The 89,380-nt window shown below is 70.4% G+C and carries 80 protein-coding genes and 2 pseudogenes (1 of these 82 running past the window's edge); 48 read left to right on the top strand and 34 right to left on the bottom strand.

Going from position 1 to position 89,380, the window contains the following annotated elements; all coding sequences use genetic code 11:
- Positions 1–186 (top strand): annotated as a pseudogene (locus ACFYRX_RS30175) (TetR/AcrR family transcriptional regulator); the annotation flags it as partial.
- 129 nt (positions 187–315) lie between these two features.
- Here ACFYRX_RS30175 and ACFYRX_RS30170 read toward each other — a convergent pair.
- On the bottom strand, positions 316–1,029 hold the full coding sequence (locus tag ACFYRX_RS30170) for a TetR/AcrR family transcriptional regulator (protein WP_389106259.1): 714 nt from the start codon (positions 1,027–1,029) through the stop codon (positions 316–318).
- 108 nt (positions 1,030–1,137) lie between these two features.
- Here ACFYRX_RS30170 and ACFYRX_RS30165 point away from each other — a divergent pair, with 108 nt between their 5' ends.
- The 8 genes from ACFYRX_RS30165 (at position 1,138) to ACFYRX_RS30130 (ending at position 7,808) form a co-directional block, all read left to right on the top strand.
- Entirely contained in the window at positions 1,138–2,076 is a 939-nt protein-coding gene (locus ACFYRX_RS30165) for an NADP-dependent oxidoreductase (RefSeq protein WP_389106257.1), read from the top strand.
- Between the two features lie 30 nt (positions 2,077–2,106).
- Entirely contained in the window at positions 2,107–2,787 is a 681-nt protein-coding gene (locus ACFYRX_RS30160; RefSeq protein ID WP_389106255.1) for an SDR family NAD(P)-dependent oxidoreductase, read from the top strand.
- Positions 2,788–2,880: 93 nt separating this feature from the next.
- Complete coding sequence (locus ACFYRX_RS30155; protein ID WP_389106253.1) at positions 2,881–3,252, top strand: DoxX family protein; 372 nt, start codon at positions 2,881–2,883, stop codon at positions 3,250–3,252.
- A 38-nt stretch (positions 3,253–3,290) separates the two neighbouring features.
- The gene (locus tag ACFYRX_RS30150) at positions 3,291–3,929 is read left to right on the top strand and encodes an NAD(P)-dependent oxidoreductase (protein WP_389106250.1); all 639 of its coding nucleotides are present in this window, start codon (positions 3,291–3,293) and stop codon (positions 3,927–3,929) included.
- Positions 3,930–3,946: 17 nt separating this feature from the next.
- The gene (locus tag ACFYRX_RS30145) at positions 3,947–4,987 is read left to right on the top strand and encodes an LLM class flavin-dependent oxidoreductase (RefSeq protein WP_389106249.1); all 1,041 of its coding nucleotides are present in this window, start codon (positions 3,947–3,949) and stop codon (positions 4,985–4,987) included.
- Positions 4,988–5,284: 297 nt separating this feature from the next.
- The gene (locus tag ACFYRX_RS30140; RefSeq protein WP_389106246.1) at positions 5,285–6,172 is read left to right on the top strand and encodes a hypothetical protein; all 888 of its coding nucleotides are present in this window, start codon (positions 5,285–5,287) and stop codon (positions 6,170–6,172) included.
- Positions 6,169–6,603: a nuclear transport factor 2 family protein gene (locus ACFYRX_RS30135; RefSeq protein ID WP_389106245.1), complete on the top strand. Its 435-nt coding sequence runs from the start codon at positions 6,169–6,171 to the stop codon at positions 6,601–6,603. Before ACFYRX_RS30140 ends, ACFYRX_RS30135 begins: the two co-directional genes overlap by 4 nt.
- A gap of 308 nt (positions 6,604–6,911) precedes the next feature.
- Entirely contained in the window at positions 6,912–7,808 is an 897-nt protein-coding gene (locus tag ACFYRX_RS30130) for a short-chain dehydrogenase/reductase (RefSeq protein ID WP_389106242.1), read from the top strand.
- 34 nt (positions 7,809–7,842) lie between these two features.
- Here the strand turns inward: ACFYRX_RS30130 and ACFYRX_RS30125 are convergent, their stop codons facing one another.
- Positions 7,843–8,526: a TetR/AcrR family transcriptional regulator gene (locus tag ACFYRX_RS30125; RefSeq protein WP_389106296.1), complete on the bottom strand. Its 684-nt coding sequence runs from the start codon at positions 8,524–8,526 to the stop codon at positions 7,843–7,845.
- 261 nt (positions 8,527–8,787) lie between these two features.
- On the opposite strand from ACFYRX_RS30125, the gene ACFYRX_RS30120 reads away from it, so the two are divergent.
- The 4 genes from ACFYRX_RS30120 (at position 8,788) to ACFYRX_RS30105 (ending at position 12,802) form a co-directional block, all read left to right on the top strand.
- Positions 8,788–9,756: an enoyl-CoA hydratase/isomerase family protein gene (locus ACFYRX_RS30120; protein WP_389106241.1), complete on the top strand. Its 969-nt coding sequence runs from the start codon at positions 8,788–8,790 to the stop codon at positions 9,754–9,756.
- 7 nt (positions 9,757–9,763) lie between these two features.
- Complete coding sequence (locus ACFYRX_RS30115; protein WP_389106238.1) at positions 9,764–10,687, top strand: alpha/beta hydrolase; 924 nt, start codon at positions 9,764–9,766, stop codon at positions 10,685–10,687.
- Between the two features lie 37 nt (positions 10,688–10,724).
- On the top strand, positions 10,725–12,179 hold the full coding sequence (locus ACFYRX_RS30110) for a class I adenylate-forming enzyme family protein (RefSeq protein WP_389106237.1): 1,455 nt from the start codon (positions 10,725–10,727) through the stop codon (positions 12,177–12,179).
- A 185-nt stretch (positions 12,180–12,364) separates the two neighbouring features.
- Positions 12,365–12,802 carry a transposase gene (locus ACFYRX_RS30105; protein ID WP_389106234.1) on the top strand — a complete coding sequence of 146 codons (438 nt, stop codon included), beginning with the start codon at positions 12,365–12,367 and terminating at the stop codon, positions 12,800–12,802.
- Between the two features lie 204 nt (positions 12,803–13,006).
- Here ACFYRX_RS30105 and ACFYRX_RS30100 read toward each other — a convergent pair whose 3' ends face one another.
- Positions 13,007–13,720, bottom strand: a complete 714-nt coding sequence (locus ACFYRX_RS30100) for a histone-like nucleoid-structuring protein Lsr2 (protein WP_389106231.1) — start codon at positions 13,718–13,720, stop codon at positions 13,007–13,009.
- 761 nt (positions 13,721–14,481) lie between these two features.
- Positions 14,482–14,955 (bottom strand): winged helix-turn-helix transcriptional regulator, encoded by a 474-nt coding sequence (locus ACFYRX_RS30095; RefSeq protein WP_389106294.1) that lies wholly within the window; start codon positions 14,953–14,955, stop codon positions 14,482–14,484.
- Between the two features lie 195 nt (positions 14,956–15,150).
- On the opposite strand from ACFYRX_RS30095, the gene ACFYRX_RS30090 reads away from it, so the two are divergent.
- Positions 15,151–16,164, top strand: coding sequence for an NADP-dependent oxidoreductase (locus ACFYRX_RS30090; RefSeq protein WP_389106229.1), 1,014 nt, complete (start codon positions 15,151–15,153; stop codon positions 16,162–16,164).
- Between the two features lie 473 nt (positions 16,165–16,637).
- On the opposite strand, the gene ACFYRX_RS30085 is transcribed toward ACFYRX_RS30090, so the two are convergent.
- Complete coding sequence (locus ACFYRX_RS30085) at positions 16,638–17,648, bottom strand: enoyl-CoA hydratase/isomerase family protein (RefSeq protein WP_389106227.1); 1,011 nt, start codon at positions 17,646–17,648, stop codon at positions 16,638–16,640.
- A 615-nt stretch (positions 17,649–18,263) separates the two neighbouring features.
- On the opposite strand from ACFYRX_RS30085, the gene ACFYRX_RS30080 reads away from it, so the two are divergent.
- The 6 genes from ACFYRX_RS30080 (at position 18,264) to ACFYRX_RS30055 (ending at position 25,241) form a co-directional block, all read left to right on the top strand.
- Positions 18,264–19,175 carry an alpha/beta hydrolase gene (locus ACFYRX_RS30080; protein WP_389106224.1) on the top strand — a complete coding sequence of 304 codons (912 nt, stop codon included), beginning with the start codon at positions 18,264–18,266 and terminating at the stop codon, positions 19,173–19,175.
- A 184-nt stretch (positions 19,176–19,359) separates the two neighbouring features.
- Positions 19,360–21,249: a propionyl-CoA synthetase gene (locus ACFYRX_RS30075; RefSeq protein WP_389106221.1), complete on the top strand. Its 1,890-nt coding sequence runs from the start codon at positions 19,360–19,362 to the stop codon at positions 21,247–21,249.
- Positions 21,250–21,336: 87 nt separating this feature from the next.
- Entirely contained in the window at positions 21,337–21,639 is a 303-nt protein-coding gene (locus tag ACFYRX_RS30070; protein WP_389106218.1) for a hypothetical protein, read from the top strand.
- Positions 21,566–21,733 (top strand): enoyl-CoA hydratase-related protein, encoded by a 168-nt coding sequence (locus tag ACFYRX_RS30065; RefSeq protein ID WP_389106292.1) that lies wholly within the window; start codon positions 21,566–21,568, stop codon positions 21,731–21,733. The genes ACFYRX_RS30070 and ACFYRX_RS30065 overlap by 74 nt, the downstream gene beginning before the upstream one ends.
- 349 nt (positions 21,734–22,082) lie before the next feature.
- Positions 22,083–24,275, top strand: coding sequence for a SpoIIE family protein phosphatase (locus ACFYRX_RS30060; RefSeq protein ID WP_389106215.1), 2,193 nt, complete (start codon positions 22,083–22,085; stop codon positions 24,273–24,275).
- A 348-nt stretch (positions 24,276–24,623) separates the two neighbouring features.
- Positions 24,624–25,241, top strand: a complete 618-nt coding sequence (locus ACFYRX_RS30055; protein ID WP_389106212.1) for a hypothetical protein — start codon at positions 24,624–24,626, stop codon at positions 25,239–25,241.
- A gap of 22 nt (positions 25,242–25,263) precedes the next feature.
- Here the strand turns inward: ACFYRX_RS30055 and ACFYRX_RS30050 are convergent, their stop codons facing one another.
- A complete protein-coding gene (locus ACFYRX_RS30050) occupies positions 25,264–25,764 on the bottom strand; it encodes a PaaI family thioesterase (RefSeq protein WP_389106209.1) in 501 nt (166 codons plus the stop codon).
- Between the two features lie 92 nt (positions 25,765–25,856).
- Between ACFYRX_RS30050 and ACFYRX_RS30045 the strand changes: the two genes are divergently transcribed.
- The 5 genes from ACFYRX_RS30045 to ACFYRX_RS30025 all read left to right on the top strand — a co-directional run bounded on the left by ACFYRX_RS30045 (position 25,857) and on the right by ACFYRX_RS30025 (position 30,186).
- Entirely contained in the window at positions 25,857–26,324 is a 468-nt protein-coding gene (locus tag ACFYRX_RS30045) for a winged helix-turn-helix transcriptional regulator (RefSeq protein ID WP_389106207.1), read from the top strand.
- 210 nt (positions 26,325–26,534) lie between these two features.
- On the top strand, positions 26,535–27,107 hold the full coding sequence (locus ACFYRX_RS30040) for a TetR/AcrR family transcriptional regulator (protein ID WP_389106205.1): 573 nt from the start codon (positions 26,535–26,537) through the stop codon (positions 27,105–27,107).
- 791 nt (positions 27,108–27,898) lie between these two features.
- Positions 27,899–28,501: a TetR family transcriptional regulator gene (locus tag ACFYRX_RS30035; RefSeq protein ID WP_389106203.1), complete on the top strand. Its 603-nt coding sequence runs from the start codon at positions 27,899–27,901 to the stop codon at positions 28,499–28,501.
- Between the two features lie 136 nt (positions 28,502–28,637).
- A complete protein-coding gene (locus ACFYRX_RS30030) occupies positions 28,638–29,507 on the top strand; it encodes an alpha/beta fold hydrolase (protein ID WP_389106201.1) in 870 nt (289 codons plus the stop codon).
- Positions 29,508–29,616: 109 nt separating this feature from the next.
- On the top strand, positions 29,617–30,186 hold the full coding sequence (locus ACFYRX_RS30025) for a TetR/AcrR family transcriptional regulator (RefSeq protein WP_389106198.1): 570 nt from the start codon (positions 29,617–29,619) through the stop codon (positions 30,184–30,186).
- A 116-nt stretch (positions 30,187–30,302) separates the two neighbouring features.
- On the opposite strand, the gene ACFYRX_RS30020 is transcribed toward ACFYRX_RS30025, so the two are convergent.
- From ACFYRX_RS30020 to ACFYRX_RS29970, 11 genes are all read right to left on the bottom strand, one after another.
- Complete coding sequence (locus tag ACFYRX_RS30020) at positions 30,303–30,647, bottom strand: PadR family transcriptional regulator (RefSeq protein ID WP_389106195.1); 345 nt, start codon at positions 30,645–30,647, stop codon at positions 30,303–30,305.
- A 70-nt stretch (positions 30,648–30,717) separates the two neighbouring features.
- Complete coding sequence (locus tag ACFYRX_RS30015) at positions 30,718–31,569, bottom strand: oxygenase MpaB family protein (protein WP_389106192.1); 852 nt, start codon at positions 31,567–31,569, stop codon at positions 30,718–30,720.
- 33 nt (positions 31,570–31,602) lie between these two features.
- Positions 31,603–32,091 carry an MSMEG_6728 family protein gene (locus ACFYRX_RS30010; protein ID WP_389106190.1) on the bottom strand — a complete coding sequence of 163 codons (489 nt, stop codon included), beginning with the start codon at positions 32,089–32,091 and terminating at the stop codon, positions 31,603–31,605.
- An 11-nt stretch (positions 32,092–32,102) separates the two neighbouring features.
- Entirely contained in the window at positions 32,103–32,987 is an 885-nt protein-coding gene (locus tag ACFYRX_RS30005; RefSeq protein WP_389106188.1) for an SDR family oxidoreductase, read from the bottom strand.
- A 75-nt stretch (positions 32,988–33,062) separates the two neighbouring features.
- Entirely contained in the window at positions 33,063–33,542 is a 480-nt protein-coding gene (locus ACFYRX_RS30000) for a hypothetical protein (protein WP_389106185.1), read from the bottom strand.
- A gap of 16 nt (positions 33,543–33,558) precedes the next feature.
- Entirely contained in the window at positions 33,559–35,178 is a 1,620-nt protein-coding gene (locus ACFYRX_RS29995; protein ID WP_389106182.1) for a phytoene desaturase family protein, read from the bottom strand.
- Positions 35,171–35,659, bottom strand: coding sequence for an SRPBCC family protein (locus ACFYRX_RS29990; RefSeq protein ID WP_389106180.1), 489 nt, complete (start codon positions 35,657–35,659; stop codon positions 35,171–35,173). The genes ACFYRX_RS29995 and ACFYRX_RS29990 overlap by 8 nt, the downstream gene beginning before the upstream one ends.
- A gap of 95 nt (positions 35,660–35,754) precedes the next feature.
- Complete coding sequence (locus tag ACFYRX_RS29985) at positions 35,755–37,296, bottom strand: FAD-dependent oxidoreductase (protein WP_389106177.1); 1,542 nt, start codon at positions 37,294–37,296, stop codon at positions 35,755–35,757.
- A complete protein-coding gene (locus ACFYRX_RS29980; RefSeq protein ID WP_389106175.1) occupies positions 37,293–38,015 on the bottom strand; it encodes a class I SAM-dependent methyltransferase in 723 nt (240 codons plus the stop codon). Before ACFYRX_RS29980 ends, ACFYRX_RS29985 begins: the two co-directional genes overlap by 4 nt.
- Positions 38,016–38,075: 60 nt before the next feature.
- On the bottom strand, positions 38,076–39,317 hold the full coding sequence (locus ACFYRX_RS29975) for a lycopene cyclase family protein (protein ID WP_389106172.1): 1,242 nt from the start codon (positions 39,315–39,317) through the stop codon (positions 38,076–38,078).
- Between the two features lie 122 nt (positions 39,318–39,439).
- Positions 39,440–40,051 carry an RNA polymerase sigma factor gene (locus tag ACFYRX_RS29970; RefSeq protein ID WP_389106169.1) on the bottom strand — a complete coding sequence of 204 codons (612 nt, stop codon included), beginning with the start codon at positions 40,049–40,051 and terminating at the stop codon, positions 39,440–39,442.
- Positions 40,052–40,280: 229 nt separating this feature from the next.
- On the opposite strand from ACFYRX_RS29970, the gene ACFYRX_RS29965 reads away from it, so the two are divergent.
- From ACFYRX_RS29965 to ACFYRX_RS29935, 7 genes and pseudogenes are all read left to right on the top strand, one after another.
- Positions 40,281–41,555 carry a polyprenyl synthetase family protein gene (locus tag ACFYRX_RS29965; protein WP_389106166.1) on the top strand — a complete coding sequence of 425 codons (1,275 nt, stop codon included), beginning with the start codon at positions 40,281–40,283 and terminating at the stop codon, positions 41,553–41,555.
- Positions 41,552–43,084, top strand: a complete 1,533-nt coding sequence (gene crtI / locus ACFYRX_RS29960; protein ID WP_389106164.1) for a phytoene desaturase family protein — start codon at positions 41,552–41,554, stop codon at positions 43,082–43,084. The genes ACFYRX_RS29965 and crtI overlap by 4 nt, the downstream gene beginning before the upstream one ends.
- Entirely contained in the window at positions 43,081–44,106 is a 1,026-nt protein-coding gene (locus ACFYRX_RS29955) for a phytoene/squalene synthase family protein (RefSeq protein ID WP_389106161.1), read from the top strand. Before crtI ends, ACFYRX_RS29955 begins: the two co-directional genes overlap by 4 nt.
- Positions 44,103–45,146, top strand: coding sequence for a DUF5914 domain-containing protein (locus ACFYRX_RS29950; protein WP_389106158.1), 1,044 nt, complete (start codon positions 44,103–44,105; stop codon positions 45,144–45,146). Before ACFYRX_RS29955 ends, ACFYRX_RS29950 begins: the two co-directional genes overlap by 4 nt.
- 384 nt (positions 45,147–45,530) lie before the next feature.
- On the top strand, positions 45,531–45,779 hold the full coding sequence (locus ACFYRX_RS29945; protein WP_389106156.1) for a hypothetical protein: 249 nt from the start codon (positions 45,531–45,533) through the stop codon (positions 45,777–45,779).
- Positions 45,776–46,162: pseudogene (locus tag ACFYRX_RS29940) on the top strand (alcohol dehydrogenase catalytic domain-containing protein); the annotation flags it as partial. The gene ACFYRX_RS29945 and the pseudogene ACFYRX_RS29940, both read left to right, overlap by 4 nt.
- A gap of 247 nt (positions 46,163–46,409) precedes the next feature.
- The gene (locus tag ACFYRX_RS29935) at positions 46,410–46,949 is read left to right on the top strand and encodes a hypothetical protein (RefSeq protein ID WP_389106153.1); all 540 of its coding nucleotides are present in this window, start codon (positions 46,410–46,412) and stop codon (positions 46,947–46,949) included.
- Positions 46,950–47,010: 61 nt separating this feature from the next.
- Here the strand turns inward: ACFYRX_RS29935 and ACFYRX_RS29930 are convergent, their stop codons facing one another.
- The 3 genes from ACFYRX_RS29930 to ACFYRX_RS29920 all read right to left on the bottom strand — a co-directional run bounded on the left by ACFYRX_RS29930 (position 47,011) and on the right by ACFYRX_RS29920 (position 50,903).
- A complete protein-coding gene (locus ACFYRX_RS29930; RefSeq protein WP_389106150.1) occupies positions 47,011–47,604 on the bottom strand; it encodes a phosphatase PAP2 family protein in 594 nt (197 codons plus the stop codon).
- The gene (locus ACFYRX_RS29925; protein ID WP_389106147.1) at positions 47,597–48,961 is read right to left on the bottom strand and encodes a diacylglycerol/lipid kinase family protein; all 1,365 of its coding nucleotides are present in this window, start codon (positions 48,959–48,961) and stop codon (positions 47,597–47,599) included. The genes ACFYRX_RS29930 and ACFYRX_RS29925 overlap by 8 nt, the downstream gene beginning before the upstream one ends.
- Before the next feature lie 283 nt (positions 48,962–49,244).
- On the bottom strand, positions 49,245–50,903 hold the full coding sequence (locus ACFYRX_RS29920) for a catalase (protein ID WP_389106144.1): 1,659 nt from the start codon (positions 50,901–50,903) through the stop codon (positions 49,245–49,247).
- A 222-nt stretch (positions 50,904–51,125) separates the two neighbouring features.
- Here ACFYRX_RS29920 and ACFYRX_RS29915 point away from each other — a divergent pair, with 222 nt between their 5' ends.
- The 3 genes from ACFYRX_RS29915 to ACFYRX_RS29905 all read left to right on the top strand — a co-directional run bounded on the left by ACFYRX_RS29915 (position 51,126) and on the right by ACFYRX_RS29905 (position 55,107).
- Positions 51,126–51,644 (top strand): GIY-YIG nuclease family protein, encoded by a 519-nt coding sequence (locus ACFYRX_RS29915; RefSeq protein WP_389106142.1) that lies wholly within the window; start codon positions 51,126–51,128, stop codon positions 51,642–51,644.
- Positions 51,645–51,828: 184 nt separating this feature from the next.
- Positions 51,829–53,568: a protein kinase gene (locus ACFYRX_RS29910; protein ID WP_389106139.1), complete on the top strand. Its 1,740-nt coding sequence runs from the start codon at positions 51,829–51,831 to the stop codon at positions 53,566–53,568.
- Between the two features lie 171 nt (positions 53,569–53,739).
- Positions 53,740–55,107 (top strand): RICIN domain-containing protein, encoded by a 1,368-nt coding sequence (locus ACFYRX_RS29905; RefSeq protein ID WP_389106289.1) that lies wholly within the window; start codon positions 53,740–53,742, stop codon positions 55,105–55,107.
- A gap of 23 nt (positions 55,108–55,130) precedes the next feature.
- Here the strand turns inward: ACFYRX_RS29905 and ACFYRX_RS29900 are convergent, their stop codons facing one another.
- The 3 genes from ACFYRX_RS29900 to ACFYRX_RS29890 all read right to left on the bottom strand — a co-directional run bounded on the left by ACFYRX_RS29900 (position 55,131) and on the right by ACFYRX_RS29890 (position 58,966).
- The gene (locus tag ACFYRX_RS29900) at positions 55,131–55,868 is read right to left on the bottom strand and encodes a DUF4097 family beta strand repeat-containing protein (RefSeq protein WP_389106136.1); all 738 of its coding nucleotides are present in this window, start codon (positions 55,866–55,868) and stop codon (positions 55,131–55,133) included.
- 99 nt (positions 55,869–55,967) lie between these two features.
- Positions 55,968–57,092, bottom strand: a complete 1,125-nt coding sequence (locus tag ACFYRX_RS29895) for a DUF475 domain-containing protein (protein WP_389106134.1) — start codon at positions 57,090–57,092, stop codon at positions 55,968–55,970.
- 143 nt (positions 57,093–57,235) lie between these two features.
- Positions 57,236–58,966, bottom strand: a complete 1,731-nt coding sequence (locus tag ACFYRX_RS29890; RefSeq protein WP_389106131.1) for a SpoIIE family protein phosphatase — start codon at positions 58,964–58,966, stop codon at positions 57,236–57,238.
- Positions 58,967–59,341: 375 nt separating this feature from the next.
- On the opposite strand from ACFYRX_RS29890, the gene ACFYRX_RS29885 reads away from it, so the two are divergent.
- Positions 59,342–60,016 (top strand): hypothetical protein, encoded by a 675-nt coding sequence (locus ACFYRX_RS29885; protein WP_389106128.1) that lies wholly within the window; start codon positions 59,342–59,344, stop codon positions 60,014–60,016.
- 57 nt (positions 60,017–60,073) lie between these two features.
- Here ACFYRX_RS29885 and ACFYRX_RS29880 read toward each other — a convergent pair whose 3' ends face one another.
- The 6 genes from ACFYRX_RS29880 to ACFYRX_RS29855 form a co-directional block, all read right to left on the bottom strand.
- Positions 60,074–60,508: a hypothetical protein gene (locus tag ACFYRX_RS29880; RefSeq protein WP_389106125.1), complete on the bottom strand. Its 435-nt coding sequence runs from the start codon at positions 60,506–60,508 to the stop codon at positions 60,074–60,076.
- Positions 60,509–60,610: 102 nt separating this feature from the next.
- On the bottom strand, positions 60,611–61,387 hold the full coding sequence (locus tag ACFYRX_RS29875; protein WP_389106286.1) for a chitosanase: 777 nt from the start codon (positions 61,385–61,387) through the stop codon (positions 60,611–60,613).
- 431 nt (positions 61,388–61,818) lie between these two features.
- On the bottom strand, positions 61,819–62,265 hold the full coding sequence (locus ACFYRX_RS29870; protein ID WP_389106122.1) for a response regulator: 447 nt from the start codon (positions 62,263–62,265) through the stop codon (positions 61,819–61,821).
- A complete protein-coding gene (locus ACFYRX_RS29865; protein WP_389106119.1) occupies positions 62,262–63,875 on the bottom strand; it encodes a CHASE3 domain-containing protein in 1,614 nt (537 codons plus the stop codon). Before ACFYRX_RS29865 ends, ACFYRX_RS29870 begins: the two co-directional genes overlap by 4 nt.
- A 39-nt stretch (positions 63,876–63,914) precedes the next feature.
- Positions 63,915–65,135, bottom strand: a complete 1,221-nt coding sequence (locus ACFYRX_RS29860) for a PP2C family protein-serine/threonine phosphatase (RefSeq protein ID WP_389106117.1) — start codon at positions 65,133–65,135, stop codon at positions 63,915–63,917.
- 165 nt (positions 65,136–65,300) lie between these two features.
- Positions 65,301–65,501, bottom strand: coding sequence for a hypothetical protein (locus ACFYRX_RS29855; protein WP_389106114.1), 201 nt, complete (start codon positions 65,499–65,501; stop codon positions 65,301–65,303).
- A gap of 198 nt (positions 65,502–65,699) precedes the next feature.
- On the opposite strand from ACFYRX_RS29855, the gene ACFYRX_RS29850 reads away from it, so the two are divergent.
- Positions 65,700–66,017 (top strand): hypothetical protein, encoded by a 318-nt coding sequence (locus tag ACFYRX_RS29850; protein WP_389106113.1) that lies wholly within the window; start codon positions 65,700–65,702, stop codon positions 66,015–66,017.
- A gap of 200 nt (positions 66,018–66,217) precedes the next feature.
- A complete protein-coding gene (locus tag ACFYRX_RS29845; RefSeq protein WP_389106110.1) occupies positions 66,218–67,126 on the top strand; it encodes a glycoside hydrolase family 16 protein in 909 nt (302 codons plus the stop codon).
- Positions 67,127–67,174: 48 nt separating this feature from the next.
- Here ACFYRX_RS29845 and ACFYRX_RS29840 read toward each other — a convergent pair whose 3' ends face one another.
- Positions 67,175–68,044 carry an LLM class flavin-dependent oxidoreductase gene (locus ACFYRX_RS29840; RefSeq protein WP_389106108.1) on the bottom strand — a complete coding sequence of 290 codons (870 nt, stop codon included), beginning with the start codon at positions 68,042–68,044 and terminating at the stop codon, positions 67,175–67,177.
- 69 nt (positions 68,045–68,113) lie between these two features.
- Positions 68,114–69,133, bottom strand: coding sequence for an aldo/keto reductase (locus tag ACFYRX_RS29835; protein WP_389106105.1), 1,020 nt, complete (start codon positions 69,131–69,133; stop codon positions 68,114–68,116).
- A gap of 173 nt (positions 69,134–69,306) precedes the next feature.
- On the opposite strand from ACFYRX_RS29835, the gene ACFYRX_RS29830 reads away from it, so the two are divergent.
- Positions 69,307–69,894, top strand: coding sequence for a TetR/AcrR family transcriptional regulator (locus tag ACFYRX_RS29830; RefSeq protein ID WP_389106102.1), 588 nt, complete (start codon positions 69,307–69,309; stop codon positions 69,892–69,894).
- Between the two features lie 193 nt (positions 69,895–70,087).
- Here the strand turns inward: ACFYRX_RS29830 and ACFYRX_RS29825 are convergent, their stop codons facing one another.
- Positions 70,088–72,571 carry an ATP-binding protein gene (locus ACFYRX_RS29825; protein ID WP_389106099.1) on the bottom strand — a complete coding sequence of 828 codons (2,484 nt, stop codon included), beginning with the start codon at positions 72,569–72,571 and terminating at the stop codon, positions 70,088–70,090.
- A 187-nt stretch (positions 72,572–72,758) separates the two neighbouring features.
- On the opposite strand from ACFYRX_RS29825, the gene ACFYRX_RS29820 reads away from it, so the two are divergent.
- The 4 genes from ACFYRX_RS29820 (at position 72,759) to ACFYRX_RS29805 (ending at position 77,237) form a co-directional block, all read left to right on the top strand.
- The gene (locus ACFYRX_RS29820; protein WP_389106097.1) at positions 72,759–73,214 is read left to right on the top strand and encodes a carboxymuconolactone decarboxylase family protein; all 456 of its coding nucleotides are present in this window, start codon (positions 72,759–72,761) and stop codon (positions 73,212–73,214) included.
- A 115-nt stretch (positions 73,215–73,329) separates the two neighbouring features.
- Positions 73,330–73,809, top strand: coding sequence for an iron chaperone (locus ACFYRX_RS29815; RefSeq protein WP_389106094.1), 480 nt, complete (start codon positions 73,330–73,332; stop codon positions 73,807–73,809).
- A 36-nt stretch (positions 73,810–73,845) separates the two neighbouring features.
- The gene (locus tag ACFYRX_RS29810; protein WP_389106091.1) at positions 73,846–74,742 is read left to right on the top strand and encodes a PfkB family carbohydrate kinase; all 897 of its coding nucleotides are present in this window, start codon (positions 73,846–73,848) and stop codon (positions 74,740–74,742) included.
- 158 nt (positions 74,743–74,900) lie between these two features.
- Positions 74,901–77,237 (top strand): Tat pathway signal sequence domain protein, encoded by a 2,337-nt coding sequence (locus tag ACFYRX_RS29805; protein WP_389106089.1) that lies wholly within the window; start codon positions 74,901–74,903, stop codon positions 77,235–77,237.
- Positions 77,238–77,246: 9 nt separating this feature from the next.
- Here ACFYRX_RS29805 and ACFYRX_RS29800 read toward each other — a convergent pair whose 3' ends face one another.
- Positions 77,247–77,420, bottom strand: a complete 174-nt coding sequence (locus ACFYRX_RS29800) for a hypothetical protein (protein ID WP_359034643.1) — start codon at positions 77,418–77,420, stop codon at positions 77,247–77,249.
- A gap of 245 nt (positions 77,421–77,665) precedes the next feature.
- Between ACFYRX_RS29800 and ACFYRX_RS29795 the strand changes: the two genes are divergently transcribed.
- The 4 genes from ACFYRX_RS29795 to ACFYRX_RS29780 all read left to right on the top strand — a co-directional run bounded on the left by ACFYRX_RS29795 (position 77,666) and on the right by ACFYRX_RS29780 (position 88,282).
- A complete protein-coding gene (locus ACFYRX_RS29795) occupies positions 77,666–82,861 on the top strand; it encodes a family 43 glycosylhydrolase (protein ID WP_389106086.1) in 5,196 nt (1,731 codons plus the stop codon).
- Between the two features lie 244 nt (positions 82,862–83,105).
- A complete protein-coding gene (locus ACFYRX_RS29790; protein WP_389106083.1) occupies positions 83,106–84,758 on the top strand; it encodes a glycosyl hydrolase family 28-related protein in 1,653 nt (550 codons plus the stop codon).
- Positions 84,755–86,017: an alginate lyase family protein gene (locus ACFYRX_RS29785; protein WP_389106080.1), complete on the top strand. Its 1,263-nt coding sequence runs from the start codon at positions 84,755–84,757 to the stop codon at positions 86,015–86,017. The genes ACFYRX_RS29790 and ACFYRX_RS29785 overlap by 4 nt, the downstream gene beginning before the upstream one ends.
- A gap of 87 nt (positions 86,018–86,104) precedes the next feature.
- Positions 86,105–88,282: a hypothetical protein gene (locus ACFYRX_RS29780; RefSeq protein ID WP_389106283.1), complete on the top strand. Its 2,178-nt coding sequence runs from the start codon at positions 86,105–86,107 to the stop codon at positions 88,280–88,282.
- A 13-nt stretch (positions 88,283–88,295) separates the two neighbouring features.
- On the opposite strand, the gene ACFYRX_RS29775 is transcribed toward ACFYRX_RS29780, so the two are convergent.
- On the bottom strand, positions 88,296–89,102 hold the full coding sequence (locus ACFYRX_RS29775) for an SAM-dependent methyltransferase (RefSeq protein ID WP_389106077.1): 807 nt from the start codon (positions 89,100–89,102) through the stop codon (positions 88,296–88,298).
- Between the two features lie 45 nt (positions 89,103–89,147).
- On the opposite strand from ACFYRX_RS29775, the gene ACFYRX_RS29770 reads away from it, so the two are divergent.
- On the top strand, positions 89,148–89,380 hold the 5' end (the start) of the coding sequence (locus ACFYRX_RS29770; RefSeq protein WP_389106074.1) for a PP2C family protein-serine/threonine phosphatase. It continues 1,204 nt past the right edge of the window; 233 of the gene's 1,437 nt are visible here — the first part of the coding sequence; the start codon lies at positions 89,148–89,150; its stop codon lies beyond the right edge, outside the window.

Raw genomic sequence — 89,380 nt, 5'->3', positions numbered from 1 at the left:
GTCGTCAACGCCACCGGCGACGCCGCCCCCGACGCCTGGCGACGCGTCGTCGCCCTGCTCATCCACTCCCTCGAAGCCCCGGCACGCGGCACCCTACCGGCCCCACCCGGACACGAACCCCTCTACAAGGCCATGCTCCGCGCAGGCCAAACCACCTCCACACCGACACCGGGCAAGAACAACTGACCCCGGGAACCGTCGGATGCTCGCAGAGCGCGATGACATCGCAGCTTCAAAATGGATAGGTCATACCGATTGCTGGTCCCGGCTTCGCATGCGAGCGAGGGCGGGCGTCCGCCGCAGCGCGGCCGCGCGCTACGAGCCAGGGCCCTCATCCTGGGCGGTGCCCGGGTCGGTTTGTGAGAGGCGGACCATGGCGCGGTAGAGGGCGGTGGGCGCCGGCGCTTCGGGCAGTGGGGGGAGTGGTGCGCCGGGTGTGGCGTAGGAGCGGATCATGTGGCCGACGAGGCGGCGCCAGGTGTCGGGGGCGGAGTCGCCGGTGGCGGTGACGACTCCGGCGTTGGCGATGAGCAGGATGACGACGTCCTGGTGGGTGAAGTCGTCGCGCAGGTGCCCGGTGTTCTTGGCGCGGGTGATGAGTTCGAGCAGGCGGTCATACGCCTGGGCGCGGCGGGCTTCCAGGGCCTTCGCGGCGGGGAAGGTCATGGTCAGGACGTCGGCGAAGCCGCGGTCGGCGGCCTGCATGGCGCAGACGGCGTGGAGGTAGCCGGTGAAGCCGTGCCAGGGGTCGGGGTCGGCGAGTGCCTCGGTGACGGCGTCGGCGTAGGCGTCCATGCGGTCGGCGAAGACCGCGTTGACGAGTTCCTCCCGGGTGGCGAAGCGCCGGCCGAGGGTGGCTTTGCCGACGCCTGCCTCGCGGGCGACGGAGGCCATGGAGACGCCGAGTCCTTCGGTGGCGTAGAGACGGCGGGCGGCGGCCAGGATGCGACAGCGGTTGCGCTCGGCGTCGGCGCGCAGTCCCTTGCCGGGCTGCGGGCACGGCGTCTGGTCGGAGAGTGGCGAGGTCATCCCCCCATCATGCCTCCACTCCACCTAAGTGGAACGGGTGAGCCGTTTCTGTTGTACGGTGGATGACAGAAGTGGTCCACCCGGCCCACTTACTTGAAAGGTGCTGTCATGCGTGCTGTCGCGCTCGAATCCGTCCCCTCGACCCCGGCCGTCACCGACGTGGACACTCCTGGCCCGCAGGCCGGGGAGTTGCTGGTGAAGGTGGCCGCCGCCTCGCTGAACGGCATCGACATCGCGACGGCCGCCGGGTACACGCAGGCGTTCATGGAGCACCGGTTCCCGCTGGTGCTGGGTCAGGATTTTGCGGGCACCGTGGAGGCGCTCGGTGAGGGGGTGGACGGCTTCGCGGTCGGGGACGCGGTCTTCGGCATCGTGCTGAAGCCGTTCCTGGGCGCCGGTTCGCTGGCCCAGTACGTCACGGTGCCCGCCGGACACGGCGTCGCCCGCATCCCCGCGGGTCTTGCGGTGGGGGACGCGGGCGCGCTGGGCGTGGCCGGGGTCACGGCCCTGGTGAGCCTGGACGCGGTGGCCCTGGCCGAGGGGCAGACGGTGCTGATCTCCGGGGCTGGCGGTGGGGTGGGCGCGCTGGCGGTGCAGCTCGCCGCCGCCCGGGGCGCGAGGGTGATCGCGACCGCCCGCCCGGGCACGCAGACCGACTTCGTCACCGGCCTGACCGACGCAGACGTGCACGTGGTCGACTTCACCGCCGACCTGGAGGGCCAGGTCCGCGCGATCGCCCCGCAGGGTGTGGACGCGGTGCTGCACCTGGCGGGCGACGGCGCCCAGCTGGCCGCTCTGCTGCGACCGGGCGGACAGCTCGCCTCCGCCACCGGCCTGGCCCAGGACGACGTCAAGGGGCACGACGTCACCGTCCACACCATCATGGCCGCCCCCGGTGCGACGACCCTGACCTCGCTGGCCGAGCAGGTCGCCTCCGGTGTCCTGCGCGTACCCGTCACCGCGACCTACCCGCTGGAGCAAGCCACGCAGGCGTTCACCGCCTTCAGTGCCGGCACCCCGGGCAAGATCGCCGTCGCCTGCTCCTGAGACCCACCCCGCTTACGAGGAGAGTTCGGCATGCCCACCATCGCCATCATCGGCGCCGGCCCCGGTATGGGGCTGGCCATCGCCCGTACCTTCGGCAGCCGCGGCTTCGACGTCGCCCTGATCTCCCGCACCAAGGAGAAACTCCAGACCCTGGTCGACCAGCTCGGCCAGGAAGGCATCACCGCGGAGGCGTTCCCCGCCGACGTCCTGGACCGGCCCTCCCTGACCGCCGCTCTGGACGCCGTGAAGGCCCGCTTCGGCGGCATCGACGTACTGGAGTACTCACCGGCCCCGCACACCCCAGTCCCCGGCCACACTCTGGTCGCCCCCTCCGAGGCCACCGTGGACAATCTGCAGCCGCAGATCGAGTACGTCTTCTACGGCGCCGTCGCCGCCGCCCGCGCGGTGCTGCCCGCGATGCGGGAGGCCGGCGCCGGGACCCTGCTGTTCACCTCGGGCGGCGGTTCCATCGACCCGGTGCCGATGCTCGGCAACGTCAACCCGGCCGGCGCGGCCCTGCGCAACTGGGTCATCAACCTGAACAAGGAGCTGGCCGGCAGCGGCGTGCACGCCGCCCACGTGGCCATCGGCGTCTGGATCGGCGACGGCGGTCCGGAAGGCTTCCCGACGGCCACGGCCGACGAGATCGCCCCCCTCTACTGGGACCTGCACGAACACCGCGACCGCGCCGAGGCCGTCTTCAACGGCTGACCGCCCGGCCAACTCCCCTCCCAGGAGGGGGCCCTGGTGGGTCACCCGCTCTTTCCCAACCCCCGTCCCCTGCTTCCTGCAAGGAATCCGTACGTGAACGTCTTCTTGTGGATCGTCCAAGCCGTCCTGGCCGCCATGTTCGCCATGGCCGGTGTCATGAAGTCCACCCAGCCCGAGGAGAAGCTGATCGGCCAGCTGCCCTGGACGGCCGACTTCTCCCAGGGCACCGTCCGCTTCATCGGCGTCGTGGAGTTCGCCGCGGCGCTGGGGCTGATCCTGCCTGCTGCGACTGACATCGCCCCTGTACTGACCCCGCTGGCCGCGACCGGTCTGGTCGTGGTGATGGTGCTCGCCGCGATCACCCATGCCCGCCGCAAGGAACCCGGCGCGATCGCCTTCAACGCCGTCCTGCTCATCCTGGCCGCCCTGGTGGCCTGGGGACGCTTCGGCCCGTACAGCTTCTGACCCCACCTCTGACCACCACTCACAAGGAACCGTCCCTGATGCGTGTCACCGTCTTCGGCGCGAGCGGCGCCATCGGCCGCCTGGTCGTCCAGCAGCTCCTGGACGACGACCACGAGGTCACCGCCCTGGTCCGCACCCCGGCCAAACTCGCCCTCACCCACGCCCACCTCACGGTCGTCACCGGCCAACTGTCCGACCGTACTGCCGTCGAGCAGGCCGTCAGCGGCGCGGACGCGGTGATCAGCGCGCTCGGCCCGTCCCTGAAGCGGTCGACGACCGGCACCCAGGTGACCGACGGAACCCGCACCATCGTGCAGGCCATGGAAGCGCAGAAGATCACCCGCATCATCGCCCTGGCCACCCCGTCCCTGGCCGACCCGCAGGACAAGCCCCACTGGAAGCACAAGGTGCTGCCCGTCATGGCCGGGCTGATGTTTCCCAACGCGCTGGCCGAGCTGAAGGGCATGACGAAAGCCGTCACCGACTCGAACCTCGACTACACCATCGCCCGCATCACCAACCCCACGAACAGGCCCGCCACGGGCCGCATCCGCGCCGGCTTCCTCGGCCACGACAAAGTCGGCTCCGCCATGACCCGCGCCGACATCGCCGCGTTCCTCGTCTCCCAGCTCACCGACACCCGCTACCGGCGTGCCATGCCCGCCATCAGCAACTGACCCAGGACCGGCCCGCCATGACCTTCGAACTCGGCGTCTACTCCTTCGGCAACACCCCCCGCCTGCCCGACGGCAGCCACGGCCCCACCGCCCAGGCCATCCGCGACGTACTGGAGGCCATCAAGCTCGCCGACGAGGTGGGACTGGACTTCTTCGGGGTGGGGGAGCACCACATGCGGGCGATGCCGCTGTCCTCGCCCACCTCCGTGGTCAACGCCGCCGCGGCCGCCACCACCCGGATCAAGCTCAGCACCGCGGTCACCGTGCTGTCGACCGACGACCCGATTCGGGTGTTCCAACAGCTCGCCACGGCCGCCTCGCTGGCCCCCGGACGTATCGAGCTGGTCGCCGGACGGGGATCGTCGACGATCACGTTCCCGCTGTTCGACCACGACGAGCACGACTACGACATGCTCTACGCCTCCAAACTCGACCTGCTGAGGGCCGTCAACGCCGGCGAGAACATCACCTGGCACGGCCCGCACCGCAGACGGCCGCTGCAGGATGTCACCGTCTTCCCCCGCCCCGAACAGCCGCTGAAGATCTGGCTGGGGACGGGCGGCAGCCCGAACTCGGTGGGCCGCGCTGTGGAGTTGGGGCTGCCGATGTTCCTCGGCGTCCTCGGCGGCACCCCCGAACACTGGGCACGCTACGGACACGCCTACCGCGCCGCCTGGGCCCAGGCCGGCCACCCCGCCGAGCAGGCCGACATCGCGGTCGCCGTGCACGGATTCGTCGCAGAGTCCGCCACCCAGGCCCGGTCGACCTATCTGGACCATGAGCACCGCATGATGGCCGAGGGCAGCGCCGAACTGGGCCGCCCCGCCCCCTCACGCGCCGACCGCGCCGCGGCCCTCGAACCCGGCGGCATGGTCTTCGCCGGCAGCCCCGACGAGATCACCGACCGCATCCTCCACCTGCACCAACTGCTCGGCCACACCCGCCAGATCCTCCAAATGGACGTCGGCGGCATGCCCCAGCGCGACTACCTGCGCGCCATCGAACTACTCGGCACGGAAGTCCTCCCCCAGATCCGAGCCGAACTGGCAAACCCCTGACCTGGAGCCGTCTCCGCCGCGGACGCCACCTGCCCCCTCGCGATCTGCGCCCTACGGCCGGCTCGGCGCTCCGACCGGCGGGCGAGGCGTCTGGCGGCCCTGCGGTGTGCGCCTCGGCCGGCTGCCGACCCCTCCCTCGAAGTCCTCGCCGCCGAAGCCGCCCACCGGTGCGGCACAGGGACCGCGCCGTGAGGACCGTCGCCACCGGCTTCCGCACCCGTGCGCCTCCGGCTCCCCTCACACCCCGGGCGCCCGACGCCCTCCCTCTGCGATCCCCCCACCATGAAGGAGACCGGAATGACCACGATCATCGATCCGTCCTACGTCGACCCGGCGCTGATCAACCCCCGCGCGGTACGTCTCGTCCAGGCGTTAAAGGACGCTCTGGCCCGCCTCCGCGACGAGGAAGGACTGACCTTCGACGACCTCAACGCCGTCACCGAAACGCTGCAGCAGATGCACAAGGCCACCGGCGCTCCGCTGTCGTTGATCGCCATGCCCCTCTACAGCGAGCTCTTCCAGGGCGGCCGGGACGGCTACACCCCCTCCGAGGACGTCACCAGCCCCACCTACATCCCCGGCTCCCCGCATGTCGACAACGACGGCGCCCTTCCGATGCGGCCGGACGAGCCCGGCGTCCCGCTGGTCGTGTCGGGCCGCGTTCTGGACGGCCACGGTCAGCCGCTCGCGGGCGCCAAGCTGGACATCTACCAGGCGGCCAACAACGGCAGCTACTCCGGTCTGTGGGACGACTCAGCGCCCAAGTACAACCTGCGCGGACACCTGTTCACCGACACCGACGGCCGCTACGCCTTCACCACAATCACCCCCGTCGCCTACGCCGATGCCGCCACAGCGGCGGTCGACAAGGTCGTCGAGGCCGCAGCGGCCCTCGGCCGCAGCCTCTACCGTCCGGCCCACATCCACTACGAGATCCACCACCCCGACCTGATCACCCCCTGGTTCGGCGAGATCTACTTCAAGGGCGACCCGGTCATCCCCGTCGACTTCGTCGGCGCGAAGATCGCCCACCCCGCTCTGCAGGGAGACGCCGTCCTGCACGAGGATCCCGAGGACATAGCCGAAGCCGGCTTCGAAGTCCCTTACCGGAGCATGGAGTTCGACTTCCACCTCAAGACCCGCACCAGCCCGGACAGCATCGCCCGCGAGGCGGAGAAGGCATGACTCCCGAGGACGCCACGGCCTGGTCGCTGGCCCGATTGAACACGGCCTTCTTCCACCACTACGACCGTCGCGAGTACGACGAACTGATCGAGCTGTTCGCCCCCGAGGCCCTGTACGAGGTGCACGGACGCAAGCTGCGCGGTCATGCCGAGATCCGGGACGTCCTCAACGCTCGTTCCGGTCCAGAGGTGACGGTCCGCCACCTCGTCACCAACCAGCACTTTCACAGCATCGGGGACGGGACCGCCCAGGCCACCGTCTCCCTGCTCGCCTATGGCGGACCCACTCCCGTCGACGAGGGCCCCGCCCTCTATCCGGCCGCGAACGCCGGACACATCATCGAACTGAACGACCACTACCGGGTCGACAAGGGGCACTGGAAGATCACCCACCGCGCGGCCCACCCGATCCTCGCCCCAGCACCTGACTGATCACCCCACAGCGTCATCGTGTCTCGGTCGGCGGGAATGGCCACAGCAGTTCCCGCCGACGCGCGGCAGATCACCACCGGACACGGGCGGCGTCACGTGGTCTCGCAAAGTCCGGCCGCGCTGTTCGCGTGGCCGGCGGCCCACAGTGTGCACCAGCCATGCCAGCCGGCCGGCGATCCGATCAGCACGAGGATCAACTACCACTTTCATCAAGCTGACAGAGAAGGCGTGAGACCCAGCAGGCGGGCTGGGCAGCGAGCGGTGCACGGACTCTTGTGTTCCATCAATAACGAAGTTATGTTGCCGCCATGAAACGTGACTTGCAGGGCAAGAAGCTGATTGTCACCGGAGCGGCACGCGGCATCGGCGAGAAGGTGGCCCGCCTGGCCGCCGCCCGAGGGGCCCGGGTGACCGTGATCGGCCTCGAAGCCGACCGGTTGCGCGCCCTCACCGACGAACTGGGCCCCTCCGCTGCCTGGCGTGAGGCCGATGTGCGCGACGGGGCCGCTCTACGGTCGGCGATCGACGAGGCCGCTGACGTCATGGGCGGCGTCGACCTCGTCGTCGCCAACGCCGGCGTCGTGGCGTACGGGACGGTACGACAGACGGACGAGGCGTCGTTCGAACGGGTCCTGGACATCAACCTCAACGGCGTGTTCCGCACCCTCAAGTACGCGACGCCGCATCTGGAGCGCAGCCGTGGCCATGTGCTGGTCGTGGCGTCCGCACTGTCGTTCATGCCGCTCCCCGCGATGGCCTCCTACGGCGCGAGCAAGGCGGGGGCCGAATTGCTGGCCCTGACCTACCGCCGGGAGGTGGCACACCTGGGGATCACGGTCGGCGTGGTGCACCCCTCCTGGATCAACACGGACCTCGTCCGGGGCGCCGAGGCGGACCTCCCCTCGTTCCAGGACATGCGCGCGCGGCTGCCCTATCCGGGCAACGTCACCACGAGTCCCGACAAGGCTGCCGCCGCGATCGTGGACGGGCTCGTGCGCCGACGCAGCCGCGTGTACGTCCCGCGCGCGGTCGTCGTGGCCAACTGGGCCAAGGCGGCGCTGAATTCACCGCTGGCCTGGCCCTGGGCGAGGCGCTTCGCTGCCCGGGCGGTTCCCTCACTCGAACGCGAGGTCGCAGCGCTGGGCAGGCACGATCAGCTCACGCCAGGGGCCGATACCGCTGCCGCCGAGACCAGGTCGTCATAGTCACGCCCGGGACAGCACCCAACCGCCCGACTCCTCAGCCGCCTTGGACGATCGAGTCGTACAGGCGCACGCCTGCCTCGTGAGAGGCCTCGGCACGTTCCCGCTTGTCACCCAGCCCGACGGAAAAGTTCACGCCCATCGGCAGGAGCACTTGCGTCACGGCGTCGTCGAACTCGACGAAGTGCTCGGCCAGTTCGAGGGTGATGTAGCCGTGTACGAAACTCCACAGCTGGGCGGCGATGACCTCGGGTTCCTGCCGCTCGACCCTGCCGGAGTCCACGAGCCGTTCGCATGCCGCGGTGACATGAGCGTGGGCCTCACGAAAGGCCGGGGAATGCCCGCTCAGGCGAAGGTCCGTGTCCGGCAGAGGCCGGTACGTCGCCCGGGTGGACAGCCCGAACATCAGGTCATAGAGGTGAGGGTTCTCGCGGGCCAGCCGACGGCAGCTCAAGTTCATGGCCAGGAGTTCGGCGATCGGGTCCTCCGTCACCGGCACCTGGGCGAACGCTCTGCCGAGCTCCCTGAACCCGTGATCGGCGACAGCACTCATCAGCTCCGGAATCCCACCGAAGTGGCTGTAGACCACCATCGTCGACAGTCCGCTCGCGGACGCCACCGCGCGCACCTTCAGAGCCGACGGACCCTGTTCGGCCAGAAGACCGATGGCCGCCCGCACAAGTCGTTCCGGTGCGTCGTCGACTCTCGCCCGCCCTGCCATGTTCCGCACGCCTCCACCGTTGACACACCCGAAATAACTTGGTTATGTAATTCTTCACGGCAATAGTACACATCGCACGTGACGTGCCGTCTCGGATACGCACATCCGCCCTGAACACGTCATCACGTGCTGGTCCAGTCTCCTGCCGCCCGTGCGGACACAGCTTGCCGAGGCGAACCCCACCTCATACCGCGACACGCATCCGCGGCTGTCCCCCATGCACTTTCCCACCCTCAGGTACTCAGCACAGGAGCAGAACTCATGCCATACAAAGACAAGGGCCATCTGGCGATCGAGGACCGCGGGTCCGTCCTGGTCGTCCGGGTCGACGGCGGCCCGCACCAGGAGTTCGGCCTCGACATCGCCCAGCAGCTGGAGAAGCTGGTGACCCGAGCAGACCGTGATCCGAACGTCCGTGCCGTCGTCTTCACCGGGGCACATCCCGAGCGATTCGTCAGCCATGCCGCGGTCCGGTGGCTGCAGGAAGGTGGCGCCAGCAGCCCCACGGTCGGCCGGCGCGGTGCCGCCGCCGTCGTACGCATGGCGAAGCACGTGGACCGGTCCCGTCTCCTCGGAGCCGTGCTGCGCAGGACCCCGATGCGGGGCGCCCTCCAGCTGGAGCGTCTGCACTCGACCTTCCTCCGGATGAACCGCAGTGGCGTCCTCTTCGTGGCCGCCCTCAACGGTTCGGCTCTGGGGCTCGGCGCGGAGTTCGCCTGGGCGTGCGATCTGCGGGTCATGGCGGACGGGGACTTCTTCATCGGCCAGCCGGAGATCCTCCTCGGCATCATCCCGGGGGGAGGCGGCACCCAGCGGCTGACCCGTCTGATCGGCACCCACCGGTCCCTGGCCGCGATTCTCGAAGGCAAGCCGTTCACGCCCGCGGAGGCCCTCGCCAACGGGGCGGTGGACACGGTCGTCGCGCAGGACAAGGTGGTCGCGCAGGCGGTCGAACTCGCCGAGCACTTCGGAAAGCGGTCGAAGGCCACGGTCGAGGCCGCCAAGAGGGCGGTGTACTTCGGCGGCTCCCTGTCGCTGGAGGAGGGCCTGCATGTCGAACGCGCCGAGTTCTTCGTCAGGATCATGTCGAAGGAAAGTCAGGAACTCATGCAGGACTACATGGAGACGACGGACGCCACCGGCGAACTCCCGCTCTACACACCCGGCACCTACGCGCGGACCCTCGCGTCGGGCAGCGTGTCCGGCCGCCGCCCGACGAACCAGCGGTGAACCGACGATGACCACTCCCCCGCCCTTCACCCGTCACGACATCACGTTCCCCTCCGGTGACAGCACCTGTGCCGGTTGGCTCTACCTCCCCACGGGCGTCACGTCTCCGCCCGTGGTCATCCTCGGGCACGGACTCGGCGCCGTCCGCGAGATGCGCCTGGACGCCTTCGCCGAGCGCTTCGCACAGGCCGGCATCGCCGCGGTGGCCTTCACCTACCGGCACTTCGGCGACAGCGGCGGCCACCCTCGCCAGCTCCTGTCGATCAAGCGTCAGCTCGCCGACTGGGACGCCGCCATCGCCTACGTCAAGGCACGCACGGACGTCGACCGCACACGCATCGCCGTGTGGGGCAGCTCGTTCGGCGGCGGCCACGCCATCACCGTCGCCTCACGCCACCCCGAACTGCGCGCGGCAGTCGCCCAGTGCCCCTTCACGGACGGTCTCGCCTCGGCGCTCGCGCTGGGCCCCGCCGCCTCGCTCAAGGTCGTCCCCGTGGTGGCCCGCGATCTGGCAGCCAGAGGTCGCGGAAAGCCGCCCGTGATGGTTCCGATCGCCGCCGGCCCCGGCTCGTCGGCCCTCATGAACGCCCCGGACGCCCTACCGGGGTACCAGGCTCTGCAGCCGCCGGGAACGACGTTCCGCAACGAGGTGGCGGCGAGGGTCATCCCGACCATCCTCACCTACCGGCCCGGGCGGGCGGCCAAGAAGATCACCGTCCCGATCCTCTTCTGCGTCAGCGACACCGACTCCGTCACGCCTCCCGCCCAGACCCTCCGCTACGCGCGCACCGCACCCAAGGGAGAGATCAAGCGGTACGACGCCGGCCACTTCGACTTCTACACCGGCGAGACCTTCGAGGAACTGGTGCGCGACCAGACCGAGTTCCTCGCCCGCCAGCTGCACCCGGCAACCGCCACGTCGGCTCCGTGACCGGATCGCATCACACCGAGACAGGTACGCCCTCGCCATGAATTTCGCTTCCCTGCCCGACCGCCGCGCCGAGCTCGACCCCCACGGGGCCGCGGTCTCCGACGGGCACCAGTCCCTCACCAACACGCAGCTGCTCAGCCGGGTCCGAATGGCAGCGCGTCAGCTCCAGGACCTCGGAATCGGCCCCGGTGACGTCGTGGCCCTCAAGCTGACCAACCGCGTCGAGTTCGTCCTCCTGCTGTTCGCCGCCTGGCGGCTCGGCGCCACCGTCACACCGGTGAACCCGAGCATGACCGACGTCGAAGTAGCCCGACAGCTCCAGGACTCCGGTGCGCGCCTGCTGGTGGTCGAGGACGGTTCGGCCGCAGTGGCGCACGGTGTCGCCGTACTCTCCGTCGGCGCACTGTACGAAGGAGCGGTGGAGCCGGATCAGGCACCGCTTCTGAACCCGGCCACGCTGGCCCTGCTCATCTACACCAGCGGCACGACCGGCGTGCCCAAGGGCGTGATGCTCGACCACGCCAACATCGACGCCATGGTGGAGATGGGGAACCAGGCGTTGGACGTCGGACCGACCGACCGGTGCCTGCTGATCCTTCCGCTCTTCCACGTCAACGGCATCGTGGTCAGCGTGCTCATGCCTCTGCTCGCGGGAGCGAGCGTCGTCATCGCGGGCCGCTTCGATCCCCGCACCTTCTTCGACCTCGTCGAACAGGAGCGTCCCAGCTTCTTCAGCGCGGTGCCGACGATCTACGGCATGCTCGCGGCGCTTCCGGACGATGTCCGCCCCGACACCTCCTCCTTGCGCTTCGGAGTCTGCGGCGCGGCACCCGCATCCGCCGAGCTGCTCACCCGGTTCGAGGCCCGCTACGGGTTTCCACTCGTCGAGGGGTACGGCCTGTCCGAAGGCACCTGCGGCTCCACCATCAACCCCGTCGCCAGCCCTCGGCGCGCCGGAACCGTGGGGCTTCCCTTCCCCGGCCAGGAGATCCGGATCGTCGATGCCGACGGTACCGAGGTGGCACCGGGCGGTGACGGTGAGGTCGTCGTGCGGGGAGCCAATGTCATGCGTGGGTATCTGGGCCGTCCGGACGAAACGGCCAAGGTCATCGTCGACGGCTGGCTGCACACGGGCGACATAGGCCGTCTGGACGCCGACGGCTATCTGACCCTGGTCGGGCGCTCGAAGGACATGATCATCCGAGGTGGGGAGAACATCTACCCCAAGGAGATCGAGGACGTGCTCACAGGCGACCCGTCGGTGCTCGAAGCCGCGGTGATCGGCGTACCCGACGAGAAGTGGGGAGAGGTGGTGGTCGCCTACGTCCAGCCCCGGCCGGGTTCGGCTGTCGATTCCGAGGCGCTGAAAGACCTCTGCGCGCGCAGCCTCACCGGCTACAAGCGCCCGACCACGTTCTTCGTGGTGGAAGCCATCCCGAAGAACGCGGTAGGCAAGATCGACAAAACCTCGCTGCGGGCCGGCCACGCCTAGGTCGCGCCTGGGTCGTGTTGTGAAAGTGACTCGGTCCCGTCATCTCGCTTCGTAATGATCCAGGCATGGGGCGGGGGGACCTTGCCAACGAGCAGTGGTCGGTGCTGGAGCCGTTGTTGCCGGTTGTGACGTCGGGACGGCCGCCGTTGGGTCAGCGGAGGCTGATCGACTTGATCCGGTGACGGGTGCGGACTGGTGTTCCGTGGCGGGCACTTCCGTCGGAGTACGGCCCATGGCAAACGGTCTACGGTCGCTATCGCCGCCCGCAACGTGACGGCACCTGGTCCGTCCTGCTGACTGGGCTGCAAGCCCGGGCGGATGCGGCTGGACTGATCACCTGGGAGGCCGACGTCGACTCCACCATCTGCCGGGCTCGTCAACACGCTGCCGGCGCCCGCCGCGAGGCGACGCTCGCTCCGAGCCGGACGATCACGGCCTGGGGCGGTCTCGCGGCGGCTTCACCACGAAGATGCACCTGGCCTGCGATCAAGGTCAGCGTCCGCTGCCCCTCTTGGTCACAGCAGGTCAGCGCGGCGACAGCTCACAGTTCGCCGCTGTCCTGGACACCATCCGAGTGCCGCGTATCAGGGCAGGCCGTCCCCGTGTCCGACCTCTGCGAGTGAGGGGCGACGAGGCTCATTCGTCCCGACCCAACCGGTCCTACCCGAGTAGAGCGCGGGATCCGTGCACTACCCCTGAACCCGCCGACCGGGCGGTCCACCGCAAACGCCGCGGGAATGCGGGCGGGGGGCCCGTCCTCATTGCCGTAGTCGACGAATGGCTGTGACCAGCCGACAGCCGCTGACCGACACCGCCGGATCAGGCGCTCACCTATGTGATGCCTCGTAGGCGTCGCGGATGGATGCAGGGACACGTCCACGATCATTTACGACATAGCCGTTGGTCCGTGCCCAGAGGCGTATCGGCTCGTCTTCCGGACAGGGATCGAGCTTACGAGATCCAGCAGACTTGCCGGGGCCGCTCCAGTCTCCCGAGGAGACCCCTTCCAGCTGGTCCGCCGCCTCTTGGAAGAAAGCGGACAACGAGGCGTACACACCCTCCTCGGGATTGTCTGCGTCAGCCCACGTTCCGATGGTGCCGTTGAGCGTGTCCAGAAACGTCCCGTACAGGCCGTCGCGCTCCGCGGCGATCGGCACCCACTCACGACGCCAGAACGGATAGTCGGGGTCTGCGGACGGCTGCATCTCCTCCAAGCCCATCTGGCTGAGATAGACCCGCTGAATGTCCGTCAGGCCGAGAAGGAGATGGCCGCCGGGGATGGGCACGTCGCACCCCAGCGCCACCAGACACGATCGGCCATCGGGTTGCCTGCCTCCATCGATGTCGTTCGCCAGCAGCCACTGCCGCATCTCCCCCGGCAGCTTGAGACCCATGCGGAGTTCGGCTTCGCTGATGGCCGCTTGGCTCCCCGGCCCGCCGAGCGCAGCAAGAGTTTCAGCGTCGTTCCACTCAAGCCACGCGGTGACCCGGCCCCATGCCTCTCGTACGTCGCCCGCCTGGCGCATCGGGTTTTCGCTCACGCGTGATCTCCGCTCCGGCAGGGTGCGCCCATACGTGGAGCACGCCCACCCATATCGCCGGCACGCGAAGAGCGTTGCCCGGTCTCCCTGACTCTGAAGTTGTCCTCTTGGCGAAGCGACGACCGCTGAGAACCCATAGGAGAACCGTATGTGGGACCACTGACAACGACTGACGCGGAACGAGGTTCTCCAGACCATCTACGACGCACGGCCGGGCCTCCGACCGTTACAGAGGGCGTCCAGGCCCTGCCTGATGGCGCGGCGCGGCATTGAGGGCTTCGGCTTCGGCAGCGAGTGGACGGCCGAGGCCGTACTGCTCAGCGATATGGGGACCCGCAACGGCGGCCGTGCGCTGGGCTGAGCTGGGGTCTCGCCCTGGGGACGTATACCGTCCTGTTCCCGGCGGGGTGGGCCTGGAGGTCGATGGTCTGGCTCGGCGCGCCGCAATCCGTTCTGGTCATCGTCATCCGCCGCAAGATCACTGATCCGCCGCCTCGACAGCCGCGGGCTGCGAAGCGCGTGTCCCTGCTGCGGAACGCCCAGCCGGATCGACCTGCTGCGGGTCACTCTGCTCGGCGCACTGCTCGGCTTGGGCAGCCACAACGGCTACTACGCGCTGACCGCTTTCATGTGCCCTGCGGCTCGTGCACCGCTCCCCCGCCCGCAACCGGCGCTGGTGCTCCATGTCCCGCTGCGGTAACCGCACAAAAGTCCCCAGCAGACTGAGCCCATCACGGGCTGCTGACACCACCACGCTCAGTTCACTCAGCGGCCCTCAGACGAAAGCCGGGACCGGGGATGCTCTCGATCTCCTCCACCTGAACGACGTGGCCCTCATCGCAGCGGATCTGTGCGTCGACATGCGCACCACATCCACGATGACGCGACAGCATGGCCGGACCCTCCGGATCGGCACGGTAACGGTCACCCCACTGCAGTAGCCCCATCACGGCCGGAACCAGATCCACACCCTTGGGCGTGATCACGTACTTCGGCCGACTCCGCGAACCCGGCTCCTTGTAGGTCTCGGCGGCCAGGATCCCTTCGTCCACAAGCATCTTGAGCCGGGCCGCGAGAAGGTTGCGAGGACAACCCAGGACCCGTTCGAACTCGCTGAAACGGGACGAGCCGTACCAGACCTCACGCAGGATCAGAATCGTCCACTTCTCGCCAACGACCTCAAGGGTCCGGGCGATCGAGCAGTTCGACGGGTCCCGGTCGAGTCGGGGGTCCATGCCGGCGTCCCGCAGAGCTTCGGTTGTCGCATCCATGGAGTGATTCTACCTCTCCTGAGTTTACTTTTCCATACTCAGCAAGTAGCGTCGTGGTCAGCACCTCAACCCGGCTGCACGCGAGAAACGAGCGCGCAGGGGGGCCTGCCCGAAGAATCGCATCAACCACCGAAACACCCACGCAGAAAGGCGGCCGACATGAAGGCCTTCGTCGTCGAGAAGTACGGCAAGGACGGCGTCCGTGCCGCAGATGTGCCCGAGCCCACCGTCGGCGCCCGCGACGTCCTGGTCAAGGTGGGCGCCGCCAGCATCAACCCGCTGGACAAGATGGTCCGCAACGGGGAGTTCAAGCAGATCCTGAAGTACAAGCTTCCGTTCGCGCTCGGCCACGACGTGGCCGGCGTCGTGACACAGGTCGGCTCCGCCGTACGCGGCTTCGAGGTCGGCGACGAGGTCTACGCCCGCCCGCGCGACCTGCGGGTCGGGGGCTTCGCGGAGTACATCGCGATCGACGCGGACGATGTCGCCCCCAAGCCGGCCTCACTCTCCCTGGAGGAGGCGGCCGCGGTGCCGCTGGTGGCCCTGACCGCCTGGCAGATCCTCGTCGAGCGCGCACACGTGAAGCCGGGGCAGAAAGTGCTCGTCCACGCCGGAGCCGGCGGCCTCGGGTCGACTGTCATCCAGCTCGCCAAACACCTCGGCGCCACGGTGGCGACGACCGCGAACACCAGGTCCGAGGAGTTGGTCAGGAGCCTTGGCGCCGACGTCGTCGTCGACTACACCAAGGAAGACTTCTCCAAGGTGCTCTCGGGCTACGACCTGGTGCTGGACTCCCTGGGCGGGGCGAACCTCGAGAAGTCGCTGACCGTACTGAAGCCCGGCGGCCTGGCCATCAGTGTCGTCGGCCCGCCCGACGCCGGTTTCGCCAAGCAACTCGGCGCCCCCGCCGTCATGCGCCCGGTCATGAGCGTCCTCAGCCGCAAGGTCCGCAAGCAGGCCAAGGCGCTTGGCGTGCGCTACCAGTTCCTCTTCATGCAGGCCAACGGGTCCCAGCTGCGCAAGCTCGGCGCCCTCTACGACAGCGGGAAGCTCCGCCCGGTCATCGACAGCACCTTCCCCTTCGACCAGACACTCGAGGCGATGGCGCACGTCGAGCAGGGCCGCACCAAGGCCGGCAAGGTCGTGGTCTCCATGGCGCCCGGCAACGACTGAGACCCGGCCGGCAACAGCCCCTCCGTTCCAGCACGGTCACCGGGGGACGACCCGGCGACGGTCCCAAGCAACGATGTCGCGGGAGCTCCAGCCGTAGGGGTTCGGTGCCCTTCCGCACGCCGCATGCCCGCGGCACAGCGCGCCGCGCGGTTGGTTCCCGCCGCAAACTGTGCCCTGCCGCACCAGGCTCCGGTAGGTCGTTTCTCGCATTACTCGGTCCAGAACGCGCGCAACCGCGACAACGGTTGCGCGCTGTCGCCGTGCTCGATGAGATCCGGCTCTGTACGGACGCGGTCGCGGTCGGACAGCTTGCACAAGCGGCATACCGGTTGTCATGGACAGTGTGCTTGCCGCATGGCTCCCCGCCGTCGACCATCTGCCGCGACAGTCCGCGGGGGCCATGCGTTCCCGTTTCATGGCTGCGCGCGGCCCTCCTGCCCCCTCACTCAAGGCGGTGCTCACGGCGGACACACTCAGGACGCCGGCGCCCCTCCGTCGCGCGGCGCACGTTGCCAGGCGGGGGTCCGGTCCTTGTCGACCAGAGCGGCACGGACGCCCTCCAGGAAGTCCGGCGTACGGATGATCGTGCGCGTGAGGGCGAGTTCAGCGCCGAGGCACTCGCGCAACGTGCGCTGCCTGCCCCGGGCCAGCAGGGCGTGGGTGATCTCCAGGCTCTGCGGCGACGCGGACTCCAGGGCGGCCAGTGCGGCTGTCGCCCAGGGGGTGTCGAGCTGCCGCAGGCGTTTCTCGATCTCGCCGAGGGTCGGCGCCCCGAACGCCCGATCCACATCCCCGCGCACCTCCCCCAGCGCGCTCTCCGCCACCGGGGAGGGCTCGGCGAGGCGGTTCAGGACGACGTCCACCGGGTCGTCGGGATGGCGGGCCAGGGCGTCCTCGACCGCGTCGAGCTTGTCCGCGGGAACGAAGTGCGTGGCCAGCCCCGTATTCAGGGCGTCGGCCGCGTCGATCCGCTGCCCGGTCAGTCCCAGGTACATGCCGATCGCACCGGGCAGCCTGGGCAGAAAGTAGCTCGCCCCGATGTCCGGGAAGAACCCGATCCCGGTCTCAGGCATCGCCAGCGCCGCGCGCTCGGTGACGACACGGAAGTCGCCGTGGACGGACAGCCCCAGACCGCCACCCAGGCACAGGCCGTCAATGAGCGACACGACCGGCACGGGATACTCGGCGATCCGGGCGTTGAGCCGGTACTCGGAGGCGAAGAACCCCTCACTGGCCACGGCGTCCCCGGCGAGGCTGTACTCGCGGATCGTGCGGATGTCCCCACCCGCGCAGAACGCCTTCGCACTGGTGCTGGAGAGGACCACAGCGGACAGCGGGGCGTGCTCCCACGAGGCAAGCACACCGTCGATGGCGGCCACCATGTCTGTGGTGAGGGCGTTGAGTGCCTTGGGCCGGTTCAACCGGATGCGGCCGACGCCCCGGTGGACATCGGCGAGAATCTCGCCCGCAGCGGTATCAGTCATGGCTCGTCATCTCGTTATCTCGTCACGCGACATGTCATCACTCGTCATCTCGTCGTCCGGCGGACCTGACTGTCGTGGCCTACACGTTCCTTGACTCTCCCGATGCCAGGCGGAGATCTGCGCGTAGAGGTCCTGGATCTCGTCCACGGCGGGTACGACGGGGTTGTTGGCGAGCGATCCGGACGCGAGCGCTTGTTCGGCCATGCGGGGCGCCAACGAAGCCAGTCGCCCTTGTCGATGCCGTGGCTCGAGGGGTGGGCACCTCAAGATCCTTGCACAGGGCGCAGAGTGCCTCGACGAGCTTGTCGGCCGGATCGATGCGGTCTCCGCAAGCACTCCTGCAGGAACGCGCAGGACCAGACCTCGCAGGGGACCGGAGTCGGCCACGCCCCGCCCGGTCCTCAAGGCCCGGCCGATCGAGTCGTGGAGCGTGTCCCCGGCCGAGATGGGACCCGTCTCCGATGCCCAGAAGAAACGTCCTCGCATCCACGAAGGTGATCCCCACCGCATCTGAGTTTACTTTTCTATACTCAGCCAGTAGCGTCATGACCAGCACATCGACCCGGTTGCCGCAGGGGAGCCGGACACGGCACCCGTTTGAGAAGGAGCACCACCATGGGAGCAAGCCAAGAGGCACACGAGTTCGCGGACTTCCTCGCGAGTGTGAGCGCGAAGTCGTCGACACCGGGCCTCGACCTGGCCGTCATCCGCGACATCATCGACTCGAGCCACAAGGCGGCGACCGAGCCGGAAGGCGTCACCTACGCCGAAGTGGACGCGGACGGCGTCCCCGCGCTGTGGGCCATCCCCGAGGGGGCCGACCCCGACCGCGCCCTGCTGCACTTCCACTTCGGTGGTTCTGTCGCGGCCTCCATGCACTCCGACCGCAAGGCCGCGGGCCACATCGCGAAGGCGGCCGGCGCCCGCTCGCTGGTCGTGGACTTCCGCCTGGCGCCCGAACACCCCTACCCGGCGCAGCTCGACGACGCCGAGACCGCCTACCGGTGGCTGCTCTCCCAGGGCTACGAGCCGCGGAACATCGGCAGTACGGGCCACTCGATCGGCGGCACCCTCGCGGTGATGCTGCCGCTGCGCCTGCTCGCCAAGGGCGAGGCCACCCCCGGCGCGATCGTCAGCGTCTCCCCCTGGACCGACCTCACCATCCAGAACCCGGCCGTGGACGCCAACGAGACCAACGACAAGATGCTCAGCCGGGGGTCCCTGGAGTTCTTCCGCCAGGCCTGGCTGCAGGATCCCGCCGTGGACTTCGCCGACCCGCAGATCAGCCTCGTGCACGCCGACCTGACCGGCCTGCCGCCCACGCTCGTCCACTACGGTGAGTACGAGACCCTCGCCGACGACGGCGCCCAGCTCGGCCGCCGCCTCGCGGACTTCAAGGTCACCACCGAGACCCACGCGATGCCCGAAGGGCAGCACTCGTTCATCATGGGCGCCGGACGCGTACCCGAGGTGGACCAGGCCATCGGGCAGATGGGCCAGTGGCTCCGCAAGCACCTCGGCGCCTGAGCGGAAGCCGCACCGGAGGACGGGGTCCGTCGTCCGGGCCACCCTGTCCACCGCGATGCCTGTGACCGGGCCGCCGATCACAGGCATCCTGCTCGACCCCACCGGGCGGCATGCGGTACTTGTGTCCGACACTGTTCCGCACGCCGCCAGACCACCATCCCTCGATGCCACAAAGGAGTGCGCGATGGGAACGTACGAGGATGTCTTCCGCGCCAGTACCGAGGACCCGGAGAACTTCTGGCTGACGGCGGCGGAGGGCATCGACTGGGATGTCGCTCCGCGCCGCGCCCTGGACTCCTCGGGCGCGCCCTTCTACCGCTGGTTTCCCGACGGACGGCTCAACGTCTGTTTCAACGCGCTCGACCGGCATGTCGAGGCCGGCCGAGGCGAACAGCCCGCGCTCGTCTACGACTCACCCGTGACCGAAACCCAACGCACCTACACCTACACGCAGTTGAGGGACGAGGTGGCGGCCTTCGCCGGAGCACTGACGGGGCTCGGCGTGGGGCGGGGCGACCGGGTGGTGATCTACATGCCGATGGTCCCCGAAGCCGTTGTCGCGATGCTGGCCTGCGCACGGATCGGCGCGGTCCACTCGGTCGTCTTCGGCGGGTTCGCCCCGCGCGAACTCGCCCTGCGCATCGACGATGCCGCCCCCAAGGTGGTGGTCTCCGCCTCCTGCGGCATCGAGGGCAAGCGGGTCATCGCGTACAAGCCTCTGCTCGACCGGGCGATCGAACTCGCGGTCCACAAGCCCCGGAAGAGCGTGATCCTGCAACGCCCGCAGGAACTGGCCGAGTTGGGGCCCAACGATCTCGACTGGGACGAACTGGTCGCCGCAGCATCGCCGGCCGACTGCGTACCCGTCCCGGCCACCGATCCTCTCTACATCCTCTATACCTCCGGAACCACCGGAAAGCCCAAGGGAGTCGTACGCGACTGCGGCGGCTACGCGGTCGCCCTGCACTGGTCGATGGGCGCCGTCTACGACGTGGGCCCCGGCGAGACCATGTTCACCGGCTCCGACGTCGGCTGGGTCGTCGGGCACTCCTACATCGTCTACGGACCTCTGCTGGCGGGCGCCACCACCGTGCTGTACGAGGGCAAGCCGGTCGGCACCCCGGACGCGGGCCAGTTCTGGCGCGTGGCCGCCCAGCACCGGGCCAAGACCATGTTCACCGCACCCACCGCCTTCCGCGCCATCCGCAAGGAGGACCCGAAGGGAACACTCACCGCCGACCACGACCTGACCGGCCTGCGTCACCTCTTCCTCGCCGGCGAGCGCCTCGACCCCGAGACCTACCACTGGGCGAGCGGACTCCTGGGCATCCCGGTGATCGACCACTGGTGGCAGACCGAGACCGGCTGGCCCATCGTCGCCAACCCGGTCGGCATCGAAGCCGCTCCCGTCAAACCCGGCTCGCCCACCCGACCACTGCCGGGCTGGGACGTACGCGTCCTCGACGCTTCGGGCCACCCCGTGCCGGCGGGCGTCGACGGTGCGATCGTCGTGAAGCTTCCCCTGCCGCCCGGCGCACTGCCGACCCTCTGGAACGACGACGACCGCTACGTCGCCTCCTACCTCTCCGCCTACGACGGCTACTACCTCACCGGCGACAGCGGCCACATCGACGACGACGGCTACGTCTTCGTCATGGGCCGCACCGACGACGTCATCAACGTCGCCGGGCACCGCCTGTCCACCGGCAGCATGGAAGAGGCGCTGGCCGCACATCCCGACGTCGCCGAATGCGCCGTCATCGGCGTCACCGACGCCCTGAAGGGACAGATCCCGCGCGGCTTTGTCGTCCTGAAAGCCGGTACCGGCCGCGACGCGACCGAGATCGAGGCCGAACTCGTCCAGCTCGTACGCGAGCGCATCGGCGCCGTCGCCTCCCTCAAGGACGTCGCCGTCGTGGCCGCCCTGCCCAAGACCCGCTCGGGAAAAATCCTGCGCAGGACGATGCGCGGCATCGCCGACGGCCACGAAGAGCCCGTCCCCTCCACGGTGGACGACCCAGCAGTCATCGAGGACCTGCGCCCCGTCCTCCGCCGCGGCGGCCACACCCCGTGAACGGCCGCAACAGGACCTGAAACCACGGTGAGCAACGTCCAGAGCACGTCCACACCAAAAGGGGGTCGAACACCGTCCTCCGGAGCGATGCCGACCAGGTCTTCCTTCACCCCGGCCGGACACGTCGGCATCAGCCACGCAGCCCCAGATGACGTAGCCCAGCACCATGAGCGTGGAGAGCTCGACACCCCGGATTCGCATGATCGTGTTCTCGAACGAGCCGGCAACCTGATCGGCCCCGAGACGGTCTCCCGGCTCCATGAGGTCGTCGCCGAGCTGAGCGAGGACGCCGAGTTCCCGCTGCCGGCCGCCTCGGATCCGCCCGCAGCCGTACCCGAGGCGGGGGCACGCGCTGGCACTGGCCTGCGACCTGCGCTACGCCAGCCGTGAGCACGCGCTGTTCGGGCAGCCTGAGGTCGGCACCGGCCTCCTTCCCGGCGGCGGTGAAAGCGAACGCCTGCCCCGCATGGTCGGCCGGGACTGAGCACTCCAAGCCATCCTGAGCAGCCACGACTACGACGCCGATCCGGCGGAGCGCTACGGCCACCGCCAAGGCCCAGGTGAAGCGGGCATCCCTCCCGCTCGCGAAGGCGCCACTACGTCAAGGCCCGCCTTACCGGCGCGGTCGCCCACCGCGAGATGTCCGACGTGTTGCCCGACCACGCCGTCTCGACGTATTCCAGCAGCCCACCCGGGGTCGCGCCTGGGGCTCATGGACGGGTGCGGCATCACCGAGGGCCAGGACGAACCCCTCCACGGCGGACGGCGGACGGGGAAGTGCGTCGGGCTCGACGGGCACGGCCCGGCGAGCGGGGCGGGGGTACCTTGTGACTATGGGTACCGACGCCCATGCCTTCCTCAGTGATCTCGCTCGGGGGTTCGCGCCCCGAGCGGATCAGTTGGTCGATGCCACGCTGCAGCACCTGCGCAGCAAACTTCCCGACGTGTGGAAGTACGAGGACGTCGCCGAGGTGGCGTCAGTGGCGTTGTCCCAGCACATCGCGGCCGCTCTGGATTTCCTTGAGCGCGGCCTCGACATCACCGAGGTCAGAACACCGCCCGCCGCCATCGAGTTCGCCGGCCGACTCGCTGAGCACGGCGTACCGATCAGTCAGCTCCTTCGCATCTATCGGCTCGTCCACGCGGATCTGCTTGATCGGCTCCACACGGAAACAACCCGTACCGCCGGGTCCCAGGAGCTGATCAGCGCGACGACGGTCGCCCTGAGCGCGACGGCCTTCGAGTACGTGGACCGCACGGCGGAACAGAGTGTCGCCGCCTACCAGAGTCGGCGCGACCGCTGGCTGCAGCGGCGGCTGACCGTGATCAACGAGGCGGGGACACGGATCGGGACCACCCTGGACACCACTCGTACCGCGCAGGAACTGACGGCCGTCGGTGCCGACCACCTCGCGGACCTGGTCGTCGTCGACCTGCTGTCCTCCGCTCTCCCGGAGGAGGAGACGTACGCGGATGCCGATCCTGCGACGCTCCGCCGAGTCGCCCAGGCGGTCTCGGACGGCTGTCCCGCCCCGGCACTCGGCACAGGACGGACGCACACCTGCCCGGAAGGCTCGGAGCCGGCTCGCGTACTGGCCACCGGGCAGCCCATGCGACTCCGCCTCACCGCCGACGAGGTCCCCGGCTGGCTGGCGACGTCGGGGGACCACGCGGACCACCTTCGCGCCCTGGGCCTGCACTCCTTGCTCCTGGTCCCCTTGTGGGCCCGCGGGCACCCGCTGGGACTCGCCCTGTTCGCCCGGCGTCAGCCGGCGGACCCCTTCGACGACGACGAGCTGCTTCTGGCCCAGGAGATCGCGTCCAGAGCAGCGGTGAACATCGACAACGCCCGTCGCTACACCCAGGAGCGCTCCACCGCACTCACCCTCCAGCGCAGCCTGCTGCCGCATCACATGCCGAAGGAGACCGCCGTCGAGACCGCCTCACGCTACCTGCCCAGCGGATCAAGGGCGGGCGTGGGCGGCGACTGGTTCGACGTGATACCGCTCTCCGGAGCCCGGGTCGCCCTCGTCGTGGGCGACGTGATCGGTCACGGCCTGCATGCCGCGGCCACCATGGGCAGGCTGCGCACAGCCGTCCGCACTCTGGCGGACATCGACCTGACACCCGACGAACTGCTGACCCACCTCGACGACGTGGTCATCCGCCTGCAGCGCGAGGAGGAGAGGGACACGGACGAGATCAGCGCCACCTGCCTGTACGCGATCTACGACCCCGTCTCCCGCACGTGCTCCCTGGCCAGCGCCGGCCACCTTCCGCCGGCCGTCGTGACGCCCCCGACCGCCGACGACCCCGGCCACGTCTCCCGCACGGTCGACTTCCCGGAGCTGCCTGTCGGGCCGCCCCTGGGCCTGGGCGGACTCCCTTTCGAAACCGCGCAGTTCGAACTGGCGCCGGGCAGCCGGCTGGTTCTGTACACCGACGGGCTCATCCAAAGCCGCTCTCGTGACGTCGATCCCGCGCTCGCCCTGCTGCACGACGTCCTTGCCCGGGCACCGGCGTCGCTCGAGGAGACCTGCGACGAACTGCTGTCCGCGCTGCTGCCCAGCCGCCCCGCCGACGACGTCGCCCTTCTTGTGGCACAGACCAGAGCTCTTGACGCGGATCACGTCGCCACCTGGGAACTCCCCAGCGACCCGGCGTTCGTCTCCGAGGCCCGCGGCCATGTGTCCGGTCAACTGACCGCCTGGGGGCTGGAAGAACTCGCCTTCACCACCGAACTCGTGGTCAGCGAGCTGGTGACGAATGCCATCCGCTACGGCAAGAGCCCCATACAACTGCGGATGATCCTTCAATCCGCCCTGACGTGCGAGGTGTCCGACGCCAGCAGCACGGCCCCACACCTGCGCCGCGCCCGAGTCTTCGACGAGGGCGGCCGCGGTCTGCTCCTCGTCGCCCAGCTCACCGAGCACTGGGGCACACGCCACCACCGTGAAGGCAAGGTGATCTGGGCGGAGCAGCAGATCCCGGCCTCCCTGGGCGAAGCGTCATTCACTCCGAGGTGAGGTTCTGCGCGAGATACCGGGGACGGCTCACGTGGGCACCGGCGTGAGACGGTCGACGACTTCCGGCGCGCCATCGCGGCCGGCGCCGGCGGTCGGGGGTGTTCAGGGGTGCACCGGTGCGTGCATGCTTTCGACGGCCTTGGCGCGGGTGGCGATGTCGGTGGCGGCACCGTTGAGGATCAGCGTGTTCGACGACAACTTGTGCACGCTTGCCCCGGATACTCCGCAACCTGCCAAGGCATGGTCTGGGCGGCCCTGCGAGGTCGGAGCACTTCTGAAGGGGGCGCAATCCGTTGGCCTCGCGGCGCCGCTGCCCCATAGGGTCACCACGTCCCAGGAGGTGAGGCCGTGACCACGTACGGCACGATATTGATTCCCGTACCGCTGGACCGGGCGGCCCCCGTCCTGCGCGAGGTCTGTGCGGCCGGTTACGCGATCCCCGCCGGGCCGGGATTCTGCCTCGTCCATCCGGACCGCTCCGTCGACGAGAACGGTGTCTTCGCGCTCGCCGGGCCGATCAGTGCCGAGTTGGGCACCCCGGTGCTGGCCGCCTTCCAGTACGACGGTGACCGGCTGGAGTTGGAGGTCTGGCGAGAGGGAGTTCGCGCCCACCGTTACGACTCCGCGCCTCGCCGGGAAGATGAGGCCGCCGACGCCACGCCCGCGGGAGCGGACCCCGCCGCGTTCCTGGACTTCGCCACCGGGCCCGTGGACAGCCACCGCCTGACCTGCGCCCTCGCGGACACCCCGATCGACGCGGAGGACATGGATGTCGACGGCGATCCGGGATACGTCTGGGCCCAGGCCCTGCACTGGGACGTACTGCGCGCACTCAGCCACCCGGAACAGACGATCCGCCGAGCGCAGTGGGACTACTTCCATATGCGCCGCGCACCTCAGGCGGTCGCGGAGGTGTTGGGCAGCACCGAACTCATCGCCCTGGGCACGGCCGAACGCCTCTTCTGACCTCACGCCTCGTCGTCGAGGGTCACCCTTGTGAGGGGGGCACCGGGAAAAGCAGGCAGCTACTGGTGGCATGGGCGAGCAGCCGGCCCGTCCCGTCAACCAACTGCGCCTGAGCGAGGGCGGTTTGACGTCCCTGGCTGACAACCGTGCCGATGGCACGAACCGTGCCCGTGTCCGCCGTGATCCGCCGCAGGAATTTCACGGTCAGGTCGAGCGAGGTGTACGCCATGCCCTGCGGGAGGGTGGACTGGACGGCGCAGCCCGCCGCCGAGTCGAGCAGGGTGGCGAAGATGCCGCCGTGCACGCTGCCGATCGGGTTGTAGTGCTCCTCCCCCGGCGTCAGGGAGAAGACCGCCCTGCCGGGCTCCACCTCGTCCAGGGCGAAGTCGATGGCGTGGTTGATGGGCGGACTCGGCAGCCGCCCCGCCTGCAGCTCGCGCAGGAAGTCGATGCCGGACATGCGCCCGGCGGCCTCCGCCAGGATCGCGGGATCGTCCCATTGATACGTACGCGTTCGTCCCACGACCGAGTGCCTTCCGTCCGGCTTGTACCAGTGAAGCTAACGGCGCGTCCACCTGACTGTCAATGATGAAGCCAGGCGCCTACGATGGCGGGATGGAGTGGCTTGAGGCGAGCACGGAGAACTGCCCCGTCCAGCGCACGCTCGACGTGGTCGGAGAGAAATGGACGCTGCTGATCCTGCGTGACGCCATCAACGGAGTCCGCCGCTTCGACGACTTCCACCGCCATATCGGCCTGTCCGAGGCCGTTCTCAGCGACCGTCTGAGAAAGCTGGTCTCGGCCGGCGTCCTGAAGGCGGTCCCCTACCAGGAACCGGGCAGCCGCTCCCGCAACGAGTACCGCCTGACCCGCAAAGGCTGGGACCTGTGGCCGGTCCTCATGGCGCTGAGCCAGTGGGGCGAGTTGCACACCCTCGGTCCCGAGGGTCCCGTGCTGGACGTCCGCCACACCGACTGCGATTCCCCGGTCCGCGTCGTCGTCGAGTGCTCCGCGGACCACTCCGCCCTCACTCCCGGAGAAGTCACCGCCCGAATGGGGCCCGGCGCTCGCCGTCGGTCATGATCCGTCGGGACGAGGCTCGCAGGACGGCAGGGAGGTCGGCCGCCGAGCCGAAAGGGGCCCGCGGGCCGGGGTGCCCGTATGCCGTAAGGAATCCGGCCGACAAGCCGGACGGCATGATCCGAGGCCGCCGAGCATCATAGTACGCATATCAGGCTATAGATTGGGCTTGAGTGCGGGGCAAGAGTCTCACCGAACCACTGGAGGAAGCTCGTGGTGCGTTACGCCAAGGAGCACAAGCAGGTGACCCGGCAGCGGATCATCGACAAGGCCGGCCAACGATTCAAGCAGGACGGCATCGACGGCTCGGGCATCTCCACGCTGATGTCGGATGCCGGACTCACCAATGGAGCCTTCTACGCCCACTTCGCGTCCAAGGACGACCTCGTCGCCCATGTGGTGGCCGACCAACTGCGCACCCAGGTCGCCGTGTACGACACGCTGCGGCCCGGCCGCCAAGGGCTCGAGGACCTCATTCGGCAGTATCTGTCGCCTGAGCACCGGGACCATCCCGGCACCGGATGCCCCTCCGCCGCCCTGCTCGACGAGATCGGCCGCTGCGGTGACGAGACCAAGCAGGCCTACATGGAGGGCGCGCAGGACATCCTGGAAGAGCTCGCGGCCCGCCTGACGCCTGAGGACCCCCAGTCCGCCCGCGGCAAGGCCGTCGGGCTCTACACCATGATGGTGGGGACGCTGCAACTGTCCCGAGCCCTCTCCGACCGGAAGTGCGCGGATCAAATCCTTGAGCAGGGAATCGAGAACGGCCTGGCCTACATCCGCTGACACCGTCCGTCCCGAAGTGGACCCGAGCCGGGCGGCCATGGCCGCCCAGGCCCGGCCTCCGCGCACCGTCCCGACGCGGCCGGGTCGAGCTACCGGCGCCCCGCTCCTGCCGTCCTACCGTCCGAGGAACTCGACGCCTGTCTTCACGAACTGATCGTGGAACTGGAAGTTGCCACCATGGCCTGCGTCCGGGTAGATCGTGCGGCCTGCCGGTCGCGGCCGCACTCCGCGCGTCGAAGACCCGGGGTGTCGCAATCCAAAGCAGTTGTCGGGTGCCTCGGCATCGCGGCGATGATTGAAGTGTGACTGTACTGCCAAACGTCCGCAAGCCCGCGAGGTGAATCGGGCGGCGCCTTTGCCGCGATCGCCGATGCGGCGACTCCGGCACTCCCGACCCTCACCACCCCAAGAGCATGAGCTCCAGGGCCGATGTCGAGCAAGATGACGGGGGCCAACGCCACCCCGAGCAAGCCCCGCCGCGTGACCACGCCGTCGGCCCGGACACCACCGGCCGCACCGAACTCGAAAGATCAGCCGCGGCACGTTCGACGCCCAGGCACCTTTCGGCCGGTTTCGAACGTGCGGGGTTCGCCTGGGCCGACGCGATGTGGCGCCGAGGATCCGCCCGATTGCATTATAGTCGTACTATGACACCGAGGGGGACGGTCGGTCGGCGGCGAGACCTGCCCCGAGCGGCCTCCAGGTAGGCGCTTGACCGTCACGAGCGGTCGCCCGCACCATGGATTATTGAATTACGTTCACACTACAATCTAGTGAACGAAAGGAACGCGATGCGCTACGGGAAAGAGCACAAGCGCGCAACCAGGCAGCGAATCATCGAGGCGGCCGGCCGCCGGTTCAAGCGGGACGGCATCGACGCCTCGGGCATCTCCACACTGATGTCGGATGCCGGACTCACCAACGGAGCCTTCTACACCCACTTCGCGTCCAAGGACGAGCTGGTGGCCACCGCGGTCGCCGACCAGTTGCGGGCGCAGAACGCCGACATCGTCGAGCAGGCGGCCCCTGGTCGCGCCGGGCTTGAGCAGATCGTACGGTGGTACCTGTCCACTCAGCACCGGGAAAGCCCGGTCGACGGCTGCCCCTCCGCCGCCCTGCTCGACGAGATCGGCCGCTGCACGGTTCCCACCAGGCAGGCTTACACCGACGGCGTACTCATCGTCATCGACGGCATCGCCGCCCGCCTGGCTCCAGCCGATCCGCTCTCGGCCCGTACCAAGTCGCTCACCGTCTACGCCATGATGGCCGGGACTCTGCAGCTCTCCCGAGCCCTCGCCGACCCTCGGCTCGCCGACGAACTTCTTGAGCAGGGCATCCACAACACCCTTGCGCTACTGGACGTGGAGCACGAGCACGTCGGCGTTTCGAACTGACCTCCCTGCACAAGATGCCCGCCGCACCTCGAGGCACTGACGCACCGAGGGCCGTCAAGGTCTTTCACACGCGCCCGGGACAGCAGCGTCCGCGGCGACGAGAAACGCCCTCCACCCGCTACCGAAGGACCCCGACATGAACACCCCGCGGAACTCCCCCTCCCCTTCTACGGCGTCGTACAAGCACGCCGCCACCCAGTTCGCGTCCGTGCGCGGTGAGGACTTCGCCTACCGCGAACTCGGGCCCGGGGACGGCGTGCCACTGATCCTCCTGGTTCATCTGGCCGGGGTCCTGGACAACTGGGACCCGCGCGTCGTCGACGGACTCGCCGCGCGGCGTCGGGTCATCACCTTCGACAACCGGGGGGTGGGAGGGTCGAGCGGGTCCACGCCGGACACGATCGAGGCGATGGCCCGCGACGCGGTGCTCTTCGTCCGAGCTCTCGGGTTCGAACAGGTCGATCTGCTGGGTCTGTCGATGGGCGGCTTCGTCGCGCAGGTCATCGCGGCGGAAGAACCGAACCTCGTCCGCAAGGTCGTCCTCGCGGGCACCGGCCCCGCCGGGGGCCCCGGCATCGACAAGGTCCCGGCACTCACCGTCCAGGCCACGCTGAAGGGCGCGCTGACCCGCCAGGACCCCAAGCTCTCCCTCTTCTTCACCGACACCGCAGGCGGCCGGCAAGCCGGGCGCGACTTCCTGGAACGGCTGAAGGAGCGCACGCTCAACCGCGACAAGAACATTTCGCTGCCGTCGTTGCGCGCCCAGCTGAAGGCCATCAAACGATGGGGGCGCCAGGCTCCCTCGGACCTGTCGGGCATTCACCAACCCGTCCTGTTGGCAAACGGTGAGAACGACCGGATGGTCCCCAGCTCCAACACACTCGACATGGCCGCACGCCTGCCCCACAGCGAACTCGTCCCCCTCTACCCGGATGCCGGGCACGGCGGAATCTTCCAGTTCCACGATGAATTCGTGACCAGGGCGCTCGGATTCCTCGAATCCTGAACCTGTGTGAGGTTGTCGCCGGGGGCGTAGAGCCTCCGGCACAGCACGCCCGTCGCACCGCAGAAACCGATCGGTTTTCATTTCGTTCGATTCGCGTTAACCTCGTGGCATGACCACTCAAGTGAAGCCAAGCTCCAGGGAGCGCCTGCTGGAGGCGGCGGCCACGCTCACCTATCAGGGCGGTGTCAACATCGGCATCGAGGCGCTGTGCAAGGCGGCAGGCGTGTCCAAGCGCTCGATGTACCAGCTGTTCGAGAGCAAGGACGACCTTCTGACGGCAAGCCTCCAGGAGCGCGCCGCCGCCTTCGTGGCCGGACTCCTGCCCGCGGCGGACGACGGCCGTTCACCCCGCGAGCGCATCCTGCACGTCTTCGAGCAGGTGGAACTGCAGGCGGGTGCCCCCGAGTTCCATGGCTGCCGGTACCTGGCCGTGCAGATCGAACTCAAGGATCAGAACCACCCCGCGAGCCAGGTGGCTCACCGGATCAAGGCGAAACTGACGAGCTTCTTCCGCTCCGAGGCCGAACAGGGCGGCGCGAGAGACCCCGACCTGACGGCCCGGCAGCTCATGGTGGTCTTCGACGGCGCCAGTGCCCGCGCGGGAATCCAGGCCGACAACCTGACCGGACTCGTCACCCCCACCGCGGAGGCCCTCCTCGACGCGGCCGGCATACGCTGACGCAACCGGGAGCCTGCGCCCACGCACGGTGGCCGACACGTCCTCCGACTACTTGGCGTCGCCGTGGCGCATGCCGAGCCGGGGAGCCGACCGATTCCGGGGCCGGCTCCGAAGCCTCATGACGCTCCCCCGTCGCCTGTCGGGTGGACCGCCCATCCCGGCAGAGGCAGCTTGCGGCCGCGGTAGGCGCGGGCAAGGGCGCTGCGCGCCTGCTCGGCACCGCCCTCGGTGATCTGGTAGAAGCGGCGGCGTGGACGGCCCGCCTCCACATGTACGGCGGGATCCTCCCAGGTGCTGTCCACCCAGCCGACCTGCTCCAGGCGGGCGAGGATCGGATAGATCGTGCCCGAAGGCAGTCCCACCAGCTCGCACAGCTCAAGGCCGTAGCGCTGCTTGGTGGGGTCTTCCAGCAAAGCCCTCAGCACCAGTTGGGTCTGCAGGGTCATACGGAGACTACCCATACTCGTACTCTACATAGCCCATATAAGGGGCGTACAGACCCGGTTGCCCGCGTATCGGCCCGCCCACCACCTAGCGCGTCCGGGGAGGTGTCATCGCCCAGCGGATGGTCCGGGTCAGGGCCTGGCCGGTGGGGCGTACGGCGAGATCGTCCACCAGTCGCAGGCGCGGCAGCCACAGCATGCGGCGGGCCCAGGGCGGGAGGAGGGCCACGGCGTTGGCGGCCAGGCCGCCGTAGAGCGGGCGTACGGCGAGGGGTAGTGGCGGACGGAAGAGGAGGAAGCGGGCGGCGGCCCGGGCTTCCGGGGTGGCGCGCAGTTCGGGGAGGAGGGCGGTCAGGCGTTCCGACAGTTCGCGGCGGTCGCGTGGCGGGTCGGTGACGCCGAGCGCCTCGGCGACGCGTGCGGTGTCGGCCACGTAGGCGTCGTATCCGGCGGCGTCCAGCGGGTGAGCTCCGTACCGTTCGTGGGCGCGCAGGAAGCTGTCCGTCTCGGCGGCGTGGACCCAGGCGAGCAGGTGCGGGTCGGCCGCGTGGTACGGCTCCCCGTCGGCGGTCGTCCCGCGGATGCGGTCGTGGATGCCGCGGACGTGGTCCACGGCATGCTGGGCGTCCTCTGCGGTGCCGTACGTCGTCACGGCCAGGAAGGTGCTGGTGCGCTGGAGACGGCCCCACGGGTCGCCGCGGTATCCGGAGTGCCCGGCCACCGCTGCCATGGCGAGCGGGTGCAGGGACTGCAGCAGGAGTGCGCTGAGACCGCCGATGAACATCGAGGCGTCGCCGTGGACCGTGCGGATCGGGCGGCCGGGTGCGAACCAGCGGGGGCCGGGGGTGTCGTGGATGCGGGCGCGGGTCGCCGGTCCGTCGGGACCCGCGACACGGCGGAACAAGGCGTGGCCCAGCTCTTCACGGACTGCCGTCAGCATGGTCGGCCTCACCTCTCCTGCTCACGTCGTGGTTCACCGGCCGGTGGGCGTGTACTGCGGATCACGGTCCGAGGCAGGCCACACGTACGGCAGGTCGTCGGGTGCTTCGGGGAACAGTGCGGCGTACACCTCCGGGTCCTTGCGGACGAGCGCCGAGCGGTGGCTCTCGTGGAAGGCTTCCTCGCCGAGCCAGGGCGGCAGTTCGCCCGCGGTGGCCAGTTCCGGCTGGTCGCGCACCGCGGTGCCGGGCCGGTGCGCGGCGAGGCCCGCGACCAGGGAGGCGGCACAGCTGTCCTGGTGTCCCTGTTCGCGCCAGACCCGGCAGATCTCCAGGCCGTAGCGCACGAGTGCCTCCTCGTACCCCGTCCACATGCGTACGGCCGGGTGCCGGCGCCACCCGTAGCCGGGGACGGTCAGACCGCGCAGTACCTGCAGGGCCTCGACCCGCTGTTTGCCCAGCCGTCGCCGGTCCAGCAGCAGGGCCGTCCGCCGGAAGTCGGGGTGGGGCAGAAACGTCTGCATGGGTCACCTGCTCACGTCTTGTGCGACGCGCGGGCCGCTCGGTCGGCGAGGCCGCCCGCGCCGAGGGGCCCGGTGTACTGCACGGGCCGTTCGGCCTCCAGGCGGGGCAGCGCACGGCGGGACACGCGCATCACCACGGGCGGCAGGGCCGCGCGCACGGGTTGGGCCAGCCGCAGCCAGGCCGGCGCGTACACGGTCGTACGGCGCCGCTCCAGGCCTGTGACCAGGCGCGCGGCGACCGTCTCCACGGGGTGAACCCGGCGGGCCGGACCGGGCATGTGGGCGCGCAGCTCGCGCAGGACCGCATACCGGTCGGCGTCGCGGATCATGTCGGTGTCGGTCCAGTTGGGATAGCCGATGCCCACGGCGACGCCCCGGTGGGCGACCTCCGCCCGCAGGGCGTGCGTGAAGGCTTCGACCCCCGCCTTGGAGGCGCAGTAGGCGCTCATGAGGGGGACGGCGCCGAGCGAGGCCAGCGAGGCGATCTGGAGGAAGTAGCCCGCCGAGTCGAGGAGGTCCGGCAGGAAGGCGCGGGCGGTGTGGGCGCTGCCGGTGAGGTTGACGTCGATGACGCGGCTCCAGGCGGCCGGGTCCGAGGCGAGGAACGGGCCGCCTTCAGCGATTCCCGCGTTGGCCACGACGGCCGAGGGCCGGCCGAGACCCGCCCGCACGGTGCGGGCGGCCGACGCGAGGGCGACGGGATCCGTGATGTCGGCCTCGACGGCCAGCGCCGGGCCCGGCAGGGACGCGGCCACCGCTTCCAGTTCGGTCTTCTCGTGGCCCAGCAGTGCGACCCGGCCGCCACGGCGGGCGATCTCGCGGGCCATGGCCGCGCCCAGGCCCCGGGCGGCTCCGGTGACGACCACCGTCCGGCCGACGAGCGGGCTGCTGCGCACGGGCTGACCTTCCTCTCCGTCCGAAGGGATGTCCTCTGTAGGGACTTCCATGGGGACGGGGTGTTCGGATGCGTCTCAGGTCTGCGGAGTCGGCGGGCACGCGGAGTGGTCGGGGTGGCCGGGGGTGCGGCGCTGTTCCTTCATCTCCGCCTCGTACAGGTGGTCGCGGCCCTGTGCGAGCGCCTGTACCGCGCTCACCTCCAGTGCGTGGAAGGGCCGGTAGTAGGTGGCGTTGTAGGCCTCGATGATCTGGAACGTCCAGTGGCCGGGGATGACGTTGCGGCCCAGGATCTCCGCCCGGACCTTCTCGGCCCATTCGGGGTGCCCTGCTTCGCACAGCAGCCGGACGGCACGGTCCAGCTCGAGGTCGGCGCCTCCGGTCAGCTGGTGGAACTCGTACAGACTGCCTCTGGCACGCTCGGTCGTCTCCAGGGCCTTGGACAGCGCGCCGAGGGCCTCGACGGTCTTGTCGTCGACCCCGGGCGGTCGCCGGTGGTCGCGGTCGGGGCCGTCCGGGCTTTCGAGCCTGTCGTGGGCTTCCTGGAAGTGGTGCACGGGTTCTCCTTGACGGTCAGCGGCTGCTTCCGGTGCGGTCGCGGCGGGTCAGCAGCCGTTGGGCTCGGGCCAGGCCGGGTGGCCGGTTGCGGTGCAGTACGGCCCGGGCGGCGTTGGCGCCCGGTGCGCCGTGGACGCCGCCGCCCGGATGGGCCCCGGAGGAGGCCAGGAAGAGGCCGGGGACGGCGGTCTCGGGGCGCCCGGTGCCGGGGGCGGGGCGGAAGACGAGTTGCTGGTGGATCGCGGTCGTACCGCCGTTGATGGCGCCGCCGTGCAGATTGGCGTCGAGGGACTGGAGGGTCGGGGGCGCCAGGATGCGGCGGGCACGAATCAGGGAGCGGAATCCGGGCGCGAAGCGTTCCACCTGGCGTTCGACCCGGTCGGCCATGAGTTCCTGGTCCTTGGTGTCCCAGCGGCCGCTGATGCCCTCGTCTCCGGCGTCGGCGCCGATCTCGTGGGGGACGTGGGTGTAGGCCCAGGCCGATTCGGTGCCCTGGGGGGAGCGGGTGGCGTCGGCGGTGGTCATCTGGCCGAACAGCAGGAAGGGCCGGTCCGGGACCTCCCGCATGGCGATCTGCGCGGCGAAGCGGGTGAGTTCGTCCACTCCGTCGGCGAGGTGCACGGTCCCGGCCCTGGACGCCTGCTCGGCCTGCCAGGGCGCCGGGCCGTCCAGGGCCCAGTCCACCTTGAAGGTGGCGAAGTCCCACTGGAACCGGCGCAGGTCGTCCTGGAGCTGCGCGGGTAGATGCTCGGGGTCGAGGAGTTCGCCGTACAGGGCGGGCACCGACACGTCCGCCAGCACCGCGCGGCGCGCCGCCACCGCGTCGCCTGCGGCCGTCCGCACGCCGACGGCCCGCCCGCCGCGGACGACGATCCGCTCGACGCGCTGCCCGCAGCGGATCCGCCCGCCCTTGGCCTCCAGGCGTCGGGTCAGGGCCTCGGTCAGGGCGCCGGAGCCGCCGACGGGGACGGGGAAGCCGTACGTCTGTCCCAGCATGGCCATCAGCCAGCCGAAGCCGCCGCTGCCCGCCGACTCGGGGGCGAGGTCGGCGTGCAGGGCGTTGCCGGCCAGCAGCAGCCGGCCGCCCTGGCCGTGGAACTCCTCCTCGCCCATGCGGCGGACCGGCAGGACCAGGGTGCGTGCCATGCGCAGTCCGCCCGCGATCCGAAGCCGCCTGGCCAAACGTGCTGTCGCGCGGACGGGCGGGAAGGGGGTGAACAGGGCGTCCACGATGTCGGGGCGCAGGGACTCCCACACGTCGTGCAGTCGCCGCCAGGCTTCCCCGTCGCCCGGTGCGAAGGCGTCGAGGGATGCGGCGGTGGTGTCGATGTTCCGGTCCAGGAGGGCGCAGCTGCCGTCGGTGAGCGGGTGGGCGAGCACGCTCGGTGCGTGGCTCCACCGCAGCCCGTACTGGTCCAGGCGCAGCCCGGCCAGGATCGGGGAGGCGGCGGCGAGGGGGTAGAAGGCGCTGAAGAGGTCGCTGACGTAGGCGGGATCGACTCCGTGGTCGTGGCGGACGGCGCCGCCCGGCTCCGGCTGCTCCTCCAGCACCTCGACGCTCCACCCGGCGTCCGCGAGCAGGTTGGCGGCGACCAGGCCGTTGGGGCCCGCTCCGATCACCACGGCGTCAGGCATGCCCGGCTCCCGCCACGCCCTGCGCGGACGCCTGTCGCGGAGCCTCGCGCACCTCGTTCTCGCAGAGCCGGGCGAGACGGGCCAGCATGGTGCGGTGGCGCAGCTGGATGAGCGCGTCGAAGCCGACGTTGTGCAGTCGGCCGCCCGCGCCCTGGAGGGGGTGCTCGTCCACGATCACCAGGCAGTGCTCGCCCCACGGCCGCAGTTCGATGGCGATGCGTGCGGTGCCCAGTACGCCGGCGTGGGCCTCCAGCTCCAGTTCGGCACCTTTCTCGCAGCGGCGCACCACGGTCTCGTTGACCAGCTTCAGCGGGCCGAGCGGGACCTGGAAGCGGATCGCGGCGTCCAGGTCGGGCCACTGCCCGCGGACCGGCTCGGACCGGGAGGTTCCCACCACCCACTCCGCGTAGCGGTGGCCGTCGGCGAGGACGTCCCATACAGCGCTCGGACCGGCTTTGATCAGACGATGGCGGACGGCCACGGATACCTCCAAAGGACTGCCTGGGCCGGGTTGCCCGGCGGCCGTGCCCCGAGTGCCCGTGGCTGACGGGTCCAACCGGCACCCTCCGGGGCGAATCACCCCCGGGGAAGGCGGGCCAGGCCTCTCAGCACTCGGTTGCGTCCGCGGTCGGGCACGGTCCACAGGGGGTGGCCGCGTACGCCCCAGGACTGCAACAGCGTGTTGGCGGCGAGGAATCCGCTGGTGGCGGCCCGTTCCATCAGGGCGACGGGCAGGTCGGTGCGGACCAGGTCGCCGGCGAGCAGCAGACCGGGGTGCGGGGTGCGTACGCCGGGGCGGTCGCCGTGGCCGCCGGGTGGGAACAGGGGGCAGTCCCGGCGCCACTCGTGCCGTGCGTCGAGGATGCGAGCCGCGCGGGTCTCCGGGTAGACACGCCGGAGCTGCTCGGTCAGGCGCCTCGTCTCCTCCTCGGGATCGGCGTCCTCGGGCAGGGCGTACCCGTGCAGCTCGACCACGGAGCCGCCGGTGCGCGCGGCCCAGCGGGCGGCTTCCCCCTCCCAGCGTTCGAGGACGCTGACGTTGTCCAGGGAGCCGTATCCGGCCGTGCCGAGGAAGCCGGGCCGGTCACGGGAGACGGGTCGGTCGAGCCACAGGCGGGAGACCAGGAAGGGCGGGGCCGTGCGGAGCCGTCCGACGCGGGCGCGCCAGGGGGCGTCGCCCAGGTCGGGCGAGCGGGCGACCAGCGTGCCAAGCCCGGGGGTGTCGAGGGCGAGTACGACGGTGTCGTACCGCTGCTCCTCGCCGTTCGCCACGACGGTGAAGCCGCCGCCCGGGGTGGGCGAGACGGTGTCGACCGCGGTGGCCGTGCGGATCGTGACGCCGTGTCGCCGCAGGTGGGAGGCGAGGGGGTCCCACAGGGCCGTCGGGAAGGGGTCGCCGGGGACGTCGAAGAGCAGTCCCTCGGCGGAACCGAGGAAGTAGATGTGGAACATCAGGACCATCTCGGCGGCCGACAGTTGCCGGGGGTCGGCGAAGAAGCTGCGGGAGAACACCTCGAACGCCAGATGGCGTGCGGCCGGCGGGAATCGCAGCGTGTCGAGGAAGTCGTGGGCGCTGACCTCGTCGAACCGCGTGTAGATCTCCGGGACCCGCACGTCGAGCAGGGCCAGTGCGGCGGCGGGGTTCATGCGGAGCAGGTCGCGCGAGCGGAAGGAGGGGCTGAGGGCCACGAAACCCAGGGCGCTCAGCGGCGGGGTGCGCGGGACGCGGCGGAAGCTGTCGTGGAGGCCGTCGGCGTGCCGGAGCGGGTAGTCGGGCAGGGCGGTGAGGCGCTCGAGGCGGTGGTCGGTGCGGCGCAGCAGGCTGCGGAGGTTGTAGTACTGGCGGAAGAAGGCGTGGAAGCCGCGGCTCATGGTGGCGGTGGAGCCGTCGTACAGGGTGATCGGCCAGCCGCCCACGCGGCCGCCCAGATAGGGCTCGCGTTCGTGGAGGGTGACGTCGACGCCTCGTTCGGCCAGTGCCGTGGCGGCGGCGAGGCCCGCGATGCCGGCGCCCACGACGGCCGTAGTGCGTGAGCGTCCGTTCAGTCTGGGAGTCCCCGGCGTCGGGGGCAGGAAGACCGCGCGGCGGTCGCGGTGCGGGCCGGCGGTGCCGCTCATCGCCCTGCCCCTGCGGTGCGGCGGCCGACGACGGTGTGGGTGATGCCGGTCTGCCAGCCGGGCAGGGGCAGCGCCCGCACCTGGTCGAACCCGGCGGTGCGGACACGGTCCGTGAACTGTCCGACCGTGTCGAAGTCGACGACGCTGCGCCACAGATGGCGGTACAGGCCGCCGTCGCCGAGCGCGGTGGCGACGGGCAGCACCAGTCCGCGGCACACGGCTGTCCACACCGCGCGGTGGCCGGGGTGCCCGCTGAGGGTGTACTCGTGCACGGCGAGCCGCCCGTGCGGGGCGAGCAGGTCGTGGACGGTGGTGAGGACGGCGTCGGGGTCGGCCACGTTGCGGAAGAGGTAGGCGGCGAAGACCGCGTCGAAGGGGCCTTCCACGCCCGCCTCGGTGAGGCCTTCCGCCGGGGCGTGCACGAACCTGACTCCGGCCGGCCAGGGTTTGGACCGGGCGCGCTCCAGCATGCCGGCGGAAGCGTCGACGGCCGTGATGTCGGCGTCGGGCAGGACGGCGCACAGGGCCGCGGTGGACGCGCCCGTGCCGCAGCCGAGGTCCAGCACGCGCAGGCCTGTGCCGGGGTGCGGCAGCCGGAGTCGGCGGGCGGAACGGCGCAGATGGGCGTGGTAGCCGGGGTTGGCGGCCACCAGTGCGTCGTAGCTGTGCGCCGCATGGTCGAAGGCGGTCGCCAGGTCCGCGTCACGCAGCACGGTCATGTTCTCTCCTGGTGCGGGTCGTCGGCGGCTGGGCGGAACGCGTCGCGGGAGCACGGCGGTTCAGGCGCCGGGGAAGGGGCGTCGGGGCAGTCCTGGGACTCGCGCGGCGGCGCGGAGCATGGGCCGCACCGGGGTGTGCAGGCCGATGCCCAGGTCTTCGTACAGCCGGGTCTCGCCGTCGAGAAAGCGCAGCAGCCTCGTCATGGGGACCCGGGTGAACAGGCGTGAGAAGAAGTCGGCTCCGTCCACGAGGCCGCTGTCGAGGGCGTGCAGCAGTACGGCGTCCATGGCACGGGAGCGGGCCGGGTGCGGCTGCGGCGGCACCGGTCGGCGCCCCTGGTGCAGGGCGGCGGCGACGGCCGCGGTCTGCCGCTGTATGCCCGTGAAGGTGTAGCCGGTGGCCGGCCGAGTGGCTCCTCCCGCCGCGCCGATACGAAAGACGCGGGGACCCGTCCGGCGGGCGAACGGCGCGTCGGTCATAGGGATGACCCCGGTCTCGGTCCCGGTGACCTCGAAGTCGTCCAGGCCGAGCACGGTGCCGGTGTAGTGGCGCAGGGCGGCGTCGTACCCGTCGCCGGTCAGGACCGTCGGGGAGAACTCCGTGTACTCCACCAGGGCCTGGCGTGGGCCGGTGGGCAGGACGTAGCCGAACGAGAGACCCGTCGGGGGCTGTGGTGTGCGGAAGTCCATGAGTTCCGCTCCGGCCGGGTCGAAGACGGGGCGGTCGGTGCGGACGAACCAGCCGCGGAAGTGTTGCAGCAGGGTCGTCCGGGCGGCGGGCAGGCTGCCGAGCGGACGGGAGTCGAACACCCAGCGTGCCTGCACGGAGCGTGCCTCACCGGTGGCCGTGTGCGCGTTGATCAGCGCGCCCTCGGTCAGGCCGTCCACGCTGTCGACCGTCGCTTCCAGGCGCCGCGTCCGGTCGTGCCGGGCCAGATCGCGGGTGATCAGGCGGGTGAAGTCGTCCGAGCGGATCATCTTGTACCGCAGGGGGGAGATGTCGTCCTCGACGGGCGGCCCCGTGGGCCCGTGCACACGCAGCCGGCGCCAGGAGGCCGAGACGGCGGCATCGAAGCGTCCTCGGCCCGCCTCCCAGAAGCACCAGGTGCGCGGTGGCGGGCGCAGGGGCCCGGGCGGGGCTTCCACCAGGACGACCGACAGGCGGCGGGATCCGGTGGGCGCGCAGGTCAGACGGTGGGCCAGGGACAGCCCCGCGGCTCCCGCCCCGATGATGGCCACGTCCGCCTTCAGCACGAGTGTCGCCACCCTTTCCGTACCGCTGTCGCGTTCTGTCCGGACCATTCCGTCCCCGGTACCCCTCCGGATGCGGATCATCACGTGCGTGCGGCGACGAGCGGGCGCGAGGGCGGCTTCCTTGACGGGGCATGGTTCATACGTTTCGCTCGCGCCGCCGCGCCCTGTTCCTACGCCGCGCATTCCAGGGCATCGGGCTCCCCCAGTCGGCGGGCGAGGCGGTGCAGTCCGCGGCGGGCGTGGCTCTTCACGGTGCCCAGGGGCCATCCGGTGAGGTCGGCGATCTGGGTCTGGGTCAGGTCGTCGTAGAAGGCGAGATTCAGCACGCGGCGTTGGGCTGCCGGCAGCCGGGAGAGTTCGTCGGCCAGGACGACACGGTCGAGGACCGTCTCCGGCCTCGCGTCCTCTCCGGGGGCCGCCAGGAGGAGCCTGGCGCCGGCGGCGGCGACGAGTTCGTTGCGCCGGGTGCGGGCCGACAGCGCGTCCGCGATCTTCCGGCGGGCGATGCCGACGAGCCAGGCGGGCAGGTTCCCCCGCTCGGGAGTGAATCCGGCGCGGCCCCGCCATGCCGCCAGGAACACCAGCTGGGTGACGTCCTCCGCCTCCCTGTCGTCACCCAGGGAACGCCGGGCAAGGGCGTGCACGAGGGCACCCCAGCGGTGGTGGACGGCTGCGAGGTACGTCTCGTCGCCGGCCAGGAACCCGTCGACGAGGTCGGCGTCGTCGGCATCCGCGTGGTCGGCGATATCGATGTAGGCGCCGGTTTGCTGTGCGCTCGTCATGGTTACTCCTCCGACGGACCCGATGGTCGCCGGGAGCGACCGTCGCTCTTTCACCGTGCGGATTCGATGCAGGGCGGACAACTCGCATCGTCTTTGCATCGAAAGTCACCGGCGTGAGCAACCCCGGGCTCGTTTCCCTTCCCGCGCCGCATCCGTCCGCGTCATCGGGGCCGAACCGATGGACGACAGAGCCAGCAGTGATCGCGAGGATCTCGATGAGGGAACCGGCATGAACCCCACCACGGCAAAGGACCACCGCGTGGAGCCACGGCCCCGCGGCCACCTGCCCTGCGAGCAGGGCTCTCCCGCCCCACCGCCTCGGTCCGCCGCCCACCCTGCCGTCCCGAGCCCCGCAACTGTCGACGCGGACGTCACCGAGGCCGTGCGCGGTGTGCTCGCCGGACTGCTCGATCGGCGGACGGCCGCGGCCGAGGCCGTCGATCCGCTCTTCGCCGAGGATCTGGCGGCACGTGTCGCGTACTTCACGCAGAACGGCGGCAAGTTCAACCGCTCCCGCCTCCTGTGGTGGGCCATGCGCGCCTGCGGCGGCACCGAGCCCGCTCAGGCGCAGTCCGCCCTCAGGGTCGGCGCGGCCCTGGAACTCATCCAGACCTGCGCCCTGGTCCACGACGACGTGATGGACGGCGCACGGCTGCGCCGGGGCCGGCCGGCTCTGCACGCCGATGTGACGGCCCAGTACGCCGAGATCACCTCACGCTCCCGCAGCGCCCGGCTGGGACAGGCGGCCGCGATCCTCGCCGGTGACCTGGCCCTGGTCTGGGCGGACGACGTGGTCGCCGACACCGGGATGACGCCGGAGAGCGCCTCCCGCGTGCGCGAGCTGTGGCGGAGCATGCGGATGGAGATGGTCGCGGGGCAGTACCTGGACGTGCACGGCGAGGCCACCTCGGTGCGTTCCCTTGTCCGCGCGGTCCGTGCCGCGTGTCTCAAGAGTGCCCTGTACTCCGTGGAGCGCCCGATCGCCCTGGGGGCCGCGCTGGCCGGCGCGGATCCCGTCACGACCCGCGCCCTGTGCTCGGCCGGCCGCTGTGTCGGGTTCGCCTTCCAGTTGCGCGACGACCTCCTCGACGCCTTCGGCGAGCCCGGCGACACCGGCAAGCCCTCGGGCGGCGACATCCGCAGCGGCAAGCCCACCTATCTGGCCGCCGTCGCACAGGCGCGGGCCGAGAGTACGGGCGACCGGCACGCCCTGGCCGTACTCCGTGACACCCTCGGCCGGGAGGACGCCTCCGAAGCCGAACTCACCGCAGTACGGCGGGTGTTCACGGCCACCGGGGCGCGGGACACCGTGGAGTCGAAGATCGGGCGGCTGGTGGCCCAGGGACTGCGGCACCTCGACTCGGCCGTACTCGAACCGCACGGGCGCAGCCGACTGCGCTCGCTGCTGCGCTCCGCGGCAGGTGAGGGGGACGACGGCGGACCGGGCGAGGTGGTCCCGTCGCCTCTGCGGTCGGCCGCCATGGACGAGGGGGCGCGCCGATGACCCGCACCGTGCCCGGGCGCACCGACCACGTCGTGGTCGTCGGTGCCGGTCTGTCCGGACTCGCCGCCGCCCTGCACCTCCTGGGCGCCGGACGCAGGGTCACCGTGGTCGAGCGCGACCTCTCACCGGGCGGGCGCGCCGGGCTGCTGGAGCGCGGCGGCTACCGCATCGACACCGGCCCCACCGTGCTGACGATGCCTCACCTGGTCGACGAGGCGTTCGCCGCCGTCGGCGAGAGCCTCAGCCGGCGTGTCGATCTCGTGCCGCTGCACCCGGCCTACCGGGCGCAGTTCGCCGACGGCAGCTCCCTGGACGTCCACACCGGTGCCGAGGCGATGGAGGCGGAGGTGGAACGCTTCGCCGGGGCACGGGAGGCGGTCGGTTACCGGCGACTGCGCGCCTGGCTCGAACAGCTCCACCGGGTCCAGATGCGTCGCTTCATCGACGTCAACTTCGACTCTCCCTTCGGTCTGCTGACTCCCGACCTCGCGCGTCTGGCGGCGCTCGGCGGGTTCGGCCGGCTGGACGCGCGCATCGGCCGGTTCCTGCACGACGAACGCCTGCGGCGGGTCTTCTCCTTCCAGTCCCTGTACGCGGGCGTCTCCCCGGCGCGCGCGATGGCCGCGTACGCCGTGATCGCCTACATGGACACGGTGGCCGGTGTCTACTTCCCGCGCGGCGGCATGCACGCCGTGCCCCGGGCCATGGCCGACGCGGCCGCCGAGGCCGGGGCCGACCTGCGCTTCGGGGAGACGGTCACCCGGCTGGAACGCTCCGGCGACCGGGTCACGGCCGTCGTCACCGCACAGGACCGCATCGCCTGCGACGCGGTGGTCCTCACACCCGACCTGCCGGTCGTCTACGGCCTCCTCGGCCGCGCCCCGAAGCGCCCTGTCGGCCTGCGCTTCTCCCCCTCCGCCGTGGTCCTGCACGCGGGGACGGACCGCACCTGGCCACAACTCGCCCACCACACCATCTCCTTCGGCGCCGCGTGGCGGCGGACCTTCACCGAACTCACCGAGACCGGCCGCCTGATGAGCGACCCCTCCCTGCTCATCACCTGCCCGACCGCCACCGACCCGGGCCTCGCCCCGCCCGGACGACATCTGCACTACATCCTGGCCCCCTGCCCCAACACCGCCCTCGGCCCCGGCGCGACGGAGTGGAGCGAGCTGGCCGCCGGATACCGTCACGGCCTGCTCACGGAGCTGGACCGGCGCGGCCTCGACGGCATCGCCTCCGCCGTCGAGGAGGAGTGCCTGGTCACGCCGGCCGACTGGCAGGCCCGGGGGCACGCGGCGGGCTCCCCGTTCTCCGCCGCCCACACCTTCACGCAGACCGGACCGTTCCGCCCCCGCAACCTGGTCCGCGGGACTGTCAACGCCGTACTCGCCGGCTGCGGCACCACCCCCGGCGTCGGTGTGCCGACCGTTCTGCTGTCGGGCAAGCTGGCCGCGGCGCGTATCACCGGCGGTGACCGACGCCCTCGCTCCGCCGCACGGCCGTCCCGTGAGAGGAGGGCGGTATGAGCGAGCGTGAACTCGACGCGGCCGGTATCACCGTCCCCGAACTGCGGCGGGCGTACGCGCACTGCAAGCGGCTCAACGCCCGGCACGGCAAGACGTACTTCCTCGCCACCCGCCTCCTGCCGGTGGAGCGAAGGCCCGCCGTGCACGCCCTCTACGGGTTCGCCCGCTGGGCCGACGACATCGTCGACGCGTTCGACGACACCACTGCGACCGACGCCCGTTCCTCGCGGCTGTCCCGTCTCCAGCGCGACCTGGCGACGGGGCTCGACAACGGGGACAGCTCGGAACCCGTCGTCGTCGCCCTGGCGGACACGGCCCGCCGTTACGCCATCGAGCACCGGCACTTCACCGACTTCATGACCGCGATGCGCGCCGATCTGGACATCACCGGCTACGCCACCTACGCCGACCTGCGGACCTACACCTATGGCTCGGCGGAGGTGATCGGCCTCCAGATGCTGCCCGTGCTCGGCACGGCCGTCCCGCGCGAGGAGGCGGCACCGTACGCGGCGGCGCTGGGTGTGGCCTTCCAACTGACGAACTTCCTGCGGGACGTCGGCGAAGACCTCGACCGCGGCCGCGTCTATCTGCCCGCCGACCTGCTCGCCGCGCACGGCGTGGACCGGCGACTGCTGCGCTGGAGCCGCAACACCGGACGGTCCGACGGCCGGATCACCGACGCGCTCCGCGAGTTCGAGGCGCTGACGCGGGAGCTCTACCGTGCGGCGGCCCCGGGGATCGCCCTGCTCGACCCGGTGTCCCGTCCGTGCATCCGGACCGCGTTCGTCCTCTACGGCGCGATCCTGGACGCCGTCGCCCAGGAGGGCTACCGCTCGGTGCAGGGTCGTGCAGTCGTCTCCCGGCGCCGCCGGGCCGCCGTGGCCCTCGACGGCCTCACCCGGGTGAGCGCGGCCAGGCTGCGGGCCCGGACAGCCGGGCGACGAACGGCACCTGGCCCCACCGCGTCGGCCGGCAGTCCACCCCCGCCCGAAATCCGGTCCGTTCACGAGGGAGTCGTATGAAACCGCGTCGACCGGCAGGCCCCGGCCGGTACCCCCTGTCGCTGCGCCGGAACCCGGTGCGCTGGGAGAGCCAGCGGCCGACCTGGCGGCAGGCCCGGCCCGCTGTGATCGCCGAGGCACTGAAGCGGGCTCAGACCCGCCCGTCCGGCAACTGGTACGTCGTGGGCGCGAGTCGTGAAGTGCGCGCTGACCGGCCGCTGTCCTGTCTGGTGGCCGGATACGAGATCGTCGTATGGAGGGCCGCCGACGGACGGCTCGTGGCGGGCCCGGGTGTGTGCCCGCATCTGGGCGCGCCGCTCGCCGACAGCCCGGTGCGCTGCGGAACGCTCGTCTGCCACTGGCACGGACTGGCCCTGACCGGCACGCCGTTCGCCGGCTGGGAGCCGCTGCCCGTGTACGACGACGGGGTGCTGGTGTGGGTGCGTCTGGACCCGGCGGGCGGCGAGCCGCCGCTGGAGGTGCCCGTCGTCCCGGCCCGCCCGCCGCTGTCGCGTTCCGTCGCCGCCGTCTGCACAGCCGTGGGCGTCTGCGAACCCGAGGACGTCGTGGCCAACCGGCTCGATCCGTGGCACGGGGCCTGGTTCCATCCCTACTCCTTCGTCGACCTGACCGTCGTCTCGACTCCGGACGCCGACGCGCCGGGTGAGGACGGCCCCAGGGGCGAGGGGCCGGACGGGGACGGTTTCACCGTCGATGTCTCCTTCAAGGTCGCAGGGCGTCTCGTGGTCCCGGTCCGGGCGGTCTTCACGGCCCCGGGGCCCCGGACGGTCGTCATGCGCATCACGGAGGGCGAGGGCCGGGGGTCGGTCGTCGAGACGCATGCCACCCCGCTCGGGCCGGACCCGCAGGGCAGGCCCCGCACGGCGGTGGTGGAGGCCGTGGTGGCCTGTTCCGACCGGTCCGGTTTCGCCGCGGCCCGCAGGGCGGCGCCGGTCCTGCGCCGGTTCATGGCAGCGGCGGCGGGGCGGTTGTGGCGCGACGACCTGGCCTACGCGGAACGCCGGTGGCTGCTGCGCTCCACCGGACGGTTCCCGGGCTGATCTGCCCAGGCCGCGGGGGCGGGCGGCGTTCCTGGTACCCGTTCGACCGCCGGCCGTGCATCCGTGGGGCCCGTACGAGCAGAACAGGAAGCGAGAAGGGGGCTGAGAAGCGGCCGCCAGGTACGCGACCAGGAGGCACCTGTGGTCGGCGTCGAACACGTCCCGCTCCCGCCATGGACGTGAGTGAACCGGACGCCGGCGTGACCACCGGCTTCCTCGCCAAACGGCTCGGCGTGTCCCCCACGACGCTGCGCTCCTGGGACCACCTGGGAGCGCATCGTTGCGCGGAGTCGGCGGGTACCCGACGAGCAGGAACACGACCCCGACCAGGAGTGCCGCCTGCTGCACGGGAGTGCGAGGCGCCGGAGCTCCTGGCGCGGGTCCTTGCCGGCCAGTCGGGACGGCACGGAGGACGACGCTTCCGACGGTCTGGTGGACCACCTCGGCGCGGTGTTCGCCGAGCCCGTGGACGTGCTGTTCCATCTCGCCGCCGTGCCGCCGCACGCCAAGGCGCTGCTGGAGACGGGAGAGGTCGTGCGGTCGGACACCACGCCCGCCACCACCCGCGCGACTCCCGGCAGCAGGCTCATCGGTCTCCTGAGCCGGCGCGCAGAGGGGGAGGGAGTGCTGTGAAGGCACTGTGCTGGGAGGGCGTGAACAAGCTCGCCGTCGAGCAGGTCCCGGATCCCGTCCTGCGCAACGAACAGGACGTGATCGTACGGCTGACCGCGGGCACCACCTGTGGCTCCGACCTGCATCTGATCGGCGGGTACATCCCGTTCATGCAGTCCGGGGACGTGATCGGGCACGAGTTCCTCGGTGAGGTCGTCGAGGTGGGTGCGGGTGTACGCCGTCACTCGGTGGGCGACCGGGTGGTCGTCTCCTCGTTCGTCGGCTGCGGCCGCTGCTGGTACTGCGCCCACGACCTGTGGTCGCTGTGCGACAACTCCAACACCGACTCCGGTATCGGCCAGGCCTTGTTCGGCACCGAGACCGGGGCCGTCTTCGGCTATTCGCACGCCATGGGCGGACTGCGCGGCAGTCACGCCGAGTACGTCCGGGTGCCGTTCGCCGACTACGGCGCTTTCCCCGTACCGGAGGGCATCGACGACACCAGCGCGCTCTTCGCGTCGGACTCCGCGCCCACCGGGTGGATGGGGGCCGACCTGGGGGGCGTGAAACCGGGTGACGTGGTCGCCGTCTGGGGCTGCGGCGCGGTCGGCCAGATGGCGGCGCGCCGCGATCCTGCTGGGCGCGGAACGCGTGATCTCCATCGACCGCCTGCCCGAGCGGCTGGAGATGACCGAGCGGCACATCGGCAGCGAGGTCATCGACTACACGGCGACCGACGTCGATGCGGAACTGCGGGAACGCACGGGTGGCCGCGGCCCGGACGTGTGCATCGAGGCGGTCGGCATGGAGGCGCACAGCGACAGCCCGGTCCACGCCTACGACCAGGTGAAGCAGCAGCTGCGGCTGCAGACGGACCGCCCGACCGCGGTGCGGGAGGCCATCCACGCCTGCCGCAAGGGCGGCTCCGTCTTCGTGCTGGGTGTGTTCGCCGGCCTCGTGGACAAGTTCCCGCTCGGCGCGGTGATCAACAAGGGTCTCACCGTGCGCGGTGCCCAGATGCACGGCCAGCGCTACATCCCGATGCTGCTGGACCGGATGGCCGCCGGGGAGCTGAGCACGTCCCATCTCGCGACCCACTCCGTGCCGTTGGACGAGGCGCCGCGGGCCTACGAGATGTTCAAGAAGAAGGAGGACGGCTGCGTCCGGGCCGTCATCAGGCCGAACGGCTGAGACAGCTACGAGCTGTTGAGCCCCGCCCGGAAACGGGCGGGGCTCAACTGGTGCTCGGCGATCAGCCCTTGCTCCTGGTCGGTCCCAGCCGGCCGGCCGCGGCGAGGACGACGGCCGCCGCGCCGGTGCCCAGTACGGCACCGGCGACCACGTCGCCCGGATAGTGCACCCCGGTGTGGATGCGGGAGTAGCCCACCGCGCAGGCCAGCAGGCCGAGGGGAACCGTCACGACGGGCAGCGCGGGCCCCGCCGCCGCGGCGAAGGCGACTGCGGACGCCGTGTGGCCCGAGGGGAAGGACGCGGACTCCGGCATGGGCACATGCCGTCCGGGAAACGGCGAGTCCACGGCCCGGTGCGGACGCGGCCGGCGTACCAGCCGCTTGCCGAGCAGGTTCGCACTCGCCGAGGCGACACCGATGGCGGCGACTCCGAGGGCGGCGGCGCGACGCGGCCGGCCGGGGAACAGCGCGAGGATTCCGGCGATCGTGAAGGAGATCTTGGAGTGGTCCGCCGCCGCGGACAGTTGCCGCAGCGCGTGGTCCAGGGCCGGGGTCCGGGTGACGGTCACCGCCTCGTACAGGGCCTGGTCGAGGGCGGCGAGATCGCGCAACAGGTCCCGGGCGCCCGGCTCTTCCCACTGCGGTTGGTCAAGCATCGTTCTGCTCCTGGTTCTTGTCGGTCGGAAGGGGGGCCCGGCCGAGGGCGAGCCGGACGACACGGCGCCAGTCCACCGAGGGGGCGGTGTACGGCGCGCCGGGACGGTGTTTCGGTACCCGCATCCGCAGCGCTCCCGGTCTCACGGTGCACACGACGGGCTGGGGCAGCATCAGCGCCTCGCCGTCCACCGCCACCGGGATGGACTCCGTGTCGGCCTCGACGGTCACCCGCCGCGAGACCAACGCGGTGATGCCGCTGGCCCGTTCACCCCGCAACGCCAGTTCGGCGGCCTGGGCCGCGTGCTCTATCCGCACGGCGATCACGCCGAGTTCACCTCCGTCGAGGCGGCTTCTGCGTCCCACACCCAGCGGGTCGGCCAGGATGTAGGGGTTGTTGCTCACCAGCAGCGCCTGCGGGGCCTCGAGCTGCTGTTCGTCCGCCCGCGCCGACAGCCGGGCGCCGGCCCCGCCGGCCAGCAGGTCGGGCAGCCGGTCGAGTGCGGTGACCGCTTTGGCGTCCCGGTATTCGGGGCTCTGCACGATCTCCGCGTACGTCCCGAACGAGACCGTGTTGACGAAGGGCCGTCCGGCCACGTCGCCCAGGTCGACGCGGATCTCCACGCCGTCCTTCAGGGCGTCCAGGCCGCTCACCGGGTTGTCACGGTCCAGGCCCAGGTCCATCGCGAAGTGGTTGCGGGTCCCGGCGGACAGCACCATGAACGGCACCCCGTGTTCGGCGGCCACTCCCGCCACCAGGGCCTGGGTGCCGTCACCGCCCGCCACGCCGAGGAGGTCGGCGCCGTCCGCGAGGGCCTTGCGGGCCAGTGCCGCCGGATCCGGGTCGTTGTCGAGGTCCAGCAGAATCACCCGGGCGCCCAGCGCCTCGGCACGCTCCACCAGCCCGTGCGCACCGACCTTGCCGCCGCCCGACCGGGGGTTCATGATCAGTACCGGTCTGCGCGGTGGCCGGACCGAGCGGGAACGGCCGGCTCGCGGCGCGCGCAGTCGGCGCAGGGCACTCCTGGCGCTGGCCAGCGCCGCGCCCCACAGTGCCAGTGCCGCCGCCGCGTAAGGCCACAGTCCGGAGACCGCGTACAGGACCAGGACGGCGACCGGCGCGGCCAACGCCAGCAGAGCGCCGCAGGCACGCGCCACTCCCCGGTGCGCGACGGCCCACCAGATGCCCGCGCCTGCCAGGCCGAGACCCGCGAGGCCCAGCAACAGCAGAAGCCACTGGCCCGCCGCCACCACCGCCACGACCACGCCCGCCAGACAGAGCAGGGCGAGCCGGGCCAGATTCCGCGCCTCGGTGCCGGCCGCCCGCACCGCCTGGTCCTTCGCTCTCGTCGCGTTCATGATGCTCGGCCGGTTCCCCGGGGGTCCGCGTCACGCGCGCGTGACGGCGTCGCCCCCGTTCCGGGTCCTGGCCTGCTGCTCCCCTCCGTGCTCACTGCGTCCCGCCACTCCGGCGTCCTGGGGCTCCGTCTCCGGGCCGGCGGCGCACGGGGTCTCGCCCCTCGGGGGGACGGTGGCCCAACGATCTCACGCCGGGGTGGCACACCCCACGGCACGCCCGGGATGCCGCCCATCGCGTCGGACGGGTCCGGGTCGTGCCGTCACATCGAGGGGACCGGTGCCCTCACCGGGTCACGACATGCCGTTCGTCGGGGACGCAGTGGGTCATGGTGAGTCCCTCGACGTCACGGGGCGGGTTCTTGCCGAGGTTGGACAGCCGGGCGCGGTCCTCGTCGGTGAGGTCCTGGGACGCCAGGGGTTCGAGTCCGGCGACGTCCTCGGGACTGATACCGAGGCCCTGGCCGACCCTGAGACCCAGATCGTTCTCGACCAGCAGGAAGTGCCACACCATGCGCTCCTGCACGGGCCGGTCGCACTGGGCGAGCAGGTCGGTGAAGTTCTTCACGAGGTCGTCGCGCTCCCACTCCTCGAGGAGCAGGTAGCGCTGGCCCGCCTGGAGGTAGTCGTTGGTGCGGGGGATGCGCTTGCGGGTGAGCCGGCCGTGGATCTCCGGGCCCTGCTCGTCGAGTGTCGGGTACTGCGCCTCGCGCAGGCCGCCGGTGATGGACGGTTCGTAGTTGACGTGGGGGTTCTCGCCCCCGCCGTCCACGTGGTAGGTCATCTGGCCGTCGCGCTGGTTGGTGCGCACCTCGGCGTTCTTCGCCTGGTTGACGGAGAGCTGGAGGTAGTTCGGCCCGACCCGGTAGCGCTGGGTGTCGCTGTAGGAGAAGGTCCGGCCGACGAGCATCTTGTCGTCGGAGAAGTCGAGGCCGTCGACGAGGACGCCGGTGCCGAAGGAGATCTGCTCGTTCTCGGCGAAGAAGTTCTCCGGCATCCGGTCGAGCACCATTCGGCCCACCGGCTTCGGCGGGAACTCCTGCTCGGGCCAGGTCTTGGTGTCGTCGAGCGGGTCGAAGTCCAGCTCGGGGTGGTCGTGGTCCTCCATGACCTGGACGAGGAGCTCCCACTCCGGGTGGTCACCCCGGGCGACCGCCTCGTACAGGTCCTTGGTGGCGTGCCCCAGGCCGTCGGCCTGTACGTTGGCGGCGTCCTCCTCGGTCATGCTGCGTACGCCCTGCTTGGGCATCCAGTGGTACTTGACCAGGACGGTGTTCCCCTCGGCGTTGACCCACTTGTAGGTGTTGACGCCGAAGCCCTGCATGTGGCGGTAGTCGGCGGGGATGCCACGCGGGCTGAACAGGTTGACGAGCATGTGCATCGCTTCCGGCGTCTGCGACATGAAGTCGAAGATGCGGCGCGGCTGCTGCTCGAAGGTGACGGGGTCGGGTTTGAGGGCGTGGATGACGTCCGGGAACTTGATCGCGTCCCGGATGAAGAAGACGCCCAGGTTGTTGCCGACCAGGTCCCAGTTGCCGTCCTCGGTGTAGAACTTCACGGCGAAGCCGCGCGGGTCGCGGGCGGCCTCGGAGGAGTCGCGGCCCCCGATGACCGTGGAGAAGCGGACGGCCAGGTCGGTGCGCTTGCCGCGCTCCTGGAACAGCTTGGCCCGGGTGTAGCGGCTGATCGGCTCGTCACCCCAGGCGCCGTACGCCTCGAAGAAGCCGTAGGCGGTCACTCCGCGTGCGTGGACGACCCGCTCGGGGATGCGCTCCCGGTCGAAGTGGCTGATCTTCTCCAGGAACTGGTAGTTCTCCAGCGTGGCGGGGCCGCGCGCGCCGACGGTGCGCTGGTTCTGGTTGTCGTGGACCGGGTGGCCCTGGCGGTTGGTGAGTACCTCGCGGTCGTCGCCGTGGGCGGGACCGGTACCGGACACGTCCGTCATGTTCGCGGGCTCCTTCGGCTCGTGGCCGGTGGCGGGCCCCGGCTGAGCGAGCGGCCTCCGGCCGGTGGTGGCGGATCACCCGAGTACCCGGCCAGGTCGTGTCACTCACGCAGGAGGCATCGGATCGCGCGACACGGTTCCCGGGGCGATGTCGTACCCGCGTGGGAGCGTGAGAAGGGACCGGCGCGACCCGGACCCCGCCGGTCCGAAGGAGGCCGCGTCATGACCGACGTGGACGCACAGTTCCTGCGTGGCCTGTTCGACGAGGAGGGCAGCCTGCACACCGCGGGCCGGACGGCGCTGTACCGGCTGTACGGCCTGGAGGGTCTGCTGTATGTCGGTATATCGACCTGTCCACTCACGCGCGTGCGCACGCATCTGCGGGACCAGCCCTGGGGGCCGTACGTCATCGGGATCCGGATCGACTACCCGCAGGACGCGGAGGCGGCCGAGCGGGTGGCCGTCCAGACCGAGCGTCCCCGGTACAACGTGGTCTTCAACGGCTTGAAACCGCCGCCGCCACCCGACCGTGCAGCGCGCCGCAGGGCCGAACTGGCCGCCGAGCGGAGACGGTTGGCGGAGCTTGAGGCGGCTGTGCCCGAGTCGACGACGCATCTGCGGCTCATCGAACGCGGGATCAGGGCGAAGAGGGCGAGGATCGCCGGGCTGGTCGAAAAGATCGAGGCCGACGGAGCCGGACAGGACCCGCCGCCGCAACGGATCAGGCCGACCGCACCTTGAGCTCACCCCACGCGAGCAGTTCGGTCGGGAGAAGCAGAATCAGCCAACCCCGGTGACCGGCGTGACGGAAGTGGCAGATCTCCTGAACAGATGTGCGGGTTGGGTTAATCTCGTCTTCCGTTCGGGGGCGAACTGGTATGCGCCGAAAGTGACTTCGGGGGATTTCTTGTCGGGACAGCGGCCGATGCCGGTGGAGGACGCGGCCGCGGCGCTGCGGCAGACCGGCGCCTCACCATTGCGGCCCGGCGACCCGCGGCGCGTCGGCCCCTACGTGCCGGTGGCGCTGCTCGGCAGCGGTGGCATGGGGCGGGTCTACCTGGGACGTCTCACGGACGACCGTCCGGGCCTGGTCGCGGTGAAGGTGATCCGTCCGGAGTACGCGGAGGATCCCGGGTTCCGGCGCCGTTTCGAACGCGAGGCGGCGGTGCACGACCGCCTTCGTACACCGCACGCACCGCGGCTGTGCGGCACGGGCTTCGAGGACGAAGTGCTGTGGATGGCCACGGAGTACCTGCCCGGCTTCGATCTGGCGGAAGCCGTGCAGGAGCACGGCCCCCTGGAGCCTGCCGCGGTCTGGCGGCTGGTGGCGGAGCTGGGGCAGGCGCTCTCCGCTCTCGCCGTCGCGGGGATCGTGCACCGGGACCTGAAACCGTCGAACGTGCTCCTGTCCGTCCGGGGCGCGCATGTGATCGACTTCGGTATTTCCAAGGCGGCCGACGCGAGCGCGATCACCGGTACGGGCAACCGGGTGGGGACCCCGGCCTACATGTCGCCCGAGCATCTGAGGGAGGGGCGGTCCGACACCGCGTCGGATGTGTTCGCGCTGGGCGGGACGCTGGTCTACGCGACGACAGGACGTGCTCCGTTCGGCGACGGCACCGGTGTCGACGTGATGCACCGGGTGGCGTTCGAGGAGCCGAACCCCGAGGTGATCGCCGAGATCGCGGCGGCGGACGCGGACCTCGGTGCCCTGCTGACCGCCTGCCTGGACAAGGAGTCGGCACGGCGGCCGACCCCGCAGGACCTGATCGACGCGGCCGGGACGCCCGCCGTGTCGTCCGCCTGGCCGGAGCCGCTGGGCGGGACGGTGCTGGGCCGGCAGCGGGCGTACGAGGCCCTGTATCAGCTGCCTGTCGCGGACATGGTCGGTCCACCTCCCCGGGACGCCCTGCCGTCGGTCCCGGCCGCGCCGGTGGCCCAGCCCGCTCCGCCCGTCGTGGAGCCGTCGGCGGAGGCGGCAGGCGACCCGGACCCGGACCCGTCGGGACGGCCTGACCCGGCTGCGGTCCCCGCCCGGTCCCGGAGAAAGCCGCTGCTGGTGACGGTGGCGGGCGTCTCGGTTTGTGCCGTACTCGCGACAGCGTTTCTGCTCAGCCGTGAGGACTCTCCCACCACCGCCTCTCCGGGGACCGGTGGGACACGAGCCGTCGGAAGCGCGCCGGGAGACGCCTCCCCCGCGCCGGTCTCACCCACCACGAGCGGGCAGAGCCGCACGGACGTCGACGGCGCCGTGACCGAGAGCCGCGCCGACAAGACCGCTTCCACCCCGGGATCCGGGGCCTCGAGCTCCACCGACGCCCAGTCGGAGGACCCGGCCGCTCCCGGCACCGCGCCGGGCACCTCCCCCACCCCCACGCCGTCCGCCGACAGCCCGTCCGCCGTGACCGACACCGCTCCCTGGCTCTCCGAATGCACGTACTACGCCGGCAAGAAACCCACACAACTCGGCGACACCGGCAAACCCGTCCAGCAGGTCCAGTGCATGCTGACGAAGCGCGGATACAGCGTGGGAAGCACCGGCGTGGACGGTGACTTCGAGGCGAGCACCGAGACCGCGGTGGAGGCCTTCCAGGGCGACCGGGGGCTGTCCGCCGACGGGATCGTGACGCACACCACCTGGGACGCGCTGCGCAGCTCGGAGTGACGGCCCCGGGCCAGGTCGACGAATCGGGCATAGGGGCCACCAAACACCTGACGAACAGTCAAATACCAAGCGGGTACGAGGAATTCACGCACGAAGACTGGCGCACCACCCGCCTCACCGGGTATTCCGTGCCTCTGTCGTCATCGGCACCCCCGTGCCGTAGTGAAGGGAATCCCCGTGCGTCTGCGCCCTCTGCGCGTCCTGTGCTGCTCCGCCGTCCTCGCCCTGTCCGCACCCGTCCTGCTGCCGGGCACTGCCTCGGCGGCGGTCCCCGTCTCCGAGGTCTACCTGCAGAACTACGTCACCGGTCTCAACGCGGCCGACAGCGGCGGCAGCGTCGCCGCGCACAACCCCAGAGGCAACGAGGACCACCAGCAGTGGACCCCCGTCCCGGTCAGCGGCGGGTATCAGCTCCGGAACGCCGACGAGTCCGGCACCTGCCTGGGCCGCAGCGGCGCCTCCGCGGTCACCGCCGCCTGCGGTGCGGACGGCACCACCTGGACGATCACCGCGGGCGCGAACAGCACATACACCGTCGCCGTTCCCGGCACCGAGCAGTACCTCACCGGCTCGTCCTCGGACTCCGGCGCCGTTCAGCTCGGCTCCGCAGGCGATCTCGCCCGCTGGTACCTCACCCCGGCCGCCTACGCCACCTCGGCGATGCCCTCCGCCGACAGCCGCACCCTCGACCAGGTCACCTTCCTGACGGCCCACAACGCCTTCGCCAACGGCGCCGACGGCAACTTCGCCTCGTTCCCGGTCAGCCTGTTCCCCAACCAGAGCTACGGCATCAGCCGCCAACTGACCGACGGCGTACGCGGATTCATGCTCGACGACTACACCGTCTCCGGCCGGGCGGTGCTCTGCCACAACAGCTGCGACGGTGTGAGCAGCCCCGTCCCTCTCGCCACGGACCTCCAGCGCATGGTCGACTTCCTCAAGGCCAGTCCGGGGCAGTTCGTCACGGTGTTCCTGGAGGACTACGCCTCCTCCGACGTCCTGAAGTCCTCCCTCGCCTCCGTGAGCGGTCTCTCCGACGTGCTCTACCGTCCCGACCAGGAAGGCGTTGCCACCACGGGCTGGCCCACCATGGCCGACCTGACTGCCCGCGGCAAGCAGCTGCTGATCTTCAGCGACCGGACACGGGCGAGCGACACCGCGAACGGCTGGACCACCCGTGACACCTTCGGCGTGATGTACCAGCGCGAGTGGACCGTGGAGAACTACTGGTCCATGGGCGGCGGCATCGGCGGCTCCGACTGGTCCTGCTACAGCCGCTGGGGCACCGCCAGACCGCTCAGCACGGACTCGTCCGCCTTCCATCCGCTGTTCGTGATGAACCACTTCCGGGACTACACCATCGGATCCACTGCCGAGACCGACAACGGCAAGCTCCTCAACCGCGCGCAGAACTTCTGCACACCCGCCGCCCGCAAGAAGCCGAACTACCTCTCCGTCGACCGCTACGACCTCGGCTCCCCCACCCCGCTCACCACGGTGGGCACCCTCAACACCTACGTCCTCACGCCGGGACAGTAATCGCGGACCGTCGGTGTGCGGGGTCAGTCCCGGCGGGTGTCGACGTCGCCGTTGACCGTGGTCAGCGTCATGGCGTGGTCCCTGTCGGGGCGGCTCGTGGGCACGGCGGTCGTGACACGGCCGTTGTCGGTCGTCGCGGTGATCCGGTAGGCGGGGCTGTCGGAGGGGACCGTGATGCCGACCGAGCCGTTGACGGTCGTCGCGGTGACGCGGGTGGGCGCTGTGGCGCACCCCAGCGCCACGTCCCCGTTGGTCGTCCCGGCGTGCAGCCGCCGCGCGTCCAGGGCCGTCGCCCGTACCGAGCCGTTGCGGGTGGACAGCCGTACGCTGGTGTGGCTGTTCCCGGAACGGGTCACTGTCACATCCCCGTTGACGGTCGTCACGTCCAGCGCGGCTGACACGCCCGCCACGTCGACGCCGGCGTTGCGTGCGGTGACCGTGATGTTCAGTCCGTCGGGGACTTCGACGTAGGGCATCCGGGGGCAGTCGTGCTCGCCGTCGCTCCGGTCGTCGCACGACAGGTCGAGTGTCCGGACGTTGTCGCGGTGGGACCAGTGTCCTTCGACGCGGTCGTCGACGGTGACGCGGCGGCCGTCGGCGGGGCGAAGCCGCAGGCCGTTGTCGGTGGCGATCAGCAGGTGTTCACCGGACGGCTCCGCGCGGAGTGCTCCCGCCTCCTGTGGGCTGCCGGATTCCCCCTGGTGATCGCCGCTGCACGCCCCGGCGAGGGGCAGCAGCGCCAGCACAGTGATCAGGCGCACGAGGCGCCGTGTCGGCATCGCCTTCATGCACGGTCGAATGCCCCGACCCGTCACCGTCATGACGGCGGTGACGGGTTTCGTGTACGTCCTCGGGCCGGGCTACGGGATCGGGACCGACTCGGATGTCTTCCTCGTGCCTTCCGCGGCCGCGAGCGCGTTGTTGCGGCGCACGGAGGACCAGAAGGACCAGCCGATCAGGACGACACCGACGAGGCCGGTGATGATCTCGTTGATCTCGTACTGGATGGTGATCATGAGGATCACCGCGAGCGCGCCGATCGCGTAGTGGGCGCCGTGTTCCAGGTAGACGTAGTCGTCCAGGGTGCCCTGGCGGACCAGGTACACGGTCAGCGAACGGACGTACATCGCGCCGATTCCCAGGCCCAGCGCCATCAGCACGATGTCGTTGGTGATGGCGAACGCGCCGATCACACCGTCGAAGGAGAACGAGGCGTCCAGCACCTCCAGGTACAGGAACATGAAGAACGCGGCCTGACCGGCCAGCTTGACCGCCGAACCCTGCCCGCCGGCGCGTTCGGCCTCCTCCTCGCGTTCCTCCTCCTCGTCGAGCCGGCCCTCGAAGTAGCCGGAGAGACCGCCGACCACCAGGTAGGTGATCAGACCCGCGACACCGGAGATCAGCACGGTCTGCGCCTTGTCGACATGCGCGCCGCCGTGCTGGTGGGCGTGGGTCGCGAAGGTGAACGCGGTGATCAGCAGGACGACGAGCGCGATGCAGACCGACAGCATGTCGACCTTGCCGAGCTTGGCCAGCGGCCGCTCGATCCAGCGCAGCCACTGGATGTCCCGGTCCTCGAAGATGAAGTCCAGGAAGATCATCAGCAGGAACATGCCACCGAACGCGGCGATCGCCGGGTGCGCGTCGGTGACCAGCTCCTGGTAACGGTGTTTGTCGGTCACGGCCAGCTGGACCGCGTCGTAGGGATTGAGCTTCGCGGTGATCGCGACGATGACGACCGGGAAGACCAGCCGCATGCCGAAGACGGCGATGAGGACGCCGACGGTGAGGAAGATCTTCTGCCAGAAGGCGTTCATCTTCTTCAGGACTCCGGCGTTGACCACCGCGTTGTCGAAGGACAGCGAGATCTCCAGCACGGCCAGGATCGCCACGATGCCGAACGCGGCCCAGCCGTCGTACAGCACTGCTGCGGCCAGGCCGAGCGCGGTGATCGCGAACGCCCAGCGGAAGGTCTTCAGAATCACTGGCACCAAGTCCTGTGGTCGAGCGGTGGGGGGTCATGTGGCCCGTGGCTTCACGGGCGTTGTCTATCACGGTTGTCCGTCGCCGAGATGGCGCAGGGTCTCCACGCGGGGGCGCGGCCCCGGTCTCGGACCGGTTGTCCTGGTCAGCTCGTACTCGGTGTGCGTACGGCGAGGAGGGCCACGTCGTCGTCGTTGGTGACGTGCCGGACCCGGCGCAGCAGCTGGTCGGTGAGGGAGGCCAGGGGGCGGTGCGCGAGGGCGGCGGCGTGTCTGTGCAGACGCTGCAGGCCTTCGTCGAGGGTGTGGCCCGGTGCCTCGATCAGCCCGTCGGTGTACAGCAGCAGGGTGGACCCGGGCGGCAGCAGGGCGGTCGCGTCGGTGCGGGGGGTGCGGACTCCGGTGCCCAGGAGGATGCCGTGGCCGTCGGTGAGGTAGCGGGCCAGACCGTCGTGGCTGATCAGCAGCGGTGGCGGGTGGCCGGCGTTCGTCCAGGTCAGTTCCCAGTGCTCGTCGTCCCGCTCTTCCACGCGGGCGAAGATCATCGTGGCCATGGTGACGTCGGTGATGTGCATGACGGCCTCGTCGAGCCGCTCGACGATCCGGCTCGGCGGTTCCTGGTGCGCCCAGGCGTAGGCGCGGAGCATGTTGCGCAGCTGGGCCATACCGGCCGCCGCCTCCAGGTCGTGGCCGACGACGTCTCCGACAGCCAGTGCGGTGGCGCCGTCGGACAGGGAGAAGGCGTCGTACCAGTCGCCGCCGACCTGTGAGGCGTCGGGAGCGGGCAGGTAGCGGGCCGTCATCTGCAGTCCGGGTACGCGCGGCATCTGGGGCAGCAGATGGTTCTGCATGGTTTCGGCGACCTTGCGCTGACGCTGGTAGAGGCGCGCGTTGTCCAGGGCCAGGCCGGCGCGGCGGGCGATGTCCTCGATGAGAGGCAGATCTTCGGGGGTGAAGTCCACCTGGTCCTTGGCACGGCCCAGGGTCAGCGCGCCCAGGACCTCGCGTGTGCTGCGGATGGGAGCGATGGCGGCGGAGCGGATGCCGGTCGCCTCGAACAGCCGGCGCTGTTCGACCGCGATGCCGGAATCCGGTTCGGGCCGGTAGGTCCGCGGGCCGGCCAGGGCGGAGGCGACCCCGCGCAGGGCCCTGGACAGGGGCATCGGCGAGTCCTGCGGGACCGGTGGCATCGGCCCCTGAAGGTCCTCGTGGTGCACCGTGGTACCGCCCTCGGCGTGGACGACGGCGGTACGCCACACCTCGTCGCGCTCGGTGATGAGGTCGATGACGGCCCAGTCCGCCAGGCGGGGGACCACAAGGGCCACCAGCCGGCGCAGCGCTTCGTCGACATCGAGCGTGGCGGTCAGTCGCGTGGTGGTCTCGGCCAGCAGCGCGAGCCGTTCGAGTTCCGTGAGGGTTCCGGCCGCCGGCACCGGCTCCGGCTCCGTCTTCCGGTCCGTCTGCGGCGGCGGCTGGGCGTGGACGAGCACGAGGGTGCCGGCTTCCTGGCCGCCGACGTCGTACGGGGTGATCAGCCACGAGACCGGCAGCAGAGTGCCGTCCCCGCACTCGAAGTACTCCCCCTCGCCCTGGGCGGTGCGTCCGGCGTGGAATGCCTGCCGCATGCCGCACCGGCTCCGCGCCAGGGGGTGGCCGTGGCTGTCCCGGTGCAGCAGGTCGTGGGCGTCGTGGCCGAGGAAGCTTTCGGCGGGCCGGACCAGCAGCTGTTCGGCGTGGGCGTTGACGGCGATGACGCGGCCCTCTTCGTCCACGACGTAGGCCGCGGTCCCGACGGCTTCCAGCCCCCTGGTCAGCCCCGCGGTGGGGGCCCCAGGGGATCCCGTCCCGACGGTCTCCGTGTCCTCCGGCCCTGCCATGTCTTCCTCTCCTCGCTGGTCAGCCGCGGTCCCTGTCGGCATGCGGCACGTCCGTTCAGCAGTACTGCCCCCTTTTCGGGTGCCCCGACACCGAGGAATCCAGCCTCGCCCTTGCTCACGTCCACGAAACCGGGTGATCACCGCCGAGATCCTTGACGTGGCCGGTGGCACACCTCCCTCGTGCACGCATCGGCGGGTCCGGTCGAAGCCATCCGGTGGAGAAGGGAACCAGGACGGCTGCCGACACGCCCCCCGACGCTTCCGTGCGCCGGGGGGCGTGTGGCCGAATCCGCCCTACTTTCACGGCACTTGGTCACCTGTTGGGTATCCGTGAAGTGACGGGTGGAGGCGGACGGCACCGGGAGGACCAAGGCTGTGGCACCCCTATCGCGGACGTCCGGCCTCCTCCCTTCGCGCCGATCACGCAAGCGGCGCCTCGTACGCCGGCTGCGGGCGGAGGGGCTCTACGGGCCCAGGTTCCGTGATGTGCTGCCCGCCTTCGCGGGTGTGGTGGCGGCCGTGTGTTCGACGGCCGCCGCGCTCACCGCGGGGTATCGCGCCGCCGGGGTGGTCGTCCCGGTCGGGGGGGTCGTTCTTCTGGCCCTGGTCGTCGTGGCCGGGATCCGTCGCGCTCGTCCCGGCGCGCGCCGCCGCCTCGGCTACTACACCGCGGGCGAACTGCTCGAACTGGACACTCAGGGCCTCGCTCTGGCGGTGGCGCGGATGCTGCGCCGGGACGGGTGGCGGGTGCGGCTGGTGCCCGCCCCGGACCGGCCGCGGCTGTGCGCCCGGAACGCGGCAGGCCATCGGATCGACGTGGCCTTCCGGCCGGTGGCGGAACCCCTCCCCGACGAGGACCTGCCGCATCCCCACCCGCACCGCGGCGACCAGGAGGCGCATCTGCGCCTGGTCGTGCATCGTGGCGTCTTCACCGCCCGCGACATCCGGTGGGCCCGGAGGGAGCGCACGATCCGCCTGCTCGACGGTTCCGCTCTCCGGCGCTGGGCGACGGGTGTACGTCTCAACGACCTGCTGTCGCAGGGTCGGTGACGGACCGTCAATTCGCCGACCGCGCCACAGAACGTCTCCGGGGCCGCTGTTCCTCCGTCAGATCCGGCCGCCGGTCCAGCGGGTGATCGGGCCGTGTGTGTGACGTCCCGCACGGTGACCCACCGCGTACGACGTCGCGCTCAGCACCGTCAGGCCCGCACCCACGCCCGCGGCGATGAGCTTGCGCTGTGCGATCACGGTCCAGGCCGTCTTGGCGACGGCCGCGGCCTGTCCCGAGGCGGCGATGACGGTCTGACGGCCGGCCTCGACGCTCTTGGCCGCGGTGTGCGCGGCCTCACTCGCAGTCCTCGCGGTGCGCTCCGTCACCTTCTTGCCCGCTGACGCGGCGTCATCCGTCTTCGTGGCGACCGCGTCCGCCGCCTTGGCGGCCGGGGCGGTGGCCTTGGCCGTGTTGCGCCGGGCCTTGGACGCCGCGGCCCGGGCGGGTGCGGAATCTTGGTTCGTCTGCTCGTTCGATTCACTCATGGACATCGCGTAACCGCTCGCTTCGACGGCAAACGCTCCGCCGAGAGCGTTTTCGCCGCATCGGGGCGGCACGGCGAGGGACGGCGCTCTCGCCGTGCCGGTCCCTGGTCAGCCGATGTGGTAGCTGTCCCCGTAGACCTTCCAGTTCAGCGGCGGGTTCAGGTCGAGGTTGCCCTGGCGCAGGAAGACCCGCTGGGCGGTGTCGACCCGGCTGGTGTCACTGTGCGCCTCCTCCTGCTTCATCGCCCACACCCGGGCGTCGAGGAAGGCGTTCAGGTACGTCGTCTCGTCACCGCCCTGGGCCGGGGGCTGGGCCTGGCGCAGGGCGCGCCGGCGGATGCTGCCGAAGCTGGTCGCGTCGCCGCCGTTGCCGTGCATGACGATGGCGTCGTAGTAGGCGAACTGGCCGAGCGCGCGCACACCGTCCGTCTTGCCCTGCTTGACGGCGGGGTTGAAGTAGACACGGTCGCGTTCGTCGTTCTGCGCCTGCTGGAACGCCGCGTCCCGCGCGGCTTTGCGCCAGTCCTCGGTGAAGTGCGGGTCGAGACCGTCGTGCGAGTCGGTGCCGTCGACCCTGCGCAGTGCCGGAAGGTACTTGGCAAGGACGTTGCCGGGCTTGCGGTCGGTGTACAGGTCGACGAGGTCGAGCATGTCTCCGGTGCCGGAGCAGAAGCCGATGATGCCGGCGGTGTAGCCGCGGCCGTCACCGATGTCCTCGATGTACTGGTACTGCGCCTTCCAGTCGAGCGTGGAGTTCTCCGCGCTCGACACCAGCTTCATGGCTATCTCCTTCTTCGCGGGGTCGTCGAGGCCCGGTGCGGCCGCGGACGCCGCTGCGGCGCGGGCGGGGCTGAACACGCCGACGCAGGTCACAGCTCCCATCATGGCCAGGAGAGTGCGGCGGGAGGTGTGGGCGGCCGGGGGCACTGTGTCAGGTTCCACGGAGACTCCAAGTCGGGGTGGGGGGTGGAGAGTTGGTCCAGACCTGATTGTTAGGAATGTTTCCTACCAGTGCGCGAGGCGATCAGTAACCCACCGCGCGGGAAGTTCGTAGTTTCGAACAAATGAGTCTCAGTGAGACTGGAGTTCGCCTGCGCGTCGCGACCCGCTCACCGAATGGCGAGTGCATGACAAGGCGGACGTACGGCGGACCGCCCGGCCCACCGGCTCAGGAGGGCGTTCAGTCTGGCTGGAGGCAGGCCGGAACAGCCGGAGTCACGGAGGCTTTCGTCTCCGGCTACCGGTCCTGGCGGGCGGCCCGTGACGCTCTCGTCAGAGCCCGGCTCTCTCCCCGCCCACCGGGTCGGGCAGCGACCTCAGGGGTGCCGTGGCAGACGGACGACCTGGACGAAGAAGTCGTCGATCTGGCGGACCGCGGCGATGAACTGGTCCAGGTCCACCGGCTTGGTGACATACGCGTTGGCGTGCAGCCGGTAGCTGCGCAGGATGTCCTCCTCGGCCGCGGAGGTGGTGAGGACGACGACGGGGATGTGGGACAGCTCCGGGTCGGACTTGATCTTCTCCAGGACCTGACGGCCGTCGTACTTGGGGAGGTTGAGGTCGAGCAGGATGAGGTCGGGCTCGGGCGCCTCGGTGTGGTCGCCACGTCGGTAGAGGAAGTCCAGTGCCTCCTCTCCGTCCCGCACCACATGGAGGGTGTTGCCGATCTTGTTGTCCTCGAACGCCTCTCGGGTCATCAGCTCGTCGCCGGGGTCGTCCTCGACGAGGAGCACGTCGATGGGGCTGGCGCCTGGGGTCGTCATGTCAGAACCTTCTCATCGGTGTCGAGGCCGGACGCCTCCGGGGTCTCGGCGATGGACGGAAGGGCGAAGCAGAGGCGCGTGCCGTCCGTGTGAGCGGTGTCGATCCAGATCCTGCCACCGTGTTGTTCCACGATCTTCTTGCACAGTGCCAGCCCGATGCCGGTCCCGCCGTAGGCATCCCGGCTGTGCAGCCGCTGGAAGATGATGAAGACCTTCTCCGTGAACTGCTCGGGAATGCCGATGCCGTTGTCCGTGACGGTCATGAGCAGACTGTCGGGCTCGTCGGGATCCGGGTCGCAGGTGATGGTCACGCGCGAAGTGCGGTCGGGGTGACGGAACTTGAGGGCGTTGCCGACCAGGTTCTGCCAGAGCATGGTGAGCAGGGTGGGGTCCCCGACGACCTCGGGCAGCCGCTCGGGTCGGTCGATCCGGGCGCCGGACTCCTCGACGGCCGTCCCGAGGTTGGCCAGTGCCTTGTCCAGCGCCTGGCCGAGACCGACGGCCACCCGGGCGTCGTTGACACGTCCGACCCGGGAGAAGGTCAGCAGGTCGTTGATGAGGACCTGCATGCGCCGGGCCCCGTCGACGGCGAAGTCGACGTACTGTCGGCCGCGGTCGTCGAGGATGTCGCCGTAGCGCTTCTCCAGCAACTGGCAGAACGAGGCGACCTTGCGCAGCGGCTCCTGCAGATCATGGGAGGCGACGTAGGCGAACTGCTCCAGTTCGGCATTGGACCGGCGCAGCTCCACGGCCTGTTCGTCCAGGTCTGCGGCCTGCCGGGTCAGCTCCTCTTCCTGCTCCTGCGAGGCGCGCAGTTCGGCCACGACCCGCTTGCGCATGCCTTCGACGTCACGGGACACGGCGATCAGGTCGGCCGGACCGCCTCCGGAGATGACGTGCGCGAAGTCCCCGCCGGCCACCCGCCTCGACGCCGTACGGAGTGCCTCGAGGGGACGGGTCACCAGGATCCGGACCAGCACCGCGCTGGCGAGTCCGGCGAGCAGGAAGACCGCCACCATGCCGCCCAGGACGGAGTTGCGCACCGTTCGTTCATGGGCGAGGTGGGAGCGACCGTCCTGCACCGCCTGCGCCAGATGCGTGCTCTGCCTGCTCCACAGGGTGCGCAGCCGGTCGAACTCCTTCTTGCCCTGATCGGCCTTGCGCTGGTCCAACGGCTTGGGCGTGCCCGGGGTGACCGAGACCGCGAGAGGTTCGGCGTAGGTGCGGCGCCAATCGGCAGCCTGGTTTTCGATCGCCCTGAGGTCTGCCAGCAGTTCGGGCCGGTCACCGATGAACGCGCGCAGCCGGTCGGCCGAGTTCGCCTCGTCCCGTTTGCCCTGGGTGTACGGGGTGAGGAACTGCCGGTCGGCGGTGATCGCGTAACCGCGGATGCCCGTCTCCTGGTTGACCAGCGCCGCCTGGAGGCGGTAGGCCTCGGTCTGGGCGGGCTGGACGCGCAGCAGGAGCTGATCGCTCACCTGTGCCGTCCGGCCCAGCAGGCTCGCGCCGACCACACTGCCGATCACCACCAGCAGCGTCATGGCCGCCAGCAGCAGATAGAACCAGCCCTGCACCGTCAGCCCGCGTCCGATCCGCGCTGCGCCCGTCACTTGCCTCACCCTGTGCTCCGACACCACGTTCCCGCTCGCTCAGTTCCAGTTCAGATGGACGACGGCCACATCGTCCGCCAGGCCGCCCCGCGCCTCGGCCAGGCTCTCGGCCTTCTCGATCAGCCGGTCCACGAAAGCCTCCGGTTCCAGACCGGCACCTTCCCGGGCGAGGGCCAGCAGGCCTTCCTCTCCGAGGCGTTGCGGGCCCCGGCTCACGTGCCCCTCGAACAGACCGTCCGTGAAGAGCACCACCGATGTGCCCGCGGGAACGGGCAGTTCCGCGATCGGCCACCTCGCGCCGCCGGGGACCATGCCGAGGGCCGGCCCGCCGGGTACCTCCACCCACTCCACGTCCGTTCCGGTGCGGTGGAACAGACCGTGGTGGCCTGCTCTCACGATGTGGGCCTGCTGTTCTCCCGGGACGGCGGCCAGACTCACGAGGGTGGCGAAGACCTCGTCACCGGCTCGTTCGGCCATCAGTAGTTCCTCCAGCCGGGCCATCTGTTCCGCGCCGGTGATCCCGCTGAGGACGAGGGTGCGCCAGGCGATCCGCAGGGCGACGCCGAGGGCCGCTTCGTCCGGGCCGTGCCCGGAGACGTCGCCTATGAGCGCGTGCAGGGTGCCGTCGGCGCTCTGCACGATGTCGTAGAAGTCGCCGCCCAGCAGCGTCTGCGCCCGGCCCGGCCGGTAGCGGGCCACGACCTGCACGCCCTCGGCGCGCAGCAGGGGGCGGGGCAGGAGTCCGCGTTCCAGACGGGCGTTCTCCTGTGCCTGCAGCGCGCCGGCCTGGAGGGCCACCGCCGCCTGTTCGGTCTGTTTGCGCTGGATCGCGTAACGCACCGCGCGCCCGAACAGTTCGGGCTCGACCCGGCCCTTGACCAGGTAGTCCTGTGCGCCGGTCGCGACGGCCGCGAGACCGGTCTCTTCCTCGGCCAGTCCGGTGAGGACCACGATCGCGACACGTTCGGCCAGTGCCTGGACCAGGGACACCGCCTCGAGCCCATGGGCGTCCGGCAGGTGCAGGTCGAGCAGGACACAGTCGGGTGTCTCGGTGGCGAGCACCTCGGCGGCCTCGGTCATCGACCGCACCCAGCGCAGCCGCATCTTCACCGAGCCGTCGGCGACCAACTCCTCGACGAGCACCGCGTCGCCGGGATCGTCCTCCACGAGGAGAACGGACGGCTCCCAGTGCTCCCAGGCCGACTCGACGCCGGCGCCGGCCTCCGGCACCAACTCGACAGCCCCAGTACCCGAGATCACTGCGGTCCCGACCTCCCCACCCCATACGTGTCGTCTGCCTTCGGAGTCGGCCAGGGGCCGTGTCCGGAGCTTGGGCAGATCGACGATCCGATCCTCATCAGTCGCGCACCACGGCGGACACGCTGTCCATCCCTGGGCGTCGGCCCCTTGCCGGGCCGGCGGTTCTCACCGCGTGATCAGTTCCTCGACGAGGGGCGGGGAGACGGGCGGGCGTCCGTCGGCGCCACGGGCCGGGCCGCGGGTCGGTGACTCGGCGATGCTTTCCTCCAGTACGGCAGGCTCGTCCAGGAGCAGCCGCGTCAGCTGCCTGGCGTCCCGAGCGGGGTACCCCGATCTCGGAGGTGTCGTACCTGTGTCAGTCGTCACCGACGTCGTCATCGTCCGCCCATCCCAGGATTCCGGTTGTCCTGGCCGCGTTTACCCGCGACCGGCGTCTCCATGCCGGGACGACTCCTGGGAAACGTCATGCGCACCATGTTTTCTCCACATCTGGAACCTTCCTCCCCGGCTCCGATTCCGATCGGCTTCCGGGGGAACCGGACAAGATCTGAGAAAGGAGCCCGTGTGACCACCTACGTCATCACCGTCCCCGGCACATTCCTGCGAGAGGTCCCCGACAGCGTCCGTTCGGACATCGGGCGCAGGCTTCGGCCGCAGGATCCCAGGAACACGGATCTCGGGGAGAGCGAGGAGCTGAGTCTGCTGACCGTGGAGGAGGGCGGCATGTTCGCCGCCCGGGTCGAGGTCGAGGCCGCCGACCGCACGGAGGCCGAGGCGGAAGCGGTACGGCTGGTCTACCGGGCGCTGCGGGACAGCGGCCTGGCCGAGGAGGAGGCGCCGTTGGGCGCGGCGGTCGTGACCGGCATCGACAGCGAGTTCTGAGACGGGACGGCGCGGTCCGACGCCGGCTGCGGAGCGGGCCGTCCGGTTCACGGCCTGTACGGGGGATGGCGCCGTGGAGTTCCACGGGTGAGGATGTTCCTTCGCGAAGCGCAGTCCGCCCGGCGCGGTTCATGGCCTTTCCGATGTCCCGCGCGGCAAGGGCGGACGCCGTCGGCCGCCGGTCCTGAAGGAGCCCCGGGATGGGTTCACACGCAGCGCCGCACCACCCCAGGCGATTCCTGGTGACGGTCTCGGGTCTTCTGCTCGTGGCGGGTGGCCTGCTGGGCCTCCCCCGGGCCGACGCGGCACCCCCGTCGGCCGATGCCTGCCGCAGCACCGCGGCCCACCTGCCCCGCGGTGACTGCGGACCGTTCTGGCAGGTCCTCGCCGAGGACTTCAACGGTGACCGGGTGCCGCTGGGCTCCTTCAGCGACTGCGCGCACGACGTCGACACGTCCGCCGCCCACTGCGGGGGCCTCAAGGGCAAGTACCGCGACAACTGGTGGGCGTATCCGACCGGTTGGCCCGACACCGCCGAGAGCCGGGGGCGGGACGTGGTGGGCGTCTACCACCCGGAGGACACCGTGAGCGTCGGACCCGCGGCGAACGGTGACGGGAGGATGTCCATACGGATGTGGCGGCCCGCCGACGGGGGTCCCGTACATTCCGCGGCGCTGGTCCCGCGCGCGGTGATGGAGATGAAGTACGGCAAGTACAGCGCACGCATCAAGGTCACGAAGCTTGCTCCGGGGTACAAGTCGGCCTGGCTGCACTACGGCGGTGGCTGCGAAATGGACCATCCCGAAGGGGAGTGGACCGGCACCCTCAGCGCCTTCCACCATCCGTGCGGTGGCGGCGAGCAGGGCTACTTCCCGGGGAGCGACGACTGGACGCGGTGGCACACCGTCTCCACGGAGTGGACCCCGGGCAACGTCCGGTTCTTCGTCGACGGCCGCCAGACCGGTCACGACACCCGTGACGTGCCGGACGAGCCCCTTTCGTGGGTGCTCCAGAACGAGAGCGCGCTGGAGGGTCCCGGGGCGGCGCCCGGCAGCAGTGCACAGCTCGACGTCACATGGGTCGCGGCCTACGCCTACGACTGGAAGTGACGTACGACCCGCCTGAGGCGAGCGCGGATGTCGTCGGGCGGATGTCGGTCAGGTCGAGGGACCGACGAGTTCGTCGGCGACCCAGTGGGCGACGGCTGCGGGGTAGGGCGCCGGGAGGCCGAGGACGACATGGCCGAAGCCGGCGTCGGTCGCTTCGGTGATGGCCTCACGGGTGGTGTCGGGGCTGTCGTAGGAGACCGCTATGTGGATCGAGCGGGTGATCTCGGCGGGGTCGCGGCCGATCTCCTCGCAGTAGCGGTCCAGCAGGGCACTGCGGCGGACGGCGTCGTGGATGTCACCGCCGGGGATGTTCCACAGGTCGGCGTGTCGGGCGGCTGTGCGCAGTGTCGCGGACGAGCGGCCCCCGATGAGGATCGGGGGGTGCGGGCGCTGGACCGGTTTGGGGTTGCCGAAGGCTCCGGTGAGGGGGTGGTGGATGCCCTCAGCGTCGAAGGGTTTCTCCTCGGTCCACAGGCGGCGTATCACCGTGCAGGCCTCGTCGAGGCTTTCCACCGCGTGCGCGGTGTCGTGGAAGGGCAGGCCGTGGGCTTCGTACTCGCGCCTGGCCAGGGGGTGGTCGGGGCGTGAGCCAACGCCTATGCCGAAGTCGAGTCGGCCGCCGGAGACGATGTCGACGGTCGTGGCGATCTTGGCCAGAAGTGCGGGTGGCCGGAACCGGTTGCTGGTCACCATGACGCCGAGCCGCAGGCGCCGGGTCTGGGCGGCGAGCGCCGCGAGGAGGGTCCAGCCCTCGTAGGCCGGACCGTCGGGGTCGCCGCCGATCGGCATGAGGTGGTCGAAGAGCCAGGCGTGTTCGATGGCGGGGATGGTGTCCGCCTCGCGCCAGACTCGCAGGATGTCGTCGTAGCCGACGTTCATGGGGGCGGTCATGATCCCGAAGCTGGGTGGGTTCGGCATGCGCTGTGGGTTCCGTTCCGAAAGAGGTCTTCCCTGCGGTTCCACCGCCGGGGCGTTCGCCTGCGACGGTCAGCGTCGGCGCAGTGACGGGTCGAGGAGCGCGGGCGGGGTGTCGAACTTCTCGTGGGCCGCCAGGTCCGTGCCGGGCGCGACGACCTCGTCGATCGCGTCCAGTACGTCGGCGGTCAGGACGGTGTCCGCCGCGGCGAGTTGGGCGTGCAGGTGATCCGTCGTGCGAGGGCCGATGAGGGCGCTGGTCACGCCGGGGTGTGCGGTCACGAAGCCGAGCGCGAGCTGGATGAGGGTGAGGCCGGCCTCTTCGGCGATCCCGGTCAGCCGCTCCACCGCCTCCAGCCTGGCCCGGTTGGCGGGCAGGGCGGTGTCGAAGCGTTCGGGCATCAACGCCGAGCGGTGGGTGGTGATGTCCCGGCCCTCGCGGATCGCGCCGGACAGCCAGCCCGAGGCCAGCGGGCTCCACACCAGTACGCCGAGGCCGTACTCCTGGGTGACGGGCAGCACGTGCGCCTCGATGCCGCGCTGGAGGAGGGAGTAGCTGGGCTGTTCGGTGACGTAGCGGCTCAGGTGGTGCTCACGCGCGGCCCACTGGGCCTGGACGATGCGGTGGGCGGGGAAGGTGGAGGAGCCGAAGTAGCGGATCTTTCCCGCGCGTTGGAGGTCGGTCAGGGCCGAGAGGGTCTCCTCGTCGCCGGTGTTCGGGTCCCAGCGGTGGATCTGGTACAGGTCGACGTGGTCGACGCCGAGGCGGCGCAGGCTTGCTTCCAGTTCGGTGACCAGCCAGCGGCGCGAACTGCCCTGGTGGTTGCGTTCGTTGCCGATGGGCATTCCCGCCTTCGTCGCCAGGACGATGTCGTCACGGCGGCCGGCGATGGCTTTGCCGACCATCTCCTCCGACTCGCCGTCGCCGTACATGTCGGCGGTGTCGATGACATTGACGCCGGCCTCCAGGGCGACGTCGACGATGGCGGTGGCCTCGGCCTGGGTGGTGCGGCCGATCCTGCCGAAGTTCATCGCGCCGAGCGCGAGGGAGCTGACCTGTACACCGGTGCGGCCCAGGGTGCGGTACTGCATGGGGCGTTCCTCCATAGCTGGTGAAGCCGTACGGCAAGCGCGAAAGGGCATGGCTCGGCACGGCTTGGTCGCCGGGGTCCGCTCTGCCATCATGGACAAACGGAACCTCGTTCCGGAAACAATACGGAACACTGTTCCGTTTTTGCAAGGTCGGCGACGGAGGAAGCGGCACGGTGAACGACAGCGACGACGGCACAGGCCGCGCGACCCCACGGCGCAAGGACGCCCGGCGCAACAAGGAGACCCTGCTCGACGCGGCCGCCGCGGTGTTCGTCACCAAGGGCGTGGAAGCGCCGGTACGCGACATCGCCGCCGAGGCCGGGGTCGGACTGGGCACGATCTACCGCCACTTCCCGACCCGGGCGGACCTGATCATCGCCGTGTTCCGGCACCAGGTCGACGCCTGCGCCGAGGCGGGACCCGCCCTGCTGGAGAACAGCGCGACCGCGCACGCGGCGCTGGAGCAGTGGATCAGCCTCTTCGTGGACTTCCTGGTCACCAAGCACGGGCTCGCCGGTGCGCTCCAGTCGGACAACTCCGGCTTCGACACCCTGCACACGTACTTCCTCGACCGCCTCGTCCCCGTGTGCGCGCGACTCCTCGACGCCGCGGTCGGCGCGGGCGAGATCCACACCGATATCGAGGCGATCGAATTGATGCGCGGAGTCGGCAACCTCTGCATCGGCGCGGACAGCGACCCCGACTACGACCCGCGCCGACTGGTCGGGATCCTCATCGCGGGGTTGCGCATGCCGCAGTGACGATCACCTCGGCCGGGTCGACTGCCGGGCGGGTCGACCGCGCCCGCCTTCCGGGGCCAGGGTGCGCGACGGGCCGGAGCACGCCGTACGCACCCACCGGGACAGCGCCGCGCGCACTGCAGCGAGGTGCTGCGCCCTGACCGCTGTGCCGCCCTGGACGGCTTGCCGCCCGGCGCCCTCGACGCACCCGCGCTCAGGCGCCCGGTACTGACTCCGGCAGCACCGCCCGCCCCGCCGCCCGGTGTTCGGCTGCCGCGGTGGGGTCCGCCCCGTCGAGGATCGCCGCGATGCCCTCGTGGGCCAGTGCCTCGGCGTGGCGGTGGCCGAGCTTCGGGGCCAGGTCCAAGGCCTGGTGGTGGAGGTCCATGGCCCGGTCGGGCAGGCCGGCCAGACGGCAGGTCTCGCCGTAGGCGTTCAGGAAGTGGATCTTCCAGTGGTCCTCGAACAGCTCGTCCAGCAGGGCGAAGGCCCGCTCATGGTTGGCCAGGGCCTCCTCGTAGCGGCCCATCCGGCGCAGGGCGACGCCCAGGCAGTTCAGGCACCACGCCTCGTTGTGCTTGTGTCCGTCCTCGCGGGACGACGCGAGCGCTCGGCGCAGGTGATCGGCGGCCTCGTCGGGGTCCTCGCAGGCGAGGGCCACGCCCAAGGTGATCAAGGCCGGGAGTGCGGGCGGCCACGCTCCGTCGGGGTGCGGGAACTCCAGTGCCGTGCGGGCCAGTTGTATCGCCTCCTCGCGGTGTCCCAGCTGGAGCAGTGCCCAGGCCTCGTACGCGGTCGCGTGGGCGGTGCCCATGGGGCAGCCGGCGTCCGCGTACAGCTTTCCCGCCAGCCGGAACAACGCCAACGGCTCCTCGACGTACCCCGCGTCCCAGCTCAAGTAGCCTCGACGCATGGCCAGTTCGGCCTCAGCGCGGACGTCCGTCGCCCGGGCCGTCAACAGTCCTGCGGCCTCGTAGGCCGCGCTCGCCTCCGCCATCCGGCCCGCGTTGTAGCGGGCGAAGCCCAGGTCGCTGTGTGCCTCGGCCAGTTGCAGGGGCTCGCCCAGGCGTTGTGCGGCGGCGAGGGACCGCTCGAAGAGTCCGTTGAGCATCGTGGTGCCGCAGCGCCGGGCGAAGTACGTCCGCATGAAACGGGGCAGTTCGCACATGTGACGGTCGGCCCCGGCGCTCTCCGCCGCCTCGAAGGCGGCCAGCAGGTTCAGGTACTCGGTGCCGAACCAGATGAGGGCCTCGATCTTGTCGGTGAAGTACGGCAGTTGGGCCGCCGGCCGGTCCACGGAGGCCTCGCGGTTCAGGGACGGGAAGGGCATCGCGGCATCCGCGGCGGCGGCCGCGTGCACGTAGTAGTCGAGCACCCGGATGACGGCCCGGTCCCGTTCGGCCGGGGAGTCCTGCTCCGTGGTGGCCCGGCGGGCGTGCTGGTGCACCAGGTCGTGGAGGCGGTAACGGCCTGCCGCCGGCTGCTGGACCAGGTGTGCGTCCAGCAGGTCCTCCAGCATCGCGCGGGCGTCGCGCAGCGGAACGTCGGCCAGCGCCGCCGCCACGTGCTCGTCGAACGACGAGCCCGGCAGCAGCCCCAGCAGGCGGAACAGTCGGGCCTTCGCGCGGTCCAACTGCCGTACGGACATGGCGAACGCGGTGTCGAACTCGCTCGGTCCCTCCGCCATCCGCTCGACGAGGATGCCCACGGTCCAGCCCGGCCGGTGCCGCAGCCGGGCCGCGGCCAGCCGCAGGGCCAGCGGCAGGTGGCCGCACAGACGCAGCACCTCGGCCGTGGACTCGGGGTCCCGGGCCAGGCGTCCCGCGGCGCCGTCGGTCTCGCCGCTGGCGCGGGCCAGCAGTTCGGCGCTCTCCTGCCCGGTCAGGACGTCCAGCGACACCGGCGGGACCTCGTCCAGGCCGAGCAGCCGGTTGCGGCTGGTGATCAGGGCGACGGAGGGACCGGCGCCGGGCAGCAGCGGGCGCACCTGGTCGGCGTCGGCGGCGTTGTCGAGGACCAGGACGGCCCGCCGGTGGGCGAGTTCGGACCGCCAGCAGGCGGAGAGCTCCTCGACGCCGCCTTCCTGCGGGACCTTCTCGGAGGGCACGTCGAGGGCGGCGAGCAGGGTCCGCAGGGCACGGTCGGGGTCGAGCGGCGGCCGGCCCTCGGTGAAGCCGTGCAGGTCCAGGTAGAGCTGGGCGTCCGGGTAGTCGGCGGCGAGCCGGTGCGCCGCGTGCACCGCGAGGCAGGTCTTGCCGACGCCCGCCATTCCGTCGACGGCGATCACGCGGCTGCCGGTGACGCCGTCGAGTACGGCCGCGAGCTGGGCCTCGCGGCCGGTGAAGTCGGGCACGTCACGCGGAAGGTCGTTGCGGGGCGGGCGCGGCGCTCCGGCGGGCGGCGACGGGGGCTGGACCTGGCGGCTGGTCCTCGGCGGAGCGGGAAGGGGGTTGGCGGCGCGTTCCCACAGAGGGCGCAGGGGACGGGGGTCGCGTTGGACGAGGCGGCACAGGGCGATGACCGCGGGCCAGGGCGCGACCGTACGGCCGCTGAGGTAGCGGGACAGCGACGACGAGCTGAGTCCGGCGTCCCGTGCGAGGGCCCGTACGCCCCGCTTGGACAGCTCCTGGAGCAGGCGGAGCCGGGCAGCCAGCTCCTCCTGCGGGTCGCCGCCCGCCGTGCTGTCGTACTCGGCCACTGTTCCCCGTCCCCCTGTCCCGCCCCGGCGGAATTCGTCCGGGCCGGATCGTGCCTGTTCAAGGCCGTTTCGGCTGTCCCACGGTGTCCCACGACCGTCGTCCTGACAAGCCTTCCGGGCTGAGATGGCATCACGCCCCGCCGGAACAGCCCGAACGGGGCACAGCCCGACAGAGGAGAGATGCCAGATGCAGTCCCGTATGCAGAACCCCGCCGTCGTCCTTTCCGACGCGATGCAGCCCATCCAGCAGCTCTTCAAGGCCGTGCACTCCGGTGGGGTGGACGCGCAGACGCTGGAGCTGGTGCATCTGCGGGTCAGCCAGATCAACGGGTGCAGCGCCTGTGTCGACGGCGGCGCAAAGACGGCCCGCAAGGCCGGTGTGAGCGACGAGCGGCTGGCCACGGCCGCCGCGTGGAGGGAGGCCCCCTACTTCACCGACGAGGAGCGGGCGGCGCTCGCGCTGGCCGAGGCCGCGACGCGACTGGCCGACCGCCCCGACGCGGTGAGCGACGAGGTCTGGGACACGGCCGCGACCTACTTCGACGAGAAGCAGCTGGCCGCGATCGTCCTGATGATCGGCCTGACCAACCTGTTCAACAGGCTCAACGCCACGACCCGTCAGATCGCCGGCGCGTGGGGATGAACGGCACCGGTCCCGGGCCGCGCACGCGAGTCCGCGTCCCGGGGCCAGCGGCTCTGCCGCACCCCGACACCTGGATGAAGATGTACCCACCGCTCGTCGACCAGGAGGAGCCGTCATGAAGGACACCCGGAGGACCGCCGCTCGTACGCCCGCGGCCGCCGAGAAGACCGAGACGTTCACCGACCAGGAGCGCGCGGCGATGACGGAGCGCGCCCGGGAGGTGAAGGCGTCGGCGCGCCGCACCTCGCGTGCCGACAAGGCGGCGGAGGACGAGGCCGCCGTGGTCGCGAAGATCGCCGAGATGCAGGACGGGGACCGGGTCATGGCGGAACGGATCCACACCGTCGTGAAGGCGAGCGCGCCGGGCCTGGCACCGAAGCTCTGGTACGGGATGCCCGCGTACGCCAGGGACGGCAAGGTCGTCTGTTTCTTCCAGAGCGCGCAGAAGTTCGGCGCGCGGTACGCGACCTTCGGTTTCAATGACAAGGCGGAGCTCGACGAGGGAACCATGTGGCCGACCGCGTTCGCGCTCACGCGGCTGACCGCCGCCGACGAGGTGCGGATCGGTGATCTGGTGAAGCGGGCGGCGGGCTGAGGCGCGGGGCTGCGGAGCAGGAGAAGGGGTCAGTGAGTGGAAGCGACGGACAGCCGACGTCCCGAAGGGTTGTTCGTCGGCCTGTGCACGCTGGACGTCATTCAGCTCGTGGACCAGGTGCCGGGGCCCAACCAGAAACTGACGGCGCGTGAGCAGGTGGTGGCCGCCGGCGGTCCGGCGGCGAACGCGGCCGTGACGTTCAGCCACCTGGGTGGCGCGGCCAGGCTGCTCACCGGGATCGGCTCCCACCCGCTGGGTGTCGTGGTCGCGGCGGACCTGGCCCGGCTGGGTGTGCGGGTGTCGGATCTCGCCGCCGACTCGGTGGAGCCTCCCGGCGTGTCGTCCGTTCTCGTGACCGCGTCGAGCGGGGACCGCGCCGTCGCCTCGACCAACGCCACCGGGTTCCGGCTGGCACCACCCGCCGACCTCGACGCACTGGTGGCCGCCTGCGACATCGTCGAGTTCGACGGCCACCACATGGACCTGGCCACGGCGACCGCCCGCGCCGCACGCTCCGCGGGCCGGCGGACCCTCCTCGACGGGGGCAGCTGGAAGGCCGGTACGGAGAAGCTGTTGCCGTCGATCGACGTGGCCGTCTGCTCGGACGACTTTCGGCCTCCTGGCACCGACACCCCGGCGGATGTCCTGCGGTTCCTGAGGGAACACGGGGTTCTCTGGGCGGCGGTGAGTCGCGGTGGGCGACCCATCGAGTGGGCGGGCCCCGAAGGCGGTGACACCGTGGACGTCCCTGCCGTCCGGGTCGCGGACACACTGGGCGCCGGTGACGTACTCCACGGAGCGCTCACCCATCATCTCGGCGTCCAGGGGCACTTGACCCCGCACGGGTTCACCCGGGCCCTGCGCGACGCCGCTGCGGTGGCGTCACGTGCGTGTGCCTCGTTCGGCACCCGGGCCTGGATGCAAGTACGCTGACGACCAAAGGACGATGACGGCCAAGGGACGCTGACGGCCAAAGGACGCTGACGAACATCGGATCTATCCCGTTCCATTGACGCGCAGCAACCTCAACCCTATGTTGCAACGCGGGATAGCTCCGATGATTCCACTCGCTGAGCCCGCTTGGAGGCACCGTGTCCTGCCCCGCCGCGCCCGATCCGTCCAGACGCACCGTCCTCGCCACCGGATCCGCCCTCGGCGGCTCGCTGCTGGCGTCGGGTCTGCACACCGCGCAGGCGACGGCGGCCGACCGCACCGAGCCCGCTTCGTCGGCCGGCGACCCCTGGCTCACCGTTCTCGACGACGCCGACCTCGTCTGGCAGCGGATGCCGACGACCTGGTACGAAGGGCCGTTCCTCGGCAACGGCTTCCTCGGTTCCGGGATCTACGCCGAGCCCGGCGCCGCCACGACGGCCGTGCGCTTCAACATCCAGCACTCCGAAGTGCAGGACCACCGGCCCGAGTTCGGCTCCCTCTTCGGCCTCGCCCGGCTGCCGATCGGGTACTTCACGCTGGAACCGGTGGGCGTGATCACCAGCCTCGACTGGCGACTGTCGCTGCATGACGCCGAGTTGACCGGCACGCTCACGACCGAGAAGGGCACCCTGGCCCTGCGCGCCCTCGTCCACAACGACCGCTCGGTCCTCGCCGTGGAGGTGACCGCGAGCGAGGGAGAACGCGACTTCCGCTGGGTGTTCCATCCGGCCGACGCGATCAGCCCGAGGGCCGCCTTCAAGCCCCTCCCGGACGGCTACCGGGGCAACCCGCCCGCCCGGATCGCCGACCACGACGGGATCACCGCGGCCGTGCAACCGCTCCTTGCGGGCGGAGAGCACGTCACCGCGTGGCGGGAGCGGACCAGGGGACGGACCCGGACGCTGTACGCGCACGTCGCGCACTCGCACCCGAAGTCCACAGTCCTCGGCCAGGCCCTCAAGGCGGTCCGCCGGACGGAACAACTCCCCTACTCCGCCCTGGCATTGGACCACCGCGCATGGTGGCACGCCTACTATCGCAAGAGCTTCCTGTCCCTCCCCGACGCCCGCATCCAGCGCTTCTACTGGATCCAGCTGTACAAGGCGGCCGCCGCGGCCCGCCGCGACGCACCCGTGATGGCGACGAGCGGTCCCTGGCTGGAGCCCACGCCCTGGCCCAACACCTGGTGGAACCTCAACGCCCAGCTGGAGTACTGGCTCATCCACGGCTCCAACCACCTCGAACTGGACGCCGTCACCCGGGCGTTGAGCGAGTTCCGGGACAACCTCGCCCAGGAGACACCGGCGCCGTACCGCACCGACTCGCTCGGCATCCCCCGTACCACCGATCCCCACCTGGTCAATGGCGCGGCGAGCGCCCTCATGGGCTACGGCGTCGGCATCCCCGGCCAGGACCCGCCCACCCCCGAAGTCGGCAACCTGACCTGGGCGCTGCACAACGTCTGGCTCAGCCACCGCCACACGATGGACAGGTCGATCCTCCGGGACGTGCTGTTCCCGCTCCTGCGCAAGGCGATCAACTACTACCTGCACTTCCTGGAACCCGGCCCGGACGGCAAGCTGCATCTGCCCGCCACCTTCTCCCCGGAGTACGGCGCCGACTCGCGCGACTGCAACTACGACCTGATGCTCCTGTCCTGGGGCTGCCGCACCCTTCTCGACTCCACCGAACTCCTCGGCATCAAGGACCCGTTGGCGCCCCGCTGGCGCGAGGTGCTGGCGAAACGGGCGCCGTACCCGACGGACGCGAACGGTTTCATGATCGGCGCGGACATCCCCTTCGCCAAGTCGCACCGCCACTACTCGCATCTGCTCGCGATCTACCCGCTGTACGAGGTGACCGGCCGCACGCCCGAGGAACGCGCCCTGATCGAGCGGTCGTTGGCGCACTGGGTGGGCTTCGAAGGCGCCCTGCAGGGTTACACCTTCACCGGCGCGGCCTCCATGTCGGCCCTGCTCGGCAAGGGCGAAGACGCGCTCAGGTATCTCGGTGAACTCATGACCCGCTTCATCAAGCCCAACACCATGTACCAGGAGTCGGGGCCGGTGATCGAGACGCCCCTGTCGGCGGCCCAGTCGCTGCACGACATGGTGTGTCAGTCGTGGGGCGGCGTCATCAGGGTGTTCCCCGCACTGCCCGCCGCCTGGCAGGACCTGACCGTGCACGACTTCCGCACGCAGGGCGCCTTCCTGCTCAGCGCGGTCCGCCGGGGCGGCGCCACCCGCTGGGTACGGCTGCTCAGTGAGGCGGGGGCGCCCTGTGTCGTACGGCACGGGATCGCGGGGCCGATCGACGTGCGGGACGGGCGGGGCCGTCCCCTGCGCCACGAGGACGCCGGTGACGGCACCGTCCACATCGCCCTGCGCAAGGGCGGGACGGCGCTCCTCACTGCCAGAGGAGACCGCCCCGACCTGACCGTTGTACCCGTCCGCCCCAACGAGGACGCGCCTCGCTGGGGGCTGCCCCGCAGCTGACGAGACCTCCTACCTGCGGCCGCGCACGTTCCAGCCGCTGCCGATGCCGGCCACATGGAGCGCGAGCACCATGAGGCCGAGCAGCATGATGTTCGTCGAGGAGAAGGTGTCGTTGGTCGAGATGTCCGCAGCGTTGATCAGGAAGGAGATGAAGAACAGGACCGCGGAGATGATGGCCAGCATGGGAGTACATCCCTTCAGATGACTGAGGTCATTACGCCCCGTGCACCTCGAATTCCCCCAACATGTCGGAGCATGCCGACTGTTGAGGACCGGGAGGCAGTGCGTTCGGCCAGTCGGACATCGTTCGAAACCTCTTGACGTCCCAGTACAACGCGATTGACACTCTCGCAACACGACGTCACACAGCCGAAACGGCAGGGTGCCCACGGTTGAGGCCCCGCCACGCCTCAGCAGGGAAAACCCACATGACGTACATCGCACGTCCGCGCACCCGCGCGAGACGCACGGCGGGCCGCCTCGCCGGTCTGACCGCCGCGTCACTGCTCCTGGGTCTCGCCGCCCCCATGGTCCCCGCGCAGGCTGCGGACACCGTGGACGTCGCCGATGGACTGGCCCTCTGGTACAAGTTCGACGGCGCTTCCGGCAGCACCGTCACCGACGCCTCCGGCAACGGCCGCGACGGCACGGTGAACGGGACCGCCGACTGGTCGGACCCCGGGCAGGGACTCGCCTTCAACGGCTCCGACACCTACGTCAAGGTGCCGGACGACGTCATGAAGGGCATGAACTCGATCACCGTCTCCACGGACGTGCTGATCGACTCCGCGCAGAGCACGCCGTACTTCGTCTACGGCTTCGGCAACTCCAGCGGGAGCAACGGCAACGGGTACCTGTTCACCACAGGCAACTCCCTGCGCACCTCGATCGCGACCGGCAACTGGTCGACCGAGCAGACCACCAAGCCCTCCGACGGGCACAACCTCACCCGCGCGGTGTGGAAGCAGCTGACCTACACCCAGACCGGCACCACGGGCGTGCTGTACGAGGACGGTGTCGAGGTCGGCCGCAACACGGCGGTCACGATCACTCCCGGCGCCATCGGCTCCGGCTCCACCACCGCCAACTACATAGGCAAGTCCGTCTACTCCGGTGACAAGCTCCTCAAGGGCCGCATCCGCGACTTCCGCGTCTACGACCGCGCCCTGAACACCTCGGAGGTCGAGCAGCTCTCCCTCCCGGTCGCCACGCAGGGCGTCACCGCCGACAAGGCCGCGCTGAGCCTCGGCGACACCGGCGCGGTGACTGCGGACCTGGACCTGCCGAAGACCGGGCCGGCCGGCGGCTCGGCCATCAGCTGGGCCAGCGACAACACGCAGGTGGTGTCCGACGCCGGGAAGGTGACGCGGCCGGCCGCCGGTGAGCCGAACGGGCACGCCACCCTCACGGCGACTCTCAGGAAGGGCACCGTCACCGACACCAAGTCCTTCGACGTCACGGTCCTGCCCGACTTCGACGACACGACGGCCACCGAGCAGGCCGCGCAGGCCCTCGCCGTCCGCAACCTCGACGACGTCCGCGGCAACCTCACCCTGCCCGCCCAGGGCGACTACGGCACGGACGTCACCTGGTCCTCCGCGACCCCGGACGTCGTCTCCGCCGACGGCGTCGTCCACCGCCCCGCGCACGGCGACGGCGCCATCACCGTGGACCTGACCGCCACCGTGACCAAGGGCGAGGCGAAGGCGACCCGCACGTTCACCGCGAAGGTCCCCGAACTCCCCGCGAAGCAGGCCCTCAAGGGCTACATGTTCAGCTACTTCACCGGCGAGGGCACCTCGGACGGCGAGCAGCTGTACTCGGCGCTCAGCAAGGGCGACGACCCGATGAAGTGGCGGGAGCTGAACGACGGCAAGCCGGTCCTGACCTCCACGCTCGGCGAGAAGGGCCTGCGCGACCCGTTCATCATCCGCTCCCCCGAGGGCGACAAGTTCTACCAGATCGCCACCGACCTGAGGATCTACGGCAACGGCGACTGGGACGCCTCCCAGCGCACCGGCAGCAAGTCCATCATGGTCTGGGAGTCCACCGACCTCGTCCACTGGACGAACCAGCGGCTGGTGAAGATCTCCCCCGACAGCGCGGGCAACACCTGGGCGCCGGAGGCGTTCTACGACGCGAAGCTCGGCGAGTACGTGGTCTTCTGGGCGTCGAAGCTGTACGACAACGAGGCGCACTCCGGCGACACGTACAACCGCATGATGTACGCGACCACCCGCGACTTCTACACGTTCAGCGAGCCCAAGGTGTGGGTGGACCGCGGCTACTCGGTCATCGACTCCACGATGATCCAGAACAACGGCACCTACTACCGCCTCTCGAAGGACGAGCGGAACAACACCTCCTCCACGCCCAACAGCAAGTTCATCTTCGAGGAGAAGAGCAACTCGATCCTCGACCTGAACTGGACGCCGGTCGCGGAAGGCATCGGCAAGGGCGCGATGAACGCCGCCGAGGGACCGCTGGTGTTCAAGTCGAACACCGAGGAGAAGTGGTACGCGTTCCTCGACGAGTTCGGCGGCCGCGGCTACATCCCCTTCGAGACCACCGACCTCGACTCCGGCACCTGGACCCCGGTCGCCGACTACGACCTGCCGGCCAAGCCTCGCCACGGCACCGTCCTGCCGGTCACCCAGGCCGAGTACGACCGCCTGCTGCACGCCTACCAGCCGGACCAGCTCGTCGAGAACGTCGAGAACGTCCAGGTGAAGACGCGGATCGGTGAGGCACCCGTGCTGCCGGCCACCGTCGTCGCCACCTACGCGGACGGCGTCAAGCGCCCCGTCGCCGTCACTTGGGACGAGGTCCCGGCGTCGAAGTACGCGCAGGCCGGCACCTTCACAGTCACTGGAAGCCTGCCCGACGGCGCCGCACTCCCGGTCCAGGCCGAGGTCACCGTGTCGCAGGAGGGCGCCGACGTCCCGGCCGACCTGCTGCTGCACTACGGCTTCGACGAGAGCGGCGGCAACATCGCCCGCGACTCCAGCGGACACGGCTACCACGGCACCTACGTCGGTACGCCCGACTTCGGCACCGGCGTCGAGGACGGCTCGTTCAAGATGTCCGGCGACTCGAACTCGCCGTACGTGAAGATCCCGAACGGTGTGCTGAAGAACGCCGACAGCGTGACCGTGTCGACGTACGCCAAGTGGAAGGGCGGCAGCAGCTTCCAGTGGCTGTTCGGGCTCGGCCCGGACAGCAACAAGTACCTGTTCGCCACGCCCTCCAACGGCGGCAACAGCCTCTACTCGGCCATCAGCAAGGCGAGTTGGTCGGCGGAGTCGAAGCTGACAGCCGGTTCACAGCTCACTCCCGGCGAGTGGCGGCACGTCACCGTCACCCTCGACGGGACGACCGGGTCGATGATTCTTTACGTCGACGGCGTCGAGGCGGCCCGCACGACCACCACCATCAAGCCGTCCGAGCTGTACGACGCGAACAAGGACTACAGCGGCTACATCGGCAGGTCCCTGTACGCGGGCGACCCGGCCTTCGGTGGCGAGGTCGACGACTTCCGCATCTACGACCGGGCCCTGACGCCCGCCGAGGTGATGGAGCTCAGCGGCAACACCGCGGGCATCGCCAAGGCCACGCACCCGGCGCTGAAGGTTGACGCGATCGTCGACAACGCGGACAGCAAGGTCACGCTGCCCATGAAGGAGGGCACCGATCTCACCGCGCTGGCACCGGAGTTCACCCTCGCGCACGGCGCGGCGATCAGCCCCGCCTCCGGCAGCGTGCAGGACTTCAGCAAGCCGGTGACGTACGAGGTGACCGGGTCCGACGGCAAGAAGCGCACCTGGACCGTGTCGGCGCTCGTCATGAGGAGCCCGGTCCTGCCGGGACTCAACGCCGACCCCAACATCGTCCGCTTCGGCGACACCTTCTACATCTACCCGACCACCGACGGCTTCGAGGGCTGGAGCGGTACGCAGTTCAAGGCGTACTCCTCCACCGACCTGGTCCACTGGAAGGACCACGGCGTCATCCTCGACCTCGGTCCCGACATCTCGTGGGCGGACAGCAGGGCCTGGGCGCCGACGATCGCCGAGAAGGACGGGAAGTACTACTTCTACTTCTGTGCCGACGCCAACATCGGTGTCGCGGTGTCCGACTCGCCGACCGGCCCGTTCAAGGACGCGCTGGGTCAACCGCTGCTCAAGGCGGGCCAGTTCAGCGGCCAGATGATCGACCCGGCCGTGTTCACGGACGACGACGGGCAGTCGTACCTCTACTGGGGCAACGGACATGCCTACGTGGCCCCGCTGAACGCCGACATGACCTCGCTCGACCTCACGAAGATGAAGGACATCACGCCCAGCGGTTACAACGAGGGCACCTTCGTCATCAAGCGGAACAGCACCTACTACCTCATGTGGTCGGAGAACGACACCCGCGACGAGAACTACCGCGTGGCCTACGCCACCGGCTCCTCCCCCACCGGTCCCTGGACCAAGCAGGGCGTGATCCTGGAGAAGGACCTCTCCCTGGGCATCAAGGGCCCCGGCCACCACTCGGTCGTCCATGTGCCGGGCACCGACGACTGGTACATCGCGTATCACCGGTTCGCCATCCCCGGCGGTGACGGCATGCACCGCGAAACGACCATCGACAAGATGGAGTTCGGCCCGGACGGCCTGATCAAGAAGGTCGTGCCCACCCTGACCGGCGTCGACCCGGTGAGCATCGTGCACGCCGGTGCGGACACCGGCGGCAAGGAGGGCGACGCGATCGCGCTGAAGGGCACGATCTCCGGTGCGGGCAGCCCGAAGTGGACCGCCGAGGCGGGAGCACCCTGCGCCTTCTCCGACGCCAGGGCAGCGGCCACGACGGTCACCTGCACCGACAACGGCACCTACACGCTCACCCTGACCGGCGGCCGCAGCAGTGACACGGCGACGGTCAAGGTGACCAACGTGGCGCCGGCCGTCGTCTCGGCCACGGGTCCGCAGTCCCCGGTGGCGGTCGGAAAGCGCTCGGTCGTCACGGCCGCGTTCACCGACCCGGGTACGAGTGACACCCACACCTGCGTGGTCGAATGGAAGGACGGGAGCGCGCCGCAGTCCGGCAAGGTCACCGCCTCCGGCTGCCGGGCCGAACACACGTACACCAAGGCCGGGATCCGCCGTCCGGTCATCACCGTCACCGACGACGACGGCGCCTCGGACAGCAGGACGCTGCCCGAGCTGATCGTCTACGACCGCTCGGCCGGGCCCGTGTTCGGCGCCGGCGTCATCGGTTCCCCGGCCGGCGCCTACCCCGCCAAGCCGGGCCAGACGGGCAAGGCCACCTTCTCCCTGGCGGCGGCCTACACGAAGGGAGCCGTCGCCCCCCTCGGCAAGGTCTCCTTCGACTTCGGGCCGGCCCGGCTGACCTTCCGCTCGACCGGCGCCGACTGGCTCGTGGTCACCGGCTCCCAGGCCGTCTACCAGGGATCCGGCACGGTCAACGGCAAGAGCGGGTACGCCTTCCGCGTCACCGCCACCGACGGACCGGACACCTTCCGCATCAAGATCTGGAAGAAGTCCGGCGGTGAGGTCGTCTACGACAACCTCGCTGGGTCGAAGATCACCGGGATCATCGCCTTCGGCAAGCGCCGGTAACCCAGGGCCCCACCCACAGGCCGAGCCCCGCCGACAGACATCCTGTCGGCGGGGCTCGCTCTTGTAGCCCGTTCACGGACGTGGCCAATTAACCTCTGCGCAACCTCTTTCGCGCGAAAGAGCCTCATGGCATGCTCACCGCTCAACGCACTTCTGAACGTCGTTCACATCCATGAAACTCGCATGGGAAGGGCGAACGGACATGAGTACTGCGCACACGGGCCCACTGGGTCCTCTGAATGTCATGGGCATGACCAGGCGAACCCTGATGGGAAGTGCTGTCGCCGTGGCAGCCGCCGCCGTCACCCCGCAGGCCGCCCAGGCGGCCGAAGTCCCCTCACTGTGGCGGGAGTTCAGCCGCACCCCCTTCACTCACCCGCAGATCCCGTACATCGGCAGGGCCGGCTGCCACGGCGGGGCGGCGCACTTCCCCCGCCGCCCCGTCGTCGCCGACGTACGCCGTTTCGGTGCCGTGGCGGACGGCACGACCGACTGCGCCCCCGCCATCAACCGTGCCATCGCCGCGGTCGGAAAGGCCGGTGGTGGCACGGTCACCGTCCCGCCGGGCACGTTCCGTATCGACGACGTCATCCGCCTGGACCGCTCGAACGTGGTCCTGAAGGGCGCCGGCAGCGGTCGTACGACCCTGTACGCGACGAAGAACCTCACCGATCTGATCGGGGTGTACGGCTCCCGCTACGGCGGGGACAAGTCGTCCTGGTCGTGGGCCGGGGGTCTCATCTGGCTGGCGCCCCGGGCCCGTTGGGAGTCGCTCGTCGCCGCGATCAGGGCCAGGGCGTGGCCCTTCGAGGGCTGGACGGGCAACCGGCGCGACGAGTGGCGGCCGCTCACGACGGTCGCCCCCGCACGGCAGGGCTCCTGGACGGTCACGGTCACCGACGCGTCGCCACTGCGTCCCGGCGCCCTGGTCCTCCTGCGGCTCTCCGACGACGCGGACCACACCCTTCTCGAGCACATGTGCGGCGGTGGCCCGGGACCCGAGGCCTACTTCTGGGACGACAAGACGAAACTGACGTCGTACGTCCCCTACGAGTGGCCGGTCCGCATCGCCCGCCTCCACGGTCGCAAGGTCACCCTGGAGCGCCCGCTCCCGCTCGACATACGCCCGGATTGGGCTCCACAACTGACCACACATGTCCCGGAGTTGACCGGCTCGGGGGTCGAAGGACTGACCCTGGAGGCGGTGCAGACCCCCCAGCAGCCGCATCTGCTGGACAAGGGCCACAACGGCGTCGTGCTCCAGTGCGCGTACGACTGCTGGGTGGACGATGTGACGGTCCGTCATGTCGACAACGGGTTCGGCCTGGTGGCCGCCTCCGCGTGCACCCTGCGCCGGACGCGCGTGGCGGGCCGCGGCTCCCATCACCCCTACTTCTGCCGCGAGGGCTCGCACGACAACCTCATCGAGGACTTCACGATCGAGCAGCGCACCATCCCGGCGCCCGCGAACACCCAGCTGCACGGGATCAACGTCGAGGGCCTGTCGTCGTACAACGTCTGGTCCCGCGGCGACATGCGGATGGGCACCTTCGACAGCCATCGCGGCCTGCCCTTCGCCAACGTCCGCACCGACATCACCGTGAACAACAACGGCCGCCACGGCGGTGACGCGAGCGCGGGCCCCCTGTTCGGCGCCCGGTTCACGCACTGGAACGTCCGGGTCACCAACGGCCGCGCGGGACTGGTGAGGATCGACGGCCTCGCGCCGTACTCCGCGACCGTCGGCATCGACGAGGTCACGGAGTTCGACCAGATCGACGTACCCGACTTCACGGGCGACCTGCACACACGCCTGGAGTCGTACGGCAGTCCGGGCGCGGTACGGCCACCCAACCTGTACGAGGCCCAGCGCAGGCTGAAGGGAGCCGTCCGATGAGCGCGCGGTCCCGCCTGTGCGTCCTCCTCACGGCACTGGCCGCCTTCACCACGGGGCTCTGCGCGCCCGTGGCGGCGGCGCAGACCCCGCCCCCGCACACGACGGTCCTGGACGGCGCACGCCTGCAGCGGACGAAAGCCCGGCTCGATCACGGTGATCCGCAACTGCGCAGAGCGGTGCGGGCGTTGACGGCCCGCGCCGACAAGTGGCTGGACCAGGGCCCCTGGACCGTCGTCGACAAACCCAGGCCCGCCCCCGGCGGCGACGTCCACGACTACCTCAGCCAGGCCCCGTACTGGTGGCCCTCCCAGCCACCGACCGCCGACAACCCCTGGGGCTGCCCCTACGTCCAGCGCGACGGCGAACGCAACCCCGAGGTCGACTCCGGCACCGACCGCCAGGACGTCGAGAAGACCTTCGACTCGGCCTACGACCTCACCCTCGCCTGGTACTACACCGGCCAGAAGCGATACGCCACGAAAGCCGGGCAGGTGCTGCGCACCTGGTTCCTCGACCCGGCGACGAGGATGAACCCCAACCTCGACCACGCGCAGTTCATCCCCTGCAAGTACGACGGCCGCGCGATCGGCATCATCGACTTCTCGCAGTCGTACACCAGCGTCCTCGACGCGCTCGCTCTGCTGGACACCGGCGCTCCGGGCTGGAGCGGGAAGGACCGCACCGGCATGACGGAGTGGAACACCGACTTCCTCGGCTGGCTCAAGGACAGCGACTTCGGCAAGCAGGAGGCGGCCGCCACCAACAACCACGGCACCTTCTACGACCTGCTGCTCGCCGGCCTCGCCCACGCGACCGGAGACACCGCACTGGCCCGCCGGACGGTTCTGGACGCCCGCAGCAGGCGGGTCGCGCCGCAGATCGCGCCCGACGGGAGCCAGCCCCAGGAGCTGACCCGCACCCGGAGCTGGCACTACTCGACCTTCGACCTGGTCGCCTACACCCGGCTCGCGGCCATCGGCCGGCACGTGGGCGTCGACCTGTGGGCGTACCGCGGTCCGGACGGGCAGAGCCTGTTCAAGGCGGTCGACTACCTGTTGCCCGCCGCGACCGGGTCCGTCGCGTGGCCGCACCCCGAGCTGGAGTTCCTCCGGTACGCGGCGACCGACGTCGTCCACGCGGCAGCCGACGCGGGTGACGCGCGGGCGCGGAGGGCTGTCGCGTCACTGGAGGCACCGCCCGGGTGCGACCTGTGGGCCCTGCGCCCGGCGGCGGAGCAGCTCGACTCCATCGCGGGGTGAGAGCCCCCGTCAGAGAGTCACGGACAGGTAGATCGCCCGGTCGAGCGGACAGGGGGCCGTTTGCGGCCCGCGCGGACCGAGGTGACCATGGAGGGCATCGAGAACCTGCGTGCCGTCGAGGACCGAAGGTGGATGCGGATCGCCGCCTTCGTCGTCGCCGTGCTCTGCACCGCGGTCGTCGCCCTGGCGGCCACGGCCCGGGCCACCGTGGTCTCACCGGCGTTCTACCAGTCGGTGCTCGACGAGGAGTCGGCCTACGACCGGCTCTACGACCAGGTTCTGGTCGATCCCGGGACGGCCTCCGTCACGCGCGGTCTCCTGGCCCGGCTACCGGTGCCCGAAGCCGTGATCACCTCCAACCTCAAACTGGTGCTGCCTCCGGAGACGGTCAGGGAACTCACCGACGCGCAGGTCGACGCCGTGGTCGGCTACCTCAACGGCGACCGGGACACCCTGGCCCTGAACGTCGACCTGCGACCGGTGCTGGCCAACCTCAACGACCTGGCGCAGACCTACTTCGGCGACCTAGTCTCCTCCGTGCAGCAGAAGGCGGAGCCGGACTTCGCGGCGTTCTCCACCGACCTCGAGGCCGCCCTCAGGAATGTTGTCGCCGGGCGCGTGCCCGCGGCGCTGCCCGCTCTGCCGCTCTCTGAGGAACAGGCCGCCACCGCGGCAGGGCGCATCCTAGACACGGTGCCCGAGCAGCAGCGGGCGGCGCTGCGCGACGACGTCGAAGTGGCCCTGGCCGACGGGGATGTCGCCACTGTGCTGGCCACCGTGGCGCCCGCTGTGGTGTCCCAGCAGACGCGGGACGCCGCCGCCCGGCTGCGCACGCTGGCCGGAGGCGACAGCTGGAACGTCACGCGAACGCTGGACGCCTCCGGCGACGATCCGGCCGCGCTGCACCGGGTGCGCGCCTACACCGCCACCGGGCTCGGTCTGGTCGAAGGCCTCGCCGCCGCGCTACTGATCGCCGCGCTCGCGTCACTGTGGGTCACCGGCCCCGCCTCGGCCGGCCGGAAGGCACTGCTGCTGGGCTGGTCGCTCGCCCTAGGTGGGTTTCTCACCGCGCTCGTCGCCGTGCTCGCGCGTCTGGTCAGCGACGGCCGGGTGATCAGCCCGCCCTCGAGCTGGGCCCCGAGCATCACCCGCCTCGTCGACGACCTTCAGCGCACAGCGCTCGACGACATGACCACGACGGCGCTCGCCACCGCGCTGGTTCCCCTGCTCGCCGGGGCTCTCCTGGTCGGGATCGGCTGGGCGCTTCAGGTACGGCCGCATCTACGCGTCCCTTCCTCGCGTCTGCGCCTTCTCGCGGTCGGCACCAGTGCCGCCGTCGTGGCCGGAGTGGTCCTGGTACCGCTCGCCGCGAGCCCCTCGGCGCCCCGCAGATGCCAGGGCAGTCCGCAGCTGTGCGACCGGCGCTACGACGAGGTCGCCTACCTGACCTCGCACAACGCCATGTCGACCACCGTCGACCGGTTCATCGGCCCGCTCCAGGACCCGGGCGTCACGGCACAGCTGGACGGCGGGGTGCGCGGCCTGCAGCTCGACACCTACCGCTGGGAGAGCCCCGACCAGATCACCGCCCGGCTGGCCGGCTCCGACTTCTCGCCCGAGCAGCGCACCCTGATCGACGCGGCCGTCAACAAGGTCAACCCGCCGCGCGAGGGCCTGTGGCTGTGCCACGCCGTGTGCCGCGCGGGGGCGATCCCCCTCGTGCCGACGCTGCGGGAGATCGGCGACTGGATGCGCGCCCACCCAACCGACGTGGTGACACTGATCGTCCAGGACGCGATCAGCGGTGAGGACACCGCCGAGGCGTTCCGACAGGCAGGTCTGACCGACCTGGTCCGCACCCCGGACCCTGATCCCGGCAAGGCGTGGCCGACACTGGGCGACATGATCGACAGTGGCCGTCGGCTCGTCGTCTTCGCGGAGCAGGCGGACGGCCCGGCCACGTGGTACCGCAACTTCTACCGGTACGGCATGGAGACGCCGTTCGCCTTCCGCAGCCCCGCCGAGATGAGCTGCGTTCCGCATCGGGGCGGCACCGGCAAGCGGCTCTTCCTGCTCAACCACTTCATCACGAACAGCGGTGGCAGCCGTCTGGACGCCGGCGAGGTCAACGCCAGCCGGTACGTGCTGGACCGCGTCCACCGCTGCGAGCGCGAACGCGGCCGTCCGGTGAACTTCGTCGCGGTCGACTACACGACCGTCGGCGACGCCCGCGGTGCGATCGACGCGCTCAACGCCGAGCGCTGAACGTGGAGTTGCGTCACCCGCTCTTGCGACCCACGCCCGCGTACACCCAGTACTCCGACGGGTTCTCCGGAACGTCCTCGTCCGGGCGCCACAGCGGGACGTGGACCAGGCCCGGTTCCGTGAGGTCGAAGCCGGTGAAGAGGTCCTGGATCTCGTCGTGGGAGCGGACGGTGACCGGTGAGGTGGCCCGGGAGCGGTACAGCTGGGTCACGGCGGCGGCCGTGTCCGGACGGTCCTCGTTGGTGGCGTGGGACAGGGCCAGCCAGCTGCCGTCGGGCAGGGCGTCCCGGAACGCGGCGACGATGCCGGCCGGGTTCTCCTCGGGTGCGACGAAGTGCAGGATCGCGACCATGAGGACGGCGACCGGTTGATCGAAGTCGATCAGCTTGCGCACCTGCGGCGAGGACAGGACGTCGGCCGGCCGCCGGATGTCGGCGTCGACGATGTCCGCGTACGGGTTGTCGGAGAGCAGGGAGGTGCTGTGGGCGATGGCCACCGGGTCCTTGTCGACGTAGACCACTCTGGCGCCCGGGCTCACCGTCTGCGCCACCTCGTGGACGTTGCCCTGTGTCGGGATGCCCGAACCGAGGTCGATGAACTGCCGGATCCCCTGCCCGGCCAGAAAGCGCACGGCCCGTCCGAGGAAGGCGCGGTTGGCCCGGGCCAGCATGCGCACCTGGGGGTCGATGGCGGTGACGGCGGCCACCGCCTCCCGGTCGATGGCGAAGTTGTGCTCCCCGCCCAGCACCGCGTCGTACATCCGGGCTACGCTCGCCTTGTCCGGATCGGCCCCAGGCGGCAGAGCATCCCTGTCGGTCACCAGAACGTCCTTCCGCACCAAGGTACTTGACGCCTCATCATATAGTTGCCGTCGACGCCTGGCGATCAGTTGTCCCCGCCGGGCGCCCGGACCCCCACCCGGAAAGGCACCACGACCCTGCGGAACGAACCGCACAGCCGCTCCGACGAGACCCCCACCGCCGTGCCCCCGCCCCGTCGGTCGGCCTTCTCCCCCGCGGCCGACGTCATCGGCTCGGAGCTCGACCTGGGGCTGACCGGCAGCCATGTCGTCCACGCGCTCACGCCCGGCTTCTGCGA

The sequence above is a fragment of the Streptomyces sp. NPDC005374 genome (genome assembly GCF_042872225.1).
GTDB lineage: Bacteria > Actinomycetota > Actinomycetes > Streptomycetales > Streptomycetaceae > Streptomyces.
This window is presented reverse-complemented; position numbering and strand designations above follow the sequence as displayed.

Bases quoted from the DNA above. Each gene is read 5' to 3' on its own strand.
- ACFYRX_RS29995 (WP_389106182.1), bottom strand. From the start codon at position 35,178: ATGCCTGACGCCGTGGTGATCGGAGCGGGCCCCAACGGCCTGGTCGCC.
- ACFYRX_RS29795 (WP_389106086.1), top strand. From the start codon at position 77,666: ATGACGTACATCGCACGTCCGCGCACCCGCGCGAGACGCACGGCGGGC.
- ACFYRX_RS30145 (WP_389106249.1), top strand. From the start codon at position 3,947: ATGACCTTCGAACTCGGCGTCTACTCCTTCGGCAACACCCCCCGCCTG.
- ACFYRX_RS30110 (WP_389106237.1), top strand. From the start codon at position 10,725: ATGAATTTCGCTTCCCTGCCCGACCGCCGCGCCGAGCTCGACCCCCAC.
- ACFYRX_RS30080 (WP_389106224.1), top strand. From the start codon at position 18,264: ATGGGAGCAAGCCAAGAGGCACACGAGTTCGCGGACTTCCTCGCGAGT.
- ACFYRX_RS30135 (WP_389106245.1), top strand. From the start codon at position 6,169: ATGACTCCCGAGGACGCCACGGCCTGGTCGCTGGCCCGATTGAACACG.
- ACFYRX_RS30130 (WP_389106242.1), top strand. From the start codon at position 6,912: ATGAAACGTGACTTGCAGGGCAAGAAGCTGATTGTCACCGGAGCGGCA.
- ACFYRX_RS30115 (WP_389106238.1), top strand. From the start codon at position 9,764: ATGACCACTCCCCCGCCCTTCACCCGTCACGACATCACGTTCCCCTCC.
- ACFYRX_RS29800 (WP_359034643.1), bottom strand. From the start codon at position 77,420: ATGCTGGCCATCATCTCCGCGGTCCTGTTCTTCATCTCCTTCCTGATC.
- ACFYRX_RS29980 (WP_389106175.1), bottom strand. From the start codon at position 38,015: ATGACCGTGCTGCGTGACGCGGACCTGGCGACCGCCTTCGACCATGCG.
- ACFYRX_RS30165 (WP_389106257.1), top strand. From the start codon at position 1,138: ATGCGTGCTGTCGCGCTCGAATCCGTCCCCTCGACCCCGGCCGTCACC.
- ACFYRX_RS30140 (WP_389106246.1), top strand. From the start codon at position 5,285: ATGACCACGATCATCGATCCGTCCTACGTCGACCCGGCGCTGATCAAC.
- ACFYRX_RS29820 (WP_389106097.1), top strand. From the start codon at position 72,759: ATGCAGTCCCGTATGCAGAACCCCGCCGTCGTCCTTTCCGACGCGATG.
- ACFYRX_RS30020 (WP_389106195.1), bottom strand. From the start codon at position 30,647: ATGGGTAGTCTCCGTATGACCCTGCAGACCCAACTGGTGCTGAGGGCT.
- ACFYRX_RS29925 (WP_389106147.1), bottom strand. From the start codon at position 48,961: ATGAACGCGACGAGAGCGAAGGACCAGGCGGTGCGGGCGGCCGGCACC.
- ACFYRX_RS29815 (WP_389106094.1), top strand. From the start codon at position 73,330: ATGAAGGACACCCGGAGGACCGCCGCTCGTACGCCCGCGGCCGCCGAG.
- ACFYRX_RS29985 (WP_389106177.1), bottom strand. From the start codon at position 37,296: ATGAGCGGCACCGCCGGCCCGCACCGCGACCGCCGCGCGGTCTTCCTG.
- ACFYRX_RS30015 (WP_389106192.1), bottom strand. From the start codon at position 31,569: ATGCTGACGGCAGTCCGTGAAGAGCTGGGCCACGCCTTGTTCCGCCGT.
- ACFYRX_RS30095 (WP_389106294.1), bottom strand. From the start codon at position 14,955: ATGGACCCCCGACTCGACCGGGACCCGTCGAACTGCTCGATCGCCCGG.
- ACFYRX_RS29975 (WP_389106172.1), bottom strand. From the start codon at position 39,317: ATGGTCCGGACAGAACGCGACAGCGGTACGGAAAGGGTGGCGACACTC.
- ACFYRX_RS29870 (WP_389106122.1), bottom strand. From the start codon at position 62,265: ATGACGACCCCAGGCGCCAGCCCCATCGACGTGCTCCTCGTCGAGGAC.
- ACFYRX_RS29785 (WP_389106080.1), top strand. From the start codon at position 84,755: ATGAGCGCGCGGTCCCGCCTGTGCGTCCTCCTCACGGCACTGGCCGCC.
- ACFYRX_RS29890 (WP_389106131.1), bottom strand. From the start codon at position 58,966: ATGGCAGGGCCGGAGGACACGGAGACCGTCGGGACGGGATCCCCTGGG.
- ACFYRX_RS29910 (WP_389106139.1), top strand. From the start codon at position 51,829: ATGCCGGTGGAGGACGCGGCCGCGGCGCTGCGGCAGACCGGCGCCTCA.
- ACFYRX_RS30160 (WP_389106255.1), top strand. From the start codon at position 2,107: ATGCCCACCATCGCCATCATCGGCGCCGGCCCCGGTATGGGGCTGGCC.
- ACFYRX_RS29840 (WP_389106108.1), bottom strand. From the start codon at position 68,044: ATGCCGAACCCACCCAGCTTCGGGATCATGACCGCCCCCATGAACGTC.
- ACFYRX_RS29955 (WP_389106161.1), top strand. From the start codon at position 43,081: ATGAGCGAGCGTGAACTCGACGCGGCCGGTATCACCGTCCCCGAACTG.
- ACFYRX_RS30035 (WP_389106203.1), top strand. From the start codon at position 27,899: ATGCGCTACGGGAAAGAGCACAAGCGCGCAACCAGGCAGCGAATCATC.
- ACFYRX_RS30125 (WP_389106296.1), bottom strand. From the start codon at position 8,526: ATGGCAGGGCGGGCGAGAGTCGACGACGCACCGGAACGACTTGTGCGG.
- ACFYRX_RS30075 (WP_389106221.1), top strand. From the start codon at position 19,360: ATGGGAACGTACGAGGATGTCTTCCGCGCCAGTACCGAGGACCCGGAG.
- ACFYRX_RS30025 (WP_389106198.1), top strand. From the start codon at position 29,617: ATGACCACTCAAGTGAAGCCAAGCTCCAGGGAGCGCCTGCTGGAGGCG.
- ACFYRX_RS29880 (WP_389106125.1), bottom strand. From the start codon at position 60,508: ATGTCCATGAGTGAATCGAACGAGCAGACGAACCAAGATTCCGCACCC.
- ACFYRX_RS29965 (WP_389106166.1), top strand. From the start codon at position 40,281: ATGAACCCCACCACGGCAAAGGACCACCGCGTGGAGCCACGGCCCCGC.
- ACFYRX_RS29950 (WP_389106158.1), top strand. From the start codon at position 44,103: ATGAAACCGCGTCGACCGGCAGGCCCCGGCCGGTACCCCCTGTCGCTG.
- ACFYRX_RS30045 (WP_389106207.1), top strand. From the start codon at position 25,857: ATGGAGTGGCTTGAGGCGAGCACGGAGAACTGCCCCGTCCAGCGCACG.
- ACFYRX_RS30010 (WP_389106190.1), bottom strand. From the start codon at position 32,091: ATGCAGACGTTTCTGCCCCACCCCGACTTCCGGCGGACGGCCCTGCTG.
- ACFYRX_RS29875 (WP_389106286.1), bottom strand. From the start codon at position 61,387: ATGATGGGAGCTGTGACCTGCGTCGGCGTGTTCAGCCCCGCCCGCGCC.
- ACFYRX_RS30150 (WP_389106250.1), top strand. From the start codon at position 3,291: ATGCGTGTCACCGTCTTCGGCGCGAGCGGCGCCATCGGCCGCCTGGTC.
- ACFYRX_RS30070 (WP_389106218.1), top strand. From the start codon at position 21,337: ATGCCGACCAGGTCTTCCTTCACCCCGGCCGGACACGTCGGCATCAGC.
- ACFYRX_RS29835 (WP_389106105.1), bottom strand. From the start codon at position 69,133: ATGCAGTACCGCACCCTGGGCCGCACCGGTGTACAGGTCAGCTCCCTC.
- ACFYRX_RS29780 (WP_389106283.1), top strand. From the start codon at position 86,105: ATGGAGGGCATCGAGAACCTGCGTGCCGTCGAGGACCGAAGGTGGATG.
- ACFYRX_RS29845 (WP_389106110.1), top strand. From the start codon at position 66,218: ATGGGTTCACACGCAGCGCCGCACCACCCCAGGCGATTCCTGGTGACG.
- ACFYRX_RS30170 (WP_389106259.1), bottom strand. From the start codon at position 1,029: ATGACCTCGCCACTCTCCGACCAGACGCCGTGCCCGCAGCCCGGCAAG.
- ACFYRX_RS30120 (WP_389106241.1), top strand. From the start codon at position 8,788: ATGCCATACAAAGACAAGGGCCATCTGGCGATCGAGGACCGCGGGTCC.
- ACFYRX_RS29915 (WP_389106142.1), top strand. From the start codon at position 51,126: ATGACCGACGTGGACGCACAGTTCCTGCGTGGCCTGTTCGACGAGGAG.
- ACFYRX_RS29930 (WP_389106150.1), bottom strand. From the start codon at position 47,604: ATGCTTGACCAACCGCAGTGGGAAGAGCCGGGCGCCCGGGACCTGTTG.
- ACFYRX_RS30085 (WP_389106227.1), bottom strand. From the start codon at position 17,648: ATGACTGATACCGCTGCGGGCGAGATTCTCGCCGATGTCCACCGGGGC.
- ACFYRX_RS29920 (WP_389106144.1), bottom strand. From the start codon at position 50,903: ATGACGGACGTGTCCGGTACCGGTCCCGCCCACGGCGACGACCGCGAG.
- crtI (WP_389106164.1), top strand. From the start codon at position 41,552: ATGACCCGCACCGTGCCCGGGCGCACCGACCACGTCGTGGTCGTCGGT.
- ACFYRX_RS29970 (WP_389106169.1), bottom strand. From the start codon at position 40,051: ATGACGAGCGCACAGCAAACCGGCGCCTACATCGATATCGCCGACCAC.
- ACFYRX_RS29790 (WP_389106083.1), top strand. From the start codon at position 83,106: ATGGGCATGACCAGGCGAACCCTGATGGGAAGTGCTGTCGCCGTGGCA.
- ACFYRX_RS30090 (WP_389106229.1), top strand. From the start codon at position 15,151: ATGAAGGCCTTCGTCGTCGAGAAGTACGGCAAGGACGGCGTCCGTGCC.
- ACFYRX_RS30060 (WP_389106215.1), top strand. From the start codon at position 22,083: ATGGGTACCGACGCCCATGCCTTCCTCAGTGATCTCGCTCGGGGGTTC.
- ACFYRX_RS30030 (WP_389106201.1), top strand. From the start codon at position 28,638: ATGAACACCCCGCGGAACTCCCCCTCCCCTTCTACGGCGTCGTACAAG.